Raw genomic sequence first — 107536 nt, forward strand, 5'->3', positions numbered from 1 at the left:
AACCTATTCATCGACCTTATGTCTTCATGCTTACGCGCATACTGATAAGACACCCGTAAATCTTTCAAAGAAACATCAAACGATCACTAAAGGGGACAGGTTTATTTTCTGAAGCCAGAACCATTCAGAGAAATAAATCTGTCCCCTTTTTCCGTGGTCGGTATCAAACAGCACACCGTCGCGGATGTCGGTCATGTGCACGCCATTGCCGGTCAGATCCAGCAACAGCGGGTCAACGTAAGTGTTGAACGTCGACATCGCCGACAAACCGTTCAGGGTCACGGCACTGCGCAGACTGAAATCCGGTTTGGTGCTGTTTGGGGCTTGGTAGAAATTCGACAGGTAGGTGTTGGGCCGAGCGTTGAGATCAAGCTGCATTTCACCGGGACGAATACCGCCTGAGGCGAGGCTGGCCATTTGGGTGGAGGTGAAATCGGTTTTGTTGAGAATCCCGCCGAGAGCAAAGATGTTGTGCGTCGCGGCGTTTTGGATGAAGCCGTTGGCGACGTCTTGCTGGGCTTTGCTTTCGCCCTGAATTTGGGTTTGCGGTTGCGGTTGCGGGTTCGCGTTAATGTCGATTTGAACCAGTTGCTGGGGCTCAGAAGTAACTATAACGTCATCATGACTCCCAAATATTCTGTCTATTTGAATGTCCAAAAACTCTTTCAGATCCCGCGCTCGCTTCCAATTGGGAAGAGAATCAAAGGGCGTATCGAGACTACCCAAGAAGCGATTCAAGCCTGCCATATTCTGCAACAGTGCAATCGTTATATTTTTTGCATAGTCAACCCTCCCCTCACCGGCTATTTGTACAAAGTCCTGCCCCAATCCAGCAGGCGGTGGTAGCACATCACCGATAGTGCCGGCCCAGTTCCATTTATTCAATTTCAATTTTTCAACAGCAGAGTTTACATCAGCATTAATGATCACATCCAATGGCGGAATACCCTTGCCTGCCAATACATGACCTGCCACTTCATGTGCCAGAGAGTCTGACGCTGCTTGAAAACCAGCACTTGTCAAAACTCGCCCTTTCGATACCACAGCAAAACTCATAGAACCGCGAACCATATCACTGTAAAAGCTATGGTCATTTGAGTTGATACTTTTTGCAGCAACGAGCCAGTTAGCGATGGTCTTTAGTTCCTGAGCAGCAGCAGTATCGGTCGTAACAGACAGTTGCTGACTCACCACCTCATGCATATAACCATATATGCCTTGATAATCGTTTTTATCTTGCAACACCTTCAATCTGGCCAGTTGTGTCGATTCCATATCTATGGTATTCATTAATCCTTACCTACTTCAAAAATAATTCGCTTGAGAAAATTCAACGCGAAAACATCCATTTTTTTTAAATCATCATCAGCACTTTCATACTGATAAGAAACTCTTAAATCACCCATCAACCGCTTAGCGATGAAATTCCTATCCGACGAACTAACAGCCACCTCCACCCCATCATCGCCTGTGAACCTAAACGTATCGAACCCACCGAACTGATAAACCCTCATTCCATTTAACGTTCTGACAGGGCTGCGCCCCTCAAAAATAGCTGTAGTGTCATAGGGGGGAACCGAAACACGAAACATTCTGAATGTAATTATTGAGCCCCCTACTTGGGACCTGACTAATTTCATGCTGGGATACTCAACGGAAATAGTGAGAACTTCACCACCACTATAATCCACCAACCGACAATCTTCAGGAGCCATTTGAAACCGAAACACAACCCCCGCCCCCTTGCCATCTGAAAACTCACAACCGGAGAAATCATTGCCATTCGACGCTGAATAAATCTTCATATACGGATTATCTTTCGGCTCTGGAATCAAGAAGAATAGAAACAGCAAAAAAGACCCCCCCCCGCCTAGCCAATACAAAATCCTCCTAATCGAACCGCTCATAACTCATCCTTCATTAAAAGAAAAAGCAGGGACAGACCACGATTAAATCGATGATTTACCGCTGCACAGTTTCAGAAAAAACGTGGTCTGTTCCCGGTTATGCTACGTCATCCTCAGACATTACATGACCCGCATCGCTGGCAGTCATTTTCATGAAGTTAATGGCCACTTCCCCCGCGACGGAGTCGCCTTTTGCAACTCCGTTAGCGAGAACGGCATATTTGTAGCCTTTGGCAGCGAGGTAGTCGTACATCGCACCCGGCCCCGCTGAACTCAGCAAGGATTTTGCATGATCCAACTCTACAACCGTTAATCCCTGAGTCATAAAAACACTCGCTAGTTAGCTACTTTAGACAGAACAAATTCTTTTGTTAAAACCGCAATACTCTTCCAGTCGCTCAGCTTTTCCGGGGTAAAGCCAATCTTGATCAGCGCATCCAACTGACCAAGCAGAAACTCGCCCCGACAACTGTAAACGCCCACATCTTTGTGATTACCCAAACATTCAAATACTGCTTGAACTTCGCCTTCTTCTTCGCTCCAATAATATTCATTCAGAATCTCAGGAAACGTATTATCTCGTCGCTTCACCAAATAAAGCCCTAAACCATCAATATAACTTGCGCCCTCTACCTGTTGACCTGTCGAATTTCCAAGAAAGGCATCTCGTCGTGCACGCAAATAAAACTCATTGTGGAACATTGGTGTAACCACGACTTCCAAACCATCAAACCCGAGGCCATCTCTAAAATATTTTGAGTGATCTACCGATTGAAAACTTGGCCAAGTTACTACCATAGGTAAAGAAATAAAATTTGCGTCGCACCCAGTATTTTTATGGAACGTATTTTTATCCCAGGTGCTCTCGCCTTCATATTCAGCCCAAAAAACAACATAGCTTCGAGGAACTACTAGCGTCTTTCCGGAGAGTCGACCACATATCGGCTGCGCCGCCTTTTCTTCCAAGCCCTCCGAGCCCCTTGGGGAAACAACCATTAGATATATGAAATATAAAAAAGCACCCAGCAGGACAACGCCACCAACAATGCGTAAAAATTGCCACATACAAACACACGTTTTTAATAGCCACTTCTTGATATTCACAAAAACCTCACACTAAAAAAAAAAACGCCTTCAAAGATACGCGGCAAACCTGACCTGCACTTTCCCCGACACGTCCGTCCTGCGCAAATCCACATTGCGACTAAACATCCGCGTTCCACCCAACGCAAAATCAACCCGCAGATCGAAGTCAGAATCCCACTGAATGCTCGGCGAAGGCGCATGATCAAAAAAACTGTCGCATTCGCCCGAATAAACCCGGTAGTTATTACTGTTAATCACGTCTTTTAAATCCATCCGGCTGTCAAACACAACCACGTCATCGGCACAAAAGGCGCTATCGCCCCGCCTCCCGAACGGGAAACAAGGGCGGCGCTGTAATGTCCATTCGGCGAGGGATAGAGCTTGGTATACACATCGTCATCGAAATCGGCAGTCATGCCGATCAACGTGATCACGCCATACTTCAACACGGTAATAAAACCGATCACCGCCAGTACCACTTCAATAGACGCATCACCGGCACTCCCCGCCTTCGCAGCAAATATCAACGCTCATGCAAACTCTCATCCACATGCTGTTGCAACGGACTCAGGAAGTACTCGATCACCCGCCGCTGATCCGTCTTCACTTCCGCCGTCACCGACATCCCCGGCGACAGCGCCACTCGCTGACCATTGACCATCAAGTGATCGGACTTCAGGCGAATACGGCTGCTGTAAATCAGCCCGCGTTTTTCATCTTCGATGGCGTCGTTCGAGACGCTGAGCACTTCGCCGGCGACGGTGCCGTATTTGGTGAAAGTGAAGGTTTCGACCTTGACCGTGACCGGCTGTCCGGCGCGGACGAAACCGACGTCCTTGTTTTCCAGCATCGCTTCCACTTCTACCGGTTGGTCCGCGGGAACGATGACCATCAACGGCTGGGCCGGTGTGACCACGCCGCCGACGGTGTGGATGGCCAATTGCTGGACGGTGCCGTCCACCGGGGCTTTGAGGCTGGTCAGGGTTTCCTGATAGCGGGCCTTGGCCAGTTCCTGAACCAGGCTCGCGGCTTTTTGGTTGGCCTCTTGTTGCAGGTCGAGCATGGCGCGGCGATTTTGTGCAACGACACCTTCGCGCCGACGCCGCGCCTCACCCTGGGCGGCGGTGGATTGCAACACGCTGGCTTGCTGCACACTCAACTGACGTTGCAGGTCCAGTCGGGCCTGTTCCTTTTCCAGGTATTCATGACGCGCCACGTACTGTTGCGCCAACAGCCGCTGGTAGTCCTCGGCCAGTTGCGTGGCGATCGGCACGGTTTGTCGCAGACTGGCCACCTGGGCCTGGGCAGACTGGATTTCGGCGCTGCGCTGGAGGATTTCCGCGTCGACCAGTTCCAGGCTGCTGCGGTATTCCTGATACTGCCCTTGCAACCAGCGCTGGGCGCTGAGCACCTGCTCCGGGTTGGCGTTGGCAATCGCTCCGATCAGCGATGCCGGTGGCTTTTGCTGATTGATCGCATCGAGCATCGCTGCACTACGGGCACTGTCGATACGGGCCGCCAGCAGGTCACTCTGAATCCGTCTGACGTCGGCGTCCGCCGCCGTCGGGTCGAGCTCGACCAACAGCTCGCCGACTTTCACGGCCTGACCATCACTGACATGGATCGCCCTGACCACCGCCGTTTCGCTGGATTGAATCAGCTTGGTTTTGCCATTCGGAACGATCTTGCCCGAGGCCACGGCCACCACTTCGATCTTGCCGATGCAGGCCCACAGCAACGCCAACACGGCGAACCCCATGATGCTCCAGACGAAGATTCTCGGTGCCGGATGCACGGGGGTGTCCTGCAACTCCAGCGCGGCGGGAAGAAACTGCGCTTCATGTGGCAGGCGCTGCACGCTGTCCATCTGTTTGCGCTGGCGCCAAGAGTCTCGCCAGGCGTGGCGGTAACGCTGCAATAACGAAGGCGTTGCGCTCATGGGAAATCGGTCCTTGAATCCGGAATACAGTGAGTGCCGCCGCGCCCGATATCAGGCGCGGTCGACAAACCAATGACGAGTGAATGAAGGGCTGCTCAGCCCTGTTGCATACGGTGCAGACGCGAATAGTGGCCGGCCTGATGCGTGAGCAATTCGGCATGGCTGCCCTGCTCGACGATTTGCCCGCGATCGACCACCAGAATGCGATTGGCATCGCGAACCGCCGACAATCGGTGGGCGATGATGATCACCGTGCGGCCGGCGCAGATGCTTTGCATGTTCTGCTGGATGATCCGCTCGGACTCGTAGTCCAGGGCGCTGGTGGCCTCATCGAAGATCAGAATCCGCGGGTTGCCGATCAAGGCGCGAGCGATGGCGACCCGTTGCCGCTGACCGCCGGAGAGTGAGGTGCCGTGCTCCCCCACCATGGTGTCGTAGCCCTCGGGCAGCTCCAGAATGAATTCATGAGCGCCAGCCATGGTGGCGGCATGCATCACCGCTTCGAGCGGTGCGCCCGGATCGCTCAGGGCGATGTTTTCGCGGATGCTGCGGTTGAACAGCATGTTGTCCTGCAACACCACGCCGATCTGCCGGCGCAGGGAGGAAACGTCGGCCAGCGCCAGGTCCATGCCATCGACCAGCACCCGTCCGCGCTCGGGCACGTACAGGCGCTGAAGCAGTCGCGTCAGAGTGCTTTTGCCGGAGCCGGAACGCCCCACGACACCAATGACCTCACCGGCCGCGATCTGCAGACTGACCCCGCGCAAGACTTCCGAGCCGTCGGCACGATAACGGAAATGCACCTGGTCGAACTCGATCTGCCCCCTCAGTGGCGGCAACGCACTACGAGTGGCCTGGGACAGCTCGGTGCGGGTGTTGAGAATGTCGCCCAGACGCTGCACCGAAACCCCGGTTTGCTGGAAGCTGGTCCACAACTGCGCCAGGCGCATGATCGGGCCGCTGACGCGACCGGCGAGCATGTTGAAGGCAATCAGCTCGCCCACCGACAGCTGACCATCAATCACCAATCGAGCCCCCAGCCAGAGAGTCGCTACCGTGACCAGTTTGCCGATCAACGACACGCTTTCATTGGCAATGGTGGACAAGGTCTGGGTCTTGAAACCGGCAGCAACATAAGCCGCCATCTGGTTATCCCACTTACGGATTGCCTGGGGCTCGACAGCCATGGATTTCACCGTGTCGATGCCATTCACGGTCTCTACCAGAAACGCCTGGTTCTCGGCGCCACGGGTGAAACTGTCCTGCAACCGGGCACGCAACAGTGGCGTGATGAGCAACGAGACCAACACGTACAACGGCAACGACAGCAGCACGATCAGAGTCAGCCAACCGCTGTAGTAAAACATCACCAGGACGAACACCACGGAGAACAGTACGTCCAGCAACAAGGTGATGGCGTTGCCGGTCAGGAAGCTGCGAATGTTCTCCAGTTCGCGCACTCGGGCGACCGAATCACCGACCCGCCGCGCCTGAAAGTACGCCAGTGGCAGGTTGATCAAATGTCGGAACAATCGCGAACCCAGCTCCACGTCGATACGGCTCGCGGTATGGGCAAACACGTAGCTGCGCAGACCGCTCAAGGCGGACTCGAACACCATGATGCCCAACAACCCAGCCGCGATGACATCGAGGGTGGTCAGACCGTGATGCACCAGCACTTTGTCCATGACCACCTGGAAAAACAACGGCGTCACCAACGCAAACAGCTGCAAGGCAAAGGACACCAGCAGCACTTCGCCCAACAGCTTTCGGTATTTGACGATGGCGGGAATGAACCAGGTGAAGTCGAACCGCGAGGTTTCACCCGGCAACCCGGCCTCGGAACGCACCAGCAGCAGTTCACCGGTCCAGCGCGCCGCCAGGGCCTCGAAGGTGATGACTTCAGGACGCTCCGATCGCGGGTCCTGAATCAGCGCCTTCCCTTGGTCCAGCTTGGCAATGATGAAAAACGTCCCGTCGCCATCGGCCGCAATCGCAGGCATTGGCGTACGGTCCAGACGGGGGATGGTGGTGTTGACCGATTTGGCCTTGAGTCCCAGCTTGCGTGCGGCGAGCAGCAGTTCACGTTGCGTGAATGGCTGATTCGCCGGAGCGAATTCGTGAGCCAGTTGCTCGGCGGATGCCACCACCGAATGAAACCGGGCCAGCATCACCAGACACACGAGACCGGTGTCTGGCGTGGGCGACTCGGCGCCCCTTCCTTGATCACTCATAAGCTTCCATGCGTGCCGCATAGCGGCAATAAATTCATAAATCTTTCAAGAGGTTATATCAAACCCGAAACATTTAGTATCAATACGACATCATCGTCTGAGATTTATTTCACTCAGGCGTATGAATCGATGATCAGAGCGCCTTGCGCTCCTGAGGCGGCAGAAAATCCCGATCCGCGTCGTAGTCCTTTGTCAGGTACATCGCCAAATCGGTCAGGTCTGTTGGACTCAACGTCCCCGCCGCTTGCTTGAGTTTGAGCGTATCGATGATGTAGTCGTAACGAGCGTTGTTGTATTCACGTACAGCGCTATACAGCTGGCGCTGGGCATTGAGCACATCAGCGGTATTACGCGAGCCCAGATCACGACCCACCTGATTGGCCTTGACCGAAGCCTGGCCGGAGCGAATCGTCTGTCGGCGGGCAATCACCTGCTCGATATCGGAATTGACGGCGCGGTAGAAATTGCGGGTGTTCTGCACCACTTCGCGGCGCCGGTCTTCGCGCTCGTCTTCGCTCTGGGCCAGACGTTCGGTCGCTTCGCGCACTTGCGAGCGAGTCATGCCACCGGCGTACAACGGAATGTTCAGCTCCAGACCGATGCTGCCTTGCGCGACATTTCCTCGATAGCCGTTGCGCCCGAAGTCGGTGGGGTTGCTGTAACCGAAGCTGTCGTTTTCGCCCTTGCGCCAGGACGCCACCGCATCGACGGTCGGTGCATAGCCGGCCTTGCGCTGGCGATTGGTTTGCTCGGCAGCAATCACCGCGTAGCTGCTGGCCTGCAACGCAAGGTTCTGACGTACCGCGCGGCTGACCCATTCGTTGGCATCGTTGGGGACCGGAAGCTCCACGGGCAGTTGATGTTGAATGCCCTCGATTGCCGAATACTCCTGGCGTGTCAAACGAGACAGCGCCTCAAACGCATCATCGACCTTGCGCTCGGCGAGCTTTCGATTGGCGCCGGCATTGTCATAAGCGGCCTGGGCGTCGAGCACATCGGTGATGCTCGATGCCCCATTCTCCAGACGCGCCTGGGCCTGTTGCTGTTGGCGCTTGAGCGCCGCTTCCTCGGCTGTGGAGGCTGCCAATAAATCCAGTGCACGCAAGGTTTCGAAGTAGGCCTGAGCCGTTGTCAGCACCAGCCCCTGTTCTTTCGCACCCAATTCAAGTTCGGCCTGTGCGGTACTGGCATGAGCGGCTTCGAGCTGAAACCAGCGATCAGCACGAAACAGTGGCTGGTTGAGATTAGCCTGAAATACCGTGGTGCTGCGGGTGCGGGTCAGGCCGGGCTCATCACGTTGCAGGCGCACCGACTCCACCGTGCTCCCCGCATTGAGCGTGGGCAGTAACCCGGCCCGGGCTTGCGGAACACTTTCGCGTCGAGCCTGGTAATCATGGCGCGCCGCAGAAAGCTGAGCATCGTGTTCAACCGCCTGACGGTAAACCCCCAACAAATCGGCGCGATCAGGACTTGCATCGGCAATAACCGGGATCGTCACTATCGTAAGAATGAGCAGCGGTGTAAAAAAGCGGGTGGGGTGAGTCATAACAATCCATGTCGCGTTCTGGTAAAACGATTCAGCCACGCTGATCAGGGCGAGCATCCTACGCCGAGCCCAAGGCAGCAACAAGACCGAACTGTAGCCACTAGCCATCATCTCGAAAAAAGCCCTGCTCGCACGCCTTGACCTCACGGCAGTGGCGATAACCCCCTTATCCGCATCACCCAAAACATCCTTGGCAACCTGTTCTCTCACGCTCGCGACATCCCGGAAAAATACCGCCTCGACGGGGAGACCGAGCAACGCGAATACCTCGTCGACGGTGAACTGAAAACCTGGAACGGCCCCCTCGCCGTGGTCCGCAGCCCGGTCTACATGGCCGGCGAAAATGGGACGAACAAGTGATTCTCGGGATGGAAACAGACCCGGCCCGAGCGGTTCATTTATTTCGAAAGTTTCATATGTTTTTTTCAGTAAATCTGAAAAATCTACGGTGCTGATCCTTCAATAAAAATGCGTAACTCATTGATTTTATTAATAACAAATAATCATCTTTTTTGAAGCCCTATAGGAGCCGACTGTCGGTGCCGATCAGTTAAGGAACGACACGGACCGTAGCAGCTGGCGAAGCCTGCGTTCGGCTGCGTAGCAGTCGTGAAATCAGGCGACGCGGTTTTCAGGAAGACCTCGCGCTCCGGTTTCACGACTGCTGCGCAGCCGAACGCAGGCTTCGCCAGCTGCTACAGATCGTGTTACCGCTTAATTGATCGGCACTACCTGTTTTCCTGTACTGAAACCTGCCCCTGCAATCGTCGTCCGACGACATCCATCAAATCACAGCCATCGCGCAGTGAAGTCACCAACACCCGCGCCAGCTCACTGTGGACACCCTCCCCAAACGCAATGTTCTCCAGCAGCTGCGTTGCGGTACGAATGCGGTAGGCCGCGGTTTTATGCAACACGTCCAGTGGTGCTTCAGTGTCGATCAGCAATGATGGGATGTTGCAGTCGATGCCAGTGATAGGCATGTATCGATCCATGATGAAAAACCTCCATTGGGTAAAGGCACACGATTATTCAGCGTTGGCAGTTGGACGACCTTCAGACAATCCCCGGGGTGGTTCCAGGTTGTCCAGCGCTCGATTGACCAGCAATTCGCCCAGCGCGGACAGTTGCTGAATACCTACAATGACATGGCGACGCGGGCCTTCCAGTTCACGGGCGAGATCGGTGGCCATGACACTCAGGGAGGCGAGGGTTTCAGAGGCGTGACAGAGCAGGGATTCCGTGTCGACATCCGGAACGACGGCGAAGAAATAGCTGGCAGATGCGGGACGTGTGTGAGTGCGCAGGGGCACGCTGACGAGCTGTTCGGTGACTTTGGCGGGACTGGATGAAGCGACGGTGTCGTTGGGGGAATCGTTTGGTGTTTCCGCGGAATTGGTGCCGAATTTTTTCATAACAGAGTTCCTTGCAAAGTTAAAAAATGCAAGTCCCACACTGCCAGCCGGGACAAGGCTGCTTACTGTACGCGTGTTATTAGAGAGGTAAATACATTAATAATAAATTTAACTTTGTTAATCAAACAAGTGAACATCTGTGCAGAAAAATGATTATAAGTGGTTAATATTCGCGCATCCCTACGCAACACGGCAGCTACAAAAAATAGAGGCTATTGATCGCTAAAAACTGTGCCACACATAAACTCACCCCGCTTCCTCATTTCTGTAAGAAATTTCTCTATTTTGCCGGCACGCCTCGCCGCGAAACATTATCTAACGTTTACCCACCGTGCGCCCGACATTATTTTGTACATAATTCATGCATGAAGGACGCAGGGCTCCCCCAAATAGTATCACCATGACTGTTTCGTTTAGATCGGGAGCTTTTTTTGCAGCTACAAATAAATGGTAATTCTTCAATGCACAGAAAAGAAAAAACAGAAAACTTAAAAAACAACATCAAATATTTAATAAAAAGTCGAGGAGAGACGCAGCTATCTTTATGCAATTCCATTGGCTTAACCAGAACTACGATATACAACATATTGGAGGGAAAGGTTGTAAATGTTCAACAGTCCACAATTCGCAAGATTTCTGATTTTTTTGGCGTCTCGTATAAAGAAATAGAGAGCGTAGACTTTCAGGAAAAAGAAATTATAGAAAATAGTGTTTCCATGCCGCTTCCTATAACGAAGTCATTGGCCATGTGTCGTCTATTTTAGTAGCGTCCTCTGTCTCATTCCTAATATCCGAATACGTAAACTCGTATCTGCTTTGCAGAATAAAAGAACTTACCAACTCCAGATTTCTATTTTTGCGAGTGTTTTTCAGCACTTTCTTTGCGGTGATAATAGACAGCTTTATTTTTTGCTATATTGCTTTTTACGGATCCATGCTCAATAACGAAATACTTAATATCATTTACATCCAGATAGCGATAAAAATGTTTTTAGCTGTTTTGAATATTTTTCCAGCATATGGAGCAAGATCACTATTTCAGAAATGTATGCCAAGCCGGTAAACGTAATGCAATGAATTTCATCGTACATCGGCAATGCATGGATCAAGCAGGTGGTTGAGTCTTGTCCACCGCTGAAAACGATAACGGCCTTTCTGGTCATGGTTCGTTCTTCCTTGGGGTGTCCCGGCAGGGTGCCGGGGCCGTTGACCCTACCGGGAAGCTCAAACTCTGGGTGTGGGAGGTTTCCGAAATAACCGTCTCCGATTTCCGTTTGTGTCAGTTCTATGCGGATTCCCGAGCGTCAACAGTTGAGGAGAACGCGTGCGCTTGCTCGGTTGCTCGGTTGCTCGGTTGCTCGGTAAAGAGGTTGCACGACGCGCCTCACAGGACCGCCAGACCCTTAGTAGTTCACGTTGACCAGAACCAGTTGATGGATGCGGTGTTGAATCAGCATCACAAACCGCGAGCGGCGGCCAAGACGTGGTTGAAGGCTCATCCGACGATGCTGGAGGCGTGGCTTGCCGGGGTTGGCAGTCGGGATGGCCAGGATGGGTTAACGGTGGCCAGTGCCAGGTTGGCCGCTCAAAAACAGTTCACCAATCCCTCGTAGAAGCGCGGGGGATTGAAGAACTCCACGTCACAATGCTTTGAGCATATGGTGGATGGCTTTGTGGCCGGACTTGGGAGCATCGGTAAAAAAATCCGCGATACGAGACGCAAACTTTTGGGTATTCAGGAAAGACTCATTCATTGTCAACGCAGTATCGTTGATCGATACCATGACATAAGCACTCTGACCGCTGCCTACAAAACCGATAGAAGCGTGATCATTGCCATGATGCAAGATAACTAAAATAGAGTCCCGGGCGATCGGGCACTTTTCGACTTCCCATTCCGGCGGCTCATTCCTGTTAAAAACCTGGGCAAGCCGGGATAAAAATGAAGTGTGGCGAGTCGCCTCTTCCTGCAACTTCTGTTTCGCTAAAATCAGCACTTGGCTCCAAGCCTCGGCATCGTAAGAAATATGATCCGGACACCTCTGACAATCATACGAGCGTGGTTCGGCCACCGCCATATAGGTGCCACAAGTCAACGGGGGAGACTCATACCTAAAACCATTGGAAGCGGACATTTCCTCTTTGTACTTACTCAGGAAATTCTTGACAGTAGCAACAGAAGAGCCCGACATCAGACTCGCCTCTTCAGCCCCTGTTGGAAGATCAAAGTAAAGATCATCCAGAACCAATGACCTTGAGGACAGGTCAAGAGGTGAACCATCATTTACCCAGTTAATATCCGATCGCTCCGCCCCGCACTCATCAAATTGCTCCAGCAATGCAACGAGCTGATCGCGCTGAACTGGGTCAGCCATTATTTCAGAGAGCAACGCCGCCGATGCTTCGTAACCACTTTGCGTTTCCAGATCGGCATTGAACCCCTTCATCTCGCGAAGCGCGTAGGCAAGCTCGGCCTTTGAAAGTTGGGGTCTGGCATCATTCATAAAATTTACTCTACCTCCCGATAGTCCGTAGCGCAAAGTGGAACCATGACCGCCTATCGCCGTGCGTCATAGCGAGAAGAAAATGCCCGAGCATCTGCCCCGTTGAAGTGGAAATATTCATCTGGGCGACTCCTGCGCCAAATCACCGTGACGCAGCCGTTGTTGGGTGAGAGCCGGCGCATTTTACATCCTGCCTCGTAAAAATCGATGAGCTTACTGCCTCCTTTGGGATCGGCATGCAACAGCATTTCTCCGTCATTGCCTTCGTCCAAAGCAGCTTGAATCGTGCAATCAATCAGGGTCTTGGCAACACCACGAACCGCTGGCTGCCCCAAAAACTGCTCATAAGCTTCTGACGGTGCATCGGAAAGGTACCAAGTAAAAGCGCGCTGCCGCTCCACGCCCTCGACGTTGCAATGCAATTTCGGAACGATGGAAAGCATCCCGATCGGAAACGTTTGCTCACCTCTCGAAACAACAACGCACATTGCCTTTCCTTTTTCGGAGCAATTACCAGGCATCTGGGTGAGGTAGTTATGGATCCCCACAAGTTTTAGATACGTTGGCCAACGCCATCCAACGTCAGCGCGAACTCTGCGGTCCGTCGCGCCCTCATGTGAATAATTGCTATTGACGAGAGGTTGAACCTTTTCATGCCATTGTTTCGCTAACCCTTTAGTCATCGGTACGACGCAGACTTTCACCTGAAAGGGATTTCCAAAGGTGTCATAGGCCGGTAAGGAGGAAATGGGCCGTTGTAGCGGCATAATCGAGCTTCCTTGCGAGTTTTATTTTTGAATTCCTTGAGGATCGATTTGAGCCGCCATTGGCAAAATCCCAGTTTTACGCGCGTTTCCAAATCTGCGATTGACGCTAGCACAAGCAGCAAAAGTCCGTGACCACACGCTTTTTTCCGGATGTTTCTTACGCCCTGCACGATTCAACCGCTATCCCACCTTCCTGGCTGGCGACCGTGCACCTGACGACCGGAAACAAAAATGAATTGCCACAAAATATTACCTGCGTCATATTACACGCATAATAAAGACCCGTTTCCCACAGGTATTTCCATGACCAGCATGCCCAGCCTTGAACCCGACCTTGCTGTCCCGGTGAGCACACCCAAGCCTCCCCTGCTCAAACGGTTGATCTTGCTCGCTGCGGTCATCGCTGCCCTGGTGTTCGCCGGGCTGTACGCGAGTCACTGGTGGACCGCCGGCCGTTTCACCGAAGAGACCGACGACGCTTACATCGGCGGCGATGTAACGGTGATCGGGCCGAAGGTGGCGGGTTACATCGAAGAAGTGCTGGTCACCGACAACCAGAAGGTCAAGGCCGGCGATGTGCTGATTCGTCTCGACTCCCGCGACTACCGCGCCAACCTGGCCAAGGCCGAAGGTGCGGTGGCCGCCGAAGAAGCGCTGCTCGCCAACCTCGATGCCACCGAACAATTGCAACACGCGGTGATCGGCCAGGCCCGCGCCGGCATCGACGCCGCCGGAGCCGAAACCGCCCGCTCCCGGGATGACGATGCTCGCTACAAAAAACTGGTCGGCAGCAATGCCGTCTCGGTGGAAAGCGCCCAACGCGCCAACGCCACCTTCAAGACCGCCCAAGCCCTCAGCGCCCGGGCCCAGGCTGAATTGCTCGCCGCGCAACGTCAGCTGAACGTGATCGCAACCCAGAAACAGCAAGCCCGCGCCGCGCTGATGCAGGCTCGTGCCGAACGTGATCTGGCGCAATTGAACGTGGGGGACTGTTCAACTTGATGCGAAACCTTGGGGGTGCCATCGGCATCGCCGCGTGCGCGACCATCCTTAATGACCGCACCAACTTGCACTTCACCCGGTTGGCGGAAAACCTCAACAGCACCAATGAAGCACTCAACCAATGGCTGTCCCAGGTCGGCAACAACTTCGCCGCCCTCGGCCAAAGCGGTGACGTGGGCGTCACCGCCAGCCTGCATCAGCTGTGGCTGCTGACCTACCGCGAAGCGCAGACGCAAACCTACGGCGACGCATTCCTGATGATCATGGTCTGCTTCATCATCGCCACGGCGATGGTGCCCTTGATGCGCAAGGTGCAACCACCGGCCGCGCCGAGTTCGGATGCTCATTGAGCCTTGGGTGTCACTCCTGAGGCATTTTGCGGAAGCCTACCGCCAGGCGGTTCCAGGCGTTAATGGTGGTAATGGCCACGGTCAAGTCGACCATTTCCTTGGGGCTGAACTCGGAAGTAGCCAGTTCGTAATCTTCGTCCGGAACGTGGGTCTGGCTCAGCAGCGTGAGGGATTCGGTCCAGGCCAGCGCCGCACGTTCACGCGGGGTGAAGAATGGCGTTTCACGCCAGGCCGAAAGAGTGTATAGGCGACGCTCGGCCTCACCGCCCTTGCGGGCATCGGCGCTGTGCATATCCAGGCAGAACGCGCAGCCGTTGATTTGCGAGGTACGCAGCTTGACCAGTTCGATCAGCGTCTTTTCCAGAGGCAGCTTCGACACAGCGGTTTCCAGCGCGATCATGGCTTTGAGTGCATCAGGGGAAGCAGTGTAGAAATCGATGCGAGGTTTCATGGTGGGCTCCAGTCTAAAGGGGTGTGGAGCTACGTTAATCGCGCAGTGACTTGCAGCAAATAGCCAATTATTGGGAAGTTGAGGATGCCAATGGGACGCCTGCCGACGGCTCACTCGATTGCACCCGCACCCAAGACGTTCGCGCCCCTACGCTCGATTGCGCAGCCACTGCAAAAATCCCTTCTTCTGCACAACCCTAGGCGCTTCCTGAGTCAACGTCTGAGACTTGTTCAAGCGGAAATCCAGCAACGCCTTCATCGCTTCGCTGATGTCATGCCGCGCATCCAGACACGGTTTGAGGTAGTCCTTTTCGATCCGGTACAAGCTGCACGCGGTCTTGGCGCTGAAGTCCGCCGGTAGCGCCGTATCGGACAAAATCCCGCCTTCGCCGATCACCTCACCCGGGCCCATGCGCCCGGATTCGAACTTGACCCCGCCACGGCTCAGCTCCACCGACACCACACCTGATTCGATGATGAACAAATGATCGCTGACCTCCCCCGCCGGCAGGATCATTTCACCGGCGCGGAAGTTTTGCAGGGTCATGTTCTGGCTGAAGGTTTCTTTCTCTTCCTGACGCAGGGTCGAGAAAATGTTCGACGCGTCCAGCAATGCCCGTGGCCGTGACAGGTTGGCAGGTGCATTGGGTTCGACGTTCGACAACAGGCTGACACCGCTGGCCTGCAAGTGCCGGAATGCCAGGTCGAACAGCAGATTACGGACCATGCGTTTCTGGTCCATGGAGACCACGAAACCACTGATTTCGTATTCCACGCCGGTGGCGCTGGAGCCTTTCAACGCGACACACGGCGCCGGTTTGATCAACAAATAGCGGCATCCTTGCATCGCCCGTTCCAGCGCGTCGATCACCGTTTGCGGACGCGCGTGCGGGCTGAGTTGCAGGCTGATGGATACGCCGAAAATGTCACTGGGCCGACTGAAGTTGATGATCTTGGCCTTGGCCGCCAGGGAGTTGGGGATCACCGCCATGCTGCCCTGGGCCGTTTGCAGGCGCGTGGCGCGCCAGTCGATGTCGATAACCCTACCTTCGGTGCCGTCGATGGAGATCCAGTCATCCAGTTGATAGGGTTTGGTGGTGTTGAGGACGATCCCGGAGAACACGTCGCTGAGGGTACTCTGCAAGGCCAGGCCGACGATGATTGCCAACGCACCGGACGTCGCCAACACACCCTTGACCGGCAGATCGAGTACGTACGCCAGTGCCGCGATGATCGCAATCAGGAAAATCACCGCGCCGAGCAGATCCTGGAGCAAGCGCCCGGTGTGCCCGACCCGTTGCATCATCACCGCGCCGATCAGCACCGTCAGGGTGCGTGCACCGAACAGCCACCAGCCGATCTGCAAACCGGTGGCCGCCAGGTGCAGCGGGACGTTGTCGACCCAGGGCGCCGTTTCCATGGGGTTCATGCCTTCGTTGAACAGCAGGACACTGAACAACGAAAAAATCACCAGCCGCACGACCAGTTTCCATTGGCTGCCATTGGCACTGAGCAAGCGCCACAGCCCAAGATCGATAAGGATCAAAGCCATCGCGCAGAGCAACGGGTGATCGGTAAGCAGTGACAGCATCAAGCAACTCCAGCAAGGACCAATGACGCAAACATCGCACGGATTGTAGGAGCTGGCGAAGCCTGCGATCTTTTGGCGATCCAAGAAGATCAAAAGATCGCAGCCTTCGGCAGCTCCTACAAGGGGCGATGTGCGCCGGGGTTACTTGCTGTTAGTCAGCGCGTTGTAGCTGGTAAACAGGTTGCGGTAGTCCGGGATGTGGTTGGAGAACAAGGTGCCCAAGCCTTCCACGTCGTTGCGCCAGTCGCGATGCAGCTCACAGGCCAGGCCGAACCAAGTCATCAACTGTGCGCCGGAGGCCGACATGCGGTCCCAGGCCGATTGACGGGTCAGTTCGTTGAAGGTGCCTGAAGCGTCAGTCACCACGAACACCTCGAAGCCTTCAGCCAGTGCCGACAGCGCCGGGAACGCCACGCACACTTCGGTCACCACGCCGGCGATGATCAGTTGTTTCTTGCCGGTGGCCTTGATCGCCTTGACGAAGTCTTCGTTGTCCCAGGCATTGATCTGGCCAGGACGGGCGATGTACGGCGCGTCCGGGAACAGCGCCTTGAGTTCAGGGACCAGCGGGCCGTTGGGGCCGGTTTCGAAACTGGTGGTGAGAATGGTCGGCAGCTTGAAGTACTTGGCCAGGTCAGCCAGGGCCAACACGTTGTTCTTGAAACGGTCCGGCTCGATGTCGCGCACCAGAGAAAGCAGACCCGCCTGGTGATCGACCAACAGAACGGCGGCGTTATCCTTGTCGAGACGTTTGTAAGAAGTAGTCATGGGAGTAATCCTCGCTTTTTATCGATGCCGAACGGGCCGGCGTGAGAGAAACCTGAAAGTTCGTTAAAACGCGGCCAAGCAAGGGTAGTCGCCCACGCCCGGCACGCCACAGCGTTACAACAATGAGTTCAACCGCTTATCCGACCGAACCGGCCTGACTGGAAGTCAGCGAAGGCCTGATGGATTTCCTGCTCGCTGTTCATCACGAACGGGCCGTGGCCGACGATGGGTTCGTCGATCGGTTCGCCACTGAGCAGCAACACGACGGCATCGTTATTGGCTTCCAGGCTGAGCTGCTGGCCATTGCGTTCGAACAACGCCAACTGCCCTTCGCGCACCAGTTCCACACCGTTGACCTGAACCGTGCCACGCAACACTACAAGTGCCGTGTTACGACCTTCGTGCAGATCCAGGGTCAGCAACTTGCCGCCGTTGAGGCGCAGGTCCCAGACGTCAATCGGGGTAAACGTGCGCGCCGGGCCGGTGTGGCCGTCGAACTCACCGGCGATCAAGCGCAGGCTGCCGGCCTGGTCCTTGAGCGCGATGCTCGGGATGTCGCCATCGAGAATCGTCTGGTAACCGGCGTCGGCCATTTTGTCCTTGGCCGGCAGGTTGACCCACAGCTGCACCATTTCCAGGGTGCCGCCGGTTTTGGCGAAACCTTCGGAGTGGAATTCTTCGTGGAGAATCCCCGAGGCTGCGGTCATCCATTGCACGTCGCCTGGGCCGATCTTGCCGCCGCTGCCGGTGGAGTCGCGGTGTTCCAGCTCGCCTTTGTAGACGATGGTCACCGTCTCGAAACCGCGATGCGGGTGCTGACCAACGCCACGACGCTCGGTGGTCGGGGTGAATTCAGCGGGACCGGCGTGATCGAGCAGCAAAAACGGGCTGATGTGCTTGCCCAGGTTGTCGTAGGAAAACAGCGTGCGAACCGGAAAACCGTCGCCGACCCAATGGGTCCGTGGGCTGGTGTAGATACCGATGATGTTTTTCATTCCGCCTCCGAATCTGGTGTGTGACGCGTTGGACAAAGCTTAAAACTGAACCCTTTGATGCACTAGACTGCAAAAATCAGCCTTAGCGTTCTATATGGAGAACGATGGTGGAAGACCTCAACACCCTCTACTACTTCACCCAAGTGGTGGAGCACCACGGTTTCGCCCCGGCCGGCCGTGCGCTGGACATGCCCAAGTCGAAGCTGAGCCGACGCATTGCCGAGCTCGAAGAGCGCCTCGGCGTACGCCTGCTGCACCGCACCAGCCGGCATTGTTCACTGACGGAAATCGGTCAGGCCTATTACCAGCGCTGCCTGGCGATGCGCGTGGAAGCAGAAAGCGCTGCCGAACTGATCGAACGCAACCGCTCCGAACCCCAGGGCCTGGTGCGCATCAGTTGCCCGACTGCGCTGCTCAACTCCTGGGTCGGGCCAATGCTGACCCGCTACATGCTCAAGTACCCCCTGGTGGAGTTGTTCATCGAGAGCACCAACCGCCGGGTCGACTTGATCCACGAGGGGTTCGACATCGCCCTGCGGGTGCGCTTTCCGCCGCTGGAAAATACCGACATGGTGATGAAGGTGCTGGGCAACAGCACCCAGTGCCTGGTGGGCAGCCCGGCCTTTGTGTCGCGCCTGTCTTCACCGGCCTCCCCGGCTGACCTCAGCGGTTTGCCAAGCCTGCATTGGGGCGCGGCGCAGCGTGAATATCAGTGGGAATTGTTTGGGGCGGACGGCGCCAGCGCGGTGATTCGGCATGCTCCACGAATGGTCACCGATGACCTGTTGGCGTTGCGTCACGCCGTGGTGGCCGGGATTGGCATCGCTCACCTGCCCAGCGTGGTGGTGCGCGATGACATTGCGGCGGGCCGATTGGTGGAACTGGTTCCAGGCTGGGCACCCAAATGCGGGATCGTGCATGCGATCTTCCCGTCACGCCGTGGGCTGCTGCCGTCGGTGCGTGCATTGATCGACTTTCTGGGCGAGGAATTCAGCCACAGCGATATTGCTTAGAAGCCCGTACACACTCGCTGTAGCAGCTGGCGAAGCCTGCGTTCGGCTGCGCAGCAGTCGTGAATCCTGAGCACTAGGTTTCCCTGACACGCCGCGTTGTCTGGTTTCACGACTGCTACGCAGCCGAACGCAGGCTTCGCCAGCTGCTACAGGTCGCGTAAAGACATGGGGCTGGCGGAGTTTTTCGAAGGCATCGGCAACGGTGAACTGCCCTCGCCACCCATCGGCACGCTGATGGACTTCATACCGATCGAATGGTCCGCCGGAATGTTCATCTTTCAGGGCACGCCGGATTCGCGGCATTACAACCCGTTGGGCAGCGTGCATGGCGGTTATGCCGCGACTTTGCTGGATTCGTGCATGGGCTGTGCGATTCATACGCAGCTGAAGAAGGGTCAGGGTTATACGACGCTGGATTTGCGAATCAGCTATGTTCGTGCGCTGAACCATGCCAGCGGACCGGTGCGGGCCGAGGGCAAAATTGTTCATCTGGGGCGCTCGACGGCGCTGGCTGAGGGGCGGATTTATGACGTGGATGGGCGGTTGTATGCGACGGGGTCGACCACCTGCATGATTCTTGAGAATCGGGGATAAAGCTTAAGATCTTTCGATTCATGACTTGCGGTAAACATTGCTTTGCCGAGCCAGCGGTTTTTCTCATGGCCCCCGGGCGCGGGTACATTCCCGCGCCTCATAGTGAGTGGCAAAGGAAAGCAAACCCGCGGCGATCATCTGTTACATCATGATTGTCTGTCCGCTGATCACCGTCGTGTCCACCGTTCTGCTGCCAGTCGACTACGTCAACACCCTCTGAAGTCGGCCCTCCGTTTATCGTCGAGGGCGTTTGGCCTTCGGTTTCTGCGCGGGCTCCTGCACTTTGCGATAAACCCACACCCCAGCACGGTCAGCCAAAACGTCACGCGGCTTTGGCGTTCAGGAGAGCGCCGGTTCTTCCTGTTGCTCAATCAGTGGTTGTCGCACATTCGACGGTCGCCCGGCGAGGTGCGCACACTCGGCAATCACCTTCAGAATCTCGATCACGCCAGGGGTCAGCGCTGTGCCAAGGCAGATGCGCACGCCTGTGGTTGCATGGCCATCGGCGAAAAAGATCCCGCTGCCGGCCACGTGGCATCCGCGTTCGGTGGCCAACTGTTGCAGTGCGGGCATGTCGGTGTGCCGGGGCATTTCGATCCAGTGGATGAAGCCTCCGCGCGGTGGCACGTACACGGTTCCCGAAGGGAAATCTGTGCGCACCAGCGCTTCGACAAAGCTCGCCAGCGATGACAGTTGCGACCTGAGCCTGGCGCAGTGTTCTTCCATGTAGCCGCGCCCGATAAATTCGTTGAGAACATTTTGCGCAAGGCTGGAAACCGCCAGGTTGCGCGAAAACATTTGCGCAAGAATGGCATTGCGGTACTTGCCGGCCAGGCACCAACCGACGCGATAACCGGGTGCGATGGTTTTGGAGAATGACGAACAGTAAATCGTCTGCCCGCTGGTGTCGTAGCTCTTGATGGCGCGCGGGCGCTCTGTTTCCGGCACCAGATCGAAGAAAATGTCGTCCTCGATAATCGGCACGTCCGCTTCGCGCGCGATCTGTGAAAGTCGTGCGCGCGTTTCATCGGGCATGATGAAACCACGGGGATTCTGCAGGGTTGGGTTGAGAAAGATCACCGCGACCTTTTTCAGTTTCAACGCTTCTTCGAGGTGATCGACGTCCAGGCCCAGTTTGCCGTGAGTGCGGATCGGCAGGGCGCGCATGCCCAAGCGTTCGATGGTCTGCAAGATGCCGTAATAGGTCGGCGTTTCGATGGCGACCGTAGCGCCTCTTGGCGCGACGGCTTCGAGGGCCAGTTCCAGGGCAATGGTGTCACCCGAGGTCACGAGGATATCGTCCGGCCCGCAGACCACGCCGCGAGTCAGCATCAGCCCGGCGATGCGCCGTCGCAGCGCCGGCAGGCCCGGCGGCGCGACCAGTCCGGTCAGCGAGTTGTCAGCCTTGCCGGCCAGCACTGAAAGGCATTTGTTGAGGAGCACATTCGGTGTGAGGTCGCTGTGCAGGACGGCCGAGTTCAACGACGCGGTGGTCCTCGAGGCCGCTTGGGAGAGCATCGCGACCACCGCATGATTGATGTTGACCGTGACACTGGAGAAATCAAACCCGCTGGCGGGTTTGGCCTGCCCGGAGGCCGAGACGAAATAGCCGACACGAGGGACGGTCGACACATAGGCATCGGCTTCCAGATCAGCCAAGGCGCGCTGAACGGTAGTGATGCTGGTTTCAAACATTCGCGCCAGGGTGCGGATCGAGGGCAGTTTTGTTTCGGCTGCCCAATCACCACTTTCGATCTGACGAATAATCCAGTCCTTGACTATCCGCCAGCGTTTGTCCGGTAAATCAAACCTGTCCATAAGTTCTCTGTTATTTCTCGAAACAATTCAGAGAAAGTAGAGCAAAACGACTCCCGTTGCAGCAACTATGACGATGTTGAGGGCGACCAGTCCGAAGGCGAATCGAATCAGGTTGTTTTCTTCATGCCGATTGGCGCCCGCCAGCCCGGTGATCAGCGACAGAATCGACAGCGACCCCAGTGCACCATGCCCGGCGGCACTGTTGACCATCGCGGCCAGCCACGCCCCGTGTTCGCTGGTCAGCGCGGCGATGGACGGCATGACGAGGGTGTTGCCGCCGACGTTGGAACCGGTGACGTAACCGGCGATACCCGCCAGCAAGGCGATCGTCGGCGCCAGGGAAATCCCCGACAACGATTGCAGTGTGCGCTGTGCCTCGACGAGGAAACCGGCGTTGACCATCACCTGAGAAAGCAGCAGGAACAGGAAAATCGTCGTGACCGGAAACTTCGCCCGATTGAACAGCGCGCGCCATGGGAAACCCGCTGCGGCGCTTTGTTTGATCGCCATCAGCAGGGTAACAATCAGCAGCGCCAGGCCCGGGGATGCCAATGGCTTCCACGAAACGTGCTCGCCCTTGACGATCCACAGCGCATCCCAGCCCGACATGACAAACAACCCGCGCGACGCCACGATCACCCCCAGCAAGGCCAGATAAGGCCATGCCGCGCTCGGCCAACGCACCAGTTTCTTGCGTTGCGCGTACGAGATGCCCAGACCTACGCAGGCCACGGCAAGACCGGCCAGCACACCGGAGACTTCCGGGCCGATCCACAGGTTGATGGAAAACAGCACGGCGACGAACAGCGCCGTCACCACAATCAGCCCGAGCCACGGCGAGACGGTGCGGATGCCGCCCTGCCACATGGCGATGGCGGCCAGGCAGAGGAACACCGGCGCACTGATCAGCGCCGAATGGCTGCCAAGGGTTTCCGCCGGCAAGTGCGCTAGCAACGCGCCGATCACCGTGGCCAGACCCAAGGTGCCCCATGGCATGATGACCATGCCGGCCAAGGCAATTTTCATCCCCGACTGACGCGTGAACAGGCCCATGAGCAAGGGCACGGTAGCGATCAGCGAGACACCGAAACCGGTCATCGCTTCCAGCAGCGGCGCCAGGCCCAGCACGATGAAGATGACTTGTGCCGGTGGCGTCCAGCCGAGCTCCTTGACCCAGGCGCCGATGGCCTGCGGCGCACCACCGCGCTCGACCAGGATGACGAAGGCCAGCCCCGGTACGATCACGCACGCGGTGCTGAGAAACAGGATCGTGGTGTCCTGAAAGATCGCCGCGGTGATTGTCGTGGACACAGGCCCGGCCGCGCCCAATGCCCACAGCACGAGCACCAGCACCACACCCGCCAGCGCGGCTTGTACCGGTGGCCGGCGGACGATCAGGATCAATGCGATCACCAGAGCGATCGGCGACATTTGCAACAAGAGAGAGCTCATACACAGTTTTCCTTAACTTAATCGTGAGTCTGCCCGCTGTACTCGGTCGCCCGCATGGACGCGCGCTCACAAAAAGTCTGATACCACTCGGTCAGGCGTGCTTGAGCGGAAAAGTCCGATAGTTGGCGAAAGGCAATCCAGTCGAGCGCAGTCGCCAGGGCAATGTGGCCGATGGTGATCGGGCCATTGAGGTCGACGTGTTCTTCGATGAAGCGGTAAGCCTCTTTGAGTTTGAAGGCTTGACCGTCGGCGTAGGCCGGATAGCGCAAGGCCTCCGGGCGACGCTCGACTTCCCAGCGCAGCTTGATGCCGACATCGCACATGCCCTGCGCCAAGGCCTGAAGGCGCAGCGCCTTATAGCGCTCGGGGCCGCTTGCCGGGATGAGTTTCGGCCCGTCGCTCAGGTCGTCGAGGTATTCACAAATCACGATGGAGTCGAACAGCGCCGTGTCGTCGGGCAGCATCAGTACCGGTACTTTGCCCAACGGGTTGGCCTTGTAGATGACCTCATTCGGCGACGTCGGGCTGGTCTCGTGGTGGATGACTTCCAGGTTCGAAGCAATCCCGAGTTCGTGAGCCAGCACCAGTACTTTGCGGGCGTAGGGCGAATGCGTCTGGTAGAAAAGTTTCATGCTGGAGTACCTGCCTGGAGGATTGCAGTGGCCGCGCGATGGGCGTCCATGAACAAACGCGAGGGCGCACCCGCCGAGGTGACGTAGTGGTTGTAGTAGCAAGAGCCTTCGGCGAGCGGGCCGAGTACCCAGATGTTGCGTACCGGTTCGCCCGAAATCGACTTGGGATGACACGCCGCATCGACATCGATGCCGTCGATACCCGGCTCGTTACTCCTCGGACGGATCAGGCCCAGTCGCGCGAGATCGCGCACCGGCGCGCTGTCGCTGTTGGTCACGCCACTGCCCTGGACATAGCCGGCAACACGCCGGAAGTTGTCTATCGCAGGTCGTGAGCCGGGCTTGAGGAACGTCAGCAGGCCCGCGTCACACAGGGCGAGCAGGTCGGCGTGGCGCTCTTTCTGCGGGCCGGCGACGAGGCGGTTGATCGCCTTGTGCCAACGGCCGTAGAACTGGCGATGCGAGGCGTCGGTCAGCCCGTCGAAATCCACGGCTTCGCGCAGTCGGTCACGCAGATCGCGCCAGACCTCGATGGCCGCTTTGATCGCCGATTCCCCACGCCCAAGCCGCGATTCGTACAGGTCAGCTTCGATCGTGTCGTAGATCCAGGCGTGATAGTTGTAAGGCGTCACGTCGTCCGGCAGTGCGTGCCAGATCAGCGCCTGCGGATTGATCGAGCCGCAGGTAGCTTCGTAATCGCGCAGCAACGCTTCGCAAGCGACAATCCCCGGACTGCCCGCAACACTGACGGCCCTGAGTTGTGCCAGCACCTGCTCCGGCCCTGATTGTCCGTGCAGGACGGCGACGGCTGCAGCCCGCGTCTCCAGCAGCATGAGCGGCAGGATGTCCTGCTCGAAATCCAGTTGTCGGTTTTGTGCATTCGCGCGCAAGGCTTCGATGCGCGCACTCGTCAGCAGCACGGCTTGGTGGCGGGGATTTTCTATCAGGCCATTGGGACGGGTTCGAAACGGCAGCCCGTCCCGCGACTGAATAAAGATCACCGGCTCGCGACCTGACGGTTCATAGGCGTGACTGGCGTCGGCCATCCGCTTGTAGTGTCCGCCCCGTCCAGAGGTGAGCGCCGCCAAGGTGTCCATCGCGCCCAGTCCCAGACCTTCGATCAGCACGGTTTCGCCGGGCTCAATGGCATCGAGGCTGCGAGGCAGCGGATAGATGTTCTCAACGCGTTTGTGATCAGCAGTTTGCAGGCGACCGGTGTGGCCGACCGTCAGGATCAGCCGGTCCACCGTCACCGCAGCCCCGGAGGCGCTTTGCAGAACGTACTGTTGACCGTCATTGCGCTCGACAGCCGTGACGGCTTGTTGATGCAGATTCACGCTCACCCACTGAGGGGCCGTGGCGAAGAATTGCGCAAAGGCGTCAGCCAGGTAAGCACCAAGCAAATGACGCGGCAGGAAGTCCTGCGGCTCGACATCGCGCCCATCGGCGGCGAGCAAGCCGCTGTCCGGATCGACCTTGAGCCGCTGCGCGCGGCACCACGTCAGGAAATCCGGCCCCGATCGTTCCCGCGCATCCGCAAGGTTCCCGAATGCTGCCGCATCCGGGAATACCCCGAGCTGGCCGGCAACGGTGTTGAGCAGCAGGTAGTCCGGTTGGTCCGGCCAATGCGCGCCGCTACCGAGCACATTGGGATCGAAAATGTCGATGACGACGGGTTGCTCCGGGCGCTCTTCAGCAAGGCTCAACAGGCGTTCGAAAATCGACAGCCCGCGCGATCCGCAGCCGACCAGGCCGATGTGCAGAGGCGCCTTCACCATCTGCGCTCCTCCCCGAAGAAGGATGGAATGGCGACAGCCGAACCGTCCTTGACCGCGATGTCGTGGATCATCCGGCCAATCGCCAGATCGAGAATGCCCATGCCGAACGGCGAATAGATCAGCGGTTTGTCCGTGGCGACTTGCAGATCGCCGCGAATCAGCTGCGCCACGGTGCCGGTGACGAACTTGCGATGACCATACTTCTGCTCGGCCAAGTGCGGCGAGGTATTGGCTTTCAGGCAATGGGTGACGTCGTCGAAATAGTTGTAACTTTCCTCGATGATTTCTGCGCCGATATCACGCAGCGAGATGTTCAGCACGATCTGCCCCGGGCGGAATGTCCCTCTGCCTTTGACATAAGGCTCGCCGGCACTGGTGGCGAACACCACGATGTCGGCGGTCAGTGCGTCTGCAAGCGACAACAGCCGCACATCCGGCAGGCCGAGTTGTTCGCCGAATGTGGCCAGCGCTTGAGCGGATTCGAGGTTTAGGTCATGAATGCCGACACTGTCGAAAGACCAATCGTCGGCGATGAACGTCTCAAGGATGTTACGGGAAATCACCCCGCCACCAATGATCGACAGCCTTGGCGCGCTGCGGCTTTGGCCATTGAGCCACCAGGCGCCGAGCACCGCCGACGCCGCCGTGCGCACCGCGCTGATCAGCGCGCCTTCCAGAAGGGCATAGGGATAGCCAGTGTCCGGTTCGTTGAGGATCAGCACCGCCGACGCGCGCGGAATGCCCGACTTGATGTTATCGGGATAACTGGCAATCCACTTGATCCCGGAGACCGATTGATCGCCCTCGCTGTCGACGATCGCCGCCGGCAAGGCAATGATCCGGTTCGCCGGTTCCGCCGGAAAACGCAGGAAGTAACTGTCGGGGTTAACGGTTTCGCCGCGTTCATGGGTCAGGTAAGTCTGCGCGACGATCTCGATGGCTTCCTGACGAAGTCCGTTGAGTATGTCCTTGACGACTGCGCCGGGAACGACGTGGAACGGTTGAATCGAAGTCTGAGTGGTCATTGGGAATTACGCCGAAAGTGCCAGAGCGATTTCTGGGAAAAGTGGATGCAGCGCTGCTGCGCCGATGCGCTGGGAAACCCAGTCGTCGGAATAGATGGTTTCGAGGTAGCGCTCACCCATGTCCGGGGAGATCGCCACAACGACATCGTCGGAACGAATGTTCGGCGCCCATTGCTGGATACCCGCGAGGACAGTGCCGGTGGAGCCGCCGAAGAGCAGACCGTAGCGTTGCGCCAGCCAGCGGCAGACCTTGATCGTCTGTTCCTCGGGAATCGACAGGAAGTCGTGAATACCGGACGGCTCGAATATCTCCGGCAGGCGGCTGGTGCCGAGCCCCGGAATATGGCGCGTACCCCCCGGTAGACCAAACGTGACCGAGCCGACGGTATCGACGGCGATGACTTTGGTGTGCGGATGATGTTCGGCGAAGTAGTTCTTGCAGCCCATCAGCGTGCCGGTCGTACCAGCGCCGACAAACAAGTAATCCACGTGTGGAAACTTATGGGCAATGGACCTGGACGTCGCTTGATAGTGGGCGAAGGGGTTGGTCGGATTCTTGTATTGATTGAGCCAGATGTAGTCCGGGTTTTGCGCGACCATTTGCTCGATCAAACGAATGCGCGAATTAAGGTAGCCGCCGTTCTCGTCACGCTGATCAACCATGATCATCTCGGCACCCAGTGCCTGCATGAGCTTTCTGTTCGGCGCAGAAATATTGGGGTCGATCACACAGACAAACTTGTAACCCTTGGCGGCGCAGACCATGGCCAGCGCGACCCCCAGATTCCCCGACGAAGATTCGACCAGCCGAGTTTTATGGGTAATCCGGCCCTGGTTTTCCAGATCCGTAACGAGGGCGTGGGCGGTTTTGAGTTTTATTGATCCGGCAGGATTCAGTCCTTCGATTTTCAGTTGGATCGTTGCGCTGCAAAGATCCCCAATCTGCACATAACTATCTTCATTGATAAGTTGCTTGATCATACGTCGTCCGTTTCGTCTCTTATGCCGGGCGCACGGGGGCGCCAGCATTCATCCTGGAATGTCTGAAAAGCAGTAAAAGCAGTTCGCCTGTTGGGTTTGCTTTCAGATTTTTTAGCTGGACAGGAAGTGACCTTGCGGTGGACGCCGATCTATTCAAAAAATCAGGTATTACGCTCTGCCGACTGTAAGCGTCGAGCGTGTTGCGGGGCGCAAAGTAGAGCCATTCATTGGCTCGCCAAGGCTTGTAGAAATACTGGCGAATTTTCCTACGCGGGGAGAGATACAGATTTCGGGTTTTTTCCAGTACAGCTGAGGTTGGGGTGTATCCCCCGGTGCAGCCGGGGATACTCGTGTCCATTCCCAAAGGCATCGCGCCCCAGTGGGATTAAACGTCAGTCTCTCTTGAGGCTCTGATCCAGGCGTGCCATGGCGTGTTGCAATTGATCGACGGCCTCGTCGATCAACGTCGCGCGCCCTTCGGCGCAGGCACGTTCCAGATGTTCGCAGCACTCGATCAAACGTTTTGCACGAACCATCCGCGCACCGCCTTTGATGCGGTGCGCCAGGTCTTGCAGCCGGTGACGATTGCCACTGACGTGCGCTGCAAGCAGATCATCGCGATCGTAGCGATTGGTCTCGGTCAGTTCGCGCAACAACTGATTGATCAGCGTCCGGTCTTCACCGACGTAGAGCTCCAGGCCGGTCAAGTCGATCTCGAACGTTGCTTGCTCTTCAACCGGCGCTGGCGGCTCATTCACAAATCGGGACGCCAGCCAGGCACTCAAATCTGCCAGCCGGATCGGTTTGAACAGACAGTCGTCCATGCCCGCTTCAAGGCAACGGATCTTTTCCTCCGGCTGCGCATTGGCGCTAAACCCAAGAATCAGCGTGGGTGGCAAGCCATTAGCGCGCTCTTCATCGCGTATCGCACCCGCCAATTCATAACCATTGACCACCGGCATGTTGCAATCGGTGATGACCAAATCGAGCTCATGCTCGCGCCACTTCGCAAGACCACGCTCGCCATCCTCAACCTCCAGCACCTGATGCCCCAGGTAGCTCAGCTGCCGTGAGAGCAACAATCGATTGGCCGGGTAATCGTCGACCACCAGAATCGTCAGCAGCCGAGTGGCCACCTGCAATCCGGTATCGGCCCACTCGCTGGCGGTCAACGGTTTCAACGCAATCAGATCAAAGCTGATGTCGACCTGCGTACCCAGTCCGAGGACGCTGTCGAACTGCAATCGGCCGCCCATCATTTCGCTCAGAGTGCGGCTGATCACCAGTCCCAGACCGGAGCCATTGTGGCCTGACTGCTGGCTGTTACCGGCCTGCACGAACGGGCTGAACAGTCGTTGCTGATCGACCACACTGACACCGATGCCGCTGTCCTCAATACGCACACTGACTGCCAGATGCCCCGACACACCGGGCTCTACTCGCAGTGTCAGACTCACCTCACCTTCACGGGTGAACTTGATCGCGTTGCTCAGCAGATTGGACAACACCTGCTTGAAGCGCGTGGGGTCGACTAACACGTCACGATCGCTGTGTTCGGCCAATTCGACCCGCCACTGCAAGTTCTTCTGCCGTGCCAGGCCTTCGAAAACCCGGCACACCGACTCCACCAGCGTGCGTAGATTGGCCCGCTCAGGGGTCAGCGACAAATGTCCGGACTCGATGCGGGCGATGTCCAGAATGTCGCCGATCAACGCCAGCAATTGCTGCGCGGCATTGGATGCCACTTCGATGGCGGAGCGATCAGTGAAGCCCTCTTCCGCTCGCTTCAGCGCCAGTTCGAGCATGCCGATCAGGGCATTCATCGGTGTGCGGATTTCATGACTCATGGTCGCCAGAAAGGTGGTCTTGGCGCGGTTGGCATCGTCGGCGGCGTTCTTGGCATCCTGCAATTGCCCGAGCAGTTGTTGGCGTTGAGTGATCTGCCGACGCTGCCAGGCAATCCAGGCCAGTGCGAGCAACAGCAAGGCGCCCGCAGCGGCAAACGCCTGGAGAATGCCTAGGCGATGACGCAGCCAGTAGCTGTCATCGACCACCACATCATTGCTCCAGCGGGCTAACAGCTCATCCATCTCCCGGGGCGAAATGCTCAGCAGTGCCTTGTTCAGAATCGAGTGCAACTCCAGCGCACCATGGCTGGTGGCCAGAGCGATACGCGCCGGCTCATCACCCACGGTGCTGCTGATCCGCAGACGCTCGCGGTATTGCCGGGTGATCAGATACCTAGCCACGATCAATGAGCTGACTACCCCGTCGGCCTGGCCCTTGATCACCCATTCCATACCCTGCGCCGGACTCTGCACTTCGACCAGACGTACATTGGGCGCCCGAGCGCGGATGAACCCGAGCAACGGATGACCGCGATAAATCGCCAGGCGTTTACCGGCCATATCATCCAGGGTCCTGGGGCTTCCCGGGGTGGTCGCACTGACCAGTACAAACGGATTGTTCAAGTAGGCCCGAGTGAAACGCAGATCGACTTCGCGTTCGATACCGGGCGTGACCACCGGCAACACGTCGATCTTGCCGTCCTTGAGTTGCTGGATCTGCTGATCGAGGGAGTTACCCCGCTGCACCTTGAAGGTCAAGCCGCTGCGCTGGCTGATCAGCGTCAGCAATTGCGCGGTCAACCCGCTGAGTTGTCCCTGTGCATCGTAAAAAGTCAGCGGCGCAAAGCTCTCGACGGCACCTACTTCCACCGTCGGATGTTGATCCAGCCAACGTTGTTCACTGGCGCTCAAACGAACTCGCTCTTGACCCGCCATGTTGGCTCTGCCGGCACTCCAGCGCTGCTCGATGGCCGTGCGCTGATCCATGGGAATCGCCGCCAGCGCCTTATCGACAATGCTCTTCAGACGTGGGTTGCCCCGGCTCAAGGCAAAGCCGAACGGATTGGCGTCCAGGCCGGAAGGCCCCACCAGGCGTACGTTACTGAGGTAGTTGTTATTGATGAGGTAATTGGCGCTGATGAAGTCCCCGAGGTACACATCATCCTGCCCGAACGCCACCGCCCCGATCGCGTCGAGTGCCGAGGGGTAGCGTTGCAAGCTCGCATCGGGATAGAAGGCTTCGACAGTCTGCGCCTGCAGATAGTCATCGACCATGGCGATGCGTTTGCCAGCGAGGTCGACGGGCATCCAGTCGTCCACGCGGGTAACCAGCATCGGCTGATCTTCGGCATAGGCGCTGGATCGGGTCAGCTCGGGGTCAGCCGCCTCGAAGTTGTTGGACGTACCGAGCAGGTCCAGTTCATCGCCTTTGAGCGCATCCATGGCCGCCTCGCGCGTGCGATAACGAAGCACGTCGATTTTTACGTGCAGCAGTTGCCCCAACAGTGCGGCATAGTCTGCGGTGATACCTTCCAGCTCATCAACGTTACGCGTGATCTCGAACGGCGGGTAGTCCGGCCCCGACACCCCGAGGCGCAAGACTCGTTTGCCACGCAACCACTGCCAGTCTTTTTCATCCAGCTGGACCTGATAACCCTCCACCGCGGAACGTCCCAGCACATGCAAAAGCTTTGGCTCATCGGCCGCCGTCACCGGTGCTCCCAGTCCACAGAACAGCAACAGAGCCCACAAACAATCGCGCATGATCGGGCTCACTCAGATCAGATGATTACGCTTGGCAAAATCCCTCAGGTACACCGCCGATTCCACATTGAGCTTTCCAACCAAACGGGTCTTGTAGGTGCTGACGGTCTTGTGACTCAAGTGCATGATTTCAGCGATCGCCTTGTTACCGATGCCCCGGGCCAGATGCTGAAAGATCGTCAGTTCCCGGTCGGAGAGTTTATCGATCATCTGTTTTTCACTCATTTGTATCGAGTTCAGCGACACCGACGCCGAGGGTAGCTGGGCGAAATAGGTGTAACCGGCCATCACGGCGTGCACGGCTCTGTGCAAGTGCTGCAAGTCATTGGACTTGGCGACATAGCCTGCGGCGCCGGCGTGCATGCAACGATCCTGATAAAACATGGGTTCCTGGGACGTGAAGACCAGCACTCGGCAGGGCACCCCACTGGTCTTGATCCGTGCCAGTACATCCAGCCCGTCGAGCGAGGGCATCACCAGATCCAGTACCACCAGATCAGGCTTGTGCTCGCGGATCTTCGGCAAGACCTCATTACCACTCGCCGCTTCGTAAATCTGCTTGAAACCCTCCTGCACCAGTACGATTTTGACTGCGGCGCGAACCACTGGATGATCGTCCACAATCAGCACTGACTTCATGGCAACTCCCTGTGCAACAACAACGACGATTGAGCAATCAATGCCCATGAGCCCGGCCCGGTTGAACGCACCGGCTGCGCAAAGACTTTTGCATGGAAAACCGGGCGCAACTACCTGACAGAAATGACAGTACCGACGAACGGTAGACGAGGGTCGATGATCGCCATCAGCCGCTCAATGGATGCCAGATCAGGCAGCGTCGCGTGGCTCACCTTGACGGTTTGTTGAACACAGGCAGGAATGGGCGGCAGTTGCGCCTGCTGACCGTCGTAGATCAATGCGTGATGAACTTGATGGTTATCGCGGAAAAAATCGAGCAGATTCAACGTTCTGTCTGCCAGCGAGGCATTGACGACCACCAGATCAAATGGCTCGCAACCGTATTCGACCAGGGTTAACAGCTCTTCAAGGCTGTGCACCGGTGCTATCCGGTAGTAGTCGAGTTGATTGAACAGTCGCTCGATCTTCATGCGGTGAAAATGCAACTCGTCAGCGATCAGGATACGTAAGGCTTTGTTCGACAACGTGGCCCCCCAGGAGAGTGTCAGATTCGTGAGGGCGCAAGGCTACGGAAGACCCGTCGAGCTTTCTGTAGGACTTTTCCTAAAAACCAGGACGCTTCCTCCGGTGGCGGAAAGAAAATCGAAAGAACGGCTATTCCGTCGTACTCGGACTCCAGAACGCTTGCACCACCAACGTCGACGTTGAAATCCGCCCCACCAGTGCATCCAGTTCATCGCCATCGACCGACGTTGTCGCCAGCGTTGCTTCGATTTCGATCTCATCCGTGCCGAACGCGTGCACATCCATATCGCTCGCCGGGTAGTTGCTGCGCTCAAGCTCTGCCTCTAACAAGGCCAGTACCGCCTGTTGTTGCGAGCGCCGGGCGATCACGTACACGATGTTGGTGACTTCCGCCGAAATCACATCCAGCGGCTGGCGGTTGATGTTGTTGACGATCGGCCGCAGCAAGGTATTGGCCGCCAGTACGAACAACGTGCCCAGCAGCGCTTCGAGCAGCAGGTCGGCACCGGCGCAGGCCCCCACCGCCGCCGAAGCCCATAGGGTGGCAGCGGTATTGAGCCCGCGGACATTGCCTTCCTCGCGCATGATCACCCCCGCACCGAGAAAGCCGATCCCGGAGACCACGTAGGCCACCACTCGCACGGCACCTTCGGCACCACCGAGGCGGTTAGCCATGTCGACAAAGATCGCCGCCCCCACCGCCACCAGCACATTGGTGCGCAGGCCGGCGGTACGTTGGCGGTACTGGCGCTCGAAACCGATCAGGCCGCCGAGGATGAAGGCCGCGCTGAGGCTGACCAGGGTGTCGACCAAGGAGGTCAGGTTGATGTTGTTGATGGCTTGCATAAGAAAATCCTTGAGAAATACCCGATTCCTGTGGCCAGGTGCTTTCCTGTGGGAGCGAGCTTGCTCGCGATGACGGCGGCACATTCACTGTCTATGTGACTGTCAGGCCGCTATCGCGAGCAAGCTCGCTCCCACAGGAAAGCTCCCTCGCCACAAAGGAACTGTTCGGCTTTATTGCCAGCCAAACCGGCGGATATAGAACCCTTTCACCGCCTGCGTCAGGCCCATGTACGCCAGCAGAATCACCGGCAGGAACACGAAGTACAGCGACGGCAGCGCCTGCAATTTGAAGTAGTGCGCCAGCGGTCCCATCGGCAGGAAGATACCGACGGCCATGATGATTCCGGTCATCACCATCAACGGCATCGCCGCGCGGCTTTGCAGGAACGGGATTTTCGGTGTGCGGATCATGTGCACGATCAGCGTCTGGGTCAGCAGCCCGACCACGAACCAGCCGGACTGGAACAGGGTTTGATGGTCCGGGGTATTGGCGTCGAAGACGTACCACATCAAGGCAAACGTGGTGATATCGAAGATCGAGCTGATCGGTCCGAAAAACAGCATGAACCGGCCAACATCCGCTGGCTGCCAGCGCTGCGGTTTGCTCAGCATTTCTTCATCGACGTTGTCGAACGGGATGGCGATCTGCGAAATGTCATAGAGCAGGTTCTGCACCAGCAGGTGCATCGGCAGCATCGGCAGGAACGGGATGAACGCACTGGCCACCAGCACCGAGAACACGTTGCCGAAGTTCGAGCTGGCGGTCATTTTGATGTACTTGAGCATGTTGGCGAAGGTCCGGCGCCCTTCCAGCACGCCCTCCTCCAGCACCATCAGGCTTTTCTCCAGCAGGATGATGTCCGCCGCTTCCTTGGCGATGTCGACGGCGCTGTCCACCGAAATACCGATATCGGCGGTGCGTAGCGCCGGCGCGTCGTTGATGCCATCGCCCATGAAACCAACCACATGGCCGTTGCCCTTGAGCAAACGCACGATGCGCTCCTTGTGCGACGGCGTGAGTTTGGCGAAGACGTTGGTCGTCTCCACCGCTATCGCCAGTTCGGCGTCGCTCATGCGCTCGATGTCGTTGCCCATCAGCAGCCCTTGTTGCTCCAGGCCGACTTCGCGGCAAATCTTCGCGGTCACCAGTTCGTTGTCACCGGTCAGCACTTTTACGGCCACGCCGTGAGCGGCCAAGGCTTTGAGGGCCGGCGCGGTGCTTTCCTTCGGTGGATCGAGAAACGCCACGTAACCGATCAATGTCAGTTCCTGCTCATCCGCCAGGCTGTAGGTGTCGCGGCCCTCAATCATTGGCCGTGCGGCGACGGCTACGACACGAAGTCCTTCGGCGTTGAACGATGCGGTCACCTGACGAATCCGCGCCAGCAATTCATCGCTCAGTGCTTCATCGACCTCGCCATGACGCACCCGCGTGCACACCGCCAGCACTTCCTCCACCGCGCCTTTGCAGATCAGCAGGTGCGAATGATCGCGCTCGGCGACCACCACCGACATCCGCCGGCGAGTGAAGTCGAACGGGATCTCGTCGACCTTGCGAAACGCTGTGCCGACTTTCAGTTCACGGTGGATTTCCACGTGTTCGAGCACCGCCACGTCCAGCAGGTTTTTCAGGCCGGTCTGGTAGTAGCTGTTGAGGTAGGCCATTTCCAGCACGTCATCGGAGTCGTTGCCCCAGACATCGACATTGCGTGCCAGGAAGATCTTGTCCTGAGTCAGGGTGCCGGTCTTGTCGGTGCACAGCACGTCCATGGCGCCGAAGTTCTGGATCGCGTCGAGGCGTTTGACGATGACTTTTTTACGCGACAGGAACACCGCGCCCTTGGCCAGCGTCGAGGTGACAATCATCGGCAGCATTTCCGGGGTCAGGCCCACGGCAATCGATAGCGCGAACAGCAGCGCCTGGGTCCAGTCGCCCTTGGTGAAGCCGTTGATGAACAGTACCAACGGCGCCATGACGAACATGAACCGGATGAGCAGCCAGCTGACTTTGTTGACGCCCGTCTGGAATGAAGTGGGTGCGCGATCGGTAGCGCCAACCCGCTGGGCCAGGGCGCCGAAATAGGTGTTGTTGCCCGTGGTCAGAACCACCGCCATCGCCGTGCCGGACACCACGTTGGTGCCCATGAACAGGATGTTGTCGAGGTCGAGCGGATTGTGGGTATCGCCGTTCTGCTGGCGCGGGAATTTTTCCACCGGCATCGATTCGCCGGTCATGGCGGCCTGGCTGACGAACAAGTCCTTGGCGTTGAGCACCCGGCAATCGGCGGGGATCATGTCACCGGCGGACAGCACGATCAGGTCGCCTGGCACCAGTTGCTTGATCGGCAGTTCGGTACGTTGCGCATCCCGACGCAACACCGTGGCGGTGTTGCTCACCATCGCCTTGAGCGCGTCGGCGGCCTGGTTGGATTTGGTTTCCTGCCAGAAGCGCAGCAATGTCGAGAGCACCACCATGGAGAAAATCACGATGGCGGCTTTCATGTCTTCGGTCAGCAAGGAGATGACCGCGAGCAAGGTCAGCAACAGGTTGAACGGGTTTTTGTAGCAGTGCCACAAGTGGGTCCACCACGGCAGAGGCTGTTCGTGCTCGACTTCGTTGAGGCCGAATTGCACGCGCAGTGCATCGGCTTCGAGTTCGCTCAAGCCATCGGTGTGGCTACCGAGGTTGTTCAGCAGTTGGCCGGTGTCGCTGTTGGCGGCGCTCACGAGGGTTTGCGCCAGGGTGGGCGGTACCTCGCGGCTGACCGTGGTGTCGGTGAAGTTTTCCAGCAGCGCCAGGCGACGGAAGTGTCGGGCGATGTGGCGGGTGCGCAGGAATCCGGCGAAGAATTCTTTGAGCAGGGTCAGGTTCATGGCAGTTCCCCCAGGGTCAGCCGGGAAACCGTCGAGCAGGCGTGTCGATACGCCGCGATGACGACACAAAGTCGAACATCACGCACGGTTCAGCGTCGATGAGAGGGACGTCGGGACACGGACCAGGACTGGTCGCGATCGGGATGCCGCTGCTCGCTTTTCGGCGAGACAACGGCACAAAAGACTGTGCGTTATCTTGCCGGGAAGGTGCCGGTTATCGAAACCGGCCGACTACTGTCACTCGAACAAGTACCCACTGTGGGTCTCCGCTATTGATTGAAAACGCGCGAAGCTTACGCCCCGATTTCTGGAGAGTAAACGAAGCAAAGGCGTGTGGAGGGGGAATCGCGGGGTTCTTCAGGAAGGGTTCAGGATTCTGAATTTGTGCTGTTCTTCAGGGCCTCTTCGCGAGCAAGCCCGCTCCCACACTCGATCTGCGAACACAGGTCAAAATGTGGGAGCGGGCTTGCTCGCGAAGGCGACTAAACAGGCGCTACATATCTTAGCTGGCGGTGGCTAGCAACAAATCCATCACCGAACGGCCATGCCCCCGTGCCTTGCCATGGTCATACAACGAACCGGCAATTTCATCGGCACGGATCGGCAGGATCGACAGCAGCGTGTCGCTCAAACCATGGCTGGCCTGGCAGAAGCCCTGCATATAGATGCCGGCCTTGCAGCGCTCGTCAGTGATCAGTTTGTAATTACGGTCAACCTCGAAGTCACCCAGGTATTGTTCCAGCGGCGCCAGCAGTTTGCGGTGCATCTGGCGCTCGTAACCGGTGGCCAGCACCACGGCGTCGTAATGACGGACGGTGACTTCACCGGTGGCGTTGTTGCGCACAGCCAACTCGATGCCGCGCTCGGTGGCGGTGGCTTTTTCGATGGTGGTCAGGGTACGGAACGCGTGGCGCGCAATGCCCGAGACTTTCTGGCGATAGAAGATGCCGTAGATGCGTTCGATCAGGTCGATGTCCACCACCGAATAGTTGGTGTTGTGGTACTCGTTGACCAGACGCTCACGCTCGCTGCTCGCCTGCTGGAACACCAGATCAGTGAACTCCGGCGAGAACACTTCGTTGACGAACGGGCTGTCGTCCGCCGGTTTCAGGGCCGAGCCACGCAGGATCATGTCCACCTGTACCGACGGGAAGCTGTCGTTGAGGTCGATGAACGCTTCCGCCCCGCTCTGCCCGCCACCGATGATCGCGATGCTCATCGGCTGGTTGTTCACGCACGGTTGCTTGGCCATCTGCGCCAGGTACTGGGAGTGGTGGAACACCCGGCTATCACCCTTGAGCGCCTTGAACGCTTCGGGAATGCGCGGTGTACCGCCGGCACTGACCACCACCGAGCGGGCGGTGCGAACGTGCTGCTGACCGTGGGTATCGCGCGAGATCACCCGCAGCGCTTCGACCTGCTGGTTGTGCAGCACCGGCTCGATGGTCAGCACTTCTTCGCCATAGCGGCTCTGCGCTTCGAATTGCCCGGCGACCCAGCGCAGGTAATCGTTGTACTCCATGCGGCACGGATAAAAGGTACCCAGGTTGATGAAGTCCACCAGACGGCCGTGGTGCTTGAGGTAGTTGACGAAGGAGTAAGGGCTGGTCGGGTTGCGCAGGGTCACCAGGTCCTTGAGGAAGGAAATCTGCAACTCACTCTGGGTCACCAGGGTGTTGCCGTGCCAGCGGTAATCGGCCTGCTTGTCGAGAAACAGAACATCCAGCTCGCCCTGACTCGGCCCGCGTTCTTGCAGAGCGATGGCCAGCGCCAGGTTCGAAGGGCCGAAACCGACGCCGATCAGGTCGTGAACGATGGGCGATGCAATTGCCTGTGTCATTTCCAGTGTCCTCTGGATGAACCCCCGAAGCAGCGGGGAGTAAGCCTAAGTGACCTGACCGGCCTTGGGCAGGACAGCAGATCGTCTGTTGAAGGGAACGAGGACAATGAAAAAAAATTTAATGCAGCTTGATTGATCGGGTCGGATCAATGGGCATCCCATTGCAGCATCCGCACCCGGCAATGCTTCATTGCATTGACGATGTGCTTCTCCACCAACGCGCGAGAAATACCGAGGTGTTCGGCGATCTCCGGGTGCGACAGACCTTCGATCTTGCGCAGCAGGAAACTCTCGCGGCACAACCGTGGCAATTCCGCCAATGCACGCTGGAGCATCTCCAGGCGTTGACCGTGATCGAGGCTGTGATGAGGGGATGGGGTGAAGTAGCGCTCTTCGTTGTCGAGCACTTCCAGGGATTCGACCTGACGCAGGGCATTGCGCCGATGGTCGTCGATCACCAGGTTGAGCGCGGTGCGGTACAGAAACGCCCGAGGTTGCTTGATCGGCGTGTCGCTGGAGCGCTCCAATACCCGCAGATAAGCGTCATGCACCACATCTTCGGCCACCTGACGGTTGCCCAGCTTGGCGTTCAAAAAACACACCAGCTCGCGATAGTAGTTTTCCAACATGACTCCCGGCCACAGGGGTGCGGTTTCTATCCTTGAGCCAGACCGGCGACCGCCGAAATAGGCAGTGGCACGATAGTGGCAGTTCGAGGCGCGTAATTTATAGTAATTCTCATATAGATTTAAAGTATTGCTTCACCTTGCCTGACAAATAGTCCTGCTCGAGCACCTGCACACCCCTTCACCTGTAGGAGCTGTCGAGTGCAACGAGGCTGCGATCTTTTGTTCTTGCTTTTAAAAACAAGATCAAAAGATCGCAGCCTCGTTGCACTCGACAGCTCCTACACAGGTGTTACGCCATATGTCTGCGGCTAAATTCCACGCTGCCTTCATCGTTTACAGGACAGCTCCCCGTCCCTTTGAGCGACGGGCCGATATCCATTGGCCGGAACCCTGCATGAAACGTCCCCGACAGACCCGACGCGCCCTGCTTGTAGCACTTTGTCTGATCCCCGTTATCGCCGTGGCCGCCTGGCAGATCATCCCGCCCGGCCGCGACCAGTTCGCCACCGTTCAGGTCACCCGCGCCGACATCGAAAGCAGCGTCACCGCGCTGGGTACCCTGCAACCTCGACGCTATGTCGACGTCGGTGCCCAGGCATCCGGGCAGATCCACAAGATCCACGTGGAAGTCGGCGATGTGGTCAAGGAAGGCCAGTTGCTGGTGGAGATCGATCCGGCCACGCAACAGGCCAAACTCGACGCCGGGCGTTTCTCCATCGAAAACCTCAACGCGCAGCTGCAGGAACAACGGGCGCAGCACGACCTCGCCCGGCAGAAATTCCAGCGCCAGCAGAACCTCAAGGCCGGTGGCGCCACCCGCGAAGAAGACGTGCAGACCGCCGAGGCCGAACTGCGCGCCACCCAGGCCCGTATCGACATGTTCCAGGCGCAGATCCGCCAGGCCCAGGCCAGCCTGCGCAGCGATCAGGCGGAGCTGGGTTACACCCGAATCTATGCGCCCATGAGCGGAACCGTCGTTGCACTCGACGCCCGGGTCGGCCAGACCCTCAACGCCCAGCAACAAACGCCACTGATTCTGCGCATCGCCAAGTTGTCGCCGATGACCGTCTGGGCCGAGGTGTCGGAAGCCGACATCGGTCACGTCAAACCCGGGATGACGGCCTGGTTCACCACCCTCAGCGGTGGCAACCGTCGCTGGAACAGCACCGTGCGGCAAATATTGCCGGTACCGCCCAAGCCGCTGGACCAGAGCAGCCAGGGCGGCGGCAGCCCGGCCAGTTCGAGCAAAAGCGGCAGCGCTCGCGTGGTGCTGTACACCGTATTGCTGGACGTCGACAACGCCGACAACGCGCTGATGGCGGAAATGACCACGCAAGTCTTCTTCGTCGCCGAGCAGGCGAAAAACGTCCTCACCGCGCCCATCGCAGCCCTGCAAGCCGGCACTGGAGCGGACAACCAGACGGCACAAGTCGTCGCCAAAAACGGCCGCATCGAGCAACGCGACGTACGCACCGGCATCAGCGATCGCCTGCGGGTGCAGATCCTCGACGGCTTGCAGGAAGGCGATCACCTGCTGATCGGCCCGACCGACGGGAGTGGCGGCTGAATGCTGACGCCCCTGATCGACCTGCAGGACATCCGCAAAGCCTACGGCGGCGGCGACTCACCGGAAGTTCACGTGTTGCGCGGCATCGACCTGTCGATTCATGCCGGGGAGTTCGTGGCGATCGTCGGTGCCTCCGGCTCCGGCAAGTCGACGCTGATGAACATCCTCGGCTGCCTCGACCGCCCGACCTCGGGCGAATACCGTTTCGCCGGGGAAAACGTCGCCGCACTCGACAGCGACGAACTGGCCTGGCTGCGCCGCGAAGCCTTTGGCTTTGTGTTCCAGGGTTATCACCTGATCCCGTCCGGTTCGGCCCAGGAAAACGTCGAGATGCCGGCCATCTACGCAGGCTTGCCGGCCGCCGAACGCCACGCCCGCGCCGCCGCCCTGCTCGACCGCCTCGGTCTGGCCTCGCGCACCGGCAATCGTCCGCACCAGCTCTCCGGCGGCCAGCAACAACGGGTGTCCATCGCCCGCGCCTTGATGAACGGCGGCCACATCATCCTCGCCGACGAACCCACCGGCGCCCTCGACAGCCACAGCGGTGCCGAGGTCATGACCCTGCTCGACGAACTGGCAAGCCAGGGCCACGTGGTGATCCTCATTACCCACGACCGCGAAGTGGCGGCCCGGGCCAAACGCATCATCGAAATTCGCGACGGGCTGATCATCAGCGACAGCGCCCGCGACAACCCTGAGGCACAAACTTCAGCCAACCCTGGCGCGCTGCAAGCGGTGGATCTGCGCAAGCGCCTGACCGAAGGCGCCGAAGCCACTGGCGCCTGGAAAGGCGAACTGGTCGATGCAGTGCAAGCCGCGTGGCGGGTGATGTGGATCAACCGCTTTCGCACCGCACTGACGTTGCTCGGGATCATCATCGGCGTCGCGTCGGTGGTGGTGATGCTGGCCGTCGGTGAAGGCAGCAAGCGCCAGGTGATGGCGCAAATGGGCGCGTTCGGCTCCAACATCATTTACCTCAGCGGCTCGTCGCCAAACCCGCGAACGCCGCTGGGCATCGTCACCCTGGATGACGTTGCGGCGGTGGGAAGCCTGCCGCAAGTGACACGGATCATGCCGGTCAATGGCCAGGAGGCCGGGGTGCGTTTCGGCAATCTCGACCATTTGAGTTACGTCGGCGGCAACGACACCAATTTCCCGGCGATTTTCAACTGGCCGGTGGTGGAAGGCCGCTACTTCACCCAGGAAGATGAACGCAACGCGGCGGCAGTCGCGGTGATCGGCCACAAGGTGCGGACCAAGTTGCTCAAGGACGTCGCCAACCCGATCGGCCAGTACATCCTGATCGAGAACGTGCCGTTCCAGGTGGTCGGCGTGCTTGCCGAAAAAGGCGCCAGCTCCGGCGACTCCGACAGCGACGACCGCATCGCTATCCCCTATTCCGCTGCCAGCGTGCGGCTGTTCGGCACCCACAACCCCGAATACGTGGCCATCGCCGCCGCCGATGCGCGCAAGGTCAAAGAGACGGAAAAAGCCATCGAGCAGTTGATGCTGCGACTGCACAACGGCAAAAAGGATTTCGAACTGACCAACAACGCGGCGATGATCCAGGCTGAAGCACGCACGCAAAATACGCTGTCGCTGATGCTCGGCTCGATTGCCGCGATTTCGTTGCTGGTGGGCGGGATCGGTGTGATGAACATCATGCTCATGACCGTGCGCGAACGGACTCGGGAGATCGGCATCCGCATGGCCACTGGCGCCCGCCAACGGGACATCCTGCGCCAGTTCCTCACCGAAGCGGTGATGCTCTCGGTGGTCGGCGGGCTTGCCGGGATCGCCTTGGCGATGATCGTCGGCGGCGTGCTGATCCTCAGCGAAGTCGCCGTCGCGTTCTCCTTGATAGCGGTGCTCGGCGCCTTCGGCTGCGCTCTGGTCACCGGTGTTGTCTTCGGCTTCATGCCGGCCCGCAAAGCTGCCCGACTCGACCCGGTCACGGCCCTTACCAGTGAATGATCGATCTATGAAGCCGCAACTCAGCCTGCTGACCCTTTGCCTGTTGCTCGGCGCGTGCGGCAGTCCCGCCCAGCGCCCGGACAGCGGCCTCCAGCCGCCCGCTGCCTGGCAATCGCCACACACTCAAAGCGCTACTCGCAGCAACCTGCAATGGTGGACGCAGTTCGGCAGCCCGGAGCTTGATCGCCTGATCGAACAGGCGCGGGTCGGCAGTTACGACCTGGCCGCCGCCATCGCTCGGGTGCGCCAGGCTCAGGCCGACACGGTGATTGCCGGCGGCACGCTGCTGCCGGAGGTCAAGGCCGGCCTGAACGCCAATCGGCAGAAACTATTGCGCGGCAACGGCTACAGCCAGCTCAATGCCGACGGCGATAACAAGGCCGTCGATTACTTTAACGCCAACCTCAGCGCCACTTACGAAGTCGACTTCTGGGGCGGCCAACGCGCCTCCCGCGACAGTGCGCAATTAGGCTTGCAGGCCAGCGAATTCGATCAGGCAACGGTGGAGCTGACGCTGCTCAGCGGCGTGGCCAACAGCTACGCGCAAAGCTTGTCGTTGCGTGAGCAAAGTCGCATCGCCGAACTGAACCTGGCGAACGCGCAGAATGTTTTGAAACTGGTGCAGACGCGTTTTGACTCAGGCTCGGCAACCGCGCTGGAACTGGCGCAGCAGAAGAGCCTGGTCGCCGCGCAACAGCGGCAATTGCCACTGGTGCAGCAACAGGCTCAGGACGCACAGATCAGCCTTGCCGCACTGCTCGGCCGGCCGGTGCAGGAGTTGTCTTTGGGTCAGGAACGCTTTGATCAACTGGCATGGCCAACCATTGGCGCTGGCCTGCCCAGCGAGCTGATCAGTCGTCGCCCGGACATCGCCCGCGCCGAAGCGCAATTGGCCGCCGCACAAGCCGACGTCACCGTCGCCCGTGCCGCCATGCTGCCGGCTGTGACCCTCAGCGCAGAAATAGGCTCCGGTGCCGACCGCGCCGCCGACGTCCTGCGCAACCCCTTCTACAACCTCACCGCCGGCCTGCTCGCACCGGTCTTCAACAATGGTCGCCTGAGCGCCGAGCGCGACAAGGCCACGGCCCGTCAGGAAGAACTGCTGGAGACGTATCGCGGGGCGATCATCAATGGCTTCGCCGATGTGGAAAAAGCGTTGAACAGCATTCGCGGTCTGGACGAACAGCGGCAGTGGCAAGGTGAAGAGCTGAACCAGGCGCAAACGGCCTTCAACATTGCGCAAAGCCGTTACCAGGCCGGTGCCGAGGACTTGCTGACGGTGCTGGAGACACAGCGCACGCTGTATGCGGCGCAGGATTTGAATGTGCAGCTGCGGTTGTCGCGGTTGCAGGCGAGTATTGCGTTGTACAAAGCGCTCGGCGGAGGGTGGCAGGCGTTGTAATTTGCGCCGCCAGTGAATCCGCCATCGCGAGCAAGCTCGCTCCCACATTTGATCAGCGCCGAATACAAATTCTGTGTCCGCTGGAGATCAGTGTGGGAGCGAGCTTGCTCGCGATTTAACGATTACTCGGTAATCAAACCGGACTTTGTTTAGCCTTCAAATGCCGCGCATACCAAGGCCGCTGCGGCACCTTGCGGAACAGATCCGCCAGTTTCTTCTCGTCATCACCAAAGGTAATCCGCAACGCCAGCTTCATGGTTTCCGGGTCCATCTCCACCGATTTGCCAGTCTGCAACCCCGGCGTAGTACTGCAACCATGGGTGCTCGGGCCGAGCCACGGGTCGTCGATCTCGACCCAACGCCCAGGCGCAAACCACGCCACGCCATTGACCTCAAGCCGACTGACCTCCCCCGGATGAAAGCGCTCGTGCGCGCGGAACCAGTCTTCCAGTCGATCATCGATCCAGCCGTGAAAATGCCAGAACACCGGGTTTACATGAGACGAAAACGGGTCGCCGAGGAAGTCGTTTTCCGGCGCATACCAGCGTGCGGAAAAGTCCGCCGGATCCCGGGCAAACGGCACGGGATGGCCATTGGATGGATCACGCGGCACCGAGGCCCAACGCATGTGCAGCCAGTCGTGCAGCCCCAATTCGACCTCTGAACCGAACTGACCCAGGGTCAATTTCGACAGATAACGCGGATCGCGGTACTGCGATTCCCAGACCTGGAAATTGCTGTGGTAGGTCTCGGCGGTCTTGATGTCGCTGACCCATTGCGAGTATTCGGCATCGTCGTCGGCCAGCCAGGTCGGCGGCAGCGCAGTGCCGTCGTGGTTGTCGAAATAACGGGCGAACCCAACGCGATCACGCGCCAGTTCCGGCTGTGGCAATGGGAAGTGTTGCCAGGACGGCAAGTCCTGCAGGGAGCGCGCCTTGCCTAGCATGTGCCGGTGCATGAAGAAGAAATCCACGCCTGAGCCGTTACGATCCTTGCGCGCGCCACGGGCATCACGCTCCTTGTCCCGCGGGCCAGGCTGCCAGCCAATGCCACGCAGGGCGCCGCGCTTGTCTTCGGACAGGGTGTGCCATTTGTCCCGGGAGGCATGCCAGAGCTGGTGAAACAGTCGATGCTCGGGCGAAACCAGCCAGGCCAGCAACGTCGGATTGAGACCGCTGCGCTCGCGAGCTTCGGGGAACACGCGCTTGACGGCAATGAAGCGGTTGTCCTGGGCCGTCAACATTAACGGACGGTCCAGATTCACCACCCGACCACTGAGAGTGCCGCTGCCAGCGTTGCCGAAACCGGCCCAGACTTCGTCCATCGCCATGCTGAATTCATAATCCGCCGAGCCGCTGGCGCTGAGCAGTCGCCAGCTCAATTGCGCCGGTTTGGCGCCGGCCAGATCGCCGAGTACCCGGTAACGGGGCGTTTCGTTCGAGCGCAAACGCTCGGCGGTGTCGAGGAACCCGCTCAGGCCGCGACCTTTGTGACCGATGTCGAGAAACACCTCCAGCCCGTCCCGTGGCAGGCCTTCGATGCCGGCGTCAGGCCCCTCGAAACGAATCTGCCAGACACCGCGCAAGGTGTTCGCCAAGTGCTGGCCAGCAACATCCGCGACATCGAATGACGCTTCGCCGGGGGTGATCGTCGAATCCGGTTTCGTCCATTCACGATGCCCATAAAAAGCCGCAGGCACGGCGGCGCCGGTCAGCGCCAGGCCTGCCATGAACCATCGTCGAGAAATCGTCATTGCCCTACCTGTGTCAGCCATGAAGCAGGCTTTATCCAAGCTAGAACGTTTGTTGCCCTCCGAAATTTATGGTGCCTCGAAAAGATCGCAGCCTTCGGCAGCTACAGGTGTACGCAGCCCCAATGTAGGAGCTGCCGAAGGTTCGGGCCGCGTTCGGACGATCTTTTCGGGGGAGATCTAAATTTCCTGGTCGGTCACTCGTTCTTCCCAGATAGCAAAGGCCCCCTGTGCCTGCACCTCGACGGCGAACCTGACTGAGACGGCAATGACAAAACCACGTTCGAAAAAAGCTCTTTACATCGGCCTGCCGCTGGCCCTGGCGATCAGCGCCGGTGCAGGCTTTGCGGCCTGGGATTACTGGTTCAAGGACAATCCCGGCTACCCGGTCAAGGTGATGAAACAGGCCGATGAACTGCACGAGCGAATCCTCTCCTTCGACAGCCACGTCACCGTCCCGCTGGACTTTGGTACCGCCGGCAATGAAGCCGACAAGGACGGCACCGGGCAATTCGACCTGGTCAAAACCGGGCGCGGACGTTTGTCCGGCGTGGCGCTGACGATCTTTGGCTGGCCGGAAATCTGGAACGGCGCCAACGCCCCGCACCGCCCAACCGCCGGTTTCGTCGACGAAGCACGGTTCGAGCAGGAAACCCGCTACAAAATCATCAGCACAATGGTTCGCGACTTCCCCAATCAGGTCGCCATCGCCTACACCCCCGACGATTTCCGCCGCCTGCATGGCGAAGGCAAGTTCGCGATCTTCATGAGCATGCTCAACGCCTATCCGCTGGGCAACGACCTGAACGCCCTGGACAAGTGGGCAGCCCGCGGCATGCGCATGTTCGGCTTCAGCTACGTGGGCAACAACGCCTGGGCTGACTCATCCCGGCCGTTGCCGTTTTTCAACGATTCCCGCGACGCCCTTGGCGGCCTCTCGGAGATCGGCAAGCAGGCCGTGCATCGCCTCAACGACCTCGGCGTGATCATCGACGTTTCGCAGATGTCGACCAAGGCGCTGGAGCAAGTTGCCCAGCTGAGCCGTGCGCCGATGGTCGCGTCCCACTCGGCACCACGCGGAGTGGTAGACATCCCGCGCAACCTCAGCGATCAGGAAATGCAGCTGATCAAGCACAGCGGCGGCGTGGTGCAGATTGTCGGTTTCCCGACCTACATCCGCCCGCTCAGCCAGGCCACCCAGGACAAACTCAACGCCCTGCGCGCACGCTTCGACCTGCAACCGTTGCAAGGCCTGGAAATGGCGCTGATGCCGGGGGATCCGGTGATCACCGTCTGGTCCGAACAACGCTTCGGCGAGTACGCCAGTCAGCTCTATGCCATCGTCGACGAGGAACCCAAAGCCACGCTCAAGGACTACGGCGACGCGATCGACTACGCGGTGAAGAAAATCGGCATCGACCACGTCGGCATCAGTTCCGATTTCAACGATGGCGGCGGCCTGGACGGCTGGAAAGACGTCAGCGAGGCACGCAACGTAACGGCCGAGCTGATCAGTCGCGGCTACGGCGAAGCCGATATCGCCAAGCTCTGGGGCGGCAACTTCCTGCGGGTCTGGGACCAGGTGCAGAAGTCTTCCAAGCCTGTGGCAAAAAACTGATCCCCTCTTTGGCAAAAGCGAATCTTGCTCATGACCAACCGTCGTTCATTCCTCAAGCAGGCCGGCATTCTCGCGGCCGGCCTGCCCCTGGGCGCTGCCGTGAACCTGCCGGCGCTGGCCGCCAATCCGGCGCCGCTGGCGAAGGATAAATGGGCGCAACTACGCCAGATGTTCAATCAGGACCCGGATTACCTGCACTTCGCCAACTTTCTGGTGACCTCACACGCAAGACCGGTGCGTGATGCGATCGACCTGCACCGCGCCAACCTCGACCGTAACCCCGGTCGGGCCATGGACTGGGACCTGGGGGAAACCGAAAAACGCGAGCAGGAAGTGCGCGTCTGGGCCGGCCGTTACCTAAAGGCCAAGCCCGAGCAGATCGCCCTCACCGGCAGCACCACCGAAGGCCTTTCACTGATCTACGGCGGCATTCATGTGCGCCCCGACCAGGAAATCCTCACCAGCGAACACGAACACTACGCCACGAACTATGCCCTGGCTTACCGTCAGCAAAAGGACGGCGTCAAGGTTCGCAAGCTCAAGCTGTTCGAGAACAGTCACAGCATTTCCGTGGATGAAGTGCTGGGCTCGATTGCCAAAGGCATTCGCCCCGAAACCCGAGTGCTCGGCATGACGTGGGTGCAATCGGGCAGCGGCGTCAAACTGCCGATCGGCGAAATCGGCAAACTGGTGGACGAGCAGAACCGCAATCGCGCAAAAAAGGACCGCATCCTGTATGTGGTCGACGGCGTCCATGGCTTCGGCGTCGAGGACCTCGACTTCCCCGACATGCACTGCGATTTCTTCATCGCCGGCACGCACAAATGGATGTTCGGCCCGCGCGGTACCGGGATCATCTGCGCGCGTTCGGCTGAGCTCAAGGACGTGACGCCGACTATCCCGACGTTCTCCGAAGCCACCACCTTCTCGACCATCATGACCCCCGGCGGCTATCACAGCTTCGAACATCGCTGGGCCCTGAACGAAGCTTTCAAGCTGCACCTGGACCTGGGCAAGGCCGAGGTGCAGGCGCGCATCCACGCGCTCAATTCCTATGCAAAAAACCGCTTGCTGGAGCACCCGCAGATCGAACTGGTGACGCCAAAGAGCCCGGACCTGTCGGCCGGTTTTACCTTCTTCCGGATCAAGGATCGCGACTGCGAAAAAGTCGTCGTCCAACTGATGGAAAACCGCGTGGTCTGCGACTCGGTGGACCGCGACGTCGGCCCGGTGATCCGCATCGCTCCCGGCCTGCTCAACACCGAAAACGATATCGACCGTTTCATGGCGCTGCTGAGCAAGATCGCGTGATGCTGAACCCTGTGGGAGCGAGCGTGACACCCCGCTTTTCTTTAATCGAGATGACGCATGAACAGTGATCTGTTACCCCGCCCGCTCAAGGCACTCGCCCTGACCGCCCTCATGGCCGGTCTACTGTCGACCACCGCCCAGGCGGCCGCCGCCCCGCAACCGGGCAAGGTGTTCAAGGACTGCCGAGACTGCCCGGAAATGGTCGTGCTGCCAGCCGGCACCTTCACCATGGGCACACCGGACGATGAAGTCGGTCGCGAACCCGATGAAGGTCCGATGCATGACGTGACCTTCGCCAAGCCGTTCGCCATGAGCCGCTTCCAGGTCACCGCCGGTGAATGGGACAGCTACGTGCGCGACAGTGGTGTGACCATCGCCAATGGCGACACCCGGCCGGGCCGCGAGTGCGTCGCCAGCAAGCCGCGCTATCCGCAAAGTCCGCGTCAGCCAGCGGTGTGCATGAACTTCGACGACGTGAAGAACTACGTCGCCTGGCTGTCGAAAAAAACCGGGCAGACGTACCGCATGGTCAGCGAGGCCCAACGCGAATATGCCGCGCGTGGCGGCAGCAAAGGGCCGTTCCCCTTCCCGTTCGATGAGGGCAAGGAATACAGCATCAGCAAACACGCCAACACCTATGGCCCGGCGGACGGTTACAGCTTCAGCTCGCCAGTGGGCAGCTACCCACCGAACGCCTTTGGCATGTACGACATGCACGGCAACGTCTACGAATGGGTCGAGGACTGCGAACACCCTGATTACGTCGGTGCCCCCACCGATGGCAGCGCCTGGGTCGAGCCTAAATGCGAAGCCGTGCGGATTCGCGGTAACGACTGGGGCGAAGCGCCGGTGTTCTCGCGCTCCGGCAACCGCAACAGCCAGTACCCGCAAGAGCGCGGCGACTGGATGGGGTTCCGCATCGTGCGCGATCTCTAAGACACACCCCCAATCCTGTGGGAGCGAGCTTGCTCGCGATGACTGCATCACTGTCGATAGATATGTCGACTGTCAGTCCGCTATCGCGAGCAAGCTCGCTCCCACAGGGTCATGTGTTTGAGTCGCGATCGCCGCCAGTCGGCGCCCTTCTAAATTAAGCCTTCCACCAGACGTTCTACAGGGTATCTGCCTTTACGACCCAAGGAACTGTCTTCCATGACCCAGCCTACCCGTGGCGCCATCGGCGAATTGTTCGCCCTGTTGAAACCCTTTCGGCTCATCGTCGCCGCGTCCATTTTCCTGGGCATGGTCGGCGGCCTGAGCGTCACGGTATTGCTGGCGACCATCAACAACGCCCTGCATTCGGACACCGGCCTGACCCAAGGCGTCGTCGCCCTGTTCGCCGGCCTGTGCCTGCTGGCACTGGCCAGTTCGATCTGCTCGGACATCGGCACCAACTATGTCGGCCAGCACATCATCGCCAAACTGCGTAAACAGCTGGGCGAGAAAGTCCTGTCGGCGCCGATCGAACAGATCGAGCGCTATCGCAGCCACCGTCTGATCCCGGTGCTGACCCACGACGTCGACACCATCAGCGACTTCGCTTTCGCCTTCGCGCCGCTGGCCATTTCCGTCACCGTGACCTTGGGCTGCATGGGCTACCTGGCCATTCTGTCGTGGCCGATGTTCCTGATCATGGTCGCCGCCATCCTGATCGGCACAGCGATTCAGGCCTACGCCCAGAGCAAAGGGGTGCAGGGTTTCATGGCCGCCCGAGAGGCCGAAGATGAACTGCAAAAGCACTACAACGCGATTGCCGAAGGTGCCAAGGAATTGCGCATTCATCGCCCACGCCGCCAGCGCATGTTCGTCTCGGGCATCAAGGCCACGGCCGAGTTCATCTGCAACACCCAGGTGCGTTCGATCAATACGTTCGTGATTGCCAAGACCTTCGGCTCGATGCTGTTCTTCGTGGTCATCGGCCTGGCCCTCGCGCTGCAAACCTTCTGGCCGAGCGCCGACAAAACCGTGATGAGCGGTTTCGTGCTGGTGCTGCTTTATATGAAAGGCCCGCTGGAGCATTTGATCAGCACCTTGCCGATCGTCAGCCGCGCGCAGATCGCCTTCCGCCGCATCGCCGAACTGTCGGAGCAGTTTTCCACCCCCGAACCTCATCTGCTGCTCAGCGATAAAGGCAACGTCAAGCAAGCGGTGCACGAACTGAAACTGGCCGATGTACGTTTCAGCTTCCCGGCTGCCGAAGGTGCTGCACCGTTCCAGCTCGGGCCGGTGAACCTGACGATCAAGCAAGGCGACATCACTTTTATTGTCGGCGAGAACGGTTGCGGCAAGACCACGCTGATCAAACTCCTGCTCGGCCTGTACACACCACAACAGGGCGAAATCCGCGTCAACGGCGAGGCGATCGACGCGCAGAACCGCGATGACTATCGCCAGTTGTTCACCACGATTTTTGCCGACTATTACCTGTTCGACGACGTGGTCCAGGGCGATACGCACATCCCCGAAGACGCCAACAAATACCTGCAACGGCTGGAGATCGCGCACAAGGTCAGCGTCAAGGACGGCAACTTCACCACCACCGACCTCTCCACCGGCCAGCGCAAACGCCTGGCCCTGGTCAATGCCTGGCTGGAGGAACGTCCAGTGCTGGTGTTCGATGAATGGGCGGCCGACCAGGACCCGACCTTCCGACGGATCTTCTACACCGAGCTGCTGCCGGACCTCAAGCTCCTGGGCAAGACCATCATCGTGATCTCCCACGATGACCGTTACTTCGACGTGGCGGACCAACTGGTGCGTATGGAAAGCGGACGGGTCGTCACCGAACTGGCCCCTGCCTGATCGGCGTTTCATACCCGCTTGCGCGGACCTGTGGGAGCGAGCTTGCTCGCGATGGGGCCATCACATCCAACATTGATGGCGACTGATCCAACGTCATCGTCGGATCGCCGCCCGGAGCAAGCTCGCTCCCACAGGTTCTGTGCACTTTTACTTCTTCGAAATTTATTTTCCCGGTTTCTTTCCGGTTTTACGTTCGTGCTGCGTCTAATAATCATTCCTATTAACAAAACTCTGCACAACACTTTTTCAGGAGCTCAGGTAAGTAATGCGACCTCAAACACGCCGCACACCTCTCGCGCTGGCCGTACAGCGCCCGACTTTGCATCGCACCCTGTTCACTAGCGTACTGCTGACCGCCACCTTGCTGGGGAGCTCGATGGCCAATGCTGCACCTGTAAAAGTGAACATTGCAGGTCAATCGCTTTCCAACGCGCTGACCGAACTGGGCATGCAGACCAACCTGCAAATCCTCTACAGCCCGGATCAGGTTGCAGGGATCAAGTCTCGCGCGGTGTCCGGTTCACTGGAACCGTCCGATGCCCTCGCCGCCCTGCTGAAAGGCACTGGTATTTCGTTCCAGATCAGTGGTAATACCGTCACCCTGGTGTCCGGCGGCGGCTCGAGCCTGCAACTGGGCGCGACCACCATTTCCGGCCAGGCCCTGGGCCTGACCACTGAAGACACCGGTTCCTACACCACCGGCGCCACCACCACCGCGACCAAACTGCCGCTGACCCTTCGCGAAACACCGCAATCGGTGACCGTGGTGACGCGTCAGCAAATGGACGATCGCGGCGCCAAGAGCGTCGGCGACGTATTGCGCAACACCCCCGGCATCACGGCGCAGAAGTACGACAGTGACCGTACCGAGTTTTCCGCCCGTGGCTTTGCCATCACCAACTTTCAGTACGATGGCGTCAACATCCCGTACGACGGCGTTTACGGTGAAAACCCTAACAACAGCGACGACGCCGCCAGCCTCGATCGCGTCGAAGTCATCAAAGGCGCCACCGGCCTGATGACCGGCGCGGGCGACCCGTCTGCCACCGTCAACCTGGTGCGCAAGAAACCGACCAAGGACTTCAAGGCATCGGTCAGCGCCACCGCTGGCTCCTGGGACAACTACCGCACCGAAGGCGACATCTCCGGTTCGCTGAACGATTCCGGCAGCGTGCGCGGCCACTTCGTCGGTGCCTTGCAGGACAAAGATTCGTACATCGATCATTACAGCCAGAAGAAAGACCTGTACTACGGCATCCTCGAAGCTGACCTGACCGATGACACCCTGTTGACCCTGGGCGTCGACAAGTCCAGTGCCACCCCGCGCGGCAGTTCCTGGACCGGTAACGCGCCGTACTTCACCGACGGTGGCCGCACCGACTTCTCTCGCAGTTTCAACCCGGGTGCCGACTGGAGCCGTCGTGATTTCGACAGCACCACTTACTTCGCATCGCTGGAGCAAGCGCTGGCCAATGACTGGAAATTCAAGGCCAGCTTCGACCAGAAAACCACCGATCATGACACCCGACTGGCCTCGGCCAGCGGGGGTTCTGCGGACCGCGCCACGGGCGAAGGCAATTTCCTTTACTGGGGGCGCTGGGAAGGTCATCGCGTGCAGAACACGGCTGACGTGAACGTCTCCGGTCCGTTCTCACTGGGCGGTCGCGAGCATGAACTGGTAGCCGGCTTCATGGCATCGCACTCGCGCCAGACCGGCGCAACGTACGACACCAGCGCCTTCGAACTGGTGCCGGGCAGCATCTATGACTGGAACGGTAGCCTGCCGAAACAGGACTTCCCGAAAAACGGCAAGTACGAACGCACCCAGAGCCAGAACGGTCTTTACCTGGCCACGCGCCTGCGTCCGACCGACGACCTGTCGTTCATCCTCGGCAGCCGTCTGAGCACCTTCAAATACAACGAAGACTACTCGTACTATCCGGGCGGCACCCTCACCGACACTCAGGCCAGCTACAAGGAACACGGCGTTGTCACGCCTTACGCCGGTGTGGTCTATGACCTGGACGATACCTATTCGGTCTACGCCAGCTACACCAAGATCTACCAGCCTCAGATCAACAAGGACATCAACGGTGCGACCCTGGCACCGGTCGAAGGCGACAGCTACGAAACCGGCCTGAAAGCGGCCTACTTCGAAGGCAAACTGAACGCCAGCCTGGCATTCTTCCGCATTGAGCAGGACAACGTCGCTCAATCGGTCGGCACCGATGTGAATACCGGCGATGGCATTTTCAAAGCCACCGACGGCGCCACCACCAACGGTGTGGAACTGGAACTGGCCGGCGAACTGGCACAGGACTGGAACGTGTCTGCCGGCTACACCTACGCCCGCACCCGTGACAAGGACGAACAACGCATCTTCGGTTTCCCGCTGGCCACCAGCAAACCGGAACACGTGATTCGTACGTTCACCACCTACCGTCTGCCCGGCGCGCTGGACCAGTTCACCGTCGGTGGCGGTGTCAGCTGGCAGAGCGCGTTTTACGGCCAGAGCTACAGCCCCAACGTGGGCGGTGGCGAGGGCGGCAGCACCTCTCTCAAACAAGGCGGCTACACCCTCGTGGACCTGATGACCCGTTATCAGTACGACGAACACCTGAGCTTCACCGCCAATGCCTACAACATCTTCGACAAGAAGTACCTGACGGGCCTGGGCAACTTCGGCACCACGTTCTACGGCGAGCCGCGTAACCTGCAGATCACCGCGAAGTATGATTTCTGAGTGGCTGAGCTGAAATGAAAAATGCCCGTATCGTGAGATGCGGGCTTTTTTTTTATGGCTGTGAGATTTGTGTCGACTGTGATGCCGTCATCGCGAGCAAGCTCGCTCCCACAGTGGATCTGTGGTGGATACAAAACCTGCGTACGACCGAGATCAAATGTGGGAGCGGCGGTGCGACGATTCGACTTGCTCGCGAAGAACGATGACACGGTGGTGCTGGCTAGTCTGGATCATTCCCAGACTTCAGATCAAAGCCGCGAACGCACCCACTCCGCCACTTCCGCATGAATCCCCTCAACCTCCCCCAACAACCCCGCCATGCGCAAAAAGTCATGGGTCATCCCAGGCTGTTCCAGCAACGTCACCTCATTCCCGGCAACACACAGCCGCTCGGCATACGCCACCCCTTCGTCATGCAACGGATCATGCCCCGCCAGATACACCAACGCCGGCGCCACACCCGAAAGATCCTCCGCCAGCAACGGCGAGCACCGCCAATCAGCCAGATCCTGCGGCGTGCGCCCGTAATGCGCATAGAACCAATCCAGCGTCGGCGTCTCCAGCAAATAACCCTCGGCGAAATCCCGATGCGACGCGCGCTTGGTCGTGGCATCCGTCACCGGGTACACCAACAATTGCGCCTTCGGTTTCAACGCCAGTTCCTCAGGTTCACGCACGGCCATGATCGACAACACCGTCGCCAGCGTCGCACCCACGCTATCACCGGCCACGGCCACTCGCGTTGCGTCCAGGCCATGTGCCGCGCCCTCGCGCACCAGCCAGTTCCCCGCATCGCAGGCATCCTGCAACGGCGTCGGGAACCGCCATTCCGGGGCCAGACGATAATCCACCGTCAACAAGGCAAAACCGCCTTGGGAGGCCAGCCGCCGACACAACGCATCATGGGAATCGAGACTGCCGACCACATACCCGCCGCCATGGAAATACAACACCACCGGTTGCAGCCCATCGACCGATTGCCCGTTGCGATACACCCTTGCCGACAGGCTGTGGCCATCTCGCGCGGCGATGGTGAAGTCCTCGCAGGCAACGCTGTCCAGCGGCACATCGAGAAACCCCGACGACGCTTCGAAATCGAGCCGCGCCTGTTGCGGCGACTGTTCATGCATCGCGCGACTTTTACCGGTCACCCGGCCGAACTCGGCGAGTTCTAGTAATGCTTCAAGTTCTGGCAACACAGCCATGGGACGAATCCTTCTACACAAAGAGGTCAAAAATCGGGCAATACACAATTTTGAAACGAGCGAGAATCCTGTGGGAGCGGGCTTGCTCGCGAAGAGGCAATCTCAGGCGACATTGATGTTGCCTGATACAGCGCTTTCGCGAGCAAGCCCGCTCCCACAGGGGGTTATGCGATAGCTGGCCGGCGTTCCAACAGGTCTTCAAGCTCATCGAGCAGTTCATCACCGCGCAGCAACTCGTAATGCCCACCCGCCAACAAGCGATCAACGCCATGGCTACCGACCTGGGCCTCGAACACCCGACGTTCGTCGTCGCGCTCGGCCACCCACCAGCGATGCGCCGTGACCTGGATCGCCGGCAGTTGCCGATGCGCCAGCGCCAGTTGCTTGAGGCGTGAGCCGGTGGCGAAGATCTGCGTGAGTTCCCCAGCCCCCAACGCCGCTTGCTCATTGGAACCGTGCATGGCCGCCTCGATCACCGCCGTGGAACCTTCGCGCTCATTCAAGTCAGCGGCTTTCAGCGCAATCAGCGCCTGAGCCTCATCGGCCGGCAGACCGAGCACAAATTTCAGGAAGTCGCCCAAATCCTCGCGCCAGTCCCCCGCTTCTGCGGTGCCCGCCACGTAGCTGTCGACCAGTCCGGCAAACGCGACCGTCTCACCCTGAGTTTCCAGTTCGTGAGCAACCAGTTGCGTCAACGCCCCGCCCAACGACCAACCCAGCAAGTAATACGGCCCCTTGGCCTGCTGACTGCGAATCCGTTGCGCATAGGCCTGCGCCATCGCCAGCAGTGATTCGTCCTGCCAGTGCGGGTCGAGCAGCATGCGGCATTGCACGCCGTAGACCGTGCGCCGTCCTTCCAGTCGACGGGCCAGCGGTTCGTAGTCGAACACCGTGCCGAAACCGGCGTGCAGGCAGAACAGCGCCGGCACGTTCGGGATCCGCGCATTCAGCGCCAGCAACGGGTCCGGCGCAGACGCCGGCTCGGCCGCCTGATAGCCGCTAAGTTCGGCGATGCACGGCTTCTGCATCAGATCCCGCAGCTTCAATTCAAAGCCCAGTTGCGGCTGGCTGCGCACCCGCGAGATCACTTTGAGCACCTGCAACGAGTCGCCGCCCAGTTCAAAGAAGTTGTCGTCGATGCCCACTTGCGGCACGCCCAGCACCTCTTGCCAGATCGCGGTCAGCGCCATTTCCAGATCGTTGCGCGGCGCGCGATAACCGCCGAGAGCCCATTCAGGCGTAGGCAATGCGCGACGGTCGAGCTTGCCATTGGCCGACAGCGGGAAGCGCTCCAGCACCATGATCCGCGCCGGCACCATGTAGTCCGGCAGTTGCGCTTGCAGTTCAGACTTCAAGCGGCGATCAAGTCCAACAGCACCGGCAGCGACCACATAACCCACCAATTGCTTGCCGGTCGGCGTGTCGTGCACCACCACGGCGGCATCCTGCACCCCGGCGCAGTTGCGCAGGCGGGCTTCGATTTCGCCCAGTTCGATACGGAAACCACGGATTTTCACTTGCTGGTCGAGTCGCCCCAGGTAGTCGATCAACCCGCACTCGCGCTGGCGCACCAGGTCGCCGGTGCGGTACATGCGGCCACCGGCCTCGAACGGGTCAGGGATGAAACGCTCGGCGCTCATGCCGGGACGCTGGTGGTAACCGCGCGCCAGGCATTCACCGCCCAGGTACAACTCGCCGCTGACACCGACCGGCAACGGATTGAGGTCGGCATCCAGCACGTACAAGCCACGCCCGGCCACACCACGACCAATCGGCGCATACGCCGCGTCGCAGGTTTCGCTGACTTCGGCACGCCACAGCAGCGGCGTGACCACGGTTTCGGTCGGGCCGTAACCGTTGACCAGACGCTGCGGACGCAAGGCGCGTTTGACCTGCTCGAAACTGGCCTCCGGCACCGCATCACCGCCAAAGCAATACACCTCGACCGCCGGTGGATTGCCCAAACGTTCAGCCACCTCGGCCATCTGTTGCAGGTACGCCGGCGGGAAGCAGGCCACGGTGACGCCGTGACGATGCAACACTTCCAGGGTTTGTTCCGGCGTCCACAAACTGTCATCGCGGATTACCAGACTGCCGCCGGCCAACAGCACGCTCAGCCAACGCTCCTGAGCTCCGTCGAAAGCGAACGACATGAAATGCAACTCACGGCTGCGCGGCGCCAGTTCGTAGAGCTCGACGATGCCGCGGCAATGCCGGGCAATCGGTCCGCGCGCCACGGCCACGCCCTTCGGTTGGCCGGTGGAACCGGAGGTGTAAATCAGGTACGCCAGGTGCCCCGGCAGCGGATTGGCAACCGGACACTCGGTGTTGCCAGCAACGGCCAACTGATCGAGCAACAGACGTGGCGGGCTGTCGGCCAGGGTCAGTCGTTCGCCCAGATCACTGTTGCAAAGCAACAGACTGGCGGCCGAATCGTTGAGCATGTAGGCCAATCGCTCAACCGGGTACGCGAGGTCCAGTGGCAGATAAGCCGCCCCTGCTTTCAGCACCGCAAGGAACGCGACAATCGTGCGTTCGGAACGCGGCAGCGCCACAGCTACTAGTGTTTCCGGCCCGATGCCGCGACCGATCAGTTGCAGCGCCAACCCATTGGCCTGCGCCTCAAGCTGTGCATAACTGACTTCCCGATCCTCGCAGATCAAGGCGATTGTCTGCGGCTGCGCTTTTACGTGTTGATTGAACGCGTGCAGCAAATCGGCGTTGTCGTCGGACACCTGCGGCGGACTCAAACGCGCCTCAGGCAAGCCAATGTTGCCAAGCAGGCGCGTGGCATCTTCCGGCAACGCACGCAGCAACCCTTCAAGCTGCGCACGAATACGCTCCACTTCCACGTCACTGAAGCGATCGCGCAGGAACAGGTATTCGACTTCCAGGCCTTCTTCGTTGGCGCTGACCATCAAGTCCATCGGGAAGTTGGTCACCCCGCCGCTGCCGACTTCGGCAAAGCGCAGATCACCTTCCTCACCTCCTTTCAAGGCGCGGTCCACCGGATGGTTTTCGAACACGATGATGCTGTCGAACAAGCCCTGACCACCCTGCCCGGCCCAGCGCTGGATGTCCGACAACGGCGTGTGCTCGTAGTCGCGGACCATCAGGTTGTAATCCTGCAAGTCGCGCAGCCACTCACCCAGCGGTTGCTGCGGATCGAGGGTCTGAATCACCGGCAAGGTGTTGATGAACAGGCCGAGCATGTCCTGCGCGCCGGCCAACCCGGTCGGACGCCCCGCCACCGTGGCGCCGAACGCGACGCTGCGTTGGCCGCTGTGGCGCTGCAACAGCAACAACCACGCGCCTTGCACCAGCGTGTTCAACGTCACGCGCTGACGCTTGGCGAAGCTGTGCAGTTTGCGCGTCGCCTCGGCGTCGAGGTTGCTGTACATCACGCCGTGGCCGGAACCTGTCGCACCGGAAGCCTTGGCCAGAATGGTCGGTTCTTCGAGCAACGCCAGGCGCTCGCGCCAGAACCCTTGCGCCTGCGCACCGTCCTGACGTTGCAGCCAGGCGATGTAGTCGGCGTAACGACCGGTCAGGGTCGGCAGGCTGTCGTTGTGGTACAGGCGCAACATGTCGCCCAACAGGCGCGAGGCACTCCAGCCGTCCAGCAACAGGTGATGGTAGATCCAGATCATCTGGTAACGGTCGTCTCCCAAGCGAACCAGGATGAAACGCATCAATGGCGGGCAGCTCAGGTCGAAGCCTTTGGCTTGTTCCGCTGCGGCCAGTTCACTCAGCGCCTGCTCAGTATCGGTACGCTCGCGCCAGTCGAGTTCATGGATCGGCAACTCGACGTCAGCGAACACCGCTTGCAGCGGATCGGCCAACCCATCGCGCCAACGGAACGCCGCGCGCAGCACTTCATGACGCTCGACCAGCGTTTGCCACGCCGCGCGGAAACGCGGCACCTGCAAACCGTCCACCGCTACGCTCAACTGGTTGACGTAGGGGTTCAGTTCCGGCGAATCGAGACAGTGGAACAGCATGCCTTGCTGCATCGGCGACAGCGGATAGAGATCTTGCAGCCCTTCACGGGCGGCGATGTCGATGTGCGGCACCAGCGCAAAAGCAGGGACATTCGGCGCTTCAACCAACGCCGCTTCACGACTGGTCGCCACCGCAGCGAGTGCACGAATGGTTTGCTGTTCGAACAGTTGCTTCGGACTGAACACCAGCCCGCGCTGCCCGGCACGACTCACCGCTTGCAGCGAGATGATCGAGTCACCGCCGAGCTCGAAGAAGTTCTCGGTAACACCCACCGACTCCAGCCCCAACAGCTCTTGCCAGATCGCCACCAGCAACGCTTCGGCTGGCGACGCAGCGGCCACCTGATCGTGGTTCTGCCGAGTGGCTTCAGGCGCTGGCAGGCCCTGGCGATCAAGCTTGCCGTTCGGCGTCAGCGGCAACGCGGCCAGGCACATCAAATGCGCCGGCAGCATGTGCGCCGGCAGACGGCTGCGCAGGTGCAACGTCAGCGCTTCACGCAAATCATGCTCATCGGCGAGCGGATCGCGGGGCACCATGTAGCCAACCAACTGGCGGCTCACCGGGCCTTCGCGATCGATCACGAACGCTTCACGCACGCCTTCGTGTTCCAGCAGGCAGGCTTCGATTTCGCCGAGTTCAATACGGAACCCGCGAATCTTCACTTGCTGGTCGATACGACCGAGGTATTCAACAACGCCGTCGGCACGGAACCGCGCGAGGTCGCCACTTCGATACAAACGCGCACCTGGCACGAACGGATCCGGCACGAAGCGTTCAGCGGTCAGGTCCGGACGTTGATGGTAACCCCGCGCGACGCCCTCGCCGCCCAGGTACAACTCACCCGCCACGCCAACCGGCAACGGCTGCAAGCCGCCGTCCAGAATATAGGCGCTGCGGTTGCCGACTGGCCGGCCAATGGGCATGAACGCCGAGTCGAATTCGGTATCCGGATACGCCAACCAGATCAGCGGCGTGATCACCGTTTCGGTCGGGCCGTAGCCGTTGATCAGGCGCTTGGGTTGCAGCACCTGCTGGACCTCGTCGAACGCATGTTTGGCCATGCCTTCACCGCACGGGGTGTAGGAACGGATCGGCAGATCACGCCCCGCTTCGCCCATGAAATCGGCGATCTGCGACAGATAGGTCGGGGTGAAGCAGGCGATGGTGATGCCGTGTTTTTCAATCTCGGCGCACGTGCGCTCCACGCTCCACAATTCGTCGTCGCGGGGCATCACCGCCGAACCGAACACCAGCGGCGTCAGCCAGCGCTCGTGAGCGCCGTCGAAGCTGATCGAAGCAAATTGCAGCTCGCGATCGTCCGGGGTCATGCCGTACAACTCGCCGATCGACAGGCAATGCATGGCCAGCGGACCATGGGCCACGCTGACGCCTTTCGGCCGCCCGGTGGAGCCCGAGGTGTAAATCAGGTACGCGAGGTTTTCGCCGCAGGTCAGGTTGACCGGGTTGGTTTCAGCCATCGAGTCCAGCGGCTCACGGTCGACTTCCAGCACCGACAGGCCTTCCGGCAAGGGCAGTTTTTCCCGCAGCCAAGATTGACTGATCAGCAGCGAAATGCCGCTGTCTTCCATCAAATAGCGCAGGCGTTCGGCCGGGTACGTCGGGTCCAGCGGCACGTAGGCGCCGCCCGCCTTGAGGATCGCCAGCAGACCAATGATCATCTCCGGCGAACGCTGCATCGCCAGGCCAACCCGCACTTCCGGGCCGATGCCCAGTGCGCGCAAGCGATGGGCCAATTGGTTGGCGCGACGGTTGAGTTGGTCGAAGCTCAATTCCAGATCGTTGAAGATCAGCGCCGTGGCGTCCGGTCGAACAACGGCCTGGGCCTCGATCAACTGATGCACGCAGAGCGGGTTTTCCGTCGCGGTGAACGGCGGGTTCCACTCCACTAACTGTTGCGCACGTTCCGGCGCGGTCAGCAGGTCCAGTTCACTCAATGCAGTGTCTGGCGCAGCGACCATCGCCGCCAGCAACGCGGCCAGATGCTCGCTCATGCGGGCAATCGCCTCGCCGCTGAAGTGGGCGCACTGGTAGCTCCAGTTCAGGCTGAGCTGGCTTTCGGCAGTGGCCGCCAGGGTCAGCGGGAAGTTGGTGCGTTCGTGGTTCTGCGGGATCGAGAAGCTCAAACCGGCTGGCGCGCCCTGTTGCAAGGCCTCGGCCACCGGGAAGTTTTCGAACACCAGCAGGCTGTCGAACAGCGGCTCGCCGGCACGTCCGGCCCAGCGCTGAATGTCACCCAATGCGGTGAATTCATGCTCACGCAGTTCCAGATTCTGCGCCTGCAAACGGGTTAGCCATTGACCGACGCTTTCAACCGCGTCCGGCGAGCTGATCACCGGCAAGGTGTTGATGAACAGGCCGAGTTGACTTTCAGCACCCGGCAAGTCCACCGGACGCCCGGCAACGGTCGCGCCAAACGCGACGCTGCGTTGACCGCTGTAGCGTTGCAACAGCAGCGCCCAGGCGCCTTGGACCAAGGTGTTGAGCGTCACTTTTTGCTGACGGGCAAACTCGCTGAAACGCTTGCTCGTGGCGACATCGAAGGTCTGGCGGTGGTCGGCGAACTCTGCCGTCGACAGGTTTTTACTATCGCCGTGGGCCAGGCTCTGCGCCAACAGGGTCGGGTTGTCGAGGGTCGACAATTGCTCGCGCCAGAACAACTCGTCGGCTTGCGCATCCTGACGCTGCAACCAGCCAATGTAATCGGCAAAACGCCCAATCGGCGCCTGCACGTCCTGCCCGGCATAACGCTGCAAGACTTCGCTCAACAACAGCGAGTTACTCCAGCCATCGAGCAACAAGTGATGGTGGGTGTAGATCAGTTGCTGACGCTCATCGTCGAGTCGTACCAGGGTCAAACGCATCAACGGCGCGCGAGTCGAATCGAGCTGCAAGCGTTCGCTGTCGATCAGTTGAACCAACGCTTCGGCCTGATCGCTGCGGCTGCGCCAGTCGAGGCAAGTCAGCGGCAATTGCAGGTGACGATGCACCAACTGCACCGGCGCTTCAAAACCGTCAGGGAAGTGGAAGCTGCTGCGCAGGATTGGATGCGTATCGAGCACCGCCTGCCAGGCGCGACCCAGTCGATCGGCATCCAGGCCACAGGCTTCGACGCTGAGCTGGTTCACGTAGGCGCCGGAATCGGATTCGTACAAGCTGTGGAACAGCAAACCGGCCTGCATCGGCGACAGCGGATACAGGTCCTCGATTTGCGCCGGAGGCACTGACAGACCATCGAGTTGCGCTTGAGTCAGACGCGCCAACGGGAAGTCCGCCGGGGTCACGCCGCCCGCGCCATCGCTCAGGCAATGGGCGATCAACGCCAGCAACTCACCGCGGAAATCCGCCGCCAGCGCTTCGATCTCGCGCAGGTCGAAGCATTCGCGGCTGAAGGTCCAGTCGAGTTTCAGTTCACCGCCATAGACCTGACCGTCCACCGATAGCCAGTTCGGCAACGGTGCGTCCGCCGATTGCGCGGCACCGCTGGATTCGCGAGCCGGGGTGAACAGTGCGTCGTCGGCAAAGCTCTGGTCGAACTGGCCGAGGTAGTTGAAGGTCACGCGTGCTTGCGGCAACGCTGCCAGCGTCGCTTGGGTCGCGGCATCGCCCATGTAGCGCAACAGGCCGTAGCCCATGCCTTTGCCGGGGATTTCGCGCAGTTGCTGCTTGATCGCCTTGATCGAACCCGAGAGGTCGGCGGTCGGCGTCAGGCGTACCGGGAACAGGCTGGAGAACCAGCCGACGGTGCGGGTCAGGTCGATGTCGTCGAACAGCTCTTCGCGGCCATGGCCTTCGAGTTGAATCAGCGCCGATGCGTGGCCGGTCCAGCGGCTGAGGGTACGGGCCAGTGCGGTCAGCAGCAGGTCGTTGACTTGCGTGCGATAGATCGCCGGGGCCTGTTGCAGCAACTGGCGAGTCTGCTCGCGGTCAAGACCGATGCTCACACCTTGGCGCAGATGCCCGGCCTGACTGGCTTGAGCGTTGGCGGCTGGCAGCGAATCATTGGCGACGCTCAGTTGCGCCTGCCACCAGTTCAGTTCGCCAGCGGCGGTTTCGGAACGGGCATAGGCGTCAAGCTTGTCGGCCCAGGCCTGGAAAGCGCTGGTCTTCGGTGGCAATTCTTGCCCTCGGTAAGCGGCCTGCAAATCTTCCAGCAACACCCGCCAGGACACACCGTCCACCGCTAGGTGGTGGATCACCAACAGCAACCGCTGCGAGCCATCCGCCTGGGCGATCAAAGCCACGCGCAGCAGCGGACCGTCTTGCAGACTGAGGCTGCGCTGGGCTTCATCGCAAACCGATTCCAGCGAGGCATCGCTGGCTACGCGAGCGGTCCAGAGCATGTCGATGACGTCGGCGCTGTCGGCCCCGACATAACGCGCCGACCATTGGCCGTCGACCTGACTGAAGCGCAAACGCAGCGCGTCGTGTTGCTTGAGAAGACGTTGCAGCGCGGCTTGCAGGCGCGGCAATTCGAGGGTTTCGCGTGGAGTCAGCAGCACGGCCTGGTTCCAGTGCGCACGCTGCGGAATCGGCTCGTCGAAGAACCAACGCTGGATCGGCGTGAGTATTTGCACACCGTCCACCGGCCCTTGTTGCGCCAACGGTGCCGCCTGTTCTTTCACTACCGCAGCCAGCGCTTGCAAGGTCTGCTGCTGGAACAGGTCGCGCGGTTGCAGGCTCAGGCCGGCACGACGGGCACGGCTGACCACTTGAATCGAAATGATCGAGTCGCCGCCCAGCTCAAAGAAGTTGTCCTGACGCCCGACCTGCTCCACGCCCAACACGTCCTGCCAGATCTGCGCCAGCAGCTGTTCGTGTTCGCTGCGTGGCGCTTCGAACGCGCGCTGGCTGACCTGTGCGATCGGCGCGGGCAGGCGTTTGCGGTCGAGTTTGCCGTTAGGGCTCAGCGGCATCTGCTCGATCAGCACGGTCTGCGCCGGCACCATGTAATCCGGCAGGCTGGCGAGCAAATGGCTTTTCAGGGTTTCGCGCCACACACCTTGTTGCTCGGCATCGACGTCCAGCAGTGCGCGATTTTGCGGCACCAGGTACGCGACCAATTGCTTACCGCTCGGGCCATCGAGGGCCAGCACCACGGCTTCCTGCACGTCGGCATGTTCTTGCAGGCGCGCTTCGATTTCCCCCAGTTCGATGCGCAAACCGCGAATCTTCACTTGATGGTCAATACGCCCGCAGTAGTCGATGGCGCCATCAGCGCGATAACGCGCCAGATCACCGGTGCGGTACAGGCGCTCGCCACTGCCGAACGGGTCGACCACGAAACGCTCGGCGGTCAGCGCGCCACGGCGGTGATAACCGCGAGCCAGACCGACACCGCCCAGGTACAACTCGCCCAGCGCGCCCAGCGGCAACGGTTGCAGTTCGCTGTCGAGGATGCAGGTGCGCAGGTTGGCGATCGGGCGGCCGATCGGCACGCTGTCGCGGCCCTCTTCCACGCAGGTCCAGTGGGTCACGTCGATGGCCGCTTCGGTCGGGCCATACAGGTTGTAGAGATTGGCTTGCGGCAGGCTGCGCAAGGTCTGGCGTTGCAGCTCCATCGGCAGCGCTTCGCCGCTGCAGATGATCCGTTGCAGCGAGGTGCAGGCCAGCGCTTCGTCGGCACCGATGAATGCGGAGAGCATCGACGGCACGAAGTGCAGCGTGGTGATCGCCTGTTCGACGATCAACGCAGCAAGGCGTTGCGGATCGCGGTGCTCGCCGGGGGCGGCGATGACCAGCGTTGCGCCCTTCATCAGCGGCCAGAAAAACTCCCACACCGACACGTCGAAACTGAACGGCGTTTTTTGCAGCACGCGGTCAGTCGGCAGCAGGTTGTAGGCTTCCTGCATCCACTCCAGACGGTTATGCAGCGCCACATGGCGGTTGCCCGCACCCTTGGGTTTGCCGGTGGAACCGGAGGTGTAAATCACATAGGCGAGGTTTTCTGCGACAGCAAGGTTGGGCAGATCGGAACCTGGCAAGTCGCTCAGCCAATCGGCGTCGGCGTGCAGGCACAAGGTGCGCACGTTGTCCGGGGTCGGCAGTTGCGCCAGCAGATGTTCCTGAGTCAGCAACAGCGAAATGCCGCTGTCTTCGATCATGTAGCTCAGGCGATCAATCGGGTATTCCGGGTCCAGCGGCACATAGGCGCCTCCGGCCTTGAGAATCGCCAGCAGGCCGACGACCATTTCAAACGAGCGGTCGCAGGCAATTCCCACCAGCACTTCAGGGCCAACACCCTGGGCGCGCAAGTGATGGGCCAGACGATTCGCACGCAGGTTCAGCTCGGCGTAACTCAGGCTGTGGCCCTGGAACACCAGCGCTGTCGCCTCCCCGTTTTCTGCCACGCGCGCTTCGAAATGCCGCTGCACGCAGACCTCACCCGGATAAGCCTGAGCGGTGTCGTTCAGGTCATCGAGGATGCGCAGACGCTCGTCGGCGTCCAGCAATGGCAACTCGGCGAGCGGACATTGCGGACTCGCTAGCACGCCGGCTAGCAGGTTGCGCCAGTGGCGGGCCAGATGCTCGATGCGCTCGGCGTCGAACAGATCGGTGGCATACGTCAGGCTGGCGAACAGCTTGTCGCCCTCTTCCTGAGTGTCCAGTTGCAGGTCGAATTGCGTGGTGTGCGCCGTGGCGTTCAGCGCTTCGACGCGCAACCCTGCGAGCAAACCGCTGACCGCCGCCGGTTTGGCTTGCTGGTGGTTGAACATCACCTGGAACAATGGGCTGTGGCTGAGGCTGCGCTCACTTTGCAGCGCCTGCACCAGACGCTCGAACGGCAAGTCCTGATAATCCTGGGCATCCAGCGAAGCAGCGCGGGTCTGGTCGAGCAATTGGCTGAATGGCAGACGTCCGTCCAGTTCAGCACGCATCACTTGGGTGTTGACGAAGAAACCGATCAGGCCACGGGTTTCCGCGCGATTACGGTTGGCAATCGGCACGCCAACCCGCAGGTCGGACTGGCCGCTGTAGCGATAGAGCAAGGCCTGGAAGCTCGCCAGCAACAGCATGAACGGCGTGACGCCGCGCTGTTTGGCCAGGGTCATCAGACCGCTGGCCAAGGTCGCATCGAAGGCGAAATCCAGACGCGCACCGCGCTGACTCGGTTGCGCCGGACGCGGACGGTCTGTCGGCAATTCGAGCAGCGGTTGTTCGCTGCCCAGTGTTTCACGCCACCAGTTGAGTTGACGCTCCAGTTCCCCCGCTTCCATCCAGCGGCGTTGCCACTGGGCGTAGTCGGAATACTGGATCGGCAACGCTTCCAGCGCAGCGTTTTGCCCTTGGCAGTGCGCGGCGTAGAGCCGGGAAAACTCCTCCACCAATACGCCCATCGACCAGCCGTCAGTGACGATGTGGTGCAAGGTCAGCAACAGCACATGGTCTTCGATGTCGAGCTGCAACAGGCTGACCCGCAACAGCGGGCCGTGCTGAAGATCGAACGGGCGAGCAATGTCCTGCTCGACGCTTTTCATCGCCAGATCGAGACGTTGATCCTGAGGGTTTGCACGCAGGTCGATCTGTTCGATCGGCAGCGAAGTGAACCCGGCCAGTGTCTGCACCACCTGACCGTCATCCTCTACGAAACGGCTGCGCAGGCTCTGATGTCGCTCCAGCAGCACGTCGAAACTCTGCTGCAACGCCGCTCCATTCAGCGGGCCATGCAAACGCAAGGCGGCCGGAATGTTGTACGCCGAGCTTTGCGGATCAAGCTGCCAGAGGAACCATTGGCGCTGCTGCGCATACGACAGTTCGAACGTCGCTTGCGGCTCAGCTGCGGGCGGAATCGGTAGTTGGCCAAAACTCACGCCCTGCTCTTGCATGCGTTGCAGAAACTCGCGGCGCTTGTCGGCAGGCAGGCCGGCGAAGCGGCTGGCGATACGCTGGGCAGTGGTGTGTTCCATCAGTTGATCTCCATCTCGTCGAGAAGCGACTCAAGCGCATCAAGACGTGCATCGTTGTCAGCCGGGGCGTGTTGCCCGGCCATGGCGGCATAAGCCTGAAGGTCGGTGGATTCGAACAGCGCGCGCAACGGCAGCTCGATGCCCAGTTCCAGTTCCACGCGGGCACTGGCCTGGGCGGCGAGCAGCGAGTGCCCGCCCAATTCAAAGAAGTTGTCGCGTCGGCCGATCTGCGCCACGCCCAGCACGCTGGCCCAGATATCTGCCAGTTGCCGTTCGAGGTCGCCTTCGGGGGCTTCGAACGGGCGCTGCCATTCCTGCGCGTCAGGCACCGGCAAGGCCTTGCGGTCGAGCTTGCCGTTGCCGGTCAACGGCAAGGCATCCAGCAGCAGCCAGTGGCTCGGCACCATGTAGTCCGGCAGATCCACCTTGAGCGCGGCGCGCAAGTTGTCGCGCCAGGCGATTGGATCATGCGGGGTTTGCTCGGCGACCACGTAGGCGCACAGTTGCGGACCGCCATCGCCGGTATGCACGCTCAACACGGCTTGGCGCACGCCCGGTTGCGCCAGCAGCGCGGCTTCGATTTCACCCAGTTCGATGCGGAAGCCACGGATCTTCACTTGCTGGTCAATCCGCCCGAGGTAATCGATGCTGCCGTCGGCACGCTGGCGGGCCAGGTCGCCGCTGCGATAAAGGCGTTGCGACGCATCGAATGGGCTCGGAACGAAGCGCTCGGCAGTCAGGCCGAAACGCCCGTGATAACCACGGGCCAAACCAGCGCCGGCGATGTACAACTCGCCCGCCACACCCACCGGCACCGGTTGCAATTGACTGTCGAGCAAGTACCAGCGCAGGTCGCGGATCGGCAAGCCGATCGGGCTTTTGGCCTTGCTGTCGAGGTCGGCCAGGCGGATCGCACGGTAGGTCACGTGCACCGTGGTTTCGGTGATGCCGTACATGTTGACCAGGGTTGGCTGTTGGTCGCCGAAGCGCTCGAACCATGGACGCAGGCTCGCGACTTCCAACGCTTCGCCACCGAAAATCACCTGACGCAGCGCCAGTTTTCGCTCGCTGGCGCATGCAATCGGCAACAACTGGCGGAACGCAGTCGGGGTCTGGTTCAACACCGTCACGCCTTCATCACAGAGCAAGCGATGGAACTCTTGCGGCTCGCGGCTGATGTAATACGGCACGATCACCAGACGCCCGCCAGTGCACAGCGAGCCCAACAGCTCCCACACCGAGAAGTCGAACGCGTAGGAGTGGAATAGCGTCCAGACATCGTCCGGGTCGAAGTTGAACTCGGCAGCGGTGGCCGTGAGCAGACGCCCGACGTTGCCATGACTGAGCAATGCGCCCTTCGGCCGACCGGTGGAACCGGAGGTGTAGATGACGTAGGCGAGGTTTTCCGCGGTGGCTAGCGCTGGCAAGTTGTCGTCGCTGAAGGCCTCCAGTTGCAACGACTCCAGGCTCAGCACTTGCACGCCGTCGCGGGCCGGCAAGCCATCGATCAAGTGTTGTTGGGTCAGCAGCAACGTGATGCCGCTGTCTTCGATCATGTAGCTCAAGCGCTCGGCCGGGTATTGCGGGTCGAGCGGTACATAGGCGCCACCGGCCTTGAGAATCGCCAGCAACCCGACCACCAGCGGCATCGCCCGTTCGGTGGCGATGCCAACCCGGACTTCGGGGCCGACGCCCTGTTCACGCAGTTTGCGCGCCAGCCGGTTGGCCTGAGCGTTGAGCGCGGCGTAGGTCAGTTGCTCGCCTTCGTAGACCAGTGCGATTGCGTTCGGCCGTTGTGCGGCTTGAACTTCGAACAAGTCGTGCAAGGTTGGCGACGGCGGTTGCGCCTGGAACGTCGGGTTCCAGTGCTGGATCAACGCATCGCGTTGTGTTGCTTTGAGCAATGGCAGTTCGGCGACGCGCTGTTGCGGATCTTCGACCACCGCTCGCAGCAGGTTCAGCCACTGCTCGGCGAGGCGGTTCATGGACGCCTCGTCGTACAGGTCAGTGGCGTAGGTCAGGCTGGCGTCCAGCGTTTCGCCCTGCTCCTGAGTATCCAGCACCAGATCGAATTGCGTGGTGTGTTGCTGCCAGTGCAGACGCTCGACCTGCAAGTCGGCGACGCTGCGCTCAACGCTCGCGCCCAGTTGTTGCTGGTGGTTGTAGAGCACCTGGAACAATGGGCTGTGATTGAGGCTGCGGTCGGGCTGCAAGGCGTCGACCAACTGCTCGAACGGCAAGTCCTGGTTAGCCTGCGCGCCCAATGCAATCTGTTTGACCTGTTGCAGCAAGGTGCTGAAGGACTGCTGACCATCGATCTCGGCACGCAGCACTTGAGTGTTGATGAAGAAGCCGATCAGGCCTTCGGTTTCCAGACGCGAACGCCCGGCGCTCGGCACGCCGACGCTGATGCGGGGCTGCCCGCTCTGGCGATGCAGCAAGGCCTGGAAACTCGCCAGCAACAGCATGAACAACGTCACTTGTTGCTCCTGGGCACGTTCACGCAAACCGACCAACAACTCGCGATCAACGTTCAGCACCAGGCTGGCGCCGCGCTCGGTGCGACGGGCCGAACGGGTCAGTTCACTCGGCAATTCCAGCGGTGTCTGGCTGCCAGCCAGTTGCTCGCTCCACCACGTCAGTTGGCGTGCGCCCTCGCCTGCTTCCAGCCAGTCGCGCTGCCAACGGGCGTAGTCGCTGTAGTTCACCGGCAGACTCGACAGGTTCGCAGCCTTGCCTTCGACGGCAGCCTGATACAGCGCGCTGAATTCATCGACCATGACCTGCATCGACCAGCCATCGGCAGCGATGTGGTGCACGGTGAGCACCAGCACGTGTTCGTCGGTGTTCACTTGCAGCAGCAACACGCGCCATAGCGGACCGTTGCGCAGGTCGAACGGACGGGCGATTTCTTCGGCTACGGCATTGTCGGTCGACGACTGATCGAGTGTGCGTTCATCCAGTTGCAACGCCAGATTGTCGTGCAGCACCGGACGCGCCTGTTGGCCGTCCTGTTCGAAGGTTGTGAGCAGGGTTTGGTGACGGGCCTGCAATTGCGCAAAGGCTTCGCGCAGGGCTTCGCGGTTCAGCGAGCCCTTGAGGCGTAGCGCGGCGGGAATGTTGTAGGCCGAGCTTTGTGGGTCCAGCTGCCAGAGAATCCATTGGCGCTGTTGGGCGTAAGACAGGATCTGCGGCTGACCGACCGTTGCACGTTGCAGCACCGGTTGGTCGCTGACGTTCGCCAGTGCTGCACGCTCGGCAAATTCCGCCAGATTCGCGGCGGAGAACAGGCTGCTCACCGACAGTTCTAGCTGCAATTGCTGACGCACCCGAGAGATCACCTGAAGCACCAGCAACGAGTGCCCGCCCAGTTCGAAGAAGTTGTCGTCACGTCCCACGCGTTCGACCTGCAACACGTCCTGCCAGATCAGTGCGAGTTGCGTTTCCAGCCCTTCGGCGGGGGTCACGAATTCGCGTTTCGCATCGCCCGCTTCAGCACACGGCAGGGCTTTGCGGTCGAGTTTGCCGTTGTTGTTGAGCGGCAGTTTGGCCAGCAGGATCAGGTGATTCGGCACCATGTATTCCGGCAACGACTGACGCAGAACGGCTTTGAGTCCTTCCAGATATTCGGCCTGAGAAACCATCGCGCCGCTGGCCACGACATACGCCACCAGTTGCGTGCCGTCCTGAGCGATGACCGCCGCTTCGCGCACGTCCTCACGGGCTTGCAGGCAGGCTTCGATCTCGCCCATTTCAATGCGGAAACCGCGAATCTTCACTTGATGGTCGATGCGACCGACGTATTCCAGATTCCCGTCAGCGTTGTAGCGCGCCAGATCGCCGCTGCGGTACAGCCGCACGCCCGGTTCACGGGCGAACGGGTCCGGCAGGAAGCGTTCAGCGGTCAGCGCCGGGCGGTCGAAGTAGCTCTGAGCGAGGCTGGCCGGCGCGCCGATGCACAGTTCACCGACGCCACCGTTGGGCAACAACTGACCGGCCGCGTCCAGCACATACAGCGCGCGACCGGCGATGGCTCGTCCAATCGGGATGCCAAACGCGTCGCTGGCATCTTCGAGATGGCATTCATGAATGCTGGACACCACAGTCGCCTCGGTCGGGCCGTAGGTGTTGAGCAAACGCACGTGGCTCAAACCGGCCTGATGCCACAAACGCAGACCTTCGACCGACATTGCTTCGCCGCCGACGTGAACCTGGCGCAAATCACCCAAGTTGCGCACCACACCGCTCGCACATTCCCGGGCCAGCAAATACCAGTAAGCGGCCGGCAAGTCCGCTACTGTCACGCCTTGCTGGACGATTTCGACGGCGAGGCGGCCGGCGTCCCACACATCGTCGCCGCGCATGATCAACGCCGCACCGACACACAGCGCCGGGAAGCACTGCTCGACGAAACCATCGAAACTGAAGGTCGCGAACTGCAACACACGGTCCGACGCCAACAGCACCGAATAGTCGGCGGCGGTCTGGCAGAACTCGCGCAGCGCGGCATGGGCGATGGCCACGCCTTTGGGTTGGCCGGTGGAACCGGAGGTGTAGATGATGTAGGCCAGGTCGTCGGCGAGCGCGTGGTTTTGCGGATCGCTGTCGGAGTAGCCGACGTTGTCTTCGAGGCTGAGACGTAGCACGCCTGGCACGTCTTCCAGCAGACCGGACTCGCACAGCAGCACGTCGAGGCGGCTGTCGTCGATCATGTAGGCCAGGCGTTCAGCCGGGTATTTCGGGTCCAAAGGCACATAAGCCGCGCCGGTTTTGAGCACCGCCAGCAGGCTGATGATCAGTTGCGGACCACGCTTCAGCGCCAGACCGACGCGCTTGCCGGGACCGGCGCCGTTTTCAATCAGACGATGGGCCAGACGGTTGGCCTGCGCGTTCAGTTGACCGTAGCTCAGGGATTGACCGTCGACCTGCAACGCCATCGCGTCTGGGGTAGCGGCGGCCTGAGCCGCGATTTGTTCGTGCGCCAAAAGTGCTGTGGATAACTCAACTGCCGCCGGTTGGCTGACAGAGAGCACCGTATTTTTTCCGGCCTCATCGAGTAACTCCAGCGTGCCCAATGCCGCGTCCGGCAGCGCCACCAACTGCACCAGCAGGTGCTGCAAACTGGCCGACAACTCAGCGACCTGCGCCGCACTGAACCGCGCCGCGTCATAGCTGAAGTCCAGGCTAAGGCCTTCGCCCAGTTCGATGCCCAAGGTCAGCGGATAGTGCGTGCGCTCGTGGTTGTGCAGGTTGCCGAACGACAACCCGGCCGGCGCGCCCTGTTTCAGCGCCTCGGCCACCGGGAAGTTTTCGAACACCAGCAGGCTGTCGAACAGCGCCGAACCCTGCTGCCCCGCCCAGCCCTGAATGTCGTAAAGCGGCACGTGCTCGAACTCGCGCATCGCCAGGTTCAGCCCTTGCAACTCGCCCAGCCATTGACTGACGGTTTGATCCGGCTTCATCGCGCACACCAGCGGCAGTGTGTTGATGAACAAGCCGAGCTGCTCTTCGATCCCCGGCAGCGGCGCCGAACGCCCGGCCACGGTGGCACCGAACACCACGCAATCCTGACCGGTGTAGCGTTGCAGCAACAGGCTCCAGGCCGCTTGCAGCAAGGTGTTGAGGGTGACCTTCTGCTGACGGGCGAACTCGGCCAGACGCTGGGTCGCACGGCTGTCGAGTGCGACGCGATATTCCTCGCTGCCCTCGGCGCCTACCGGTGGCCGCAACGCTTCGGCCAGCAACGTTGGCGCTTGCAGCGGCGCCAATGACGCTTTCCAGAACTGCTCGCCCGCGGCAGCCGATTGCTGCTGCAACCAGCCCAGATAATCGCGGTATTGCCCGGTCGGTGCCGGCAGCGATTGCCCGGCGGCGTAGTGCTGGATCACTTCGGCCAGCAACTGCGCGTTGCTCCAGCCGTCCATCAAAATGTGGTGGCTGGTGTAGATCAGGTGCCAGTCATTGGCGCCCGTGCGGACGAGGTTCAAGCGGAACAGCGGCGCGGTGCCCAGTGCAAAACCCTGGGCGCGTTCGGCGTCGGCCAGCGCATCGGTGTCGGTCGCTGCAAGCACTTCAAGCGGCAACGCGACGTTGCGGACAATTGCCTGATGCGCGGTGTCGAGGCCTTGCCAGTGGAAGCTGCTGCGCAGGATGTCGTGACGCTCCAGCGCGGTTTGCCAGGCTTGGGCGAATCGCTGCGGATCGAGGTCTTGAATGTCGAGGCGCAGCTGACTGATGTAGGCGCCGACTTCGGGTTCGTAGAGGGTGTGGAACAGCATGCCCTGCTGCATCGGCGACAGTGGATAAAGGTCTTCGAGGGTCGAAACAGCAACCGGCAGTGCATCGAGTTGCGCCTGACTGATGCGCGCCAACGGGAAGTCCGACGGTGTGGCTTGCGGCACTTCAACGGCACAGCAGTGATCGATCAGCGCGTTGAGTTCCAGCGCGTAATCGTCCGCCAGACGCTGAATCGTCGCGGTGTCGAACATCTCACGGCTGAAGCCCCAGCTCAGCGACAACTCGCCGCCATAGACCTGGCCTTCGACCGTCAGCCAGTTGCCCAGCGGTGCCGATGGATCCTGCGCCACGCCGTTGCCTTCGGTGGACGGCACAAACATCGCGGCATCGTCGAACTGGCGGTCGAACTGGCCCAGATAGTTGAAGGTGATGCGCGGTTGCGGCAACGCCGCCAGTTCGGCGCGAATCTCCGGTGTGCCGAGGTAGCGCAGCGCGCCATAGCCGAGGCCTTTGTCCGGCACTGCGCGCAGTTGTTCCTTGATGGTTTTGATCGACGCCGATAGATCGGCGCACGGCATCAGATTGACCGGGAACAGGCTGGTAAACCAACCGACGGTACGGGTCAGGTCGATGCCGTCGAACAGGTCTTCGCGACCATGGCCTTCAAGCTGAATCAGCGTGCTGCCCTGCCCGCTCCAGCGGCAAACCGCCCGCGCCAGGGCGGTCAGCAGCAGGTCGTTGACCTGGGTGCGATAGGCCGCCGGGGCCTGTTGCAGTAGTTTGCGGGTTTGCTCGGCGTCGAGTTTGAGTTCGAATTTGTGTTCGAAGCGGTTTTCCAGCGCACCGTTCGGGTGGTCGCATGGCAGATCGTTCGGTGCGTCGCGCAGTTGGGTTTGCCAGTGACCGAGGCTGTTTTCAAAGGCTGGAAGATGAGCTTGCAGACGGGCAACCCAAAGTTGATAGGTGCTGGTTTTCGCCATCGAAGCATGGCTGCCGCTATAGAACTGCTGAAGATCTTCCAGCAGCACGCGCCAGGACACACCGTCCACCGCCAGGTGATGAATGACCAACAGCAAACGCTCGGTACCGTCGGCCATCGAGACCAGCAGCGCGCGCATCAGCGGGCCATTTTGCAAATCGAGACTGCGCTGGGCTTCGTCGCACAGGGCGTTGAGTTCTTCGACCGATTGTGCCTGACGCTGCCACAACACCGACTCCGTGGTCGGCGCTGCGTAGGCTTGCTGCCAACCTTCAGCGGTCTGTTCGTATCGCAGACGCAAGCTGTCGTGATGGGTCAGTAATTGTTCTAAAGCGCGATCCAGCGCAGCACCGTTCAACGCCTCACGCGGCACCAGCAGCAGCGACTGGTTCCAGTGCTGACGTTCGGGGATCGCTTGCTCGAAGAACCACTGTTGCACCGGCGCCAACGCCACCGCGCCAACCGCTGGACCTTGATCGATCAACGGTTGCTCCCCGTTGCGGGCGGCCTGGGCCAGGCTGCGAATGGTCTGGTGCTGAAACAGGTCTTTGGGGCTCAACACGATCCCGGCCTGACGCGCACGGCTGACCACTTGCATGGAAACGATGGAGTCGCCGCCCAGTTCGAAGAAGTTGTCTTCAAGACCCACATTTTCGATGGCCAACACGTCCTGCCAGATCGCGGCCAGGGATTTTTCCATCTCCGTGCGCGGCGCGACGTGTTCGCGTTGTTGCTGCGAGCCGTCAATCGCCGGCAAGGCCTTGCGGTCGAGTTTGCCGTTGGGGGTCAGCGGCAGGAGTTCGAGGAACAGCAAAAACGCCGGGACCATGTAGTCCGGCAGATGCTGACGCAGTGCAGCTTTCAGGGTTTCACGCAGAGTCGTTTGAGCATCGACATCTTCCAGCAATGCCGGATCGGCCGGCACGATGTACGCGACCAGTTGCTGACCGTTGACACCGTCCTGCGCCAGCACCGCCAGTTCGCGCACAGTGTCCTGCTGCAACAACCGCGCTTCGATTTCACCGAGTTCGATACGGAAGCCACGGACCTTGACCTGATGGTCGATGCGCCCGACGTATTGCAACGTACCGTCGGCCTGATAACGGGTCAGGTCGCCGGTGCGGTACAGGCGCTCGCCATTGCTGGAAAACGGGTTTGGCACATACTTTTCGGCGGTCATGCCCGGACGCGCCAGGTAACCGCGGGTGATGCCGGCGCCTGACAGGAACAGCTCGGCGAACACGCCTTGCGGCACCGGTTGCAGATCAGCATCGAGCAAATAGCTGGCGGTGTGTTTGAGTGGCCGGCCGATGTTTGCGCGGCCACCGGCCTCGCGGCGGGTCCAGGTCGAATAGGTGGTGTCTTCCGACGGACCGTACAAATCGTAGACATGCTCGACCGTCGACTGCTGATACAGCGCGTCCACCAGGCTCTGCTTCAACGGCTCGCCGGCGAGGTTGATGATGCGCACGCTCGGCGGGATCTGCCTGTCGCGCTGCAAGGCATTGATCGCCGACGGCACGGTGTTGATCAGACGCACCTGATCCCGGGCCGGCAGCTGCGGTAATTCCAGGGCATTGCGGGCGATGATCACCGAGCCGCCACTGGCCAGGGTGACAAACAGTTCCCACACCGACAGGTCGAAACACACCGACGTCGAGGCCAGCACCCCTTGAATGTCTTCGCGGCTGTAGACCGATTTCGACCAGTCGATCAGCGCCAGCACGTTGCGATGGGCAATGGCCACGCCTTTGGGTTTGCCGGTGGAGCCGGAGGTGTAGATCACGTAGGCGAGGTTATCCGGCGTGACGCGGGTCACCGGCGCGCTGCCTGGGTAAGCGGCCCACGCTCTATCGTCCATCAGCAACACTTGGGTGTCGGCGGTGACGGTCAATGTTGCGGCGACAGCTTGCTCGGTCAGCAGCACCAGGGCGCGGCTGTCTTCGAGCATGTAGGCAACACGTTCGGCCGGGTAGTCCGGGTCCAGTGGCACGTAAGCACCACCGGCCTTGAGTACCGCGAGCAACGCGACCAACAAACTGTCGGAACGCTGCATCGCCACGCCGACCCGGACTTCCGGGCCGACACCCAATTCGATCAGCCTGTGGGCCAGGCGATTGGCCTGATTGTCGAGCTCGGCGTAAGTCAGCTGCTTCGTGGCAAAGGTCACCGCCAACGCAGTCGGGTTCGCGGCGACTTGCTGGCTGATCAGCTCATGAATGCACAAGGTCTGCGGGAAGCTTTCGTCAGCGCGATTCCAGTCATGCACGATGCGCTGGTATTCGGCGCTCTCCAGCAGCGGCAAATCACTGATGCGTTGCTGCGAATCACCGACCATGCCCTGCAGCAAATGCGTCCAGTGCTGCGCCATGCGCGCGATGGTCGCGGCGTCGAACAGGTCGTTGGCGTAGGTCAGCGCGGCGTGCAGCTTGCCGCGCTTTTCATTGGTGTTGAGGTCATAAGTATCGAGGGTCAGATCAAACTGGGTGGTGCGCCCTTCCCACTCGATCACGCCCAGCGCCAGACCGGACGCGGTGCTGACCGTGGAAATGTCCGCGACTTGCGGCTGGTGGTTGTACATCACCTGGAACAGCGGCGTGTGGCTGAGGCTGCGCTCCAGTTTCAGCGCCTCGACCAGGCGCTCGAACGGCAAATCCTGATGGGCCTGGGCACCGAGGGCGGTTTCCTTGATGGCGCGCAGCAGGTCGTCGACGCGGGTCTGGCCGTCGAGCTGGGTGCGCAGCACCTGGGTGTTGACGAAGAAGCCGATCAGGCCTTCGATCTCGGCGCGGTTGCGGTTGGCGATCGGCACGCCGACGCGAATGTCGATCTGCCCGGTGTAACGGTGCAGCAGCGCGTTGAAGGCGCCGAGCAACAGCATGAACAGGGTGATGTTGTGTTTCTGCGCCGTGGCCCGCAGTTGTTCGGCCAACTGACCGTCGACGGCGAACTCGTAACGGGTGCCGCGATAGCTCGGCATCGCCGGGCGCGGATGATCGGCAGGCAGTTCCAGCACCGGGTGCTCGTCGCCCAGTTGCGTCTGCCAGTAGTCGAGTTGACGCGCCTGCTCGCCGGCCTCCAGCCATCGGCGTTGCCACAACGCGTAGTCGCTGTACTGGATCGGCAATGGCGCGAGTTGCGGTTGTGCGCCCGCTTCAAAGGCGTCGTAGCAGCGGATGAACTCGTCGATCAGCACGTTCATCGACCAGCCATCGGAAACGATGTGGTGCAAGGTCAGCAAGAGGACGTGTTCCTGCTCGGCGAGTTTGAGCAAGGTGACGCGCAGCAATGGGCCGGTTACCAGATCAAACGGCAGCACCGATTGCTGCTCGGCCGCTTGGGCGACTGCTTGCTCGCGTTCAATGACCGGCAACGCGCTGAAATCCACCTGATCGATGATCAGCGGCGCGCTGGCCGGTACTTGCAGCAACGTGTCGTCGGCCTGGCGCTGGAACACGGTGCGCAGGGTTTCGTGACGTTCAACGAGGCTGGCGAACGCTTGCTCCAGCGCTGACAGGTTCAAACGTCCGGTCAGACGCACCGCGCCCGGCAGGTTGTATGCGCCGCTGTGCGGGTCCAGCTGCCAGAGAAACCACATGCGCTGCTGGGCGTACGACAACGCCTGGCGATCGTCGGCTTCGACGCCGGCAGGAATGGGAAACCGGGCGAAATCAACGCCTTCCTTTTGCAAGGCCGCAAGGAACATCTGGCGCTTTTCCAGGGGCAACCCGATAAACCGGCGAGCAAGTTTCAAGGAGTCTTCAGCATTCATTTCTTAGCATCCGGATCAGTGGCGGGAAGCACAAAGGCACGTCGTCCCTATAAAACGAATGCAGACCGGAAAAATTAGCGAATGAGAACAAGTATCAGAAAGGAGGGGTATGGCGAGGATAGTGAGGTGACCCATGACCCCTGTGTGCGAGCTTGCTCGCGATAGGGCCATGACAGGCGACATAGATGTTGACTATCCGGCCGCCATCGTCGGAACGCCGCCCGGAGCAAGCTCGCTCCCACAGGGGGTGAGTGATGTTCGGGTTTAGCTGACCGCCATCAACCCATGCCGCCGATGATGAACGTCCAGCTGATCCTTGATCACCCGCAACACCTTGGCTTCGTGCTCGTGGATAAAGAAGTGTCCGCCAGCGAGCATGTCCACCGAAAAGCTACCGTGGGTTTCCTTGCTCCAACCGATCAACTGTTCGGTGGTGGCGCGATCAGCCTTGCCGCCGAGCGCGTGAACCGGGCACTTGAGCAAGGGACGCTGCTGCGGCTCGAAGCGCCCGCATAGGAGAAAGTCCGCACGCAGGACCGGCAGCGTCAGGCTCATCAGCTCTTCGTTGGCCAGCACCTCTTCACTGGTGCCGTTGAGGGTGCGCAATTGTTCGATCAGTTCGGCATCGGTTTTGGGCTCGGCGAAACCCCGATCGTAGTCGGCACGCAGGGTCGGTGCGGCGGTGCCCGAAGCGAACAGCGCCACCGGTTCCGGGCAGCCGAGCGAGCGAAACGCATGGGCCATCTCACAGGCGAGCAACGCGCCAAGGCTATGGCCAAACAGCGCATACGGCGCCTTGAGCGTGGCTTTTTGTTCTTGCGCCAGTTGCAGCGCCAAGCGTCGCATGTCGGTGTGCAAGGGTTCGCCAAACCGGGCGCCACGCCCCGGAAGTTCCACGGGTTGCAGCTTGAGCCACTCCGGCAGTTTGCGTCGCCAGCGGCTATAGACCATGGCACTCGCGCCCGAATAGGGCAGGCAGAGCAATGTCAGCTGGGTCACCGGGTTTACCTCGAAAAGTTGTCTGTTAAGAGAACGGATGAGGTCGGTCTTGAATTAGTCGAAGATCCAAATGTGGGAGCGGGCTTGCTCGCGAATGCGGTGTGTCAGTCAACGTTGATGTTGTTTGACCCACCGCATTCGCGAGCAAGCCCGCTCCCACATTTATTCATCATTTCAAGTGGCGGAAGCTTTGCACCGCCGATCCGAGGACCACGGCACCAGCCGCAATCGCCACCCAGAACCCGCTACGCGCTCCAAATGCATCCACCAGCCACCCGGAACTGGCCGCACCAATCGCCACACCAATGCTCAACCCGGTCACCAGCCAGGTCAGGCCTTCAGTGAGTTTGGCCGGCGGCACGATGCGCTCCACCAACGCCATCGCCACAATCAGCGTCGGCGCAAAGAACAACCCGGCGACGAACACCGCCAGCGACAGCCCGAGAATGTTCGTTGCCAGCAGCAACGGCAGCGTGGTCACCGCCGTCGCCACCCCGCCGTACAGGAACAGTTGCGGCAACGGCAGTTTCGAGCGCAACGCCCCGAACGCCAAACCGGCCAGGCACGAACCGATGGCATACACCGACAACACAATGCTCGCCGCCGCCGGCTGGCCCTGCTGCTGGGCGAACGCCACGCTGACCACATCCACCACGCCGACGATGGTGCCCATGGCGACCATCAACAGCATCAGTAACTGAATCTCGCTGGAACGAATGATCGAGGCCTGATGATGGTCTTCATGAGGATGAATCGCCGGCTCGGTGTCACGTTGCAGCACAAACGCCGTCACCCCGATCGCCAGCATCAGCAACGCCGCCAACGGCCCGGCCTCGGGGAATGCCACCACGCACAACCCCACTGACAGTGGCGGCCCGACAATAAAACAGACCTCGTCCAGCACTGACTCCAGCGCATAAGCGGTTTGCAGCGCTGGCTGGCCGCGATACACCTCGGTCCAGCGCGCCCGCACCATCGCCGACATGCTCGGCATGCAACCGGCTAACGCTGCGAACACAAATAACGTCCACTGCGGCGCCTGCAAGCGAGTGCAAAGCAACACCAGCAACAACGCCCCGCCACCGATCAGTGCCGACACCGGCAAGATCCGACGCTGCCCGAAACGGTCCACCAGCCGCGAAACCTGCGGCGCACAAAACGCCGTGGCCAGGGCAAACGTCGCCGTCACGGCGCCGGCCAGTCCATAGCCACCCTGCAATTGCGAGAGCATGGTGATCAGGCCGATGCCGGTCATGGAAATCGGCATGCGCGCGATCATCCCGGCCAGCACAAAAGCGCTGCTGCCTGGGGCTTTGAACAGTTCGCGGTAGGGGTTTGCCATGGTTCGGGGTCTCAACAAGGGCCTGCAAGTTGCCATAAACGCTGACAGAGGGGATAGCGGCTAATTGTTGGTTGAATGTGAAGGCCCCTTCGCGAGCAAGCCCGCTCCCACATGGGTTCTCGGCCATGCATAAAATTTGTGTACACCAAAAATCTATTGTGGGAGCGGGCTTGCTCGCGAAGGGGCCCGCAGAGACGACCCCCTTTTCCGCCAAATGAACTCTCTACCGCTCAAACCAGTCAGCTAGTTAAGCCCTTTACTCGAGGCCTTAATCCTCATGCAGATTTCCCTCGCCCAACAAGTAGCCCTGAGCCTTTATCCGGAGTTTCACGGCAATGGCTGATCATCATCCCGAACGACAAAGCGCTATCGATGCCCACGGCATCATCGGCGACATGCGCAGCGCGGCACTGGTCAATGACAAGGGCAGCGTGGATTTTTTCTGCTGGCCGGAATTCGACAGTCCGTCGATCTTCTGCTCGCTGCTGGACACGCCCGAGGCCGGGATTTTCCAACTGTCACCGGATTTACCCGACGCTCGCCGCGAGCAGATTTACCTGCCTGACACCAATGTGCTGCAAACCCGTTGGCTCAGCGACCGCGCAGTCGTCGAAGTCACCGACCTGCTGCCCATCGGCGACAGCGAAGATGCCACGCCGGTGCTGATGCGCCGGGTTCGTGTAGTCAGCGGCCAGGCAACGTTTCACATGCGCTGCGCCGTGCGCCATGACTACGCTCGCGCCAAGACCCGCGCACGCATGGATGAAAAGGACGTGACCTTCGAGGCCGCCAATCAGCCGTCCCTGCGCCTGTCTTCGGACCAGGTTCTACGTATCGACGGCCATGCGGCAGTCGCCGAATTCACCCTCGAACAGGACCAGAGCGCCGAATTCATGCTTGGCGGTATCGACGATCCGCGATTCAAGGAAGGCGCCGCCACCATCTGCCTGGAACGGACCCTGAAGTTCTGGCGCGACTGGATCGGCCAATCCAACTATCGCGGCCGCTGGCGGGAGATGGTCAATCGCTCGGCCCTGGCGTTGAAGCTGCTGACCTCGCGCAAACACGGCGCGATCCTCGCCGCCGCCACGTTCGGCCTGCCGGAAACGCCTGGCGGCGTGCGCAACTGGGACTACCGCTACACGTGGATCCGCGACGCCTCGTTCACCGTCTATGCGTTCATGCGCCTGGGCTTCGTTCAGGAAGCCAATGATTACATGCGCTGGTTGCGCGGGCGGGTCAGCGATTGCCACGGAAAACCGATGAAACTGAACATCCTCTATGCCATCGATGGCCGCCAGGAATTGCCGGAAACCGAACTCTCGCACCTCTCCGGTCATGGCGACGCGACACCGGTACGGATCGGCAATCAGGCTTACGACCAGGTCCAACTCGACATCTTCGGCGAACTGATGGACGCGGTGTACCTGGTCAACAAATACGGTGACGCCATCTCCCATGAAGGCTGGAAACACGCTGTGGAGGTGGTCGATCAGGTCTGTGAAACCTGGGAGCAAAAGGACGTCGGCATCTGGGAAATGCGCGGCGAGCAGCATCACTTCCTGCACTCGCGGCTGATGTGCTGGGTCGCACTGGACCGGGCCATTCGCCTCGCCTCAAAACGCTCACTGCCCGCCCCGTTCGCCCGCTGGGACCAGACCCGACAGGCGATCTACGCTGACATCTGGGAAAACTTCTGGAACGAAGAACGCGGGCACTTCGTCCAGTACATCGGCGGTACCGCGCTGGATGGCTCGATGCTGCTGATGCCGCTGGTGCGCTTCGTCAGCGCCAAAGACCCGCGCTGGCTCGCGACCCTCGACGCCATCGAAAAGAACCTGGTACGCGACGGCATGGTTTACCGCTATCGCAATGACGACACCCGAATCGACGGCCTCGACGGCACCGAAGGCGCCTTCGCCGCGTGCTCATTCTGGTACGTCGAATGCCTGGCCCGCGCCGGCCGGGTGGAAAAGGCGCATCTGGAATTTGAACAGTTGCTGAGGTACGCCAACCCACTGGGGTTGTACGCCGAAGAGTTCGACAGCCATGCGCGGCATCTGGGGAATACGCCGCAAGCGCTGACGCATTTGGCACTGATCAGTGCGGCCAGTTTCCTGGATCGGAAATTGAGTGGGGAGAAGAGTTTCTGGCAGCCGTGAGAGCACCTCGCCACAGGTTTGTGTAGCCCGAAGTCCTGCACTGCTTAAACAAAACCTGCATCCACCGCCGGAAAATCCTTTGTTGCCAGCCGTTACATCCATCCCTACCATCCACCGTCAACGGGTACAGCGGAGCTGTCCAACAAAACCCGAATTCAAGGAACCAGAATGACCCAGCGCATCCACCGCAGCATCGACGCCCCACTCCGGTCAGGTCTGAACCGGGATGAATTGTGGGAAGGCCAGGACAAGGGCCTGATCAAATGCTGGGAGATCGGCCGCCAACGCGCCGCCCGTTTCCCCGAACTCGCCCAACGCTGCCTTGCCGGCGAACTTCCGGTGCTGGGCTGGAAAGGTGGCGTCAGCCGCAGCCTGAAGAAACTCGAAAAATACGGATCCCTCAAGTACCTCGCTCAGTGGCAAGGGTTACGCGGGGAAGATCTGGATGTTGATTTGGGTGAAGAACGGGCGTTGACCTGTTCGCGGACCAACATGGTGGTGACGTTTACGCCGGATCGGTCGAAGTACTTCAATCAAGTGGCGGAAGTGGAAGTCTAGGAATTAGGCAAATACAACCTCTCTGGAGTATCGAATGAACAATGAAGCGCTGATCCACTTCACCCAAACTCCAGGTTTGTCGCTCGCCTATGAAGAACACGGCCCCACCACCGGCGAAGCCGTCATCCTCCTCCACGGCTTCCCCTACTCCCCCCGCGCCTACGACGAAATCGCCCCGACCCTCGCCGCCAAGGGCTACCGCGTCATCGTCCCGTACCTGCGCGGTTACGGCCCGACCCGTTTCAACCACCCCGACACCCTGCGCTCCGGACAACAAGCCGCCCTCGCTCAGGATTTGCTGGAGCTGATGGATGCGCTGGCGATTAAACAAGCTGCCCTGTGCGGCTACGACTGGGGCGGTCGGGCGGCGTGCATCGTGGCGGCGCTATGGCCCGAGCGGGTTCGTTGCCTGGTGACCGGCGACGGTTACAACCTTCAGGACATTCCCCATTCCACCGAACCGTTGGACCCGGAAACCGAGCACCGCCTCTGGTATCAGTACTACTTCCACACGCCACGCGGCGTCGAAGGCCTGACGAAAAATCGCCGGGCCTTGTGCGAACTGCTCTGGAAGTTGTGGTCACCCACCTGGACCAAAGGCCCTGAGTTGTATCCGTCAAGTGCACCGGCCTTCGATAATCCGGATTTCGTCGAGGTGGTGATTCACTCCTACCGCCACCGGTTCATGTACGCGCCCGGCGACCCGGCGCTGGAGTGGATCGAAGAAGCGCTGACCCGACAGCCGCCGATCAGCGTACCGACGATTTCCCTGTGCGGTGCCGACGATGGCGTCGGACCGACACCGGAGATAGACGAAGACATCACCCATTTCACCGGGTGTTATGAGCGGCGAGTGTTGGCGGGCGTCGGGCATAACATTCCCGAAGAAGCGCCCGAGGCAACGCTCAGAGCGTTACTGGATCTGCTGGAGGGCTGACGCTGAAACGCTCGCGATAGGCCTGCGGGGTCACGCCCATGGCCCGCAGAAAGCTGCGTCGAAGCGTCTCTTCGCTGCCGAAACCGCATTGCACCGCCACCCGTTTGATCGGCACGCCGGTATCGCTGAGCAAACGTCGGGCGGTCTCGACCCGAATCAGTTCGATGGCCCGGGCCGGAGTCTGGCCGGTGTCAGCGCGGTAATGGCGGACGAAGCTGCGTTCGCTCATGCCGGCCTGCAAGGCCAGGGTCGGGATGCCCAAGTCCTTGGTGAGGTTTTCACTGATCCAGGCATGAAGTTCGTCGAAACGGTTGCCTTCCTTTTGCAAAGAAAGGGTGACGCTGAACTGCGACTGGCCGCCGGGGCGTTTCAGGAACACTACCAGTTGCCGCGCGACTTCCAGGGCCATCGTGCGGCCAAGATCTTCTTCGACCATGGCCAGCGCAAGGTCGATGCCAGCGGTGACCCCGGCCGAGGTCCAGACCGGGCCGTCATTGATGAAAATCGGATTGGGCTCAACCTGCAGCCGCGGATGCTGCTGCGCCAACTGCTCGCAACGAGTCCAGTGAGTGACCACCCGCCGGCCATCGAGCCAGCCGCTGGCCGCCAGCAAAAATGCCCCGGTGCACACCGACGATACTCGCCGACACCCCGTCGCGTGTTCACGTACCCACGCCACCAGCGGTTCGTCTTGCGCCGCGTCGTAAACGCCCCAGCCACCGGCAATGATCAAGGTGTCACTACCCTCTTCAGGCAACGGCTCGGCCAACAGCGCCAGCCCCGCCGACGACATCACCGCCCCGCCACCGCTGGCAATCACCGACGGCGCATAAGGTGGCGGAAAACCTTGCTGGCGGGAAATATCGTTGGCCGAGGCGAACACCTGCAATGGCCCGGTGACGTCGAGCAGTTGCACATTGGCAAAGGCGAGCACGTGAATGGTTTTCGGCATGATTGGCGTAATTCGTGGGGTTATTGGCGTATACGCCAAATCCTACGAGCCTAAAGTGAAGTCGTCCACCCACTTCATGAGAAAAATGCCATGGCGTTGCAGATCGGTTTTCTGTTGTTTCCACAGGTTCAGCAACTGGACCTCACCGGCCCTTACGACGTACTGGCCTCGCTGCCGGACGTGAAGGTGCATTTGATCTGGAAGGACCTGATGCCCGTTACCGCAAGCACGGGCCTGGTGCTGAAACCGACCACCACGTTCGACGATTGCCCGCAGCTGGATGTCATCTGCATTCCCGGCGGCAGTGGCGTCGGGCCGTTGATGGAAGATGAAGAGACGCTGGCCTTCATCAAGGAGCAAGCCGCCAAAGCGCGTTACGTCACGTCGGTGTGTACCGGCGCGCTGGTGCTCGGTGCGGCGGGTCTGCTGAAGGGTAAACGCGCCACCACTCACTGGGCTTATCACGAATTGCTGGTGCCTTTGGGGGCGATCCCGGTAAAGGATCGGGTGGTGCGCGACGGCAATCTTCTAACCGGTGGCGGGATCACCGCGGGCATCGATTTTGCCCTGACCCTGGCCGCGGAGCTGTTCGATAAGGACACGGCAGAGCTGGTGCAGTTGCAGCTCGAATACGCCCCGGCACCGCCGTTTACGTCGGGCAGTCCTGAGACGGCTCCGGTCAGTGTGCTGGAGGAAGCCCGCAAACGTGCCGCCGGGTCATTGAAACTGCGCTCGGAAATCACCGAGCGTGTAGCGGCGAAACTCGACCGGGCGTCAGTACGTTGATCCATTCCTCGGCGCAGCCAGCGGCCGACTGCATCGAGGACTTTCCATCGCCCACAAAAAAACCCGCCTAAGCGGGTTTCTCAAGACCATTGCGACATCCTGTCAGCAGCCATCCGGGCCTATGGTCGATCATCCGTGATCCTGAGTGCATCCTGCGACTCAGTTGATGGAGCCAGATTAAACACATCGGTGACGCATCAAAAGACGACATACCCGTCAACGGGTGTAAGCCTTTGGCCACTCGAGTCCTGAAGCGAATTTCAGCAGGCGAAAAAAAACCCGCCGAAGCGGGTTTTCCCAAGACCATTACGACTCCCTGTCGGCAGCGATTCCTTGCTTATGGTCGATCATCCATGATCCCGAGCACTTCCTGTGCTTCGGTTGATGAGGCTAGATTACGCTTCGGATCCAATCCGCAATAGAAGACATAGCTACCATCGCGTGTAAGACATTCGCTATACCAGCCCTTCCGAAAACCCTTAGGTCACTCAGGTATTACGCATAGAGGCCGTTTCAGCCAAGGTTAGACAGGCAGCCATCACTCTTCCTGACGCTCGCGCGCCTTGGCACTGACTTTGAGAAACTCTTCGATGTTGTTCATCTGTTCATCCCAACCGCGGCTGTCCATGCGGAACGCCTTGAGCCGGCGCGTCTGAGGGATGTGATCGAAACCGGACTCGGTGACCTTGAGTAACGTGCCTTCAACCATGTCTTCGAGCTCGAACTTCACCAGCGTGGTGGGTTCCAGGGAGTAATCGAGCTCAGGCTCCACGGCATACGGGTGCCAGCGAAACGAAAACACCCGTTCGGGTTCGACCCGCTCCACCAGTACGTTCCACATTAAGTGTTCATAACCCGGGTACGTAATCTGCCCCTGGGTCCATTCACCGGCGACAAAACGCTTGCCCTCCAGCGCCACGCCAAACCACTGTCCGAAGGCTTCGGCATTGGCCAGCACACGCCAGACCTGCGAGCGCGGCGTTTTGAGCAGGATCTTCCTTTCGATGCGATCTGATGCTGGATTCATAAGTCACCTCCTGTACTGAACAGTAGGCCTGTAAGACCACAAGACCAACCCTAAAGTTGTATCAATCGGGTATCGCAATCAACCCTGTACGAAATATTCAGCTGCATTTCCAAGTGTAACTGCTGGTTTGAAAACAAAACGAGTAGACCGAAACTGCTCGCCATTGTTGGCTGGGGCTCATTACAGTGTGCAGGGCATTCCCGACAGTTGGCTGGAGAAGTTACATTTGCGTGAAGACATCGAAGCCACGGCTGACGCTTTACTGCGGGCAGCCACCCTCACGCAATCAGGAGCACGCGATGAATAGCCTGCATGGCAGCTGTTTGTGTAAAGCCATCGAATACGAAGTCGATAGCCTCGACATGCCCATCAGTCATTGTCACTGCCAAACCTGTCGCAAGGCACACGCTGCGGCATTCGCCTCGACAGCCGGGGTCATGCGTGAACATTTTCGCTGGACCAAAGGTCAGGGCCATCTGAATAGCTACGAATCGTCGCCGGGCAAGCTTCGGTATTTCTGTTCGGTTTGCGGTTCACACTTGATGGCTGAGCGCCTGGTCCAACCCCACGTCATTGTTCGTGTGGCGACATTGGACGATGACCCGAAAATGACGCCGCAAGCGCATATCTGGACGTCACATGATGTGCCGTGGCTCAAATACGACTCGATCGAAAATTACCCTGAATGGCAGGCAAAGCCAGGCCAATACGTAGCGCTACACTGCCCCCAACTTTCCACGTCAAAGCGAGAATCCCCATGCACCCACGCTTTCTTCTGGCACTGACGCCTCTGCTGTTCACTACCGCTGCTTATGCGGTGGACTGCGACAACGCCGCCGATCAGGCGACGATGAATCAGTGCGCGGCGCAGCAGCACAAGACGGCGGACAAGGAGTTGAATGCGCTTTACCAGCAGATCAACGAGCGCTTGAAGAGCAACCCCGAAAGCAAAAAGCTGCTGATCGGGGCGCAGCGTTCGTGGATTGCGTTTTGGGATGCCGAGTGCAAGTTCTCGAGCGTCGGAGTGGAAGGCGGGAGTGTGTATCCGCTGATCTACAGCAACTGTGTTACTGAGTTGACCAAGGCACGGGTGGAGACTTTCAAGAATTATTTGAAGTGTCAGGAGGGGGATTTGACTTGTCCGGTGCCTGGGGCTTGATGATTCAGTGCTTGTAAGGGCCTCATCGCGAGCAAGCTCGCTCCCACAGTGGTTTTCGGTCATACACAAATTGTGTGTTCACCGACGACCTACTGTGGGAGCGGGCTTGCTCCGGGCGGCGATCCGACGAAGGCGCCAGTTCAGGCACCGAGGTTATCGAACAAATATCTGCGCGGTGGTGATCGCCATATCCCCACCCGGCAACTTGATGCTGCCAATCTGCTTCATGCTCTCGGGATCAAAGATCGCCACATCGTTAAACGTCCCCGCCAGATAAATCTTGCTGCCGTCCTTGTTGAACGAAATGCAGTAGTAGGAATGATCCAGCGTCGCCGCCTGGAGCATTTTCTTCTCCTTGATGTCGTACTTCGCCAAACGGTTGAGCACGCCAAACATCAGGTTCGGGTCCTTCGGTGAGCGCATGCCGCTGAAGTAGATTTCCGTCAGCGGGCCGAAGTCGGTGGTTTCGGTCTTGCCGGTTTTCAGGTCGATGCTGAACAGCCCATAGAGGTACTCGGCGGTCAACGGGTCCTGATTCTTGTCCTTGAATTTCGCGGCGGTGTAGAGCAGCGAGAAGTCATGGCGATAAGTCTGCTGGTTCCACACGTAAAGCACGTCCGGTGCGCTGTAGCCCGGGCGTTTCCAATGACGGCTGGGGATCAGCACGTCGAACTTGCCGGTTTTCACATCGACCTTGTAGACGTCCGCCCCCGCCACATACAGCGTGCCGTCGTCACCGCTCTGCATGATCGTCAATTGCCGTGGCGCCGGGAAACTGCGCACGGGTTTGGCGTCCATGCCGGCGTCGGTGGCGTAAACATCAAGCCGAGGCTGCTGCACTTCATAACGGTCGTTGAGCATCAACGTCGGGTTGGCGATGGTGAACAACTCCTTACCGTCGTGGCTGAGGGTGAAGGCGAACATGGACCTCGCTTTCTCCCCCGGTTTCTGGGTGATGCTGGCGTGGAACACCTGTTTACAGCTGTCGAGTTCGACGCCATAGACATCCGCGTAGTGGTTGTTCAGCACGTAAGCGGTCTTGCGGTCCGGCGACAACTGCACGGTGCCGGGACCGAAGGCATCCGGCATTTTGCAGGTCTTGAACAAGGTGTCGGTGACCACGTCGATGACGTGCAGGTTGTTCGGGTAATTGGTGGTCAACATGTACTCGTGACCATCTTGTAGAGCAGTGTTTTCATCGGCCAGAACAGTGAGCGAACACACGCTCAGGACGGCGAACGCGGTCAGGCCGCAGGCTTTGATGCGATGCATGCTGGAATCCTTCTTCTCTGTCCGATTACTTGTCTTTTGGAAAGACAGTCCCGAGGTTGCGCCAGTTTTCATTGGACGCCTGGGCATCCTTGTTCCAGTCCGGGTAGGTGCTCATCATGTCGGGCACCTGGGCCGGCCACCAGCAAGGGTCGGAGCAGCCGTAAAGGTCGGCTTCCATCGGCTGGCACAGCGACGACACACCGCCAAACGCATCGATTTCCCAACCCGGGTCGGTGGTCGAGGCGCAGCCAGCGACGGAACTCATCGCCACCACTTCTTCGATGCGGTTTTCGCCCGCGGCCTCATCGAGTTTCAGCGCTTTATTATTGATTGCCTTGAGATGTTTCATATCAGTGAGCCTTGCGCGGAGTGATGTAGCTGCTGATAAACGCAGGGTTGTGGGCCATGATCCGGGTGTAGACCTCGATGCCGAAGTCGACCCAGTCACGCATCAGTTCGCAGTAGTGATAGGTCGGGTGGGTCGGGTCGCCGTAACGGGCATAGCTCTCGTGGTAGCAGCCGCCGGAGCAGAGATTGCGGATCTGGCAGTCTTCGCAGCCGGTGTTGGTGCGGTCCAGGCGCTGGGACAGGAAGTCGTTCAACTCGACCTGTTTCACCCCACTGTGGACGTTGCCGAAGGTCGGTAGGCTCGAGCCGGTAAAGCGGTGGCACAGGTTCAATTCACCCTTGTGATCCACCGCCAGCATCTTCAGACCCGCACCGCAGGGCAGGGCTTTTTTGTGGCCTTCGTGGATGTCGGTGATCAGCTGGTGCAGGTTGGAGAAACCGATGTTGCGGTGCTCCAGCGCCGCTTCCAGATAACGCCGGCCGAGTTTCTTCATGTTGGCGAAGACTTCGATCAGCTCGTCGCTGGACAGGTTGAAGGTGCTGATGTCGCCGGAGGTCACCGGTGCAAAGCCAACCTCGGCAAAACCCAGTTCGTTGAACAGGTGATCCCAGATAGTTTCGACGTCGGTGACGCCGGTGGTCAGGGTCACCCGAGCACCGACCGGACGACTGTTGTAGCGTGACAGCAGCATTTCAGCCTTGCGCCGCACCACGTCGTACGTGCCCTGCCCGCCCACGGTGATGCGGTTGCGGTCGTGCACGGTTTTCGGTCCGTCGATACTGACTGACAGGCCAAAACGGTGGGCGTTGAGGTAGTCCACGGTCTCTTCGGTGAGCAGCGTCGCGTTGGTGGTCATGACGAACTCGACGAACTTGCCCGCCTCGCGGAAACGTTTCTCGCAATAGTCGACCATGTACTCGATCAGCTTGCGATTGCTCAGCGGCTCACCGCCGAAAAACACCACGGTGAAACGCTCTTCGTCCGGGGATTCGCGCAGCAGCATTTCCACTGAGGCGACCGCCGTTTCGACGTCCATTTTCTTGCCGGCCGATGGCTTGTCCAGGTCTTCCTTGTAGCAGTAGGTGCAGCTCAGATTGCAGCCTGTGTTGACGTTGAGCACCACGGTGTTGATCGCCGTGCGCTCGACCCGCTTGGTGCCGATGTCGGGGGTCAGCGGCGAGCCGTCGCTGACCAGTTCCAGGGCCATCAGCTCACGGAGGGTCTCGGTGATTTCCTCGCCGTTGAAACGAGCGGCCAAGCGCTGGATCAAGTCGTCCGACGAACAGCCGGGACCGCGCAAGGTGTCGATGATGGTGCCCGTCAGCTCATCACTGGCGAACAGCGAACTGCTGGGAATGTGAAACAGCATGCGGTCGGCATCGACGTGCACTTCGTGCAGGTTCCGCTCAACCAGATTCAAAATAGCGCCCATTGCAACCTCCTGTGCAAACCCCGTTCTACGGGGCTCACGGTCATTCCAAAAAAATGTCTGAAGCCGTTGAAGTCAGCCAGCTCACGTTTTCAAAATCATGGAATGGGTGGATTGTTCCAGCGTTGCACGGTGACGATCATGTGGCCTTCGCCGGTCAGGGATTTCCCTGCGTCGTCGACGGCGGCGATCACCTTGAGGTTGCCGGCATTGTTGGTGGACATTTTGCGCTGCGGGTTCGGCCCGGCATCGCCCGGTGTGAACACGCCGCTGTCAGCCTGCATGGTGCCGGCGAACTTGACGTCCTCGTCTTCCTTGGCCCGGTCGTCGAAGGCTTCGACCGACCACTGCGCCGGGAACACGCCGATGCGATACGACTTGCCGTCAGCGCCCTTGCCCCAGGCTTCGGCATCAAAACGGCCCTGGACTTTCGGCGTCGAACCACCGCCCTCGCCAATCCGCGCCACCGAGAACTCGGGCACGACTTTAACTTCAGCGATCTTGCTGTAGACCGACAGGGTCGGGCCTTTCAGCGTGCCGACGGTGACGTTGCGCAGACCCGGTTGAGCATTGGCGGCAGCCTTGAGCTTGACGCGCATGCGCTCTGGACTTTGCTCCAGCACCTCGACCACTTCCACGCCTTTGCCGAAGTACGGTTTGCCGGTGAGACCGCTGCCGACAAGCGTGACTTCAGTTTCAGCGCCAGCCTTCAGATAACCCGGCTGCACCGCCAGCAAACGACTACTGCCCTGCTTGGCGGCGACGAAGTCCAGACCACGCTCATCGTGCTCGGCCTCGAACATCCGGCCCTGCATCGCATTGCCTTGGGCGGCGAACACCTGGCGCATGGTCACGCCGTCGATGGTCACGTTGCCGCGCCATTCGTAACCGGTGTACAGAATCGCGCTGCCGTCGCCGTTGAACGGGCTGCCGTCGGCGTATTGGCCATTGACGCTGACCTTGAACGTGTCGCTGCCATCGGCCATAACGCTCATCACACCGGCCACTTCACCCTTGCCCGGCAAGTGGCCGCTGAAGCTCCAGTCACCGACCAGAACATCAGCTTTCGGCGCGGTGCTCAGCCATTTTTTCCAGGCCGGGTTGTCCAGCGGATAACGCTTGGCCAACAGCGGCACCATGTCTTTGCGGGCCAGGTCGAACCAGTCACGGTCACGGGCCAGGGCCTGGTATTCCAGGGACGGCCATTGGCCGAGGTGGAAGTTCACCAGACGCTCCCATTCCTCGGCCGGACGCCGTTGCAGGGCGACCCGCGCACCGGAGTGGCAGCGGCCGCACATCTGGCTGGTCTGGTCGTCGAATTTCTCGACGGTATTGAGTCGACGTTCCAGCGCATAACGCACGCCATCGGTCTCGCTTGGGGCCAGGCCCTGGGTGTCGGCCAGGTATTTGACCAGGGTTCGGCGGTCGTCATCGCTGATCTGCAAACCGTGCATGGTTTGCATGCGGGCGATGCTCATCAGCCAGCCTTCAGGGGTTTTGCGCTGGTGGCTTATACGGCTCAGGGCGTTATCGGCTTCGGGGGTATGACAGCCCTGACAGGTTTCCTTGAGGATGGTCTGAGCGTCGCGGGCTGCCAGGCTGTAAGGCGAATGCAGCGCCACACAAGCGGCCACGGCCAGCAGACTGGCACTCAGGCCTGATCGGAGTTCTCTCTTCATCAACGTCGAACCTCGCACGGTGCTTTCTTATTTTTGTGGCTTATCGTTTTTATGGTTTCTGCCGTCGGCGGCGCACCGCTGACGGAGGCAAGAGAAACGTCTGCGATGAGCAATACACGGAGCGTGCCAGCTTGACGATTACCTTTTAAATCAATCCGTTGCGTGTAGATGACCGCTTTGCGCCATCGCTGAACGAGATCGCCTGCGTCTAATATCGCGACAGTTGTTGCAGTCTGAGACAGCATAGATGGCCAGACCGGAACAGTTCATCGGCCGACGATTGACGCCGCCTCCCTGCAAGCGCGAAATGGTCGTTCACCGATTGCCACCAGGGGATAAAAAAATGGCAAGCATCACTGTCCTGGCGGGGGACTTTCTGCAGGGTGATGGAGAGTACAGAGACGGCGTTTTCACCCTCAGAACGTCGCTTCACCCATGGCCTGGCATTACCCTCCCGCTCTCATCGTTCAAGTGCGTGGAAGTGGCCAACGAGGATTCGATCAACAACATCAAGGATGCCATCGGCTTTGGCGTGGCCGGGGCCATGCTGTTGGGGCCCATCGGCGCAATCGCCGGGTTCATGCTGGCCGGAAAGGAAACCGAAGTGACGTTTCTGGCGACGCTCAAGGACGACAGAAAGCTATTGGCTGCCGTGGATGGCAACACGTTCGAAGAAATTTCCCGTAAGTTTGCAGCCTGAATAATCGGCGCGGGCCGCACCGCTTTCCCACGGTGCGGCGTGACGCCGGTTCAGATGTCATAGGTGGGGTGAACGCTTTTGTGTACGTCGATCTCGTGCTGCATGTCCGCCACCAGCGACGCGATCGCATGGGGACTGTCCAGTGTCCACAGGGGAACGTGGGTGGCCACTATATCCACTTTGCCGGTCAAGCAGTCGCAGACCCGAATCGTCAGGGACTGGTCCGCCGCCATGGTGCAGGTGCACACGGAGGGCAGAAAACTGTGTTCAATGATGTTTTGAATTTCCAGGGTTGAAAGGAACATCGTTACCTCCCTCACGCCAGATGTATTGCCGGATGAACGGTCCGTCATTTCACCCACCCATCCTGAAAATTCTAGTCCTCAATAATGGGTACCTCAAGGTCGCAACCCGGTTGCTCGTCGTCTCATAGTTGTCGCAATTTGCAACAATCTCACAGCGTTCTCGCGATTCCCTTGAGTGCCCCAACCCCCCGCCAGCCAAGAGCGGCTCTGCCTTTGCGGGCACTTGGCACAGCCATTGCCAGCCGTTAAGAAAGCCACGTTTCACGAACAACAAGAGGTCTCGACAAATGCCCCTCCCTTATTTGCTTCCCGCCACCTCGGCGTTCATCCAGCGCGCCCCGCGCATGCTCATCGGTGGCGACTGGGTCGAGGCCGCCGACGGCCAGACCATGCCCCTGCATAACCCGGCCACCGGCGAAGTGCTGTGCGTCGTGCCACGGGCCACACCTGAGGATGTCGACCGCGCCGTGCTCGCCGCCCGTCAGGCCTTTGATGATTCGGCCTGGAGCCGCACCCGACCTCGGGAGCGGCAGAACTTGCTGTGGAAACTCGCCGACCTGTTGGAACGCGACGCCGAACTGCTGGCGCAACTGGAATGCCTGAACAACGGCAAAAGCGCGGCCGTGGCCCAGGTGATGGACGTGCAACTGTCCATCGACTTCCTGCGCTACATGGCCGGTTGGGCGACCAAGATCGAAGGTTCCAGCGTTGAAGTGTCGCTACCGTTGATGCCCAACGATCAATTCCACAGTTTCATCCGCCGCGAAGCGGTGGGCGTGGTCGGCGCCATCGTTGCCTGGAACTTCCCGCTGCTGCTGGCCTGCTGGAAACTCGGCCCGGCCCTGGCCACCGGTTGCACCGTGGTGCTCAAACCCGCCGACGAAACCCCGCTGACCGCGCTGAAACTCGCCGAGTTGGTGCTGGAGGCCGGTTACCCCGAAGGCGTGTTCAACGTGGTCACCGGCACCGGCATCACTGCAGGTTCCGCCCTGACCCACAATCCGCTGGTGGACAAGCTGACCTTCACCGGCTCCACCGCTGTGGGCAAGCAGATCGGCAAGATCGCCATGGACTCCATGACCCGGGTGACCCTGGAACTGGGCGGCAAATCGCCGACCATCGTCATGGCCGATGCCGACCTGAAGACCGCCGCAGCCGGTGCCGCCAGCGCGATTTTCTTTAATCAGGGCCAGGTGTGCTGTGCAGGTTCCAGGCTGTATGTGCAGCGTAAGCATTTCGACAATGTGGTGGCGGACATCGCCGACATCGCCAATGCCATGAAGCTCGGTAACGGCCTGGACCCAAGTGTCGAGATGGGGCCGCTGATCTCGGCGCGCCAGCAGGACCGGGTTTACGGGTACATCGAAAAGGGACGGGAAAGTGGTGCGACGATCGCCTGCGGTGGTGAGCAGTTTGGGCCAGGCTTTTTTGTCAAACCGACGGTGATCGTCGATGTCGATCAGAAACACTCATTGGTGCAGGAAGAGATCTTCGGGCCGGTGCTGGTGGCGATTCCGTTCGATGATGAAGCCGATGCGTTGCGCATGGCCAATGACAGTCCATATGGGCTTGGGGCGAGTATCTGGTCGAACGATTTGGCGGCGGTGCACCGGATGATTCCGCGGATCAAGTCGGGTTCGGTGTGGGTCAATTGCCACAGCGCACTGGACCCGGCGTTGCCGTTTGGTGGGTACAAGATGTCGGGGGTTGGGCGGGAGATGGGGTATGCGGCGATTGAGCATTACACCGAGTTGAAGTCGGTGTTGATCAAGCTCTGATCTGCGGCGCCCACACGGGCGCCATCGCGAGCAAGCTCGCTCCCACAGTAGTTCTGTGGTGTGAACACTATCTATGTCACACCAACAATTCCCTGTGGGAGCGAGCTTGCTCGCGATAGGGCCAGCCCGGACAACATGAATTTCAGGGTTTGAACCCCTGAGCCAACAACCAACTGCGAACCACCCTTCCCTGCTCCACCGTCAACTCCGCCAAAACCTGATCCGCAGGCTCACTGCCCAACCGCCGCACCAACGGCGCCAACTCAACCCCTTGCACATGCCAGATCCCCATCGGCTGATCCGCCGTGATCACCACCTCAGCCTCATCCACAAATCCATCGCGTAGCACTGGCGCGCGCTCGATTCTCAGCGAGGAAAAATCCGCCTCGGCATGCACCACTTCAGCATCCGGCCACTGCCGCCGCGCCTGCCAGAATGGCTGCTGCAACCAACGCTGCTCATCGGCATAAAAATCCCTCCCGATCCGCGCAAAACGCAAAAACAACTGCCCCACCCGTTGCTGATGAAAGCGCTGAGCCAGCGCCGCTCGCTCGGGTTTACGCAACAACGTGTTGATCACGGTCGGCGCCTGTAACGCCGAGGACAATGACTGAAAAATCCCGTTGCCCGACAGCGGATCCACCGCCATCGCCGCATCGCCTACCCGAATCCAGTTATCGCCACACACCTGCGGGCATAGAATCGCCGTGCTGCTGCGCGCATGCAGCTGTAGATCGATCTCAGGCTCGACACCGAAAAACGCACGCGCCAACGCCGAGCCTTGGCGCCGTTGACGACAGTAATCGAGCAACTGCGCCTTGCCCGGCAATTCAGCACTGGCCACGTCCACGGTCCATTGCCAGTAACACTGACCGTCGGCTCGCCGGGCCATCCATGCCCAGCCGTCCTCAAGGCTTTCCACCGCACTGGCGGTGCTGCCCGGCGTGCCTTGCCAGCGATTGAGCAGGCTGACCGTCTCCGGCCCGCGCAGACCTTTGCCGAGCGCAGGAGCCTGACGCCCCCGCGCCTCAACCAGAAAATCCGCCAGCAGCGCCTCGCGCCCTTCGACCTCGATCCGATGCCCCGAAGCCGATGTCTGCACCGTCAGCACTCGGCCTTCGATTAGCTCAACGCCAGCCAGCCGCAGATCCTCGCGCAAACCACGATCAAAGCTCGGGCGATCCAGTAAAAATTCGATGTTCTGCGCATGCTGGTGACCGTTCCATGACAGCTGCCGTTGAGACGGCAGCGCCGCATCCGCCAGCGCCTGATGAAGCCCCGCGCCACGCAAGGCCTCCAGCACCCGAATGGAAACGCCTTCCAGCGCCGCAAACCGCCGCCATTCGCTGACCAGCGTCACGGGATAACCGAGCCGACGCAAACCCAAGGCAACCGCCGCTCCCGCTGGCCCTGCGCCAAGAATCAAAATCATGGTCCGAAGCGCCGTTCAGGGCCGCGATAACGGGCATTCTCCCGCAGCCATTCGATGATCAGTTCGTTGCTCGCCTCAGGATGAGCAACCAGGAAACCTGCGATGTGCCCGCTCAACGCCGCACAGCCGAGACTGGCGCCAGACTGCCCCGGATAGGTGCCATGCACACACGCGGCGAAATCCGCTTGAGCGCTGTTGAGCCACGACCATTCCTGTTCGGCGCAACGTGCATCGCCGGTGACTTGCAGCACCTGTGGATAATTCGCCGGAAACACACCCTCGCCCTGCGCCGGGCTGGACGCGCAAAGCAAAACCCCGCGTGCCACCGCCAACCCACAGGCTTCACGCAACAGGCTGCGATCCTGACGCAGACCGAGGCTCAAATTGATCAGCCGAACGTCCTGCGCCACCAGCCAGTCAATTGCCGTGGCGATCTGCAACGCGCTGGTGACTCCACGCTGGTCGAACACCTGAGCCACGCAAAATACCGCCGAAGGCGCCCGCCGACCGATGGCCTCGACCACCGCGCTGCCGTGGCCCAGCGGATCGTCGCGCAAGTCGCCTTCGGCCAGGCCATCCTCCAGCAACGAGAAGCGCCGCCCGGCGACTACTTGCACCCGCTGCGCCGCCGAGTGACCGCTGTCCACCACGCCAATCCGCAGCTCAGGCTTCATGCAGCACCGTTTTTGAAGTGAGTACGCCGTCGAGCAATTCAAAGCGCAAATCGGCATCGGCCAAGGTAGAAGGACGGTGGCTGATGAGGATCCGCGTGCGTCCGGCAAACAGTCGATCGATGGCTTCAATGACTTCGCGCTCGGTGGCTTCATCCACCGCCGAGGTCGCTTCGTCCAGCACCAGAATCAATGGATCCTGTAACAGCGCCCGGGCGATGGCGATGCGTTGTTTCTGCCCGCCGGACAACTGCTGACCACGTTCGCCCAACGGGCTGTCGAGGCCTTCGGGCAAAGACTCGATCAGGCTGTCGAGTTGCGCCAGTCGCGCCACTTCGGCAATCGCTTCACGGCTGGCGTCCGGCACCGCGTAGGCCAGATTGTCGGCGAGGCTGCCGCGAAACAGCACGATGTCCTGACTGACCACGGCAATCCGCCGACGCAACTGGAACAGGTCCAGTTCGCGCAGATCGACCTCTCCCAGCAATACGCGGCCGGACTGCGGATCGTGGTGCCGTTGCAGCAGGTCGATCAGGGTCGATTTACCGACCCCGGAGCCGCCGCTCAGGGCGACTTTCAAACCGTAGGGAATTCGCGCTTCGATCCCGCGCAAAGTTGTCGGGCGACCGGGATGACTGAAGTGCACATCGTCGAAACGCAGTTCGCCGGAGGTCGGGATCGGCTGCGGCGTGACCGGTGTGAGAACGGTTGGTTCTTCGCCGCGCAATTCCATCACGCGCCCGAGGCTGACGGTCATTCGTTGGACCGCGACATAGAGCCCCAGCAGGCTCTGCACCGGTCCGACGGCCATGCCTAGATAGGTGGAAAACGCGATCAGCGCGCCCAATTGCCAGGTCCCCTGCACCACCCAATAACCGCCAATCAAAAACGCACAGGCGCGGGACAGAGAAGTCAGTGTGCCCGGCACCGCCTGGGTGAAAAACTCAGTGACTTGCAGGCGCAGCAACTGGCTCATGTAGCCTTGGCCCAACGTCTCCAGGCGTCGCGATTCACGCTGTTGCTGGCCAGCAGACTGGATGAATTTCATCACCGGCAAGGTCTCGACCATGAACGAGGACATGTCCGCCGAGCGCTCACGCAATTGCCGCACATCGCGCTCGACCTTGCGCCGCATCCAGCGCAGCCAGAGCACGTCGAGGGGAATCAGCACCAGCGCCAGCAACGAGAGTTTCCACGACAGAGTCAGCAGCATCGCTACGGCGCAGACCAGACCGATCACACTCGATACCGCCGAGAACAAGGAGTCCACGGCAAAGCGCTGGATCTCCGCGACGTCGCCATCGAGGCGCGACATCAGGTCACCGATGCGGCGCTGCCCGTAGAAACTCGGCGAGAGCGTTTGCAGATGTCGATAGAGGTCATCGCGCAGGGCAAACAGAATCCGCCCGGACAGCCGCGTGTGCAGGTAACGGTTGATCCCCGACAACCCCGTTCCGAGCAGCCCGGCCACGATCATCAGCCCGGCGATCAGCACCAGCATCGGAAAGTTGCGTGCAAGCAAACCATCGTCGATCAGCAGCTTGGTCAGCCAAGGCTGGACCAGCACCAGCAACGAGGCGCAGACCGATAACCCGAGCAGCCCGGCAATCGCCAGTCGATGGGGTCGCACGAAGCTGTAGAGCCAGCGCAACGCCGCTTGCAGGGCTTCGGGGTTCTGGCTGTCGATCAGCCGAACGATCAGGCGCTGCATCACGAGCGCAACTGTTTGAGCTTGCGATACAAGGTCGCGCGGCTGATGCCCAAGGCGTCGGCGGCGGCCGAGACGTTGCCCTGGTGAGTGTCCAGGGACTGGCGAATCAGCTCCAGTTCGTTTTCGCGAATGCTGCCGGCCTGAGGGCGTTCGGTGGCGGTCAGTTCGTCGAGCATGCTGTCGGGCAAGTGGTCGAGGGTGAGTACGGTGTCCCCCGGCTCGCGCATGGCCAGCGCCGTTCGTAAAACCATTTCCAGTTGGCGGATGTTGCCCGGCCAGTGATAGCCGCCGAGCAAGCGGTTCAAATCGTCATGCAGGACCATCGTCGGCGCATCCAGCTTGGCCAGCAGACGAGCGACCAGACCGCTGAAATCCTCACGCTCGCGCAATGCCGGGAGCATCACGCTGATGCCGTTGACCCGATAAAACAGGTCCTCACGAAAGTGCTTTTCTTCGACCAGTCGCTTGAGGTCGCGGTGCGTGGCGCAGATCAATGCGACGTCGATGTCTTGCTCTTCGCCAGCGCCTAACGGTGCCACTTTACGGTCCTGCAACACCCGCAACAGACGGGCCTGCAAGGCCAGCGGCATGTCGCCGATTTCATCGAGAAACAAGGTGCCGCCATGGGCCTGTTGCAGACGACCGATCATGCCGCCGCGACGCGAGCCCGTGAACGCGCCTTCGCGGTAGCCGAACAGTTCCGACTCGATCAGGCCTTCGGGGATCGCCGCGCAGTTCACCGCGACAAAGGGTTTGTCGCAGCGGGTTCCGGCCATGTGCAGGGCGCGGGCGATGACTTCCTTACCGGTGCCGGTTTCACCCAGCAGCAACACCGGCAGCTCATTGGCCAGGCCTTGACGGGCCATGCGCAAGGCTCGGGCATAACGGACATTGCTGCCGGCCAGGGATTCGAGATCCGGTTGTGCTTTGGCGGTTTTCGCGGTGCTGCGCGGCGGCGTGCTGACATTGATTGAACGCTGCGGCGCACGCAGGGTTTTGTAGAAGAACTCGCCTTTGGCGGTTTGCAAACTGCCGACACCGCCCTGATGCAGACGCGACAGAAGTTGCAAGCCATCGACGCCCAGAAACTCTTCACAGCGTCGACCGACCAGCGCCGAGCGCTCGGCGTGGAGCAACTGACAGGCCTGGGCGCTGACCGCGAGAATCTGCCCGCCAAGGCTCACCGCCAACAGACCTTGCCAAGGGGATTCGAGGTACTGCCGACGGCTGTGGAAGGCCAGGACGATCTCGTCTGGATAACTGGCGTTGAACACCCGGCTTTCGATCTGGCTGACGGCCATCGCCAGCAACGCGGTGCTGTCATGCACGCGGCCCAGCGGGCCTTCGCGGGTCAGGTCGAGCACGCCAAGGATGTCGCCTTGGGGGCAATGGATCGGCACCGAGGTGCAGGAGAAATCGGTCAGGCGATCGAGGTAATGTTCGCCGCAATCGATCATCGTTGGCCGGGCTTCCACCAGTGCGGTGCCCAGCGCGTTGGTGCCGCGAGCGGCTTCGCTCCAGCAGGCGCCGAGGGTGATGTCTTGCAGGCCGCTGCCCCTGAAGCGGTCGGCGCGACCTTCGGCAGCGAGGATGGTGGCGTCGGAATTGGCAAGGATGATCAGCCCTTCCTTGCCCTGGCGTTCGGCCAGGTAATCGATGGCCGGCAATGCCGCGTCGATCAGCAGCCGATTGCTCGCCAACAGCACGTCGAGGCTCGCGCTCGATTCCAGCGCCAGCTCGTGCTTGGCATTAAAATGCACGCCATGGCTCAGGCTACGCCGCCACGACGCATCGATTTCCGCCCGCAACACGCCATCCGGGACTTCGCCCTCGAGATGGAGTTTTTCCCGGGCCAGCCGGGCTTCGCGGTGCAGTTTGGGAGGAGTTGTTTTTATTAGCGTCATCAAGCGCTCCGGATCGGTCCGCCCTGCGCTTTTTCAAGTTCAGCGCCCTGCCGCAATCTTTACGTTAACGTCAGGGCAATGGCAAGTGCCTTACGGCGCTTGTGTTTCATCCGGGGGACCGCGTTATCGTTCTTCGCGAGCAAGCCCGCTCCCACACTTGACCGAGTTGAACCACAGATTTGTGATCAGCACCGGCCCAATGTGGGAGCGGGCTTGCTCGCGAAAGCGGCCTCCCAGGCACCCTCGAACTCAGAGGCTCCACACCTCGGAGTTCACAAAAAACGCCCGCGCATTATCCTCAAGACTCTCCAGGTGATACCCACCCTCCTGCACAATCAAACACGGCAACCCAAGGCTGCGAATCCGCTCCCCAAGCCGCGCAAACCCCTCACGAGTCACCGCCACTTTGCTCTGCGGATCCAGCTCAAAAATATCGAACCCCAGGGACAACACCAGCACCTCGGCGCCGAAGTCTTTCACCGCCGCCAATGCCACGTCCAACTGACCCAGGAAGTCCGCCTCACTGGCGCCATGTGTCATCGGCAAGTTGACGTTGAAGCCCTCGCCCTTGCCGACACCCCGCTCATCAGCGAACCCGGCAACCCCCGGATAGAAGTTGGTCGGATCGCCATGCACCGAGACGTAGAGCACGTCATCGCGGTCGTAGAAAATCTCCTGAATCCCCTGACCGTGGTGCATGTCGGTGTCGAGCACTGCGACTCGCGCAAAACCGGCACGCAATACCTGCGCGGCCACTGCCGCATTGTTCACATAACAGAAACCGCCCGCCGCCTCGGCCCGGGCGTGGTGACCGGGTGGACGGCACAAGGCGTAAGCCGCCGGCTCGCCATCGAGCAACGCCTGAGCACCGGCAATGGCGCTTTGCGCCGACCAATAGGCCGAACGCCAGGTCTGCTCACCCACCGGGCAACTGCCATCGGCCAAGTAACGGGCGGCCTGGGCGAGAATCCCGCGCAGAGCATTGGGCTCGCGCACGAAGATGTTCGACATCACCTCGTCGCCCCAATCCTCGGGAATTTCCTTCCAGCGCTGATGGGCTTCCTGCAAAAACGTCAGGTATGGCGCGCCGTGCACCGCCAGCAGCGGATCGAGCCCGGCATCGGCCGGTTGCTCAACCGTAAAACCCAATGAACGAGACGCCTGCACCAACCGCTGAGCGCGCTCGGGCACCTCCTGTGGTGTGCGCATCTGCCCACGGGAGTAGTAGCTGCGTGGATGGTGAAGCAATTGTTCGGGGTGGAAAAAACTGCGCATGGATTATCACCTGTCAGTGTGGGAGCGGGCTTGCTCGCGAATGCGGTGTGTCATTCAACAATGATGTCGACTGACACTCCCTCTTCGCGAGCAAACCCGCTCCCACATGGATTGCGTTTTATTCGACTTTACCGGCGCGGGACAGCACAGCGTTGAGCAACACATCAGTGCCCTGACGCACGTCTTCGGGCAACACGTCTTCGGCTTCGTTATGGCTCAAGCCGCCAACGCACGGGATGAACACCATCGCCGTCGGGCAGTACCGCGCCAGATGAATCGCATCATGCCCGGCGCCGCTGACAATCGATTGCTGAGCGTAGCCCAGCGCGTCCACCGCCTGCTGCATGGCCGCCACGCAATCGGCATCGAACGGTGTTGCCGGGCTGATCCAGTGAGGCGTAATCGTCAGGTTCAAGCCTCGGCTATCGGCAATCGACTGAAGCCGCTCGCGGACTTGCTGCTCCATGGCCTCAATCGCTTCGTCGCGGTGATGACGCAGGTCGACGGTGAAATTCACCAGCCCCGGAATGGTGTTGCGCGAGGATTTGTTGATGCTCAACTCGCCGACAGTGGTCAGGCCTTCAGGGGCGAAATCGGTGGCCAAACCTTCGATGGCCTGGATCATCCGCGCCACGCCATACAAGGCGTCTTTGCGTAGCGGCATCGGCGTTGTACCGGCGTGGGCGGCCATGCCTTCGACGCGTACATCTAGCCAGCGAATTGCCTGGCCGCCGCTGACCACGCCGATGCTTTTGGCGTTGTCTTCGAGGATCGGACCTTGCTCAATGTGCGCTTCAAAGTACGCATCCACCGCGCCGCCAAACGGGGGCTCGCCGGCGTAACCGGTGCGTTGCAACGCCTCGGCAACGCTGATGCCGTCGATGTCACGCACCGCCAGCGCTGCGTCCAGTGGCATGATCCCGGTGAACACCGCCGAGCCGAACATCGCCGGTGTGAAGCGTGCGCCTTCTTCGTTGGTCCAGACCGCCACTTCCAGCGGCTTGCGGGTCTGGATGCCGAGGTCATTCAGGCAACGGACCACTTCCAGGCCGGCGAGTACGCCATAGACGCCATCGAAAACGCCCGCCTTCAGGCTGGGTGTAACAATTGGAATGTGTGTTGATTGCCCGCAGTGGGCGACGCTTTGATCTGACGGAAACCGGGGAGGAAGTCCTGCGCATTGCGGCGGACATTTACGGCGATATTTCACGACTGAGCACGGTGGTGGAGAGTCGTAACGACGACGTGGTCGGCAAGATTCGCATCCTTTGACATTGCTCCGTGACCAGCAAGGCGTTACCGGCAAGATCGTCGCATCATCGACGAGTTTCGAAGAAATTTATCGCTTGATTTGCGCGGGGTTCCGCATTGGGTGTCTGCCGACGCACTTGGTGCGCAGGGGTCGAACAAGGTTTGCTCTGGCGTTTGCCGCCGGAAGATGGGGTGGTGGATTTCGATATCCAGCTGTTGTGGAATCGTGAGCAGAAGATGAGTCAGGCCGAAACCGTATTCCTCGAAAGCTTCCAGCACATGCTCAGTATTCGTGAGCCTGTGCTGTGAAGCCTTGATCGATTAGACGTGAGGGTCGCCCGGTGCTTTGCTCGGTGTAGCGTATTGCGGCTTCAAGTGACCGTCCTGATCGAGTAGCCAGGCATCCATGATCTGCCGCACCACGGGACCTGCGACGCGACCGCCGGCCTCGCCGTTTTCGATCATCACCGAGATGACAATCTTCGGATGTTCGGCCGGGGCAAAACCGACGAACAAGGCGTTATCGCGGTTACGCTCCAGGGTTTTCGCCCGGTTGTAACGCTCGCCCTGCTTGATCGCCACCACTTGCGCGGTACCACTCTTGCCGGCGATGCGGTACTGAGCGCCCTGCGCTGCCGCCCGGGCAATCCCGCGAGCGTCGTGCATCACCATTTGCATGCCATGGTTGACCTGCTCCCAGTCACGCGGGTCTTTCAACAGGATGTTTGGCATTGGATGCTCATCCACTGGCGCAACACCGTCCACTGTCCTGGCCAGGTGCGGGCGATTCCAGACACCTTTGTTGGCGATCAGTGCAGTGGCCTGGGCCAACTGCAGGGGCGTGACCTGCATGTAACCCTGGCCGATGCCGAGGATCACGGTCTCACCCGGGAACCATGCCTGACGGCGCGTGGCGCGTTTCCAGGCTTGCGATGGCATCAAACCGGCAGACTCTTCGAACATGTCCAGCGAGACTTTCTCGCCGAGGCCGAACATGGCCATGTAGTCATGCAGTCGGTCGATGCCCAGCTTGTGGGCCAGGTCGTAGAAGTAGGTGTCGTTGGAGCGCATGATCGCCGCGTCCATGTCCACCCAGCCATCGCCGCTGTGGTTCCAGTTGCGGTACTTGTGATCGAAATCCGGGAGTTGGTAATAACCGGGGTCGAAGACGCGGGTCTGCGGGGTAACGACGCCGGCGTCCAGACCGGCAATGGCCACTTCCGGCTTGATGGTCGAACCCGGTGCATAGAGGCCGCGCAGTACGCGATTGAACAGCGGCCGGTCGATCGAGTCGTGCAGCGCTGCGTATTCCTTGAAGCTGATCCCGGTGACGAACAGGTTCGGATCGAAGCTCGGCTTGCTGACCATCGCGAGTACTTCGCCGGTCGACGGATCGAGAGCGACCACCGAACCGCGACGATCGCCCAAGGCTTCCTCGGCGGCTTCCTGAAGTTTGACGTCGAGGCTCAGTACGATGTTTTTGCCTGGAATTGGATCGGTGTGCTTGAGCACTCGCAGGACCCGGCCCTGAGCGTTGGTTTCGACTTCTTCGTAACCAACCTGGCCGTGCAACTGCGACTCGTAGAATTTTTCGATACCGGTCTTGCCGATCGATTGAGTGCCACGGTATTCCACCGTGTCCAGGGCTTTGGATTCTTTCTCGTTGATGCGGCCGACGTAGCCAATGGAGTGCGCAAAGTGCGCGCCCATCGGGTAGTGGCGAACGAATTGTGGCTCTACATCGATCCCTGGCAGGCGGAACTCGTTGATCGCCAACACGGCGATTTGTTCTTCGCTGAGCTCGTAGAACAAGGTGACCGGCACGAATGGATGTCGAGCCTGCTTCATTGCCTTGTCGAACAGCGCTCGATCTTCTGTCGGCAAGTGCAGGAGGGTGACTACTTCATCCAGTTCCTCTTTGACATCAGAGGCGCGTTCGCGGGTGATGGTCAGGTTGAAGCTGGGACGGTTGTCCGCCAGAACTACACCGTTGCGGTCATAGATCAATCCGCGGGTGGGGGTGATCGGCAGGACGTGGACGCGATTGTTTTCTGAGATCGTCGAGTGATAGTCAAATTCGACCACCTGCAGGACATACATGCGCACGACCAGCGCGCAGGTAATGGCGACAACGAACAGGGCGCAAGCCATCAGTCTTTTATTGACCAGGCGCGTCTCTTTTTCGTGGTCCTTGATCGGTATCGGTTGGGGCATTTCTGCAGCAGCTCTTTGACTGTAAAGGGGGCGCCGATCCGTAGGCTTGAAATCAGTCCGCTAAAAAACGAGCTGCACCATACCAAAAACCGGACGGTCACTTTAGTGCGATTTCCTCTAACGGTTGTCCTTGAAGATTAAAACGACGTTCGGTTTCTTTATGACTCGTGCGTTTTGCTCAAGATTGATATTCCCATTCATGCATTTTTCTTGAAGAAGGGCCTGTAGATACTGGGTGCATGTCATTCCGTTATGTTTTTTTGGAGTCTTTTCATGCATCCACGATTTCAACGATTACTGGGCTCCAATGGATTTTCCATTGGGCTGGAACTGCCCCTGGATAACGATTGGTCCAGCGATGGGCAGCGGCTGCGGATTGCCGAGGAGCGGCCGTTTGGAGTTCCGGACCTGAAGCAGCACGCCGCTATGGCGCACCTCGCAGACAAGGCTGGTTTCGGCGCTCTGTGGGTACGCGATGTGCCGGTTTATGATCCCGATTTTGGTGATGCGGCACAGGTGTTCGAAACCTTTTCCTACCTTGGCTACCTGGCCGGGATCACTGACAACATCATGCTCGGTACAGCGGCGGTTGTATTGCCGTTGCGTCAGCCTTGGCTAACGCTCAAGGCAGCCAACAGTGTTGATGAACTGAGTGATGGACGTCTGCTACTGGGTGTGGCCAGTGGCGACCGACCTATGGAGTATCCATTGTTTGGTGTGGACTACGATCAGCGGGGCGAGATCTTTCGCGAGACGGTTGAGTTGTTGCGCAGCCAAGGTGAAGGCCGCTTGCCGGAAGGTGCTCGCCTGTTACCGGAGCGAGATCAGCCAGTGCCATTGCTGGTTGCAGGTCTTGGTCAGCAATCCCCTGCGTGGATCGGCCAACACATGGACGGCTGGCTCGCCTACCCTGGCACTCCGGATGAGCATCGGCGCCGAGTGGGACTGTGGCGGGAGGTCGGTGGTAATAAACCCTACATCAGCTTCGTTCACTTGGATCTGGCGGCCAATCCTCATGCACCGATGCGACGCGTTCGTTTTGGCGGCAGCTGCGGGAGACTGGAATTGATCGATGAGCTTCAGGCTTTGCGTGAAGCAGGTGTGCAGCACGTTGGCTTGCATCTACGTCGTAGCGAGCGACCGGTTGCCGAGGTTATTGAAGAGATTGCTGAATACGTTCTGCCGAAGTTCCACTAACGATGCTGCTGGAACCTGGGATGGCCGATGGACTATCCCTTTTTCGTAATGCCACTTTCCTGCGGACAAAACAAAACCCCTACCTGCATACGCAGATAGGGGTTTCGGAATTTAATCTTGACGATGACCTACTCTCACATGGGGAAACCCCACACTACCATCGGCGATGCATCGTTTCACTGCTGAGTTCGGGATGGGATCAGGTGGTTCCAATGCTCTATGGTCGTCAAGAAATTCGGTAGCCAGGTCGTGGGCCTTTTCAGGTTCACGCTCCAGCGAATGGGTATGCGATAGTTGGGTGTTTTGTGAGTATCTCGAACTTTCGGTTCGTTTCGTCTTCACACACCGC

66 protein-coding genes, 1 rRNA gene and 10 pseudogenes are annotated in these 107536 nt (G+C 59.9%); 25 read left to right on the plus strand and 52 right to left on the minus strand.

Annotated features, from left to right (window positions below):
* Nucleotides 1-75: 75 nt before the first annotated feature.
* From CUN63_RS03055 to CUN63_RS03095, 9 genes are all read right to left on the minus strand, one after another.
* Nucleotides 76-1290 (minus strand): hypothetical protein, encoded by a 1215-nt coding sequence (locus CUN63_RS03055; protein WP_129437104.1) that lies wholly within the window; start codon nucleotides 1288-1290, stop codon nucleotides 76-78.
* Nucleotides 1290-1907, minus strand: coding sequence for a hypothetical protein (locus CUN63_RS03060; protein WP_129437105.1), 618 nt, complete (start codon nucleotides 1905-1907; stop codon nucleotides 1290-1292). The genes CUN63_RS03055 and CUN63_RS03060 overlap by 1 nt, the downstream gene beginning before the upstream one ends.
* 97 nt (nucleotides 1908-2004) lie before the next feature.
* A complete protein-coding gene (locus tag CUN63_RS03065; protein ID WP_129437106.1) occupies nucleotides 2005-2232 on the minus strand; it encodes a hypothetical protein in 228 nt (75 codons plus the stop codon).
* 11 nt (nucleotides 2233-2243) lie between these two features.
* Nucleotides 2244-3011, minus strand: coding sequence for a hypothetical protein (locus CUN63_RS03070; RefSeq protein WP_129437107.1), 768 nt, complete (start codon nucleotides 3009-3011; stop codon nucleotides 2244-2246).
* Between the two features lie 30 nt (nucleotides 3012-3041).
* Nucleotides 3042-3266, minus strand: coding sequence for a hypothetical protein (locus CUN63_RS03075; protein WP_129437108.1), 225 nt, complete (start codon nucleotides 3264-3266; stop codon nucleotides 3042-3044).
* Complete coding sequence (locus CUN63_RS03080) at nucleotides 3257-3520, minus strand: hypothetical protein (RefSeq protein ID WP_129437109.1); 264 nt, start codon at nucleotides 3518-3520, stop codon at nucleotides 3257-3259. Before CUN63_RS03080 ends, CUN63_RS03075 begins: the two co-directional genes overlap by 10 nt.
* On the minus strand, nucleotides 3517-4932 hold the full coding sequence (locus CUN63_RS03085) for an HlyD family type I secretion periplasmic adaptor subunit (protein WP_129437110.1): 1416 nt from the start codon (nucleotides 4930-4932) through the stop codon (nucleotides 3517-3519). The genes CUN63_RS03080 and CUN63_RS03085 overlap by 4 nt, the downstream gene beginning before the upstream one ends.
* A gap of 95 nt (nucleotides 4933-5027) precedes the next feature.
* A complete protein-coding gene (locus tag CUN63_RS03090) occupies nucleotides 5028-7166 on the minus strand; it encodes a type I secretion system permease/ATPase (protein WP_129437111.1) in 2139 nt (712 codons plus the stop codon).
* A gap of 133 nt (nucleotides 7167-7299) precedes the next feature.
* The gene (locus CUN63_RS03095) at nucleotides 7300-8712 is read right to left on the minus strand and encodes a TolC family outer membrane protein (RefSeq protein WP_129437112.1); all 1413 of its coding nucleotides are present in this window, start codon (nucleotides 8710-8712) and stop codon (nucleotides 7300-7302) included.
* 174 nt (nucleotides 8713-8886) lie between these two features.
* Here CUN63_RS03095 and CUN63_RS32035 point away from each other — a divergent pair.
* Nucleotides 8887-9080: pseudogene (locus CUN63_RS32035) on the plus strand (NADP-dependent glyceraldehyde-3-phosphate dehydrogenase); the annotation flags it as partial.
* Nucleotides 9081-9440: 360 nt separating this feature from the next.
* Here CUN63_RS32035 and CUN63_RS03105 read toward each other — a convergent pair.
* Together CUN63_RS03105 and CUN63_RS03110 are read right to left on the minus strand one after the other, a co-directional pair.
* Nucleotides 9441-9707, minus strand: a complete 267-nt coding sequence (locus CUN63_RS03105) for a hypothetical protein (protein ID WP_129437113.1) — start codon at nucleotides 9705-9707, stop codon at nucleotides 9441-9443.
* Nucleotides 9708-9740: 33 nt separating this feature from the next.
* Nucleotides 9741-10127 carry a DUF6124 family protein gene (locus CUN63_RS03110; RefSeq protein ID WP_129437114.1) on the minus strand — a complete coding sequence of 129 codons (387 nt, stop codon included), beginning with the start codon at nucleotides 10125-10127 and terminating at the stop codon, nucleotides 9741-9743.
* Between the two features lie 461 nt (nucleotides 10128-10588).
* On the opposite strand from CUN63_RS03110, the pseudogene CUN63_RS03115 reads away from it, so the two are divergent.
* Nucleotides 10589-10843 (plus strand): annotated as a pseudogene (locus tag CUN63_RS03115) (helix-turn-helix transcriptional regulator); the annotation flags it as partial.
* Between the two features lie 11 nt (nucleotides 10844-10854).
* A pseudogene (locus tag CUN63_RS03120) lies at nucleotides 10855-11190 on the plus strand (queuosine precursor transporter); the annotation flags it as partial.
* On the opposite strand, the pseudogene CUN63_RS32625 reads toward CUN63_RS03120, so the two are convergent.
* From CUN63_RS32625 to CUN63_RS03140, 3 genes and pseudogenes are all read right to left on the minus strand, one after another.
* Nucleotides 11182-11290: pseudogene (locus CUN63_RS32625) on the minus strand (7-cyano-7-deazaguanine synthase); the annotation flags it as partial. The pseudogenes CUN63_RS03120 and CUN63_RS32625 sit on opposite strands and share 9 nt — an antisense overlap.
* Before the next feature lie 477 nt (nucleotides 11291-11767).
* Nucleotides 11768-12631 (minus strand): hypothetical protein, encoded by an 864-nt coding sequence (locus CUN63_RS03135; RefSeq protein WP_129437117.1) that lies wholly within the window; start codon nucleotides 12629-12631, stop codon nucleotides 11768-11770.
* 53 nt (nucleotides 12632-12684) lie between these two features.
* Complete coding sequence (locus tag CUN63_RS03140) at nucleotides 12685-13398, minus strand: hypothetical protein (protein ID WP_129437119.1); 714 nt, start codon at nucleotides 13396-13398, stop codon at nucleotides 12685-12687.
* Nucleotides 13399-13701: 303 nt separating this feature from the next.
* Here CUN63_RS03140 and CUN63_RS03145 point away from each other — a divergent pair.
* Together CUN63_RS03145 and CUN63_RS03150 are read left to right on the plus strand one after the other, a co-directional pair.
* Nucleotides 13702-14385, plus strand: a pseudogene (locus CUN63_RS03145) (HlyD family secretion protein); the annotation flags it as partial.
* Nucleotides 14385-14750: pseudogene (locus CUN63_RS03150) on the plus strand (EmrB/QacA family drug resistance transporter); the annotation flags it as partial. The pseudogenes CUN63_RS03145 and CUN63_RS03150, both read left to right, overlap by 1 nt.
* Before the next feature lie 10 nt (nucleotides 14751-14760).
* Here the strand turns inward: CUN63_RS03150 and CUN63_RS03155 are convergent.
* From CUN63_RS03155 to CUN63_RS03170, 4 genes are all read right to left on the minus strand, one after another.
* Entirely contained in the window at nucleotides 14761-15201 is a 441-nt protein-coding gene (locus tag CUN63_RS03155; RefSeq protein ID WP_129437121.1) for a carboxymuconolactone decarboxylase family protein, read from the minus strand.
* Between the two features lie 147 nt (nucleotides 15202-15348).
* Nucleotides 15349-16791 carry a mechanosensitive ion channel domain-containing protein gene (locus CUN63_RS03160; protein WP_129437123.1) on the minus strand — a complete coding sequence of 481 codons (1443 nt, stop codon included), beginning with the start codon at nucleotides 16789-16791 and terminating at the stop codon, nucleotides 15349-15351.
* A 141-nt stretch (nucleotides 16792-16932) separates the two neighbouring features.
* Nucleotides 16933-17559: an isochorismate family cysteine hydrolase YcaC gene (gene ycaC / locus CUN63_RS03165; protein ID WP_033061120.1), complete on the minus strand. Its 627-nt coding sequence runs from the start codon at nucleotides 17557-17559 to the stop codon at nucleotides 16933-16935.
* 128 nt (nucleotides 17560-17687) lie between these two features.
* Entirely contained in the window at nucleotides 17688-18554 is an 867-nt protein-coding gene (locus CUN63_RS03170; protein WP_129437125.1) for a pirin family protein, read from the minus strand.
* 104 nt (nucleotides 18555-18658) lie between these two features.
* On the opposite strand from CUN63_RS03170, the gene CUN63_RS03175 reads away from it, so the two are divergent.
* Complete coding sequence (locus CUN63_RS03175) at nucleotides 18659-19567, plus strand: LysR substrate-binding domain-containing protein (protein WP_129437126.1); 909 nt, start codon at nucleotides 18659-18661, stop codon at nucleotides 19565-19567.
* A gap of 177 nt (nucleotides 19568-19744) precedes the next feature.
* A pseudogene (locus tag CUN63_RS03180) lies at nucleotides 19745-20161 on the plus strand (PaaI family thioesterase); the annotation flags it as partial.
* A 339-nt stretch (nucleotides 20162-20500) separates the two neighbouring features.
* Here CUN63_RS03180 and CUN63_RS03190 read toward each other — a convergent pair.
* From CUN63_RS03190 to CUN63_RS03245, 13 genes are all read right to left on the minus strand, one after another.
* On the minus strand, nucleotides 20501-21979 hold the full coding sequence (locus CUN63_RS03190; protein WP_129437128.1) for a PLP-dependent aminotransferase family protein: 1479 nt from the start codon (nucleotides 21977-21979) through the stop codon (nucleotides 20501-20503).
* Nucleotides 21980-22006: 27 nt separating this feature from the next.
* A complete protein-coding gene (locus tag CUN63_RS03195) occupies nucleotides 22007-23431 on the minus strand; it encodes an L-lactate permease (RefSeq protein ID WP_129437130.1) in 1425 nt (474 codons plus the stop codon).
* A gap of 17 nt (nucleotides 23432-23448) precedes the next feature.
* Entirely contained in the window at nucleotides 23449-24063 is a 615-nt protein-coding gene (locus CUN63_RS03200; protein ID WP_129437132.1) for a glutathione S-transferase family protein, read from the minus strand.
* On the minus strand, nucleotides 24060-25841 hold the full coding sequence (locus tag CUN63_RS03205; protein WP_129437134.1) for an FAD/NAD(P)-binding protein: 1782 nt from the start codon (nucleotides 25839-25841) through the stop codon (nucleotides 24060-24062). The genes CUN63_RS03200 and CUN63_RS03205 overlap by 4 nt, the downstream gene beginning before the upstream one ends.
* Nucleotides 25835-26866 carry a 2,3-diaminopropionate biosynthesis protein SbnB gene (sbnB, locus tag CUN63_RS32630; RefSeq protein ID WP_371928209.1) on the minus strand — a complete coding sequence of 344 codons (1032 nt, stop codon included), beginning with the start codon at nucleotides 26864-26866 and terminating at the stop codon, nucleotides 25835-25837. The genes CUN63_RS03205 and sbnB overlap by 7 nt, the downstream gene beginning before the upstream one ends.
* Nucleotides 26867-26872: 6 nt before the next feature.
* The gene (gene sbnA, locus CUN63_RS32635) at nucleotides 26873-27847 is read right to left on the minus strand and encodes a 2,3-diaminopropionate biosynthesis protein SbnA (RefSeq protein WP_371928210.1); all 975 of its coding nucleotides are present in this window, start codon (nucleotides 27845-27847) and stop codon (nucleotides 26873-26875) included.
* 392 nt (nucleotides 27848-28239) lie between these two features.
* Nucleotides 28240-31458, minus strand: coding sequence for a transporter substrate-binding domain-containing protein (locus CUN63_RS03215; RefSeq protein WP_129437136.1), 3219 nt, complete (start codon nucleotides 31456-31458; stop codon nucleotides 28240-28242).
* 12 nt (nucleotides 31459-31470) lie between these two features.
* Nucleotides 31471-32097 (minus strand): response regulator transcription factor, encoded by a 627-nt coding sequence (locus CUN63_RS03220; protein ID WP_129437138.1) that lies wholly within the window; start codon nucleotides 32095-32097, stop codon nucleotides 31471-31473.
* A gap of 110 nt (nucleotides 32098-32207) precedes the next feature.
* Complete coding sequence (locus CUN63_RS03225) at nucleotides 32208-32621, minus strand: response regulator (protein ID WP_129437140.1); 414 nt, start codon at nucleotides 32619-32621, stop codon at nucleotides 32208-32210.
* A 130-nt stretch (nucleotides 32622-32751) separates the two neighbouring features.
* The gene (locus CUN63_RS03230) at nucleotides 32752-33468 is read right to left on the minus strand and encodes an MgtC/SapB family protein (RefSeq protein WP_129437142.1); all 717 of its coding nucleotides are present in this window, start codon (nucleotides 33466-33468) and stop codon (nucleotides 32752-32754) included.
* A 171-nt stretch (nucleotides 33469-33639) separates the two neighbouring features.
* The gene (gene mgtA / locus CUN63_RS03235; RefSeq protein ID WP_129437144.1) at nucleotides 33640-36342 is read right to left on the minus strand and encodes a magnesium-translocating P-type ATPase; all 2703 of its coding nucleotides are present in this window, start codon (nucleotides 36340-36342) and stop codon (nucleotides 33640-33642) included.
* A 502-nt stretch (nucleotides 36343-36844) separates the two neighbouring features.
* Nucleotides 36845-38182: a lysine N(6)-hydroxylase/L-ornithine N(5)-oxygenase family protein gene (locus CUN63_RS03240; RefSeq protein WP_129437146.1), complete on the minus strand. Its 1338-nt coding sequence runs from the start codon at nucleotides 38180-38182 to the stop codon at nucleotides 36845-36847.
* A gap of 146 nt (nucleotides 38183-38328) precedes the next feature.
* Nucleotides 38329-38811, minus strand: a complete 483-nt coding sequence (locus tag CUN63_RS03245; RefSeq protein WP_129437148.1) for a sigma-70 family RNA polymerase sigma factor — start codon at nucleotides 38809-38811, stop codon at nucleotides 38329-38331.
* Nucleotides 38812-39205: 394 nt separating this feature from the next.
* Here CUN63_RS03245 and CUN63_RS03250 point away from each other — a divergent pair, with 394 nt between their 5' ends.
* Genes CUN63_RS03250 through CUN63_RS03260 form a run of 3 tightly spaced genes read left to right on the plus strand, consistent with a single transcriptional unit; the run spans nucleotide 39206 to nucleotide 43754 of the window.
* Nucleotides 39206-40378, plus strand: coding sequence for an efflux RND transporter periplasmic adaptor subunit (locus CUN63_RS03250; RefSeq protein WP_129437150.1), 1173 nt, complete (start codon nucleotides 39206-39208; stop codon nucleotides 40376-40378).
* Entirely contained in the window at nucleotides 40379-42352 is a 1974-nt protein-coding gene (locus CUN63_RS03255) for a MacB family efflux pump subunit (protein ID WP_129437152.1), read from the plus strand.
* 7 nt (nucleotides 42353-42359) lie between these two features.
* Entirely contained in the window at nucleotides 42360-43754 is a 1395-nt protein-coding gene (locus tag CUN63_RS03260; protein WP_129437154.1) for an efflux transporter outer membrane subunit, read from the plus strand.
* A 133-nt stretch (nucleotides 43755-43887) separates the two neighbouring features.
* Here the strand turns inward: CUN63_RS03260 and CUN63_RS03265 are convergent, their stop codons facing one another.
* Complete coding sequence (locus CUN63_RS03265; RefSeq protein WP_129437156.1) at nucleotides 43888-45507, minus strand: PvdJ/PvdD/PvdP-like protein; 1620 nt, start codon at nucleotides 45505-45507, stop codon at nucleotides 43888-43890.
* 265 nt (nucleotides 45508-45772) lie between these two features.
* On the opposite strand from CUN63_RS03265, the gene pvdM reads away from it, so the two are divergent.
* The 5 genes from pvdM to CUN63_RS03295 all read left to right on the plus strand — a co-directional run bounded on the left by pvdM (nucleotide 45773) and on the right by CUN63_RS03295 (nucleotide 53978).
* Nucleotides 45773-47122, plus strand: a complete 1350-nt coding sequence (gene pvdM, locus CUN63_RS03270) for a pyoverdine-tailoring dipeptidase-like protein PvdM (protein ID WP_129437158.1) — start codon at nucleotides 45773-45775, stop codon at nucleotides 47120-47122.
* 30 nt (nucleotides 47123-47152) lie between these two features.
* Nucleotides 47153-48433, plus strand: coding sequence for an aminotransferase class V-fold PLP-dependent enzyme (locus CUN63_RS03275; protein WP_129437160.1), 1281 nt, complete (start codon nucleotides 47153-47155; stop codon nucleotides 48431-48433).
* Nucleotides 48434-48490: 57 nt separating this feature from the next.
* Complete coding sequence (locus CUN63_RS03280; RefSeq protein ID WP_129437161.1) at nucleotides 48491-49369, plus strand: formylglycine-generating enzyme family protein; 879 nt, start codon at nucleotides 48491-48493, stop codon at nucleotides 49367-49369.
* Between the two features lie 216 nt (nucleotides 49370-49585).
* Nucleotides 49586-51235, plus strand: coding sequence for a cyclic peptide export ABC transporter (locus tag CUN63_RS03290; RefSeq protein WP_129437163.1), 1650 nt, complete (start codon nucleotides 49586-49588; stop codon nucleotides 51233-51235).
* A gap of 265 nt (nucleotides 51236-51500) precedes the next feature.
* On the plus strand, nucleotides 51501-53978 hold the full coding sequence (locus tag CUN63_RS03295) for a TonB-dependent siderophore receptor (RefSeq protein WP_129437165.1): 2478 nt from the start codon (nucleotides 51501-51503) through the stop codon (nucleotides 53976-53978).
* Between the two features lie 248 nt (nucleotides 53979-54226).
* Here CUN63_RS03295 and CUN63_RS03300 read toward each other — a convergent pair whose 3' ends face one another.
* From CUN63_RS03300 to CUN63_RS03330, 5 genes are all read right to left on the minus strand, one after another.
* Nucleotides 54227-55183 carry an alpha/beta hydrolase gene (locus tag CUN63_RS03300; RefSeq protein WP_129437166.1) on the minus strand — a complete coding sequence of 319 codons (957 nt, stop codon included), beginning with the start codon at nucleotides 55181-55183 and terminating at the stop codon, nucleotides 54227-54229.
* 164 nt (nucleotides 55184-55347) lie between these two features.
* Nucleotides 55348-67110 carry a non-ribosomal peptide synthase/polyketide synthase gene (locus CUN63_RS03310; RefSeq protein ID WP_129437170.1) on the minus strand — a complete coding sequence of 3921 codons (11763 nt, stop codon included), beginning with the start codon at nucleotides 67108-67110 and terminating at the stop codon, nucleotides 55348-55350.
* Nucleotides 67110-78098, minus strand: coding sequence for a non-ribosomal peptide synthetase (locus CUN63_RS03315; protein ID WP_129437172.1), 10989 nt, complete (start codon nucleotides 78096-78098; stop codon nucleotides 67110-67112). Before CUN63_RS03315 ends, CUN63_RS03310 begins: the two co-directional genes overlap by 1 nt.
* Nucleotides 78099-78362: 264 nt before the next feature.
* Nucleotides 78363-79097, minus strand: coding sequence for a thioesterase II family protein (locus CUN63_RS03320; protein ID WP_129437174.1), 735 nt, complete (start codon nucleotides 79095-79097; stop codon nucleotides 78363-78365).
* Between the two features lie 169 nt (nucleotides 79098-79266).
* The gene (locus CUN63_RS03330) at nucleotides 79267-80439 is read right to left on the minus strand and encodes an MFS transporter (RefSeq protein ID WP_129437176.1); all 1173 of its coding nucleotides are present in this window, start codon (nucleotides 80437-80439) and stop codon (nucleotides 79267-79269) included.
* Nucleotides 80440-80774: 335 nt separating this feature from the next.
* Here CUN63_RS03330 and CUN63_RS03335 point away from each other — a divergent pair, with 335 nt between their 5' ends.
* The 3 genes from CUN63_RS03335 (at nucleotide 80775) to CUN63_RS03345 (ending at nucleotide 84096) form a co-directional block, all read left to right on the plus strand.
* A complete protein-coding gene (locus CUN63_RS03335; RefSeq protein WP_129437178.1) occupies nucleotides 80775-82601 on the plus strand; it encodes a glycoside hydrolase family 15 protein in 1827 nt (608 codons plus the stop codon).
* 168 nt (nucleotides 82602-82769) lie between these two features.
* Nucleotides 82770-83159, plus strand: a complete 390-nt coding sequence (locus CUN63_RS03340) for a hypothetical protein (RefSeq protein ID WP_129437180.1) — start codon at nucleotides 82770-82772, stop codon at nucleotides 83157-83159.
* Nucleotides 83160-83193: 34 nt separating this feature from the next.
* Entirely contained in the window at nucleotides 83194-84096 is a 903-nt protein-coding gene (locus CUN63_RS03345) for an alpha/beta fold hydrolase (protein WP_129437182.1), read from the plus strand.
* Here CUN63_RS03345 and CUN63_RS03350 read toward each other — a convergent pair.
* Nucleotides 84065-85048, minus strand: coding sequence for a GlxA family transcriptional regulator (locus CUN63_RS03350; protein ID WP_129437184.1), 984 nt, complete (start codon nucleotides 85046-85048; stop codon nucleotides 84065-84067). The two genes, CUN63_RS03345 and CUN63_RS03350, sit on opposite strands and share 32 nt — an antisense overlap.
* A 90-nt stretch (nucleotides 85049-85138) precedes the next feature.
* Between CUN63_RS03350 and inhA the strand changes: the two genes are divergently transcribed.
* Nucleotides 85139-85834, plus strand: a complete 696-nt coding sequence (gene inhA, locus CUN63_RS03355) for an isonitrile hydratase (protein ID WP_129437186.1) — start codon at nucleotides 85139-85141, stop codon at nucleotides 85832-85834.
* Nucleotides 85835-86372: 538 nt separating this feature from the next.
* Here inhA and CUN63_RS03360 read toward each other — a convergent pair.
* Nucleotides 86373-86861, minus strand: coding sequence for an SRPBCC family protein (locus tag CUN63_RS03360; protein ID WP_129437188.1), 489 nt, complete (start codon nucleotides 86859-86861; stop codon nucleotides 86373-86375).
* 299 nt (nucleotides 86862-87160) lie between these two features.
* Between CUN63_RS03360 and CUN63_RS03370 the strand changes: the two are divergent.
* Both CUN63_RS03370 and CUN63_RS03375 read left to right on the plus strand, forming a co-directional pair.
* Nucleotides 87161-87553: pseudogene (locus CUN63_RS03370) on the plus strand (GFA family protein); the annotation flags it as partial.
* 65 nt (nucleotides 87554-87618) lie between these two features.
* Entirely contained in the window at nucleotides 87619-88020 is a 402-nt protein-coding gene (locus CUN63_RS03375; RefSeq protein ID WP_129437190.1) for a lysozyme inhibitor LprI family protein, read from the plus strand.
* Between the two features lie 153 nt (nucleotides 88021-88173).
* Here the strand turns inward: CUN63_RS03375 and peaD are convergent, their stop codons facing one another.
* The 4 genes from peaD to peaA all read right to left on the minus strand — a co-directional run bounded on the left by peaD (nucleotide 88174) and on the right by peaA (nucleotide 92749).
* Nucleotides 88174-89292, minus strand: coding sequence for a quinohemoprotein amine dehydrogenase subunit beta (gene peaD / locus CUN63_RS03380; protein ID WP_129437192.1), 1119 nt, complete (start codon nucleotides 89290-89292; stop codon nucleotides 88174-88176).
* A gap of 25 nt (nucleotides 89293-89317) precedes the next feature.
* Nucleotides 89318-89641, minus strand: a complete 324-nt coding sequence (gene qhpC / locus CUN63_RS03385; RefSeq protein ID WP_129437194.1) for a quinohemoprotein amine dehydrogenase subunit gamma — start codon at nucleotides 89639-89641, stop codon at nucleotides 89318-89320.
* A 1-nt stretch (nucleotide 89642) separates the two neighbouring features.
* The gene (peaB, locus tag CUN63_RS03390) at nucleotides 89643-91073 is read right to left on the minus strand and encodes a quinohemoprotein amine dehydrogenase maturation protein (RefSeq protein ID WP_076028106.1); all 1431 of its coding nucleotides are present in this window, start codon (nucleotides 91071-91073) and stop codon (nucleotides 89643-89645) included.
* A 95-nt stretch (nucleotides 91074-91168) separates the two neighbouring features.
* Nucleotides 91169-92749 carry a quinohemoprotein amine dehydrogenase subunit alpha gene (gene peaA / locus CUN63_RS03395; protein ID WP_129437196.1) on the minus strand — a complete coding sequence of 527 codons (1581 nt, stop codon included), beginning with the start codon at nucleotides 92747-92749 and terminating at the stop codon, nucleotides 91169-91171.
* Nucleotides 92750-93092: 343 nt separating this feature from the next.
* Between peaA and CUN63_RS03400 the strand changes: the two genes are divergently transcribed.
* Complete coding sequence (locus tag CUN63_RS03400) at nucleotides 93093-93449, plus strand: hypothetical protein (protein WP_123368360.1); 357 nt, start codon at nucleotides 93093-93095, stop codon at nucleotides 93447-93449.
* 50 nt (nucleotides 93450-93499) lie between these two features.
* Here the strand turns inward: CUN63_RS03400 and CUN63_RS03405 are convergent, their stop codons facing one another.
* Nucleotides 93500-93754 carry a DUF1652 domain-containing protein gene (locus tag CUN63_RS03405; protein WP_129437198.1) on the minus strand — a complete coding sequence of 85 codons (255 nt, stop codon included), beginning with the start codon at nucleotides 93752-93754 and terminating at the stop codon, nucleotides 93500-93502.
* Between the two features lie 287 nt (nucleotides 93755-94041).
* Between CUN63_RS03405 and CUN63_RS03410 the strand changes: the two genes are divergently transcribed.
* Nucleotides 94042-95532: an aldehyde dehydrogenase gene (locus tag CUN63_RS03410; RefSeq protein ID WP_129437200.1), complete on the plus strand. Its 1491-nt coding sequence runs from the start codon at nucleotides 94042-94044 to the stop codon at nucleotides 95530-95532.
* Nucleotides 95533-95674: 142 nt separating this feature from the next.
* Here the strand turns inward: CUN63_RS03410 and CUN63_RS03415 are convergent, their stop codons facing one another.
* The 6 genes and pseudogenes from CUN63_RS03415 to CUN63_RS03440 all read right to left on the minus strand — a co-directional run.
* Nucleotides 95675-96964 carry a tryptophan 7-halogenase gene (locus CUN63_RS03415; protein ID WP_129437202.1) on the minus strand — a complete coding sequence of 430 codons (1290 nt, stop codon included), beginning with the start codon at nucleotides 96962-96964 and terminating at the stop codon, nucleotides 95675-95677.
* Nucleotides 96961-97638 (minus strand): S8 family serine peptidase, encoded by a 678-nt coding sequence (locus CUN63_RS03420; protein ID WP_129437204.1) that lies wholly within the window; start codon nucleotides 97636-97638, stop codon nucleotides 96961-96963. The genes CUN63_RS03415 and CUN63_RS03420 overlap by 4 nt, the downstream gene beginning before the upstream one ends.
* Entirely contained in the window at nucleotides 97628-99346 is a 1719-nt protein-coding gene (locus tag CUN63_RS03425) for an ABC transporter ATP-binding protein (RefSeq protein ID WP_129437206.1), read from the minus strand. The genes CUN63_RS03420 and CUN63_RS03425 overlap by 11 nt, the downstream gene beginning before the upstream one ends.
* A complete protein-coding gene (locus CUN63_RS03430; protein ID WP_129437208.1) occupies nucleotides 99346-101250 on the minus strand; it encodes a sigma-54-dependent Fis family transcriptional regulator in 1905 nt (634 codons plus the stop codon). The genes CUN63_RS03425 and CUN63_RS03430 overlap by 1 nt, the downstream gene beginning before the upstream one ends.
* Before the next feature lie 249 nt (nucleotides 101251-101499).
* Nucleotides 101500-102525 carry a histone deacetylase family protein gene (locus CUN63_RS03435; protein WP_129437210.1) on the minus strand — a complete coding sequence of 342 codons (1026 nt, stop codon included), beginning with the start codon at nucleotides 102523-102525 and terminating at the stop codon, nucleotides 101500-101502.
* A gap of 118 nt (nucleotides 102526-102643) precedes the next feature.
* Nucleotides 102644-103637: pseudogene (locus CUN63_RS03440) on the minus strand (allantoate amidohydrolase); the annotation flags it as partial.
* On the opposite strand from CUN63_RS03440, the pseudogene CUN63_RS03445 reads away from it, so the two are divergent.
* Nucleotides 103630-104085, plus strand: a pseudogene (locus CUN63_RS03445) (LysR substrate-binding domain-containing protein); the annotation flags it as partial. The pseudogenes CUN63_RS03440 and CUN63_RS03445 sit on opposite strands and share 8 nt — an antisense overlap.
* A 12-nt stretch (nucleotides 104086-104097) precedes the next feature.
* Here CUN63_RS03445 and mrdA read toward each other — a convergent pair.
* Nucleotides 104098-105990, minus strand: a complete 1893-nt coding sequence (gene mrdA / locus CUN63_RS03450) for a penicillin-binding protein 2 (protein WP_129437212.1) — start codon at nucleotides 105988-105990, stop codon at nucleotides 104098-104100.
* 273 nt (nucleotides 105991-106263) lie between these two features.
* Between mrdA and CUN63_RS03455 the strand changes: the two genes are divergently transcribed.
* A complete protein-coding gene (locus tag CUN63_RS03455; protein ID WP_129437214.1) occupies nucleotides 106264-107187 on the plus strand; it encodes a TIGR03571 family LLM class oxidoreductase in 924 nt (307 codons plus the stop codon).
* 115 nt (nucleotides 107188-107302) lie between these two features.
* Here CUN63_RS03455 and rrf read toward each other — a convergent pair.
* Nucleotides 107303-107418, minus strand: a 5S ribosomal RNA gene (gene rrf / locus CUN63_RS03460).
* Nucleotides 107419-107536 lie beyond the last annotated feature (118 nt).

This window comes from Pseudomonas sp. ACM7 (assembly GCF_004136015.1).
GTDB classification, from domain to species: domain Bacteria; phylum Pseudomonadota; class Gammaproteobacteria; order Pseudomonadales; family Pseudomonadaceae; genus Aquipseudomonas; species Aquipseudomonas frigoris.

Bases quoted from the DNA above. Each gene is read 5' to 3' on its own strand.
- CUN63_RS03055 (WP_129437104.1), bottom strand. From the start codon at position 1,290: ATGAATACCATAGATATGGAATCGACACAACTGGCCAGATTGAAGGTG.
- CUN63_RS03060 (WP_129437105.1), bottom strand. From the start codon at position 1,907: ATGAGCGGTTCGATTAGGAGGATTTTGTATTGGCTAGGCGGGGGGGGG.
- CUN63_RS03065 (WP_129437106.1), bottom strand. From the start codon at position 2,232: ATGACTCAGGGATTAACGGTTGTAGAGTTGGATCATGCAAAATCCTTG.
- CUN63_RS03075 (WP_129437108.1), bottom strand. From the start codon at position 3,266: ATGGATTTAAAAGACGTGATTAACAGTAATAACTACCGGGTTTATTCG.
- CUN63_RS03085 (WP_129437110.1), bottom strand. From the start codon at position 4,932: ATGAGCGCAACGCCTTCGTTATTGCAGCGTTACCGCCACGCCTGGCGA.
- CUN63_RS03090 (WP_129437111.1), bottom strand. From the start codon at position 7,166: ATGAGTGATCAAGGAAGGGGCGCCGAGTCGCCCACGCCAGACACCGGT.
- CUN63_RS03095 (WP_129437112.1), bottom strand. From the start codon at position 8,712: ATGACTCACCCCACCCGCTTTTTTACACCGCTGCTCATTCTTACGATA.
- CUN63_RS03105 (WP_129437113.1), bottom strand. From the start codon at position 9,707: ATGGATCGATACATGCCTATCACTGGCATCGACTGCAACATCCCATCA.
- CUN63_RS03110 (WP_129437114.1), bottom strand. From the start codon at position 10,127: ATGAAAAAATTCGGCACCAATTCCGCGGAAACACCAAACGATTCCCCC.
- CUN63_RS03135 (WP_129437117.1), bottom strand. From the start codon at position 12,631: ATGAATGATGCCAGACCCCAACTTTCAAAGGCCGAGCTTGCCTACGCG.
- CUN63_RS03140 (WP_129437119.1), bottom strand. From the start codon at position 13,398: ATGCCGCTACAACGGCCCATTTCCTCCTTACCGGCCTATGACACCTTT.
- CUN63_RS03155 (WP_129437121.1), bottom strand. From the start codon at position 15,201: ATGAAACCTCGCATCGATTTCTACACTGCTTCCCCTGATGCACTCAAA.
- CUN63_RS03160 (WP_129437123.1), bottom strand. From the start codon at position 16,791: ATGCTGTCACTGCTTACCGATCACCCGTTGCTCTGCGCGATGGCTTTG.
- ycaC (WP_033061120.1), bottom strand. From the start codon at position 17,559: ATGACTACTTCTTACAAACGTCTCGACAAGGATAACGCCGCCGTTCTG.
- CUN63_RS03170 (WP_129437125.1), bottom strand. From the start codon at position 18,554: ATGAAAAACATCATCGGTATCTACACCAGCCCACGGACCCATTGGGTC.
- CUN63_RS03175 (WP_129437126.1), top strand. From the start codon at position 18,659: ATGGTGGAAGACCTCAACACCCTCTACTACTTCACCCAAGTGGTGGAG.
- CUN63_RS03190 (WP_129437128.1), bottom strand. From the start codon at position 21,979: ATGGACAGGTTTGATTTACCGGACAAACGCTGGCGGATAGTCAAGGAC.
- CUN63_RS03195 (WP_129437130.1), bottom strand. From the start codon at position 23,431: ATGAGCTCTCTCTTGTTGCAAATGTCGCCGATCGCTCTGGTGATCGCA.
- CUN63_RS03200 (WP_129437132.1), bottom strand. From the start codon at position 24,063: ATGAAACTTTTCTACCAGACGCATTCGCCCTACGCCCGCAAAGTACTG.
- CUN63_RS03205 (WP_129437134.1), bottom strand. From the start codon at position 25,841: ATGGTGAAGGCGCCTCTGCACATCGGCCTGGTCGGCTGCGGATCGCGC.
- sbnB (WP_371928209.1), bottom strand. From the start codon at position 26,866: ATGACCACTCAGACTTCGATTCAACCGTTCCACGTCGTTCCCGGCGCA.
- sbnA (WP_371928210.1), bottom strand. From the start codon at position 27,847: ATGATCAAGCAACTTATCAATGAAGATAGTTATGTGCAGATTGGGGAT.
- CUN63_RS03215 (WP_129437136.1), bottom strand. From the start codon at position 31,458: ATGCGCGATTGTTTGTGGGCTCTGTTGCTGTTCTGTGGACTGGGAGCA.
- CUN63_RS03220 (WP_129437138.1), bottom strand. From the start codon at position 32,097: ATGAAGTCAGTGCTGATTGTGGACGATCATCCAGTGGTTCGCGCCGCA.
- CUN63_RS03230 (WP_129437142.1), bottom strand. From the start codon at position 33,468: ATGCAAGCCATCAACAACATCAACCTGACCTCCTTGGTCGACACCCTG.
- mgtA (WP_129437144.1), bottom strand. From the start codon at position 36,342: ATGAACCTGACCCTGCTCAAAGAATTCTTCGCCGGATTCCTGCGCACC.
- CUN63_RS03240 (WP_129437146.1), bottom strand. From the start codon at position 38,182: ATGACACAGGCAATTGCATCGCCCATCGTTCACGACCTGATCGGCGTC.
- CUN63_RS03245 (WP_129437148.1), bottom strand. From the start codon at position 38,811: ATGTTGGAAAACTACTATCGCGAGCTGGTGTGTTTTTTGAACGCCAAG.
- CUN63_RS03250 (WP_129437150.1), top strand. From the start codon at position 39,206: ATGAAACGTCCCCGACAGACCCGACGCGCCCTGCTTGTAGCACTTTGT.
- CUN63_RS03255 (WP_129437152.1), top strand. From the start codon at position 40,379: ATGCTGACGCCCCTGATCGACCTGCAGGACATCCGCAAAGCCTACGGC.
- CUN63_RS03260 (WP_129437154.1), top strand. From the start codon at position 42,360: ATGAAGCCGCAACTCAGCCTGCTGACCCTTTGCCTGTTGCTCGGCGCG.
- CUN63_RS03265 (WP_129437156.1), bottom strand. From the start codon at position 45,507: ATGACGATTTCTCGACGATGGTTCATGGCAGGCCTGGCGCTGACCGGC.
- pvdM (WP_129437158.1), top strand. From the start codon at position 45,773: ATGACAAAACCACGTTCGAAAAAAGCTCTTTACATCGGCCTGCCGCTG.
- CUN63_RS03275 (WP_129437160.1), top strand. From the start codon at position 47,153: ATGACCAACCGTCGTTCATTCCTCAAGCAGGCCGGCATTCTCGCGGCC.
- CUN63_RS03280 (WP_129437161.1), top strand. From the start codon at position 48,491: ATGAACAGTGATCTGTTACCCCGCCCGCTCAAGGCACTCGCCCTGACC.
- CUN63_RS03290 (WP_129437163.1), top strand. From the start codon at position 49,586: ATGACCCAGCCTACCCGTGGCGCCATCGGCGAATTGTTCGCCCTGTTG.
- CUN63_RS03295 (WP_129437165.1), top strand. From the start codon at position 51,501: ATGCGACCTCAAACACGCCGCACACCTCTCGCGCTGGCCGTACAGCGC.
- CUN63_RS03300 (WP_129437166.1), bottom strand. From the start codon at position 55,183: ATGGCTGTGTTGCCAGAACTTGAAGCATTACTAGAACTCGCCGAGTTC.
- CUN63_RS03310 (WP_129437170.1), bottom strand. From the start codon at position 67,110: ATGGAACACACCACTGCCCAGCGTATCGCCAGCCGCTTCGCCGGCCTG.
- CUN63_RS03315 (WP_129437172.1), bottom strand. From the start codon at position 78,098: ATGAATGCTGAAGACTCCTTGAAACTTGCTCGCCGGTTTATCGGGTTG.
- CUN63_RS03330 (WP_129437176.1), bottom strand. From the start codon at position 80,439: ATGGCAAACCCCTACCGCGAACTGTTCAAAGCCCCAGGCAGCAGCGCT.
- CUN63_RS03335 (WP_129437178.1), top strand. From the start codon at position 80,775: ATGGCTGATCATCATCCCGAACGACAAAGCGCTATCGATGCCCACGGC.
- CUN63_RS03340 (WP_129437180.1), top strand. From the start codon at position 82,770: ATGACCCAGCGCATCCACCGCAGCATCGACGCCCCACTCCGGTCAGGT.
- CUN63_RS03345 (WP_129437182.1), top strand. From the start codon at position 83,194: ATGAACAATGAAGCGCTGATCCACTTCACCCAAACTCCAGGTTTGTCG.
- CUN63_RS03350 (WP_129437184.1), bottom strand. From the start codon at position 85,048: ATGCCGAAAACCATTCACGTGCTCGCCTTTGCCAATGTGCAACTGCTC.
- inhA (WP_129437186.1), top strand. From the start codon at position 85,139: ATGGCGTTGCAGATCGGTTTTCTGTTGTTTCCACAGGTTCAGCAACTG.
- CUN63_RS03360 (WP_129437188.1), bottom strand. From the start codon at position 86,861: ATGAATCCAGCATCAGATCGCATCGAAAGGAAGATCCTGCTCAAAACG.
- CUN63_RS03375 (WP_129437190.1), top strand. From the start codon at position 87,619: ATGCACCCACGCTTTCTTCTGGCACTGACGCCTCTGCTGTTCACTACC.
- peaD (WP_129437192.1), bottom strand. From the start codon at position 89,292: ATGCATCGCATCAAAGCCTGCGGCCTGACCGCGTTCGCCGTCCTGAGC.
- qhpC (WP_129437194.1), bottom strand. From the start codon at position 89,641: ATGAAACATCTCAAGGCAATCAATAATAAAGCGCTGAAACTCGATGAG.
- peaB (WP_076028106.1), bottom strand. From the start codon at position 91,073: ATGGGCGCTATTTTGAATCTGGTTGAGCGGAACCTGCACGAAGTGCAC.
- peaA (WP_129437196.1), bottom strand. From the start codon at position 92,749: ATGAAGAGAGAACTCCGATCAGGCCTGAGTGCCAGTCTGCTGGCCGTG.
- CUN63_RS03400 (WP_123368360.1), top strand. From the start codon at position 93,093: ATGGCAAGCATCACTGTCCTGGCGGGGGACTTTCTGCAGGGTGATGGA.
- CUN63_RS03405 (WP_129437198.1), bottom strand. From the start codon at position 93,754: ATGTTCCTTTCAACCCTGGAAATTCAAAACATCATTGAACACAGTTTT.
- CUN63_RS03410 (WP_129437200.1), top strand. From the start codon at position 94,042: ATGCCCCTCCCTTATTTGCTTCCCGCCACCTCGGCGTTCATCCAGCGC.
- CUN63_RS03415 (WP_129437202.1), bottom strand. From the start codon at position 96,964: ATGATTTTGATTCTTGGCGCAGGGCCAGCGGGAGCGGCGGTTGCCTTG.
- CUN63_RS03420 (WP_129437204.1), bottom strand. From the start codon at position 97,638: ATGAAGCCTGAGCTGCGGATTGGCGTGGTGGACAGCGGTCACTCGGCG.
- CUN63_RS03425 (WP_129437206.1), bottom strand. From the start codon at position 99,346: ATGCAGCGCCTGATCGTTCGGCTGATCGACAGCCAGAACCCCGAAGCC.
- CUN63_RS03430 (WP_129437208.1), bottom strand. From the start codon at position 101,250: ATGACGCTAATAAAAACAACTCCTCCCAAACTGCACCGCGAAGCCCGG.
- CUN63_RS03435 (WP_129437210.1), bottom strand. From the start codon at position 102,525: ATGCGCAGTTTTTTCCACCCCGAACAATTGCTTCACCATCCACGCAGC.
- mrdA (WP_129437212.1), bottom strand. From the start codon at position 105,990: ATGCCCCAACCGATACCGATCAAGGACCACGAAAAAGAGACGCGCCTG.
- CUN63_RS03455 (WP_129437214.1), top strand. From the start codon at position 106,264: ATGCATCCACGATTTCAACGATTACTGGGCTCCAATGGATTTTCCATT.